Below are 93,762 nucleotides of genomic sequence, written 5' to 3' on the forward strand. Positions count from 1 at the left end.
GAGGCTGAGGGTTCAAATAATGAATCTCAGTCTGATACTTTAAAGAATAATGAGAAAATAAAGGAAACTACTCCTGAAGAAAAAATTTTAGAACTAGAAGACAAAGTGACTAGAACTTTTGCTGAGATGGAAAATCAGAGAAGAAGATTTGAAAAAGAAAGAGAAGATGCTTTTAGTTATGGTGGTTTTACTTTTGCAAAAGAAATATTAAATTTAATAGATAATTTTGAAAGATCAAAAAAAATTTTAGAAAATGATGAAGTCTTAAAAGATTCTGAGGCACTAAAAAAAACTTTGGAACATTTTGATATTATAAACAAAGATATGGTTTCTATTTTATCTAAAAATGGGATTACTCCTTTAGATTCTATTGGTAAAAAACTTGATCCAAATTTTCACCAAGCGATGATGGAAATTGAAGATGATCAAAAAGAACCTGGTACAATTATCCAAGAAATTCAAAAAGGCTTTATGATGAAAGATAGATTACTTAGGCCATCACTTGTAGGGGTTTCAAAAAAAAACGTTATTAAAGAAGAAAAAAATGAAGAAAACAAAGAAAATGGAGACAATTAATAATGTTTGTCAGAACTTGTAGATTAAAAAAAAACACTTATATGAAGGGTAGTATTAAATTATGAGCAAAATTATAGGAATAGATTTAGGAACAACAAATTCATGTGTGTCTATTATGGAGGGTAGTCAACCCAAAGTTTTAGAAAATGCAGAAGGTGCAAGAACAACCCCATCAGTCGTTGCGTTCACTGATGATGGGGAAAAACTCGTTGGGCAACCTGCAAAAAGACAAGCAGTAACTAATCCTGAAAATACTATATTTGCAGTAAAAAGATTAATTGGAAGAAATTTTGAAGACCCAACTGTAAAAAAAGATATTGCAGCAGCTCCTTTTAAAATTGTTAATTCAGAAAAAGGTGATGCTTGGATTGAAGCGAAGAATGAAAAATATTCTCCTTCTCAAATATCTGCATTTATTCTTCAAAAAATGAAAGAAACTGCTGAAAAATATTTGGGTCAAGAAGTAACCAAAGCTGTGATAACTGTTCCTGCTTACTTTAATGATGCACAAAGACAAGCAACTAAAGATGCTGGTAAAATTGCAGGCTTGGAAGTTCTTAGGATCATCAATGAGCCAACTGCTGCCTCTTTAGCTTATGGTTTAGATAAAAAACAAAATAAAAAAATTGCTGTATATGATTTAGGTGGTGGAACTTTTGATGTTTCAATCCTAGAATTGGGTGATGGCGTTTTTGAGGTTAAATCAACTAATGGAGATACATTTTTAGGTGGAGAAGATTTTGATAATGCTATTGTGGACTACTTAGTTGGTGAGTTTAAGAAAGATAACGGTATTGATTTAAAATCAGACAAACTAGCTTTACAAAGATTGAAAGAAGCTGCTGAAAAAGCAAAAATTGAACTTTCTTCTGCTGAACAAACAGATGTAAATTTACCATTTATTACTGCAGATAAAACGGGTCCAAAACATATTAACTTAAAAATGACTAGAGCTAAATTAGAAGCTTTGGTTGAAGGTTTAATTTCAAGAACACTTCCTCCTTGTAAAACAGCACTTAAAGATGCTGGTCTTACTGCTAGTGAAATCGATGAAATTGTAATGGTTGGTGGTATGACAAGAATGCCTAAAGTTTTGTCTGAAGTTAAAAATTTCTTTGGAAAAGAGCCAAACAAAAGTGTTAACCCAGATGAAGTTGTTGCGATGGGTGCTGCAATCCAAGCTGGAGTCCTTCAGGGTGATGTTAAGGATGTACTTCTCCTAGATGTAACACCATTATCACTTGGAATTGAAACTTTGGGTGGCGTATCAACAAAATTGATTGAAAAAAACACAACGATCCCTACAAAAAAAAGCCAAGTATTTTCTACAGCAGAAGATAACCAGCCTGCTGTGTCAATAAGAGTTCTTCAAGGTGAAAGAGAAATGGCCTCTGATAATAAGATGTTAGGAAATTTTGAATTAGTTGGTATTGCGCCAGCAGCAAGAGGGATACCTCAAATCGAAGTAACATTTGATATCGATGCAAATGGAATTGTTAGTGTTTCCGCGAAGGATAAAGGAACCGGAAAAGAACAAAAAATTCAAATTCAAGCTTCAGGTGGATTAAGTGATGAAGAAATAGAAAAAATGGTTAAAGATGCAGAAGCGAATAAAGATGAAGATAAAAAGAAAAGAGAGTCAGTAGATGCAAGAAATCAAGCTGATACATTAATTCATTCAACTGAAAAAAATCTTAAAGAGCATGGTGCTAAAATTTCTGATGCTGAAAAAAAAGCAATAGAAGATGCTTCTACAAACTTAAAAGAGGCTATAAAAGGAACAGATACCGAAGATATAAAAAAGAAAACAGAAACTTTAGTCCAAGCCTCAATGAAACTTGGTGAGGCCATTTACAAGTCTCAAGAAAAAAAAGAAGATTCTTCTAAGGATGGTGACAAAAATAATGAAGGAAAAAAAGACGATAATGTAGTTGATGCAGATTTTGAAGAAGTAAAAGAAGAAGTAAAAGAAGAAGAAAAAGAAAAAAATAAAGAAAAAAGTGCTTAAGACTTAAAACAACTATCATCTTAAAGTAACTTATGGCTAAAAGAGATTTTTATGACGTCTTAGGTGTCAGCAAAAGTGCAAGTCCAGAAGAATTAAAATCAGCTTATAGAAAGCTTGCAGTAAAACATCACCCTGATAAAAATCCTGGTAACAAGGCTTCTGAGGAAAAGTTCAAAGAGGCTGGTGAAGCATATGGAATTCTTTCTGATTCAGAAAAAAAACAAAACTATGATAATTTTGGTCATGCAGCTTTTGAGGGCGGAGGTGGAAGGCAAGGTGGAGGCTTTAGTGGTGGCTTTGGTGGAGCTGATTTTTCAGATATTTTTGAAGATTTTTTTGGAGATTTTGGTGGTGGTGGAAGATCAAGAGGCAGAAGAAACACTAATAACAGAGGATCCGATTTAAGGTACGATTTATCAATTACTCTTGAAGAAGCTTATGAGGGAAAAAAACAAGATATAAAATTTTCAACAACTGAGAAATGTATTACTTGTAAAGGAAATGGCACCAAGCCTGGTCACTCTCCAGATAGATGTACAGTTTGTGGTGGAAATGGTAAAGTAAGATCTAATCAGGGATTTTTTACTGTCCAGCAAACTTGTCCTCAATGTCAAGGATCTGGGGAAGAAATTACAAATCCTTGTGTTGACTGTAATGGCCAAGGTAATAAGCAAGCCTCAAAAAAAATATCAGTGACGATACCGAAGGGTGTTGATGATGGAACACGAATAAGATTAGCAGGTAAAGGTGAGGCTGGTACTAAAGGAGGAGCTAGTGGAGATTTATATTTATTTATCAATGTTTATTCTCATGATTTATTTAAAAGATCTGATGAAAATTTATTTTTTGAATTTCCAATATCAATTGCGGATGCTGCCTTAGGCACTACAATTGAGATACCTACTATTGATGGTGGAAAAGCAAAGATTAAAATACCAGATGGGACTCAAAATGGAAAACAATTTAGACTCAAAGGTAAAGGAATGCCTTATATGCGTGGTAGTGGAAATGGAGATCTTTATGTTCAGGTAAATACTGAGGTCCCCATTTCACTAAATAAAGAACAAAAAGAATTACTTGAAAAATTTAGAGAAATTGAGAATGAAAGATCAAATCCAAGTATCAAAAAATTCTTTCAAAAAGCTAAAAGTTTTTGGAAAAACTAAAGACTAATTAGTTAAAAAAGGTTAATATTTTCTCAAGATGAAAAAAATTAATTTAGCAATTTCTGGATGTCTTGGAAGAATGGGCAAGCAACTTATTAAATCTTCTAAATCTAATAATAACTTTAAACTAGTGGCTCTTACAGAAAGCAAACCTCTTAATAAAAAGATAGCAGGTATCAAGCTTAGTCAAAACACAGATCAAACTTTTGAAAATACAGATGTAATAATAGATTTTACTGTTCCTAAATGTACTCTTGAAATTCTTAAAATAGCATCAAAATTAAAAAAAAAAGTAGTCATTGGTACAACTGGATTTTCTCAAAAAGAAGAAAATTCAATAAAAAAGTATTCAAAGCAAATTTCAATTTTAAAAGCTGGAAATATGAGTTTAGGTGTTAATTTACTGATGTATTTAACTGAAATAGCTTCAAAATCATTAAATGATGAATATTTAAGCAAAATATTTGAAGCTCATCATAAACACAAGAAGGATTACCCATCAGGAACTGCTTTAATGCTTGGAAAAGGAATAGCGAATGGAAAAGATAAAAAATTTTATAGCGTAATTGGTAAAAAATTTCTAAACAAAAAAAATTTTCCATATGGGGAAAAAATTAATTTCAATTCAATTAGAAAAGGAGAAGTTGTTGGAGAACATGAAGTTTTATTTTCAAGTGGTAAAGAAATTATAAAATTAAATCATGAGGCATTTGATAGAGCTCTTTATTCGGATGGTGCTTTATCTGCTGCAATATGGCTTAGAACTAAAAAACCTGGACTTTATTCAATGAGGGATTTATTGAATTTCAAATAATGAATGAGAAAATTAAAGCAAAGAAGATATTAAAAATTTTAAATAAAATTTATCCAAACACTCCAATTCCATTAAATCATAGCAATAAATTTACACTTTTGACTTCTGTGCTTTTATCTGCTCAATGCACTGATTTGAATGTTAACAATGTTACTAAAAATATATATCCCAAATATAATAAGCCTGAACACTTTGTTAAATTAGGAAGAAAAAAAATTGAAAAATTAATTAAAAGCATCGGTATTTTTCGAATAAAAGCAAAAAGTATTTATTTGATGTCTAAATTACTTTTGGAAAAACATGGTGGTAAAGTGCCCAAAAACTTTGAGGAACTTGAAAAACTACCTGGTGTAGGTCATAAAACTGCAAGTGTAGTTATGTCCCAAGGTTTTGGTATACCAGCTTTTGCGGTAGATACACATATCCATAGGTTGGCACAAAGATGGGGAATAACTAATGGCAAAAGTGTTATTCAAACTGAAGTTGACTTAAAAAAATTATTTCCTAAAAAAACATGGAACAAATTACATTTGCAAATAATTTATTATGGTAGAGAATTTTGTAAAGCTAGAGAGTGTTTTGGTTTAACTTGTAAAATTTGCACAACTTGTTATCCTAATCGCAAAAATCCAATTAAAACAAAAAAAGCTTAATATGAAGATACTTGGAATCGGAAATGCGATTGTTGATGTTATATGTAAAGTGCAAGAACAATACCTGATAGATAATGAATTAACAAAAGGGACAATGAAATTAGTTGATGAAATTGAATTTCAAAAACTTTTATCTACTCTCAAAATTGATAAAACAATTTCTGGTGGGTCAGTTGCAAATTCTATTGTTGGATTGTCTCAATTAGGAAATAGTGTTGGATTTATAGGAAAAATTAATGATGATAAGCTTGGTCAAAAATATGAAGAAGGCCTAGTTGAAGAGAAGGTGCAATATTATTATAAAAAAAAAGAGGAACCTTTATCTACAGGAACCTGCTTAATCTTAATAACTCCTGATGCAGAAAGAACAATGGTTACCTTTTTAGGTATAGCAGGCAAGATTAGTGAAAAAGATATCAATGAAAAAGCAGTCAAAGAAAGTGAAATAATATTTCTTGAAGGATATTTATGGGATAAGGGAGAGCCAAAAAATGCTTTTGATAAAGCAATGTCATTATCAAATAAAAAAGCAATGTCTTTATCTGATCAATTTTGTGTTAACAGACACAAAGATGATTTTTTAGACTTAGTTAAAAATAAGCTTGATATTACTTTTGCTAATGAACAGGAAATTAAGTCATTAATTGATACAAATAACTTCAATGAAATTATTACATTTGGAAAACAATTGGGAAAACACTTGATTATTACCCGAGGAGAAAAAGGTAGTGTGGCTATTAATGGTTCTAATGTTACAGAGTGCAAAAGTGAACCAGGCTTAAAAATAGTAGACCTAACAGGAGCTGGAGATTTATTTGCAGCAGGATTTCTACACGGCTTTATCAATGGCAAGTCAACAAAAGACTCTCTTGAAAAAGGTACTGAAATGTCTGCAAAGATAATTCAAAAGGTTGGTGCTAGATTAAATCATTTATAATTTATTCAATAAAATAACCATCTTTATGGCTTAAGATAAAATTTTTGTCCTTAAATTTATCGGTAATTTTTTTTCTAAGCCTATAAATGTGTGTTTCAACTGTGTGCGTTTCTATATCTAATGAATATCTCCAAATATTTTTTTGTAAATCAGATACACTATGTTTCTTTTTTGCATCACTTAAATATAAAATAATCGCAACTTCTTTTTCAGTTAGTTTCAAACTTAAATCATCCTTAGAAAAAAACTTTGAATTTAAATTTAACTCATATCCATTTATATAAATTTTAGATTGATGATTAAATTTTAATTTTATTAATTCAATATTTATTAGTTCTAAAAGTTTTTTAAAAGGTAGTGGAAAAATACCGATATTGAAAAAATTTTTTTCATCTATATTTTTATTTAATAATTTTGAATTAGATTTCATAACTATTAAGGAATTTTCTATATTTAAACCAGTATCTTTAATAAAATCTGACTCATTTTCATATTTTATTATCTCAAAAAATAAATTTTCTTTAATCTCATATAAGATTTCATATAGTGAGTTAAAATTTATTATAAAAACATTTTGTTTAATCATATCTAATATTACTCATGATAATTCATGTTAAAAATAAACACACTCTAATAATTGATGATTTTGAGCTTAAGTGTTGTATTGGTAAAATGGGTTCTAAATATAATAAAAAGGAAGGTGATTATTCAACTCCTATTGGTCAATTTTCTTTAGGAAAATTATATTATAGACAAGATCGGGAAAAAAAGCTGGAAACAAAGATTACAACAAGAGTGATAAAAAAAAGTATGGGATGGTGTAATGATCCATTAAACACTTACTATAACAAAGAGATTTTAATTAATAAAAAAATCAAACATGAAAAATTATTTAGAAAAGATAATTTGTATGATTATTTAATAGTTATTAATTACAATATTGGAAAGATAAAAAAAGATAAAGGAAGTGCTATTTTTATTCATCTTACAAAAAATTATAAACCCACTGCTGGATGTGTAGCTTTAAAAAAAAAGGATTTTATCATTTTGACAAAATTAATAAACAATAAGACTAAAATTAAAATTTTTTAATCTCTGTTACCAAATATCTTAGAACCTATTCTAAGATGTGTAGCACCATTTTCGGCTGCCTCTAAAAAATCACTAGACATCCCCATACTAACGCAACCTAAATTCAATTTATCAGATAATAATTTCATTTTAGAAAAATAATTTATTGCACTTTGATTAATTGGGGGCAAGCACATCAGTCCTATAATATCTAAGTCTAGCACGTTAATACATTTTAAATAAAATTCTTCTGCATTTTCTATAGATATCCCATTTTTTTGAGGTTCATTTCCAATATTAATTTGGATAAAAATTTTAAGTCTTTTATTTTGCTTTATTTGCTCACTAGAAATTTTTTCTGCTAACTTAAGATTATCTAAGGAATGTATATAATCAAATAAAGGGATTACATATTTAACTTTATTAGATTGTAGTTTACCTATCATGTGAAGCTTAACTTCATCAAAATCATTTTTAATTGATGTCCATTTTTCTAACGACTCCTGAACTTTATTTTCACCGAAATGACGATGTCCATGGTTAATTAGGGGTAATATTTCACTCACTGGGAAAGTTTTGCTTACAGCAATTATTGTGGGCGTAATATTAACTTTTGCCTTTAATATGCTTTCTATTGAGTTTAAATTAGTAATACTATTATGCATAAACACCTACCTAAAATTTATTATTTTATAAATAAATTTGACCTTAAGGAATTACAAACAATTAATAAAAGTGTATCCATTATATACAGAAACTATGAAAAAAGTGTAGATGAAAAAACAATAAATCTAATAAAAAAATACTGTAAAAAGAATAAACAAAAAATTTTTATCTCTAATAACTTTAAAATTGCAATTAAATTAAAGCTAGATGGTCTTTATATACCTTCATTTAATAGAGTTCTTAATACTCACAATTATTCTAAGCCTTTAAATTTTCATATTATCGGTTCAGCTCATAATGAAATGGAAATCAGAATTAAGGAGAATCAGGGCTGTGAGTTAGTTTTTTTATCACCAATTTTTAAGATTAAAAAACAAAAAACATTCTTAAATATAATCAAATTTAATAAAATTTCTTTATACAAAAAAGTACCTCTAATAGCTTTAGGAGGTATCAATAATGAAAATTTAAAAAAAATTAATATTTTAAGGTGTGTGGGGTTTGCAGGTATAAGCTGGATAAAAAAAAACGGCCTAAATAAATTTAGGCCGCTTTTAAAAGTCTAAAATGTACTAATTAGAACGCAAGTCCAACAGCGATTTCGTTAATCGTTAGTTTTCCACCAGTTGATTGGTAGTCAACATTATTTGTTTCTGTTCTGTACGCTTTGATAGACATAGAGCCCATTGAGTACGCAGCTTGGATAGATTTCATATCCATAGTTACGTCTGTAACAACAGTTGACTCTGCAGTACTTGAAGCCTGAGCATCGTAAGTATCTTCCGCTTTAGCAAATGATACAGATAGATTATCATTTACGTTAAACGCAATTGATACAGTTTCTGCTTCAAAAATACCAGCTGAAGTAGCTCCGTTAACTTCTTTTTCTGCAGTTATAGCTAATGCAGCACTTTGTGTACCAGCATCAAGGTATGATTTAGAGTAACCAACTGAGACAGGTCCGTATGCGTAGTTTACATAGTAAACTCCGTCAAAAGAATCTCTAACACCTACTGTAGTACTATCAGTTTCTCTCTCAGAACCGAAAACACCCACAGTCGCACCGTGACCAGAGAAAGTAAGACCTAAAGATTTACCTGAAGACCAAGCAGCAGAAGCACTTGCTCCACCATCATTAGTCGCAGTATCATTAGCTTCAGGAGCGTATTCAACATCAGCAGTAACTGAAATTCCACCTAAATCAAATGCAGGTGAAGTATACGCGATACCATTGTTATCGTTGTAACTTCCAACAAAGTTTGCTGAAAGTGATGTAGCACCGCCATCATCAACTTCTTCATACGCTTTAGGAGTTTGAACATCATACTTAGTAGAATTTCCACCGTATCCTGTTCCCATTGTTATAGATCCCAAAGACCCCATAACCATCGTAAGTGCAGATGAAGATAGTGCCATAGCATCTTTAAGTAAAGTGTAACCACTAAAAGTAAAACCATTATCTAATTCACCTGATCCAGATACTGTAAAGTCTTTATCAGTTCCAAGTCCTGATCCGTGATCCGGATTAGCACCTTGGAGTGCATTAGTTGAGTTAACACTTCCTGTATTACCGCTTTGAGTAGAGTAAGTAGCATTAAACGAACCTGATACTGACATCTCCCCAGCTTGAGCACCTACTGCAACTAGCGAACCTGCTAATGCTGTAAGTCCTATTTTTTTTAAGTTATTCATATATATCCTTTTGTTATTATTATTCATGAATGTAGAAAATTTACTTGTTTTTTTTTTTTATTGGATAATATTTTTGTTTAAATAGCCTTTTTTTTCTTTTTGTGACATTTATACAACTAAAATAGACCCTAATTTTATTGATTTTTGCCTATTTATCGTGTTTTTACTCATTAACATGAAAAAAATTTTTATTATATTTGCTGTATGCTCGATATTTTTGTCTGGTTGTGGCATTTATAAAAGGTCAGATATTAAAGATAATCCCACAGAGGTGAATAAAAGAGTTGAAAAGAATTTAAGAGAGGGAAAGGGCATACGTTTTGGTAGTTTATCAGGCAATAATAGTGGAACTTTCGATTTTGCTTCTTCAAACCCAATGTGGCAAGCATCAATAAGTATATTAGATTTTGTTTCATTTGCTAACGTCAGTTATTCTGGTGGTATAATCATAACTGATTGGTTTAACGATTCCTCGCAAACAGAAAATATTAGAGATATAAAAATCACTATTAAATTTTTAAGTAATGAAATACGAGCAGATGGATTACAAATTGACGTTCATGAACGAATTTGTAAAAAAAATAATTCAAACTCATGCAAAATTAATAAGATTAAATCTAAAATATCAAGTGAATTAAAGTTAGCTATTTTGAAAAAAGCTTCAAGACTAGAAAATGATATAGTTACTAAAAATATAAAAAAAAATAAAAGAGTACTTCCTAGAAAAGACAAATGATAATATAAGATTGTTCTTAGTTTTTTTATGAACAAAAATTAGTTTATATATTAAAGTGCAGAGATATAATTTCAAAACAATAGAAAGAAAATGGCAAAAATTTTGGGATGCCAATAATTTTTTTAAGTCTGAAATTGATAAAAATAAAAAAAAATTTTATTGCCTTGAGATGTTTCCATATCCATCTGGTAAAATACATATGGGGCATGTACGTAATTATACTATTGGAGATGTTCTTTCTAGATTTAAAAAAATGCAGGGCTTTAACGTTTTGCATCCAATGGGCTGGGACTCATTTGGTATGCCTGCAGAAAATGCAGCTAGATTAAATAACCTAGATCCTAAAACTTGGACCGAAAACAATATTGCTATTATGAGGGGTCAACTAAAACTTCTTGGTTTATCAATTGACTGGGACAAAGAAATTTCAACCTGTTCTCCAGAATACTATAAACACCAACAAAAATTTTTTTTAGAAATGCTGAATAAAGGATTGGTTTATAGAAAAGAAAATTATGTTAATTGGGACCCGATCGATCAAACAGTACTAGCAAATGAACAAGTTATAGATGGTAAGGGTTGGCGATCAGGAGCAATTGTTAAAAGAAAAAAATTAAATCAATGGTTTTTTAGTATATCTAAATTTTCTGAAGAATTACTTTCTGGTCTTGATCAATTACAACAATGGCCCAACAAAGTAAAGGTCATGCAAAGAAACTGGATTGGTAAATCTTTTGGATGTGAAATAAATTTTCAAATAAAAGGAAATGATCCTGTAGATAATATTAAATGTTTTACTACAAGACCGGACACTTTATTTGGACTATCTTTTTTAGCTTTGTCAGTTGACCACCCTGTTGCAAAATTTTATGAAAAAAATGCAAACTTTATAAAATTTAAAAATGAATGTTCTAAAACTGGGACAACTGAAGAATCTATTGCTCAAGCTGAAAAAATAGGTTTCAAAACAAATTTAACAGCAATAAATCCTTTAGATAAAAACATTCAAGTACCCGTTTATTTTGCAAATTTTGTTTTAATGGATTATGGTTTTGGAGCAGTATTTGGCTGTCCAGCTCATGATCAAAGAGATTTGGATTTTGCATTAAAATATGAATTAAATGTTATTCCAGTTGTAAAACCTAAAGATTTACTTAAACCTTATCAAATTGAAAAAGAGGCTTATACAGGGCCAGGTGTAATTTTTAACTCAAATTTTCTTAATGGTTTAAAGGCCCCTGAAGAATCTATAAATGAAACAATTAAAATTTTAGAAAAAAAAAAAATAGGTATAAAAAAAATTAATTTTAGATTGAAAGACTGGGGTATTTCTAGACAAAGATACTGGGGGTGTCCAATTCCAATAGCTTATAATAAAAGTGGTAAAATTGTAAAAATCCCAGAAGAAATGTTACCTATAAAATTGCCAGAAAAAATTGACTTAAATACCAAAGGGAATCCTTTAGACCATCATAATACTTGGAAAAAAATAATAATTAATGGTGAAGAATGTACAATGGAGACAGATACCTTGGATACTTTTGTAGACTCTTCTTGGTATTTTTTAAGATTTTGTTCCTCTAAAAATAATGATTACGGATTTGATTATGATGACGTAAATTATTGGTTGCCTGTTGATCAATATATCGGTGGTATAGAACATGCAATTTTACATCTTTTGTATTCAAGATTCTTTATGCAGGCCATTGGGTATAAAAATAATAAATTTAACCACACCGAACCTTTTAGGGGCTTATTTACACAAGGCATGGTTTGTCATCAAACATACAAAAATGATAAAAACCAATGGTTGAGCCCAGATGAAGTGGACTCAGAAGATGGTAAAAATTATTTTATTAAAAAGAATCCTAAATCTATAATTAAAGTTGGGCCATCTGAGTCAATGTCAAAATCAAAAAAAAATACTATAGATCCAACCGAAATGATAAATAGTTATGGAGCAGATGCAGTAAGATTATTTATTTTATCGGATAGTCCTCCAGAAAAGGATATTCAGTGGTCAGATCAAGGAATGATTTCAGCTTATAAATTTTTACAAAAGTTTTGGAGAATGCACATAGAGATATTGAGCCAAATTAAGGAAAAAAAAGTTGGATTAGAATTAGATGATAACACTTTATCCAAATTTACAAATCTGATTCTAGAAAAAATTGAAAAAAATTTAAATAATTTTCAATACAATGTTATTGTAGCTAGTTTTCACGAAATTTATAATTTTTTAAGTAAGCAAATTAAAAAGGACATAACCTTTTCAGTTTTATTAGAAAATTATTTAAAAATTTTAAAAATTATGAATCCAATTATTCCTCACTTTACAACTGAGTGTATGGAGAATTTAGGTTATAACAATAAAGAGTTATTTTGGCCAGTTTTAGATAAAAAACATGTTGTAGAAGCGAGAGCAAATATAGTTGTACAAATCAATGGTAAAAAAAGATGTTTAATAAACACGGTGATAAATATCGATGAAAATAACTTAATAACAACTATTAAAGACGACCCAGCAATTAAAAAATACTTAAGTGAAAAAAAAATTAAAAAAACTATCTATATTAAAAATAAATTAATAAACATATTAATATGAAGATTTATAATCAAATATTTATAATTATATTAATTTTTATAAATTCGTGTGGATACAATCCTATATATTTAGAAAAAAAAAATTATTTCTCAATCACGTCTATAGAACTTAAAGATAAAAACCAGATATCTTATAAAATTAAAAATAGTCTTAAAAAGTATATCAATATAGAAAATAAGCCAAAAACATATGCTGTTAGCATAAAATCTAATAAACAAATTAGAACGACCTCGAAAGATAAAAAAGGAAATGCCAAAACTCTAGAATATAAAATCTCTGTACAAATGGTGTTTTCAGATTTAGATAATAAATACGAAAAAACTTTTGAAGAGACCTTTGGTTATCAAAATAGATCTAATAAGTTTAATTTAAAAAGATACGAGAATGATATTCAGAACAATTTAATTGAGAAAATTGTTTTTGATATAAATCAATTTCTCTATCAATTAGAAAAATGATTTTAAAATCATTTGAACTTAATAAAATAAAATTAAATAAATACAATTTTTATCTTTTTTATGGAGATAATGAGGGCTTAAAAGAAGAAATTATAAAGAATTTATTTGAGAAGAATTACCAAGATAAAATAAGTAGATATGAGGAAAAAGAAATCTTAGATAACAAAAGTGATTTTTTTAATGGTGTATTTACAAAATCATTCTTTGATAATGAAAAGCTTATAATTGTTAATAGAGCTACAGATAAATCAAAAGTCATTATTGAAGAATTAGTTAAAAAAAATCCAAAGGATGTTCTGATTATCTTAAATTCAAAAAATCTTGAAAAAAAATCAATTTTACGAAAGTTTTTTGAAAAAGAAAAGTCTATCATTTGTGCACCATGCTACGAAGATAACAATCAAACTTTAAATGCTATAATTAATAGTTTTTTTAGAAATAGAAAAATTTCTATTTCTCAACAATTAATAAATATTTTAATTGAGAGAAGTAGAGGTGATAGAAAAAATTTAAATAATGAATTAGAAAAAATTAATAATTATTCCTTAAATAAAAAAAACATAACTTTACAAGAAATTACTAAACTAACAAATCTTGCAGATAACTATAGTGCCTCAGAACTTGTTGATAATTCTCTTGCTAAAAACACTAGAAAAACAGTTACTATTTTAAATGAAAATAAATTTACAGAAGAAGACAATATAATAATTATAAGAACTTTGATATCAAAGTTAAAAAGATTATTAAAAATTTGTGAATTTATAGATAATAAAAATAGCATTGTAGAAGCAGTTTCATCTTTTAAGCCACCTATTTTCTGGAGGGACAAACAAATTGTGACACAACAGTTAAATAATTGGAAAAGAGAAGAATTGAAAGATTTAATTTATAAAAGTAATGAAATTGAACTTTTAATTAAAAAAAATTCGAGCATAGGTAAAAATATATTATCTGACTTTATAATTAGCAATTCTAAAAAAGCTAATAATTAGATTTTATAATTTCAATAATTTTATTTAATTGATCTAAATCTTTATATTCTAAGACCAATGAACCTGTATTATTTCTTTTATTTTTAATAGAAACATTGAGCCCAATTTTTTCTACAATCGACAATTCTAGAGCCTGTATGTTTGGATTATTTGATTTTACATATGATTTTTTTTTTTTTTTAAAAATTTTTACAAAATTTTCAGCTTGTCTTACGGAAAGTTTTTTTTCTATTATTTTGGATGCAACAAAGTCTGCATTATCTAATCCTACTAATACTTTGGCGTGACCAGGGGTTAATTTATTTGTTTCGATTAATTTTAATACCCCCTCTGGTAAACCTAGTAATCTTAAAAAATTAGTTATGTGACTTCGGCTTTTTCCTATAAATTTTGCAACTTTTTCTTGGTCGTATGAAAATTCTTTAATAAGGCGTTGGTAGCCTCTTGCTTCTTCAACTGCGTTTAAGTCATTTCTTTGAACATTTTCAATAATTGCAAATTCTAATGATTTCAAATCATTAACATCAGTAATTACAACTGGAACTTCATGTAGTCCTGCTTTTTGTGCTGCTAACCATCTTCTCTCACCAGCGATTATTTCATATTTAGAATTATCTTCCTTGAATTTTCGAACAATGATTGGCTGAATAATTCCTCTTTCTTTTATTGAATTTGTTAAATCTTGCAAACTATCTTCATCAAACAGTTTTCTTGGTTGATACCTATTGCTCAAAAGGTCACTTATCAAAACTTTATTAATATTTATATCAACTTTAGTTTCTCCTATTAATGATGACAAGCCTCTGCCCAAACCTTTTTTTATTTTGTTTGCATCCATTACGCGGCACTTCCTATTTTTTGTTCTTGATTAATAAATTCATCTGTAAAACTAAAATACGACTTACTTCCTGGACATGACTTATCATAGATTAAAACCGGCATACCATGTGATGGTGCTTCTGATAACCTTACGTTTCTGGGTATGATGGTAATATAAACTTTTTCTTTAAAATAATCTCTAGCTTCTTTTTCAACTTGAGAAGAAAGTTTGTTTCTTTTGTCATACATGGTCAAAAGAATTCCTCTAATTTTTAATTCTGGATTTAAATTAATTTTTATTCTGTCTATAGTTTTTAATAACTGCGTAACTCCTTCTAATGCGAAAAACTCTGCTTGTAATGGCACTACTAAAGAGTTTGAGGAGACTAAGGCCATAACAGTTAACAAGCTCAGCGATGGTGGACAGTCTATAAGGATATAATCATAAAATCCTTCAGAATCATTTAAATATGCGGTTAATTTAACCTTCAATAAAAAGGCTCTTTCATTATCCCCAGCTGTCTCCACTTCTAGCCCAGATAGATCTACATTGGATGATATTAAATCTAGATTCTCTACCTTAGTTTTTTTTATTACATCTGAAATTGATTTTGTTCCATTCAATACTCCATAAATTGTATCACTAGAATTTTGCATATTAGACAGACCAAGACCTGTTGTGGCATTTCCTTGAGGGTCGAGATCAATTACCAAAATTTTTTTTTGTTGTTGTGCCAAGCCTGCAGCAAGATTAATAACGGTTGTTGTTTTCCCCACTCCACCCTTTTGGTTTATTATTGAAATAATTTGCATTTTAATTTTAAATTTTTTTTTTTATATTTTTTATGTTTAATAAAAATGAATTTTCACTGGTAATACTTTTTTTTTTTTCAAAATCAAAATCCCAAATTTTTAAAGTCTCTTTTAAAATTTTTTCTCCAGTTTTACCCATAAACATAACTACATTTTTATAACTCACAAAATTTTTATAAACCAAATCTAAAACTATCGGTAATGGCTTAAAAGCTCTAGATATTATTGTACCTGACTCTAAGTTTTGTGCCTCAAAAATATTCTCTTGTATAACTTTTGCGTTTATTTCTAGGTCTTTTGATGCTTTTCTTAAAAACCTGCTCTTATGAAAGCTTTTTTCATATAAATGAATTTTTGATTTTTCTTTCTTATTTTTGAGCATAATTGATGTAATTATACCTGGAAAACCACCTCCGGATCCAATATCTGTGGTATTTTTGCTATTTAAATCAATAAATTCAATGATTTGTGCTGAATCTATTACGTGGCGATGCCTGATAACATCGCTTTCTTCAGTTTCTCTGCTTATAATGTTTATCTCTTTATTTTCTTTTTGAACCATAGCAATGAAGGTCTCAAACTGCAACAATGTTTCACGTGGAACATTTTGGTGTTTTAGTAGGGAATATTTATTTAAAATATCTTCCATTAAGCTATAAGCTTAATAGACTTTCTTTTCACATGTGACAACAAAATATATACAGCTGCTGGGGTAATTCCATCAATTCTGAGGGCTTGACCCATAGTTTTAGGTTTTATTTTTTTAAATTTAGCTTTTACCTCATTTGAGAGACCAGAAAGCTCATCATAATCAACTTTATCAGGTATTATCAAGTTTTCATCTCTTTTAAACGCTAAAATATCGGCCTTTTGTTTTTTAAGATAACCTCTGTAGTGTGCATTTATTTCTATTTGCTCATCTATTTTTTTATCGAAAAAAGGTATATCAGGCCAAATTTCTCTAATTTTAATCATATTAACACCTTTGTGGGCTAATATTTCATGAGATTTTCTTAAAACACCATCTTTAGCAATTTTTATATTGAAACCATTTACTTTTGTTGGAGATATTGATGATTCTAGCATTTTTTTTGATATGATGGATAATTTACTATTTTTATCTTTAAATAAAACCTCTCTATTTTTGGATATTAATCCTAAATAAATGCCCTTGCTTGTTAATCTTTGATCTGCATTATCAGCCCTCAAGCTTAATCTATATTCAGCTCTTGAAGTAAACATCCTATAAGGCTCTGCAACTCCTTTGGTAACTAAATCATCTATCATGACTCCTATATAAGCGTCTGATCTGTCTAGTATAAAAGGTTCTTCTTTTTTAAATGATAAAGCAGCATTAATTCCGGCTATCAAGCCTTGAGCTGCAGCTTCCTCGTATCCAGTAGTTCCATTTATCTGTCCAGCTAAATACAAATTAGGAATTTTTTTAGTTTCAAGAGTTAAAAACAGTTCTCTGGGATCTACATAGTCATATTCAATAGCATAGCCGGGCCTAATTATTTTTACATTTTCTAAACCATTGATATTGTTACATATTTCTTGCTGTATATCACTAGGTAAGGACGTTGAAATCCCATTGGGGTAAACTGTATGATCATTTAGACCTTCAGGCTCTAAATATATCTGATGTCGCTCTTTCTCGGCAAACTTTACTATCTTATCCTCTATTGAAGGACAGTATCGTGGTCCTACACCCTGAATACTCCCTGAGTACATGGCGCTACTTTTTAAATTTTTTTGAATTATTTTATGAACCTTATCATTCGTGTAAGTCATTCGACATGAGACTTGTTTATTATAATTTTTTTTGGTTAGGAAAGAAAAAAAATAAGGATCGTCATCTGCAAATTGTTCTTCTAAATTATCATACTTAATTGTTCGAGCATCCAACCTAGGTGGTGTTCCTGTTTTAAGTCTTCCAATTTTGAAATCATATTTTGCAAGTTGTTCACTTAAACCTGTTGAAGGTTTCTCTTCAAACCTTCCAGCTGGCGTTTTTTTATCACCAATATGTATCAATCCATTCAAGAAAGTTCCGGTTGTTAAAATTAACTTATTGCAATTGATTTTTTTTCCTGATTTTGTTTCGAAGCCAGTTATAACGTTTTTATCAAAAATAAACTTAATAACTGGATCAGAAAAAACTGTTAAATTACAGTAATTTAAAACTTTTTCTTGCATAAACTTACGGTATAGTGATCTATCTGATTGTGTTCTTGGACCCTGAACAGCGGGTCCTCTACTTCTATTTAATAACCTAAATTGTATACCAGACTTATCTGCAACCTCACCCATTACACCGTCTAAGGCATCTATCTCTCTAACTAGATGACCTTTACCAAGACCACCTATTGCTGGATTGCAAGACATCTCCCCTATGGTCTCTATTTTGTGAGTAAAAAGTGCGGTATTAACTCCGAGACGTGCAGACGCAGTTGCAGCCTCACAACCTGCATGGCCTCCACCAATTACTATTACGTCAAATGACAAATCGTTTTTCATAATTTAAATTTATAACTGATTAGAATATTTACAAGTAGGCAGTATTTTTATAATGGTGATATTTTAAGTTGATATATGTTAATAATTTGAATATTTAATAGACGAATTAGCTATATATTCCAACAAAAACAGTCCAAAATGTCTTAAAAACCCACTAAAATAGAGATTATTTTCCAATACAAAAATCGTTGAAAATACTGTCTAATATCTCTTCAACATCGACTTTGCCAACAATCATTCCTAGATTTCTGGTAGCTAATCTCAAATCTTCAGCAGCTTTATCGAAATCATCAACTTCATTTTTTTCATTAAAACTTTTAAGATGATTGAGACATTGCTTAAGATGCTGTCTGTGTCTTTCTCTAGTAATTAAAATGTTATCATTTTTTATGAATTTATTTTTTAGGTTTTTTTTAATTTTTAAAATTAACTGATCTATATTTAAATTTTCTTTAATAGAAATTAATACATGGTTTAATTTTTTTATCTCAGGATCAATATCCTCCTCTAAAAGGTCTAATTTATTTATAACTAAAATTGCATTTTGATCCAACAAACCCTTCAAAACATCACTAATTACTAGGTTTTTAGCATCAACAACAATAAGCTTTAAATCTGCTTCATCTGCCCTATTTAAAGATAATTTAATACCTTTTTTCTCAATTTCACTTTTAGACTCTCTTATACCGGCCGTATCAGAAACAATAACTGGGTAACCGTCAATATTTAGGTGTGTTTCTATTACATCTCTTGTGGTTCCTGCAATTTCTGAAACTATTGCAGCTTCCCTATTAGACAAACAATTTAATAAACTAGACTTACCAGCATTTGTCGGTCCAAGAATTGTTATTTTAAACCCTTCTCTAATTCTTTCTCCAACTTTTTGATCATCTAAAATTTTTTCTATATTTTGTAAAACATAGTTAGAGTTTTTTTTAATCTCTTTTAAAATATCATCTGGTAAATCTTCATCTGGGAAATCTATCTTGGCTTCAACATTGGATAAAATTTTTAAAAGTTTTCCTCTGAGCTCATTAAATTTATCAGCTGATTTTCCACTCATAATCTTAATTGCTTGTTGTCTTTGGATTTCGGTTTCTGCAGAAATTAAATCAGCAATACTTTCTGCCTTGAGTAAATTTATTTTTCCATTTTGAAATGCCAACCTTGTAAATTCGCCTGGTTCTGCCATACGACAATTTTCAATCTTTGAAATAGAGGCATGCAGTGCATCAATTACTGCTTTACTACCATGTACATGAATTTCTGCCATATCCTCGCCTGTATAGCTCTCTGGGCCAGGAAACCATAATATTATTCCCTCATCTATCAGCTCAGAAGAGTTGATTTTATTGATCTTTTTCAATGTCGCGATTCTAGGCTCTGGAATTGTCCCATTAGTTAACAATTTTATCACTTTTTTTGTTTCTACACCCGAAACTCTAATAATTGCTATCCCAGATATACCTGGGCCCGTTGAAAGAGCAAAAATTGTCATGAAGTATTATAGCTTCTATTTTGTGGGTCTGTAAAACTTTAAATTAACAATTTGGGAAGTTGGCTAATATTTATACTGGCTTATTCATGGAGTTAAAGAAATCTGTATTACTTTTTGTTTCTTTAAGTTTTGAATTAATAAATTCTATGGCATCCATGGTTCCCATTGGACCAATAATTCTTCTAAGAACATTCATCTTTGAAAGATCATCTTTATTAAAAAGAAGTTCTTCTCTTCTTGTTCCAGATTTTGTAATATCAATAGCTGGATATATTCTTTTCTCTGCAATTTTTCTATCAAGAACTGTTTCACTATTACCCGTTCCTTTAAATTCTTCAAAAATTACTTCATCCATTCTAGATCCTGTATCAATCAATGCAGTTGAGATTATTGTTAAAGATCCGCCTTCTTCAATATTTCTAGCAGCACCAAAAAATCTTTTGGGTCTTTGCAATGCATTAGCATCAACACCGCCTGTTAAAACTTTTCCAGAGCTAGGTATCACGGCATTATAGGCCCTACCCAATCTTGTGATTGAGTCCAACAAAATCACAACATCTTTTTTATGTTCAGTTAACCTTTTTGCTTTTTCAATAACCATTTCAGCTACAGCTACGTGTCTTGAAGCCGGCTCATCGAATGTAGAACTGATAACCTCGCCTTTAACAGTTCTTTGCATGTCAGTTACTTCTTCGGGCCTTTCGTCTATCAATAAGACTATTAAATAGCTTTGGGGATAATTTTTTGCAATTGAGTTTGCAATACTCTGTAATATCATTGTTTTACCTGCTTTTGGGGGAGAGATAATTATTGATCTCTGACCTTTTCCAATTGGACTTACAAGATCTATTAACCTTGGGGTTAAATCTATTTTTTTTTCAATTTTTGTCGATTCTATCTCCATCACCATTTGTTTGTTTGGATACAATGGAGTTAAATTGTCAAAAGCAATTTTATGACGAGCTTTTTCTGGCTCTTCAAAGTTTATCTTACTCACCTCTAATAATGCAAAATATCTTTCGCCATCTTTTGGCGCTCTAACAGGACCTTCAACTGTATCTCCTGTTCTTAAACCAAATTTTCTAATTTGACTTGGACTTACATAAATATCATCGGGACCTGGTAAATAATTTGATTCCATTGCTCTTAGGAAACCAAAACCATCCTGGAGTAACTGCAACACACCAGCCCCTGTAATTTCTTCTTTTTCTGCAACTTTTTTTAGTATTGCAAATAATATTTCTTGCTTTCTTAGTGTACTAGCATTTTCAATTCCAAGCTCTTCAGCTTGTGTGATTAATTGTTCAGATGATTTTAACTTAAGTTCTTGTATGTTCATTTGGGGGGGGGGTTAAATATTATTAAGATAAGATTAATATATATACTCTTTTGAGTAATTCAAGTCTAGATAGGTTTAAAAACAACAATAAAAACAATCAAAATAAGCAATATTGTTGGTACTTCATTAATTATTCTAAAAAACTTAGATGACTTGGTGTTTTGATCAAATTCAAAATCACTGAGAAGCCTTGATAAATAAAAATGATATAAGGTTAATAAGACAACCAACAACAATTTCACCTTGATCCAAACTGCAGACAGAACCTCCAAGCCTAGTGAGGAGATTAAAATTAAGCCAAAAACCCAAGATAAAAGCATCGCTGGAGTCATGATATAAAAATACAATTTTCTTTCCATGGTTTTAAATATTGAAGATGAGTTTTCATTCTTTATGTTTTCAACATGGTAAACAAAAATTCTTGGTAAATATAAAAGGCCTGCCATCCAGGAAATTATTGCAATTAAATGTAGGCTCTTAAATAATAGATAGCTATTCATAATTTAAACATGGACATTTTTTAAAATTAGATGGACATTGCATCTTTGGTGGATAAAGATTTTCACTAATTTTATATTCATTTTTTTTAATTATTAATTCTGACATTGCTTTAATAAAATCTTCATTAATACCAAGCGCTGGAACTCTTGTATAATTTTTACATCCATTAGCGTCTGCTATTTCTTTATATTCTATATCAAGTTCAACAAGGGTTTCTGAGTGTTCGGAGACAAACGCGATAGGAACTAAAACAATGTGTTTACCAATCTTTGAATTTTCAATGATAATGTCTTCTGTTGATGGTCCTATCCATTTTAGCGGGCCGACTCGACTTTGATAACTCAAAACCCAATCTAAATTTTCGTCATTTAAACTCTCAACTATTTTTTTAACCGACTGTTCTACTTGCCATTGATAAGGGTCTCCTTTTTCAATATTTTTTTCAGGTAAACCATGTGCAGAAAATATTAACTTAAAATTTTTAAGATCTTTTATTTTTTTTATTATCTCTTTTCTGTGTGCGTTAATAAAATTTGAGTCTGTTGGATAACAGCAGATTGTGCTTGTCCTAACTTGGTAATTATTTTTTTTACAAACATCTTTCCATTCTTTAATTGAAGACCCTGACGTTGCGGCAGAATATTGGGGATAAAGAGGCATTAAAATAACTTCGTTTGGGTCATATAACTGAACATCTTTTATCACATCTTTGGCTCTTGGATTCCAACACCTCATTACGATATAGCATTTGTATTCATCCTCTTCCTGAGTCTGGTTTAATTCAATTTCTAAAGCACCAGACTGTTCTTCAGTTAATTTTAGTATGGGTGATGATCCACCAAGTTCAGCATATATTTTTTTAGCAACTGGGGCCCTTCTATTGGAGATTAGTTTAGCTAGTGGATATCTTAAAAAAGTTGGTAAATTCAAAATTGCAGGGTCATTAAATAAATTAAATAGAAAAGGCTCAACACTTTCCATTTTATCGGGTCCTCCAAGGTTAAATAAAATAATTGCTTTTTTCATTTAGTAATCTTTTACTATTTTAACTAAGTAATCAACCATGTCGGGTTTGGTTTCTGGTAAAACCCCGTGCCCTAAATTAAAGATATATGGATGATCTTTAAATATTTCTAGATATTTTATTGCCTCTTTTTTTAAATTTTCTTTATCGGTTAATAATATTTTTGGATCAAGCCCTCCTTGAACAGGTATATTAATTTTTTTACATATAGATATCGGATTTACATCATAGTCAATATTGACAACATCCGGCTTGACTATATCACAATAATTTATGTAGTCTTTTAATCCTCTTGGAAAACAAATTACTGGTATGTTTAATGATTTTACATAATCTACTAAATTTAAAGTTGGGATATATATATAATTTGGTAAATCTTTTTCTTCAAGTAGTCCGGCCCAACTATCAAAAATTTGAATCACGGTTGCACCATTTTTAATTTGTTGATCAATGTGTAACTTTAAGAATTTTTCTAATATTATTAAAACTCTATTTATCAAAAACTCGTCTTTAAAAAAATTCTTTATTAAGTGTTTTTTAGGTGAATGTTTGTTAATCATATAAACTAATATTGTCCACGGTGCTCCAACAAACCCTATTAAGTTTTTATTTTTAATTAAATTATTTTCACTTACTTTTTTAATCGATTTATAAACTGGATATAATTTTTCTATAAAATCAATTTCATCAACTTTAGAAATTATATCCAAATCTAACAGCCCTAATTGTGGACCAAAATCTTTTTTAAATTCTACCTTTTGATTTAATCCATAAGGAATCATTAAAATATCTGAAAATATTATTGCTGCGTCTAAATTAAATCTTCTTAAAGGTTGTAAGGTAATTTCTGATGATAAGTTTTCATTTAAACATAGATTTATAAAGTTTGGATTTAATTTTCTAATTTCCCTAAACTCTGGAAGATATCTACCTGCTTGTCTCATTAACCATATTGGAGTATTTGTTGTTTTTTTATTTATTATAGTTTCTTGGATTGGTGTCATATTAATAAGTAAATATTTAATTATAGTATTAGTTATATAGTATGTGAATAATGGTAATTAAAAATTTTACACATATTATACACGATTTATTAACAAGTAATATTTTATAAAATAAGCACTTAATCTTTAAATTTAGGCTCTATTTAGTTTTATTGTATAAAATGTATATTAATAACTCACATGTTTATTAATGTTTATAAAAAAGAGGTTTTACAGAAAAAAAAAAATAGTGAGAAAATTATAAATAATTTTAGAAATAATACGGAATCGTTAACACTTTATACATGAGTAATTCATACCAAATATATCTAATATCAGACTCTACAGGAGAAACACTTGATAGAGTGTTTCTTGCTATTAAGGCTCAATTTAAAAATATCGAATACGATATTAAGTCTTATTTTTTTACCAGAACAGAAAATCAGGTAATAAAAATTCTTGAAGAGGCAAAAAAAAATGAAAATTCTATAATTTTATACACCATTGTCGACAGTAGCCTTGCTAAATTTTTAGCAAACAAAAGTGATGAAAAAAAAATTCCCTGTTTTGGAGTATTGGGTAATTTAATTCTCAGTTTTTCAAAACTATTAAATCAACAAGCGTCACATGTTCCGAGCGGGCAACACGCCCTTAACGAAGAATATTATGAAAGAATTGAAGCGATTCAATTTACAATGAATCATGATGATGGAAATATGGTTGATGAATTGGAAAAATCAGATTTAATATTGTTAGGCGTTAGCAGAACTAGCAAAACTCCAACCTCCATTTATCTTGCCAACAAAGGTTTTAAAACTTCAAATATTCCATTAATTAATGACAAATCAATACCAGAGAGCTTAAAAAAAAATCCGACAATGGCTTGTGTTGTTGGTTTAACAACTGAAGCAGAAAGGTTGGTTGATATAAGAAAAAATAGAATGATGACTCTAAAAGAAAGAGAAAATACGAGTTATACAGATATACAAAAAATAAAAGAAGAGGTTGAAAGGGCAAAAAAAACTTTTATGAAATACAAATGGCCAACTATCGATGTTACTAGAAAATCTGTTGAAGAAGTTGCTGCATCAATAATAAAAATACACGAAATATATAAAAATAATGATCAATAAAATAATACTTGCTTCAAAGAGTGGTGTTAGAAAAAAGATTTTAGAAGAAAACCAAATAAGATGTCTTGTGGAGCCTTCGAATGTTGATGAAGATAGTGTTAAAGATAGCCTATTAAAGATGAATGCAACACCAGAAATTATCTCTAAAAATTTGGCCGAACTTAAGGCAAACAAGATAAGTCAAAGAAGACATGACCACTTAGTTTTGGGAGCAGATAGTGTTATCGATCTAAAAGGTAAAATAATTTCAAAACCAAACAACAGAAAAGAAGCACTAGAAATACTTCTTGATTTAAATGGACAAACGCACCATCTAATAAGCTCAGTTTGCATATCTCAAAATGGCTTAATGGTTTGGAATTGTACGGATAAAGCATCTTTAACTATGAAACAAATGAAAGAAGAGGAACTTGTTAATTATTTAGCTAAAATAAACGATGAAACATTATATGCTTACAACGTATATCAAATTGAAGGCGAAGGCAGATCTTTATTTGCTAATATAGAAGGTGATGAAGATACCATAATGGGTTTACCGGTTAAAAAAATTAAAGAATATTTAAGCAACTATAAATGAAAAAATATTTAGTTATAGGAAATCCAATCGAGCACTCTCTATCTCCTTTAATACATAATTTTTGGATGAAGAAATATTGCTTAGTAGATAGTGTTTATGAAAAAAGAAAAGTAGAAGAAAAAGAATTAAAAAATATAATTAAAGAGATAAGAGAAGATGAAATATTTGGTGTGAACGTTACTGTACCATTTAAAAAGTTAATTATCCCTTACTTGGATGAGTTAGACTTTAGTGCTAAAGAAACTCAATCTGTAAATACTCTTTTTAAAATTAAAAATAAGATTATTGGGCATAACACAGACAGCGCTGGTTTTGGGGACACTATAAAAAAACTTTATTTTCATACCAACAACTCCTCTAAGCTACCTCTCGAGGATAAACTTATTTTTATTATTGGAGCCGGTGGGGTTACCGCTTCCATAATTCATGCACTCAAACTTCAGGGAGCTAACAAAATTACCTTAAGCAACAGAACAAAAGAAAAATCCCACGAATTAAAGAAATTATTTCCCAAAATAGAAGTGTTGGATTGGGGTAAAAGACCTACGATTTGTGATGTTATAATTAATACTACTAGCATTGGATTAAATAAAAATGAAGAAATAAATATAGACTTTAGTGATTACAATAAAAATTCTCATAAAAAAACTTTATTTTATGATTTAATTTACAACCCAAAAGAAACTAATTTTTTAAAGAAAGCAAAGTTAAGGGGAAACAAAACAATGAATGGTAAAATGATGTTTTTGAATCAAGCAAAATATGCATTTAATATTTGGACAAACATAATGCCAAAAATTGATGATGACATAAAAAAATTATTAGACTGATGATTAAAATTGGAATCCTAGGAGACATTGGATCAGGTAAAAGCTATGTAGCAAAGAATTTTGGGTGTCCAGTATTTAATGCCGATCTTGAAGTTAGTAAATTATATAAAAAAGATAAAAAAATTTTCAATAAACTAAAAAAAATTTTACCTGGATATATTTTTTCTTTTCCCATTAATAAAAAAGAAATTGCAAATGCTATTTTGGCAAATAAGTCTAATCTAAAAAAAATTGTTAAAATTGTTCATTTTGAAATTAAAAAAAAAATGAATATTTTTCTAAATAAAAACAGGAACAAGAAAATTGTAATTTTAGATATTCCACTCTTATTAGAAAAAAGAATTAATAAAAAAAATGATATTTTGATATTTGTTCAATCTAAGAGACAAGACATTCTGAAAAGATTAAAAAAAAGAAAAAATTATAATATAGCACTTTTAAATAAATTTAAAAATATTCAACTACCACTAGATTATAAAAAGAAAAAATCTCAATTCGTTATTAAGAATAATTTTACAAAAAAATCTGTTAAAAGAAATATTATAAATATTTTGAAAAAAATTTTATAGAATGAGAGAAGTCATACTAGATACAGAAACAACAGGATTATCCGTTAGCGATGGACATAGAATTGTTGAAATTGCTTGTATTGAGTTAGATGATTTAATTCCTACTCAAAATAGGTTTCATTGTTATCTCAATCCAGAAAGAAAAGTTTCTGAAAAAGCGCTCGAAGTCCATGGTTATACAGATGAATTTTTATCTACTCAAAAAAAATTTTTGGAAGTGGCTGATGAGTTTTTAAATTTTATAAAAAATAAAAGATTGGTAATTCATAACGCTGCGTTTGATTTGTCACATCTGAATAATGAATTAACGTTGGTGGGAAAGAAAAAATTAAATAAAGAAAATGTTCTAGATACGCTAACATTGGCCAGGGATAAATTTCCTGGTTCACCAACTAGTCTTGATGCTTTGTGCAAAAGATATCGAGTAGATAATACTAAGAGGAGTAAGCACACCGCTCTCATTGACTGTGACCTATTGGCTAAAGTTTATATTAATCTTTTGGGTCAAAAAGAACCTACACTAAATTTTAAAAATGAAGATAATGAAAAAATAATAATTAATTCAAATAAAAAAAATCAATATTATAAAAAAGTTATTAAACCAACAGAAGAAGAATTAAAACTCCATAAAGATTATTTAAAAAATAACTTAAAGAAAAATTTTTTTAATTAGCTCTCTGTTTATACAGATGGTTGAAATCTATTTTTTTATCAAGTTTTATTTCTGGAAATCCAGAATTATGAAGAAGGTTTAAAAATGCTTTTTCTAGATTTGGGTAAATTTTATTTTGAACATCACATAATAAAACTTTCTCCAAATCTTTTTTATCTTTTAGTTCGTCATTTATTTTTACAACTGAAGTATAAACTATTTCAAAATAAGACTTTTTTTCATTAGGTTCCTTATCCTCAAATTTTAAGGTAGTATTAACTTCAATCATTTTATTTTTTAAAGCTTTAGAATTAATATCAATATTTAACTGATATTTAGTAATATTTTCTTTCACAAATATATAAGTTTGAATATCAGGTGTTTCACTAGAAATATCTTTTATGTATTCAGCTAATATTTTAAAGTTTTCTTTCATCTTTTTCCTCTACATCCTCAAACTCGCCATTTATAAAATCTTCATTTTTATTATTAGTTTTTCCCTTGGTTGAAATATTTCTTAAAATCAATTTTCTTGTGGGTCGAAAAATAATTAATAAACCTAAAAAGTCAGTTGCAAAACCAGGTAAAATTAAAAGTAATGCTGCAAAAGCTAAGGCTGCACCTGATATAATTTCATAAATAGGAAGTTCATTTTTGACAATTTGAGACATTCCAGCCTTCAAAGTATTAAAACCTTCGTATCTTGCGTATATAACACCAAAAAAAGCAGTAATAAAAATAAGCAAAACTGTACTAAAGGCGCCAATTTGAGAGCCTATCCTGATAAAAAGATAAATCTCAACAGCTGGGATACCAATTAGTAATAATAAAAATGTGTTCATTTGTCTTTATTGTAAATTGCTAGTTGTAATTAAGCAACATAGTAAATATTATTAATATATGAACTACAGTTTCGAATATATGGATATTATTCTTCTGGCAATGATTGCTGGTTTTATATTTCTTCGTTTGCGAGGTATACTTGGTAAAAAAACTGGTTTTGAGGGAAAAATATCAACACAATTTGAAAAAGAATTTGAAAAAATTAAAATAAGCCCAAAACTAATTAATGAAAATTTTGATGTAGAGGCACAAAAAGACTTCTTAAAAGGTGCAAAAATTGCTTATGAAACAATTATTACTGATTTTAGTGATAGTGATAATAAATTGATAGCCAGTAAACCACTTTTGAGTAAAAAAATTCATGATCAATTTAGAGAAGCTCTTTTGGATAGAGAAAACAAAGGTCACTTCGCTGAAATAACTTTTATAGGAATTAAATCAGCTGTGATAAAAACACATAAAAAAATAGATAATAGCCTAGAAGTTACAGTAGATTTTGTAAGTGAAATTATTACTTGCATAAAAGATAAAGATAAAAAAATAATATCAGGAGACAGTGAAAAAATTAAAAAAGTTTATGATACCTGGATTTTTTCAAAAGATATGAAATCTTCAAATCCAAATTGGTTATTAATTGATACCATTACATAATTGAATAAAAAAATTTCAGATAAAGATAAAAACGATTGGGAAAATTTTTTAAATAATAAACAAAAAATTTCTAGTAAAGATTCTTTAAGAGATAAAATACAAAAAAAAACAAACAAAAATAAAGACGATTGGGAAAATTTTTTAAATAATAAAGATAAGATACCAGATAAAGACTTTGATCAAAAAAAAAATATAAGATTCGAAAAAATAAAAAAAATTGATCTTCATGGCTATACGATAGAAGAGGCTAACAGGACAATTGAACAATTTATTATTAAATCTTTTGACGAAAATATTACTAAAATAATAGTAATTACAGGAAAAGGTCTCAGATCTAAAAATGTTGGAAACCCCTACCTTTCAAAAGATCTAAGTATATTAAAATACTCAGTTCCCGAATTCATTAAAAAAAATAGTTGCTTAGCACGACTTATTATCGAAACTGCAGATGCTAAGATTGAAGATGGTGGAGGTGGCGCTTTTTATATTTTTCTTAAAAATAAAAATAAATTTAAAGAATAAATTTAGATAAATCTGTATCTTTAACAAACTGATCTAGATTTTGTTTTACATACTCAGAGTTAATGATAATTTTTTCTCCCGATCTATCTGTTGCTGTGAAACTTATATCATCCAATATTCTTTCAATAATAGTATGCAATCTTCTTGCTCCAATATTTTCAACAGTATTATTAACTTCTGAAGCCATGTTAGCAATGGCATCTATACCATCCTCAGAAAACTCCAGTTCTACATTTTCAGTTTTTAGAAGCGCAATATATTGCTTAATTAAACTATAGTCTGGTTCTTTAAGAATTCTTTTAAAATCGTCGCTAGTTAAAGCTTCAAGCTCAACTCTAATTGGAAGTCTACCTTGAAGTTCTGGCAATAAATCAGAAGGTTTTGCAAGTTGGAATGCTCCAGATGCAATGAATAGAATATGATCAGTTTTTATAGGACCATATTTTGTACTTACAGTTGTTCCTTCAATTAAAGGTAATAGGTCTCTTTGAACTCCCTCTCTAGAAACATCTCCTCCAGATCTATCAGTTCTACCTGAAATTTTGTCTATTTCATCCAAAAATACAATTCCATTATTTTCCGCTGAGTCTTTTGCAGATTTTATGATTTTATCTTCTTCTATTAATTTATCAGCTTCATCATTAATCAAAATTTCGTGAGATTCTTTGACAGTCATTTTTTTCTTTTTTTGCTTGTTACCAACAGATTTTCCAATCATTTCCCCAATATTTATCATTCCAATATTTGCTCCTGGCATTCCAGGAATTTCAAATGAAGGTTGAGAACTGCTATCATTTACCACTATTTCAATCTCGTTATCATCTAGATCACCATCTCTTAATCTTTTTCTAAAACTTTCTCTTGTTGCCAAACTCGCTTTATTTCCAACAAGTGCATCCAAAACTTTTTCTTCAGCTAATTTTTGAGCTTTTGTATGAACTTCTTTTCTTTTTTTTACTTTCTCCATTGCAATAGCAATTTCAAGAAGATCTCTTATAATTTGTTCAACATCTCTTCCAACATAACCAACTTCTGTAAATCTTGTTGCTTCGACTTTTACGAAAGGTGCTTCTGCTAATTTAGATAGTCTCCTGGATATCTCAGTTTTACCAACACCTGTTGGGCCAATCATTAAAATATTTTTAGGCAAAACTTCATTTTTCATTTCACCTTTTAAAGCTTGTCTTCTCCATCTGTTCCTTAAAGCAATTGCAACTGCTTTTTTCGCTTTATTTTGACCGACCACATACCGATCAAGTTCAGATACTATTTCTCTAGGAGATAATGAGCTAACTAAAGAACTATCTTTATGTTCATTTTTTTCTTTAGGAAAAGGAGTAACGTTTGATTCTTTCATTATATTTTTTCAATTTTAATATTGTTATTTGTAAATACACAAATCTCAGAAGCAACTTTGATAGATTTTTTTGCAACCTCTTCCGCACTTAAGTCTGTATCTAATAAAACCTTAGCAGCAGCTAAAGCGTAATTTCCACCAGAACCTATGCCTATAGCATTTCCTTCTGGCTCCAAAACATCACCTGTGCCTGAAATTATATAACTATTTTCTTTATCACCAATTGCCATTAAAGCTTCTAGCCGTCTTAAATATTTATCAGTTCGCCAATCTTTAGCTAATTCAACCGCAGCTCTTGGAAGATTACCCGCATGCTTTTCAAGTTTAGCTTCAAGCCTCTCAAAAAGAGTTAAAGCGTCCGCTGTAGACCCTGCAAAACCCGCAATAACATTTCTTTTTTCGATTTTTCTTACTTTTGCAGCAGTGCTTTTTATAACTGTATTGCCCATACTGACTTGGCCATCTCCAGCTACCACTACTTCATTATTCTTTCTAATAAGTACAATTGTAGTCATAGATTATAGATGGATATTAATTTTTATACTTCAAGTAGTGATTACAAATATTGATATAGTTAAACAATCTATGTATACCTTTAAAATATATGGTTAGAATAGGAAAAGTATCTAGAAAAACAAAAGAAACTAGCATCAGTGTTGAGGTAAATATTGATGGTAAAGGCCAGTATAAGATTGATACTGGAATTGGTTTTTTGGATCATATGCTTGAGCAACTATCAAAGCATTCACTTATTGATTTAAAAGTAAAAGCAAAAGGAGATACCCACATAGACCTTCATCACACAACTGAAGACACAGGCATTGCTATAGGTGAGGCTTTAAAAAAAGCTTTAAAAAATTATCAAGGAATTAGAAGATATGCACACGCAATGATTCCAATGGATGAAACGTTAACAAGAGTTGCAATTGATGTTTCAAACAGGCCTTATTTAATTTGGAAAGTAAAATTAAAAGTAGAAAGACTTGGAGAAATGGATACAGAACTTTTTAAAGAATGGTTTCAAGCATTTTCCCAGTCAGCTGGAATAACATTGCATATGGAAAATATTTATGGAGATAACAGCCATCATATAATTGAGTCATGTTTTAAAGCTCTAGCAAGGTCACTAAGAATAGCTTTAGAAATAGATCCTAGAAATAAGAAGAGTATTCCATCAACCAAAGGCTCTTTATAAATTTAATGAATGTCACGATTGTTGACTATAATTCAGGAAATATCAGCTCTGTAATAAATTCCTTTAAGGAAGTTGCTAAAGATAAAGTTAATATTGAAGTAACTTCAGATTTAACAAAGATTAAATCAAGTGATAAGGTAGTATTGCCAGGACAGGGATCATTTAAGAGCTGCGTTGATGCTTTAAATAGCATTAGTGGATTAATTGACACTCTAAACGAATTTGCAATCAATCATAAAAAACCTCTTCTTGGAATTTGTGTTGGCTTACAGATGTTTGCAGATACTGGTTATGAGGAAATTGAAACAAAAGGTCTTGGTTGGATTCCAGGCAAAGTCTCAAAGCTTGATAACAAAAATGGAAAATATAAACTTCCACACATTGGTTGGAATGAAATAAATATTATTAAAGACAGCAAGATTTTTCAAGGTATAGAAAATAATTCACATATGTATTTTGTACACAGTTATGAATTTATCCCAGTGGATAAAAATGTAATTTCAGCAACCACAGACTATTCATCAAATATTGTCTGCTCTGTAGAGAAAGAGAACATCTTCGGAACCCAATTCCATCCTGAAAAGAGTGATAAAATGGGCTTACAAATTATTCGAAATTTTATTAGTTTATAAAAATGAAAATATTTCCAGCAATAGATATTAAAGATAAAAAGTGTGTGAGATTGATCAAAGGAGACTTTAACAATAAAACTGAATATGAAATATCACCAATTGATCAGGCTGGTAAGTATAGAGATCATGGTTTTAAAAATTTACACATTGTTGATTTAGATGGCGCATTAACTGGGAAGACAGTTAACTTGGATATCATTAAAGAGATAATTAATAAATTTGATCTTAAAATTGAAATTGGTGGAGGTATAAGAAACCTTGAAAGTATTACAAAATATACTGATGTTGGTGTTGAAAAAGTAATTTTAGGAAGTGCTGCAATAAAAGATAAAAACTTTTTAAAAGAAGCATGTGAAAAGTTCCCTAACAAAATTGCTTTAGGTCTTGATGCAAAAGATGGATATTTGTCTGTATCTGGTTGGAAAGAAAATTCTAATCAATTAACCTTAGATTATCTGAAAGAAGTTAATGAATTTGGTGCAAGCAGATTGATATATACAGATATTAATCGTGATGGAATGAAACAAAGCCCAAATTTCTCAGAAACGGAAAAGGTTGCAGAAATCTCTAATTGTCCAGTAATTATATCTGGAGGAGTTTCCTCAATTGATGATGTTAAAAAAGCAAAAGGATTGAAAAATATTGAAGGTATAATAGTTGGCAAAGCGATATATGATGGTGATATCAAATTAGATGAATTGGCCAAAGAAATAGATGCTTAAAAATAGAATTATACCATGCTTGGATGTTAAAAACGGTCGTGTTGTAAAAGGAATTAATTTTGTAGATTTAAAAGATGCTGGTGATCCTGTGGAGCAAGCTAAAATTTATAGTGATGGTGGAGCAGATGAAATATGTTTTTTAGATATTACAGCTTCTAATGAAAATAGAGACACTATTTATGAGGTTGTTAAAAAAACATCTAAGAAATGTTTCGTACCCTTAACAGTTGGTGGTGGAGTTAGAAGTGTAGAAGATATTAATAAATTATTAAATTGTGGAGCTGATAAAGTTTCTATTAATACGGCTGCAGTTCAGAATTTTAAAGTGATAATTGAAAGTTCAAAAAAATTTGGATCACAGTGCATTGTTGTTGCAATCGATGCAAAACTAAATGGAGATCAATGGGAAGTATATACTCATGGTGGAAGAAATAACACCAATATTGATGCTATAGAATTTGCCAAGAAAATGGAAGATAGTGGAGCAGGTGAGTTGTTAATTACCTCTATGGATAGAGATGGAACACAAATTGGTTATGATATTGATTTAATGTCCAAGATATCATCTAAAGTAAATATTCCATTAATAGCATCTGGAGGTGTCGGCAATTTAGATCATTTAGTTGATGGTATTAAATTAGGAAAGGCTAGTGCGGTCTTAGCTGCTTCTATATTTCATTATGGAAAACATTCAGTGCAAGAAGCCAAAGAATATTTGGACTCAAAAGGAATTCCTGTTAGAATTTGATCTGAAATCATGGTCAATACTAAATTAACATTACTATATTATTAAAAGATAAATAATTATGAATATTTTTGATGATCTAATCAAATTAGCCAGGGAAAGAAAAAGCGAACCTGTAGAAGGCTCTTATACCAACAAACTACTTAGTGATAAATCCCTAAGTAAAGCAAAAGTTTTAGAAGAAATAGATGAATTAATAGAAGCTGTAGAAAAAGATACAAATAAAATTCATGAGGCTGCAGATGTTTTTTACCATCTGATTATGTATCTTGAGGCAAACAATATTAAAGTTGAAGATGTCATGGCTGAGTTAGATAAAAGAAAAAAATGAGTTACGACAAAAATAATATTTTTGCAAAAATTTTGAGAAAAGAAATTCCATGTAAAAAAATATTTGAAAATGACTATGTTCTTTCTTTTTATGATATTAATCCTCAAAAAAAAATTCATGCACTTGTGATACCAAAAGGTGAATATATTAATCTGGATGATTTTAATAATAGAGCTTCAGATCAAGAGATAGTAGCATTGAGCAAAGCAATTACAGAAGTTGCAAAAATATTAGGAATATCAACTGATAATGGAAAGGGTTATAGGGCTCTTACCAATTTAGATGACCATGGAGGTCAAGAGGTTCCACATTTACACTTTCATTTATTTGGAGGTGAAAAAATTGGAAAAATGGTTGAGTGAAAAAAAAAATTTTTAGAAATTATTTAGAGCTAAAATCATTAAAAGATTTTAAAGAAGTCAAGAAACCATCAGAAAATTATTTTGTAGAATTAGCTAATCCAAAAGATTTTCAATTAAATAAATTTTGTTATAAAAATATTGGTAAAAATTATCATTGGACTGATAGACTTGTTTGGACAGAATTGGATTGGATTAAATATATATCAAATAAGAAACTTTCTACTTATATCCTTAAGAATAAAGATGAAATAGCTGGCTATTTTGAACTCATATTTGATAAAAATACAGGAGAAGCAGAAATTGCCTATTTTGGTATTCTAGAGGAGTACTTTGGAAAAAAACTTGGGGGATATTTATTAAGTGAAGCAATTAAAAATTCATTCAACTTAGGTTGCCAAAGAGTATGGGTTCACACTTGTTCTTTAGATCATAAAAATGCTTTACATAATTATCAATCAAGGGGCATGAAAATTTTTAAATTTGAAACATTAATTAGATAAAAGTTTAATTATTTACTGGCAAAATAAAAATTTTATCATCTATTTTTTTATTTATTTTAATAGATGAAATAAATGTAATAACTAGGTTTTGGTAAATGTCCTCAGTTTGCCATCCAACTAAAGTTAAATTTTTTTTATCGAAAAAAATATTAATTTTATTATCATTTTCAAAAATTGTATAATTTATATATTTGTTTTCAATTACTCTAGCTTCAAGGCTATTCATTTTTGATATTAAAAACTCTTTATCTAATAAAAAAACTAGTGGTGTTTTAGTTAGTGGATAAATATAATAATTGCTACTATTTTTATTTTTAATTACCAGAGATTTCCCATCAGAAATAATTGTTTTTTTATTAATATTATCGTATTCACACCAAATTTTTTTAGGATATTTTATAATACACTTTCCATTTTCATTTCTATCATTAATAGTTTGAATAAAATCAAAACTTAAATTATTTGTAAGCTGCATTTGAGATTTTATATCTTCTACTGTTGAGGAATAAACTGGACTATAAAATTTTAATATAAAAAAAAAAATTAATATTCTAAGCATCATAAAACTTCTCTTTTACCAACATGATTTGCTTTACTTACAACTCCATCAGCTTCCATCATATCAATTATTCTTGCAGATCTATTATAGCCTATTTGTAATTTTCTTTGTAAAAAAGAAGTAGAAGCTTTACCCTCTGATCTAATAATATCTAATGCCGCTTGGTATAACTCATCTTTATCAGTTGAACCTAAAGAGTTTTCATTCATTCCTTTTTCATCTGCAAAACTTAATATCTCATCTATATAGCGTGGCTCAGCTTGGCTTCTCAAATAGTTGTTAACTTTTTCAATTTCATTGTCTGAAACAAAGGGAGCATGAATTCTAACTATCCGATTAGCTGAGGACATGTATAACATATCACCTTTACCTAGTAATTGTTCTGCACCCTGCTCACCTAAAATTGTTCTACTATCTATCTTAGAGGTTACTTGAAAAGATATTCTTGTAGGAAAGTTTGCTTTAATAGTTCCTGTAATAACATCAACGCTAGGTCTTTGCGTTGCCATTATGATATGAATCCCAGCAGCTCTTGCCATTTGTGACAATTTTTGGATATAGTTTTCTATTTCTTTTCCAGCAACAAGCATTAAGTCTGACATTTCATCAACAACAACCACGATATAAGGCATAGGAATTTTGTGTTTTGCATTATAACCATCAATGTTACGAACACCTTCTTTAGTCATAAGTCGATATCGATTTTCCATTTCTTTGACAACCCAACCTAATATGGAGGCAGCTTTTTTGGCTTCAGTAATAACAGGACAGAGCAAGTGAGGTATCCCCTCATAAGTTGATAACTCTAACATTTTAGGATCAATTAAAATAAACTTACATTTTTCAGGGGTATGTCTGTAAAGAATTGAGAGAATTATAGTATTAATACAAACTGACTTACCAGAACCAGTAGTTCCAGCAATTAACAAATGAGGCATAGAAGTCAAATCTCCAACAATAGGAATTCCCGAGATATCTTTACCGAGAGCTATTGGTAATTTGATATCTTTCTTTAAAAAATCATTACTAGATAGAATCTCACTAAGAAAAACATTTTCCCGAGTTGTATTAGGTAGCTCGATACCAATTGTACTTCTACCAGGAATAGTTGCAATTCTGGCTGATTCAGAGCTTGTGTTTCTCGCTATATCATCTGAAAGATTAATAATTTTTGATACTTTAACACCAGCAGCTGGTTCAAATTCATTTAAAGTTACTACTGGACCATGACTTACCTTTTTAATAGCGCCATTAACTCCAAAATCTAAAAGAATTTTTTCTAAAAACTCACTACTGATATAATCATCATCTTTTAATTTTTCTTTATCTTTTTGTGTTGGAATCTTTAATAAATTTATGGAGGGCAGTATAAATTTTATTTTTCTATTATCATTTTTGTTGTCATTTTTTATGAAAGGCAAGTCTTCTTGAATCAGACTTTTTATTTCTTCTTGAGGTATAAATTCATCAATTATTTCATTTTTATTAGTATAATTTTTTTCTTTATTAGAAATTATCGAATTAAATATTTTTTTTATAAATTTGTTAAAAAAATTAATACTAAATTGAATACTGGTTAAAAATAAAATTAAAATTAATAATAAGATAACATAATAAGCAAATTGGGTATTAATATTAATTATTGAATTTAAAAAAGTTGTTTCTAAATATTTTCCAACAAACCCTCCATTACCATTAATATAAAGCTCAAACGTTACTGGATAAAAGAAAGAAAAAAATAAAGAACCAATCAAAGAATATAAAATTGTATAAAAAACACTTTCAATTATTAATAAAACTTTTTTATGCATGATGGTATTTAAGCCAGAGGCTATTAGACTAAAAGGAATTAATAGTGAGATTATCCCAAAAGATTGAAAAAAAATATCAGCAGTAAAGCTTCCACGAAACCCAAAAATATTTATAATTTCGGTATCTTTTGGAAAGATAAAGTTTGGATCTTCAGGAGAAAAAGTAATTAAAGAAGCTAGTAAAAAGAGACCACTAATCAAAATGGTTACACCAATAATTTCAATAACTCTATTTAAAGCAAAATTTATTATATTATTAGCTATAATTTTTAATTTCATAAATTAATAAATCAAATTAATCACTTTGTATCATCTAATTTTTATTGTTAAAATTAAAAATTATTATGAATATCTGTATTATAGGAGACGGTCTTACTGGTCTATCTTTAGCCAAAAATCTTACAAATAAAAAAATTGATGTTCATTTTTATCATAAAAATAAAATTAAAAATTTAACATCAAGTAGAACAATAGGAATATCAAGAAATAACTTAGAATTTTATAAAAAAGAAATTTATGAAATTCCTAAGAAAATTTTCTGGCAAATTAAAAAAATAGAAATTTATTCAGAAAAACTAAACAAAGAAAGATTGTTGAAATTTGAAGATAAGAAAGACAACCTTTTTTATATGCTAAAAAATGATGAGCTTTATAAATTATTAATGAAAGATCTATCCAATAATGAATATTTCAAAAAAAAACTAATTAAAAATGATTCTTCTTTTAAAGATTTATTAAAAAAAAATAAATATGATTTGATTATTAATTGTGATTTAAATAATTTTTTTTCAAAAAAATTTTTTATAAAGAAAATTGATAAAAACTACGAAAATCTTGCATACACAACAATTTTGAGTCATCAAAAATTAAAAAATAATGTTGCTATTCAAATTTTTACCAAAAATGGCCCAATTGCATTTTTACCAATTTCAAATAATGAAACATCAATAGTATGCTCATTAGATACTAAGAACAAAAAATATAATGATTATGAGGTCTTAGAGTTAATAAATAAAAACAACCCAAAGTATCAAGTACAAAAAAAACTTAAGTTAAGTAGTTTTAAATTAAGCTCATCTAATTTAAGAAATTACTACCATCAAAATATTCTTGCCTTTGGTGATTTGCTCCATCGAATACATCCACTAGCAGGGCAGGGTTTCAATATGACTATTAGAGACATTAAAATTTTATCTAAAATTATCCAAAATAAAATTGATCTTGGTATACAGTTGGATGAGTCTATTTTATCTGAATTTGAAAAAGAGACAAAAATTAAAAATTTTATTTTTTCTAATAGTGTAGATCTTATTTATGAAGTATTTAACTTAGATAAAAAAATCAAAAATAAAAGCTTTAATAAAATTTTGAAAATTATTGGAAAGAATAAAGGATTGACTAATTATTTTATCAAAATTGCAGATAAAGGATTAAATTTCTAGAATTTATTGAATTGTAGTATTATCAAAATTGTCATAATTATAAGTACTTAATATTTCAGCTATTTTATCTTTTCTAATTTCTAAATTTTGGCTTTCTAGTAAAATTTGTTTTTCTTCTAATGAAAAAGGTGAGGCCATAGCCAATGCATTTATAGTTTCATTCAAATTTTGCTTTTCTAAAGATTTCCAATTAATTATATATCCTTTTTTTTCAAATAATGATTTCAGATCTTTAAAAATTAATTCGATATCTGAAAATTTTAACTGTTGCTTTTGAAAATTTAAATCATCTTTGTAATCATCAAAATTAACTTCACACTCACGATATAATTTATTATTTTTAATTTCCTTAGTTATTTTAAAACGTGTTAAACCATTAAGTTCGATCAAATATGTACCATTGGATGAATCTTTAAAATTTGTAATTTTTCCAAGACAGCCAGTCTCATGAAGATCTATAATAGAATTTGGATTATTGTTTTTAGGTTGAATTAAGCCTATTAATTTATTTTCTTTCATACTATCATTTATCATTTCTACATATCGAGGTTCAAATATATTTAATGGGACAGTCGTATCAGGAAAAATAATAAAATTACTCAAAGGAAAGATAGGTATTATTTTTGGTAAATCTTGTTTTTTCATTACTTCTTTTAACAAACTTTTAAAAATCTATATAGTGTTCAATAACTTTATTATTGCTTGCACAGAAAAAACCGTCTATTTATAGTGGTTTATAAGCGGGTCTAGCTCATTGGTAGAGCGAATCGTTGCCAACGATTAGGTAGAGGGTTCGATTCCCTTGACCCGCTCCATTAAGCATAAATAATTAAAAATGAGTGATCTTTTAAATAAAAAATGTGTTCCTTGTGAGGGTGGAATTTTACCTTTCGATATAAGTGAAATTCATAAATATCAAAAAAAAGTAGATGGATGGGATGTAAAAGAAAATGAAGAAAAAATCTATTTTTTAGAAAAAAAATTTAAGTTTGAAAATTTTGTTAAAAGTCAGAATTTTGTTAACAAAGTAGGAGAAATCTCAGAAGAAGAAGGTCATCATCCGGATATTTCCTTTGGATGGGGATATGTAGTAATTATAATTACTACACATGCAATAGAGGGATTGTCAGAAAATGATTTTATCCTTGCTGCAAAAATTGATCAGATTCTTAATGTCTGAAATGTCTTGTTTTAGAAAAGACTAAAACAGTACCAGTTTGATTTGCAAATTTAATTATTTCTTTATCTCTTATTGATCCTGAAGGTTGTATTACGGCAGTAACACCCGATTGTACTAATTTTTCTATACCATCAACAAATGGAAAAAATGCATCTGAAGCTGCTACAACTTCTTCATTTAAATCTTGAAATTTATTCATCTTATCTATTGCAATTTGACAGCTATCAAGTCTGCTAGGTTGACCAGAGCCAATACCAACTGTTGTTTCCTGACTTGCCAAAACAATTGCATTAGACTTAACATATCTACAAATATTAAATGCAAAAATTAAATTTTTTAACTGTGATTTACTAGGTTTTTTTTTAGAAACTACTCTAAAGTCCCTAATATTAAATCTTTTTAAATCTTCTGACTGAGTTAAAACAGATTCATTAGCCGAGCTAAATTTTACTAAATCTTTCATTACAAAGTTTGTTGCATCAATAAGACGCAAATTTTTTTTCTTTTTAAAAACTTTTAATGCTTCAGAGTCAAATCCATTTGCAATAATAACTTCCAAGAAAATATTATTTAATTCTAAAGCTAGGGTTTTATTTAATTTGTAGTTACATGAAACTATTCCTCCAAAAGCACTTATGGGGTCACATGCTATTGCTAAATGGTAGCTTTTTAAGATATTTTTATTAATAGAAACACCACATGGATTGGCATGCTTAACAATTACAGTTCCTAAATTTTTTGGTAAAGATTTAGAAATAGTTAGTGCTGAAAATATATCGTTATAGTTGTTATAACTTAGCTGCTTTCCTTGAATTTGTTTAATGTCTAAAATTTTATTTTTTGAGTAAACAGCAGCATGTTGGTGAGGGTTTTCACCATATCTTAATTTTTCTATTAAATTTCCATAGATGACTTTTTTTTTAGGAAAGTCGTTATTTTTAATTGTATTGAAATAATTTGAGATTATAGCATCGTAATATGCTGTTTCAGAAAAAGCTTCAGAAGACATCTTTTCTCTAAACTCGATAGATGTAGAGCCTTTATTTTTTTTTATTTCATCAATTAGCTCTTTATATTGATCTGAAGAGGTAATGACAGCAACATCATTATAGTTTTTTGCAGCAGCTCTAACCATTGTTGGTCCTCCAACATCAATATTTTCTATGATTTTTAAATGATTATTACTTTTTTCTAGAGTTTTTTCAAAAGGGTAGAAATTAACAATAACAAGGTCTATCAGCTCGAAATTATTATCTTTTAAGTCTTTGTTGTGGGATTTGTTATTTCTTTTACTTAATATTCCAGCATGTATTTTTGGGTGTAATGTTTTAACTCTTCCACCGAGTATTTCAGGCGAGTTGGTATATTCTGAAACTTCCAAACATTTAAATTTAAATTTTTTAATTTCTTTAAAAGTGCCGCCTGAGCTTATTAATTCAATCTTATATCTGGATAAAACTTTTAAAAGATTTTTCAAATTTTTTTTATCAGAAACTGAAATTAATGCTCTTTTAATTTTCTTCATTATAGTTTTGTAATTTGCCACTTTATAGTCTGATTTTCGCTATTAGTCATTCCAGAAATGACTATATTCCGATTATCAATAAATAAATTTTTTTTGCCAAAATATAGACCGTTATCAACATTTATAATATTATTGTCAGAATTAAATTTCCAGCCTTCACCATCAAGATCTATAAGTATTGATTTATTATCTTGAGTTTTCATAATTTTAATATTGGGCTCTAAATGAAATCTAACTTCATATTTTAAATTTTTAATACTATTTTTAAAAATTATTTTATCATTACCAATAAATTTTATTTGTTCAGGGTAAAATTCTATCTCTCTTTCATGAATAATACCATATTGTTTTAAATATCCATCATGAGATGAATTAATTTTCCAATAATTTTTTTCACATACAATATTTTTTTTTAATATTTTTAATCCATGAGAAATTTCATTTTTAGTCATATTAAATTTACACGATGATCTATCGTCTAAAATTAGAGTACTATGTATTGCGCTTGATTTTGATAGTTTATTTAATTGATGACCATGTTTTTGAAAATAACCTGAGTTACAGATTAACTTTTTCCCGTTTGATATTATTTCAAAAGATAATGCACCTGCTTGATAATTTGAAGAAAACTTTTTATCAGGGCTTGATCCTACATCCATAAATAGAGAAATTTTCTTATTATTAAGAGCCACATAACCTCCCAATTCTTTACTTTGATTTTTAAAATTATAACCAAGTTTTTTTAAGTAATAATCAAAATCCATATTATTTGTTTCGTGATTACCATTAAAAAGTATATCGACTTTATTGTTCTGCCAACTAAATGCATAAGCCTGACCTAAATAATATATATTTTCATTAATAAAATCAGGTATATCATTTTGAGATTCTTTGAACCATTCTCTTATTAAAATGAAATATTTTAAGTAAAAGCATAATTGTCGGATATTTCTTGATTTTGGAAAACCATCATTATTAAAAGAAAATTTTACAAATTTTTTCAATAAGTTTAACCCTGTATCTAAATAGTTATTTCTGTCATGATAGGTTAAACCAGTCAAAATGATAGCTGCACAGCCTATTATTTTGTCATCACCCCATTCTGATCCCTCTATTTCATTAATTAAATGATTTATTTGTTTCTTTATTACATTATTAAATCTATCTCTGTAGTCAGTGCTACAATCTTCATAAGAAAGTCTAGAGCTAGAAATCCAGGCGATTACTCTTTTAGCAACTATATCAATCTCCCAACTTTTGAAATTGTATCTGTAATTTTTATCTATCCATTGTTTAATTATATTTTGAGTATCTTTTTTTGAAGATTTTAAATCCAAACTGAATAACCAAAAAAAACTATTTAAGTTTTTGTAATCTTTTTCCTTTAAATCTTTGTTATCCCATACTTCGTTTAAAGAATAATTTTCAATATTAATTTTTTTTTTATTATATTTTATAAGAGCATCTAGCAAATTTGAACTTGGATAATATTCTAAAGAACTTATAAAAGAAGGTGTAATTTTTTTATTATAGATGTTTGAACTTAAATAAAGATGGCGAATTTTTTTTTTTAAAAAAATATATGAATTATTAATAAAATTTAATAAATTATTAAAAATCATTATTCTAACTTGATTTTAAAAGTTCTATATTTTTTTTTATATTTCCATTATTATTTTTGAATATAGTAGTGCCAGAAACTAAAATATTTGCCCCAGCTGCAATAGCTAACTTGTTGTTATCAAAATTAATTCCCCCATCAATTTCAATATCAAATTCTAAATTTTTTTCATCTTTTATTTTTTTTAATTCTTTGATCTTTTCTAGAACTTTAGGCATAAACTTTTGTCCTCCAAATCCAGGATTTACACTCATAATTAAAACTAAATCAATTTCATCCAATAGTTCAATTATTAAATCAATTTTTGTTTCAGGGTTTAAAGAGACACCTACTTTTTTGTTTAAACTTTTTATATGTTGAATGGAGTTTTTTAAATTTTCTGTTGCCTCTGGGTGTATTGTAATAATGTTAGCTCCTGCATCAGCGTAGTCTTGGATATATTTATGAACAGGTGATATCATTAAATGAACATCAAATGGTAATTTTGTATGTTGTCTCAAGGCTCTGATAATTGGAGGTCCCATTGTTAAATTTGGAACAAAATGTCCATCCATGACATCTACATGGATCATATCGGCGCCACCTTCTTCCAATTTTTTAATCTCATTTCCCAACTGACTAAAATCAGCAGATAGAATTGAGGGTGAAATTTGTATTTTTTTCATTGATTACTACTTTAGTAGTATCAATTTTATTTTTAATTTGAATTAATTATTTACCAAAAATACGATAAATTTCAGCAGCAATTTCACTTTCTAAAGGAAAAGATAGCATTCCCATGACAGAATATCCCAATAAATAAGGCATTAGATAAAATCTGATCATATAAAAAAACCAAGCTACATAAAGTGGAACAAGAGGCTCTATAATGAATGAAGGTGTAATTGGTTTAAACAAACGTATCAATGGGTTTGTAACTTTTACAAACACTTTCATAAAAAAAAATTCTGAATTTTCTCGCTGAAAAATATTCATTGCAACTTTTCCAATAAGGGTCCACATCACAACTCCTAAAATATAATCAATCGTGAGAATAAAAGGATGAATTTCAGGCATAAATATAAAAAGGGATTCTTTTAAAACTTAACTAAGGGGCGAAATAATCGCCCCTTAGTATTAAACTTAACTAGTGTTGTTTTCCTAGAACTGTTTTACCGCTAGGAACACGAACTTCATCAACCATGTCTTGAGTAGCTTTGTCTGGTGCAGCTGTTAGTAAACTAACAACAACCATAGAAACTAAACTAACTAGTGATCCAAAGATACCGAATGTAAGTTGAGTTATACCCCAGAATCCAGCTCCACCAGTACGCACATGAATTAAGTACCATGTACCAGCGGCTAAACCTAGAAGCATTCCTGCAACAGCACCTGGTCCGTTCGCTCTCTTCCACCATACACCTAGTACAAGTGGGAAGAACAATCCAGACATCGCAAAGTCAAAAGCCCATATTACTGAACCTAAGATACCTTGGATACCCATTGCGGCAATAGTTGCTCCAGCAAAACCAATTATTACAAGTAATACCCTTGCAACAATCAATCTTTTTGCAGTTTCTGCTTTTGGATCAATGATCTTGTAATACAAGTCATGAGACAAAGCATTTGCAATCGCTAAAACTAAACCATCAGCTGTAGACATGGCAGCAGCCATACCTCCAGCAGCAACTAAACCTGAGATCACATAAGGTAATCCAGCAATTTCCGGAGTAGCTAATACAACGGCTTTACCACCCATGAAAAACTCGTTTAACTCAACAGTTCCATTTCCGTTAAAGTCGCTAACAAACATTAAGTTAGCTTGGTTCCAGTTTTGATACCAGTCTATTGCCTGAACTTCAGCTATTGACTTACCAATAATCCCTGTTGAAAGTGTTGGATCAATCAGTGATAGTTTTGATAATGTCGCTAGCATCGGCGCAGTTGAGTATAAAATGAAGATGAAAAGTAGCGACCATGCCACAGATCTTCTAGCTGATTTTACACTTGGAGTAGTAAAGTATCTCATCATAACGTGAGGCAAAGAAGCTGTTCCTGCCATCATACAAATTGCTAGAGAAATGAATCCCCAATTTGTTCCGTTAACTGATGAATGCGCTTTAGTTATTCCAGCTAAGCCTTTTGGTACTGTAGCTAAGTCAGCAGCAGAGTTTTTAACAAAACCAAACTGACCTTCTAGCTCAGCAATTCTAGCTACTTCATCCGCCAACATCAAATGTGGGAAGATACCAGCACCCATTTTACTACTGATCCAGAATACAGGAAGTAAGTAAGCAATAATTAAAACTATATATTGCGCGACTTGCGTCCATGTAACCGCTCGCATTCCACCAAGCATTGAACAAAGCAATATACTTGCTAATCCAACATACACAGCTATCTCAAAAGGAATATCTAATGCTACCGAAGCAATAGTTCCTGTTGCGTTAATTTGTGCAGTCACATAAGTGAATGAAGCTACTGTTAATACTAATACCGCTGAAAGTCTTGCCGTGTTACCACCATATCTTGTACCAACAAAATCTGGAACTGTGTAACAGCCAAATTTTCTTAAGTAAGGTGCTAACAAAGTAGACACAAGTATATATCCACCTGTCCATCCAACTAGAAGCGCCATGTATCCATAGCCCTTAAAGTAAATACCACCTGCCATAGCAACGAATGAAGCACCAGACATCCAGTCTGCTGCAGTAGCCATTCCGTTGAATACAGTTGGGACTTGTCTTCCTGCTACGTAATACGCATCTACTTGAAGTGTACGTGAAAGATATCCAATTACTGCATAGATACCAACAGTGAATGCAACAAAAGCTATTCCGATTGCTTTTGCAGACATCCCCATTTGTTCAGCTATTGCCATTAAGATTATGAATCCTATAAAACCACCTGTATAGATTCCATAAACTTTTGGCAAATTGTCGATAAATTTACCTTTAATCATTATTTATCCTCCCTTTCGCTGAAACCAAACTCTTCATCTATCTTCTCTTGTCTACCTGCAAACCAGAAGTTCAATATTACAAATGCTAATAATGAACCCTGACATGTCATATAATATGACAGCGGGTATCCAAAAGGTCTGAAGCTAGATGCTTCCATTTCAGTTCCGAAAAAAAAGATGCCTATTGAAAAGAAAAACCAGATTGCTAAAGTAATAAATAGCAGTCCCTTAGTTTTTCCCCAATGTTTTTCTTTGTTTGACATTTTTTACTCTCCCTATAGGTTAAAAATGAAACCATACTCATAATGAGGTGGAATTAAACCCTAAAAAACACTCCTAATTAAGCCACTTTTATAATATAAAACAACTAGGAGTAGATAAAAGTGCTTAAATATAAACTTAAATTAAAAGACGTAAAACTTGAAGATTTTAAAATCTATTTATTAGCTTTATTTAAAGGAATTTTACCCAAAAAAAAAATTAAAAATAATGAAGAGCTCAAGTTATTTATTCAAAAAAAGTCTGCATGGGTATCCCAAGTAACTTTATATAATTATTTAAAAACAAGGATGGGAACTAAATGGGTGTTACACTTCGATGATGAAAAATTTCTAGAGTCTATAAATAAAGCAAAGTGGAACATTTATTCTATAGCTCTTCAAGATCTCACATTTTTTTGTTTATCATATTTGAGTGTATTTCATAATTATCAAGAAACACATAATGCAAAAAATATTTACGAAACGATCCTTGATGAAGAAATTAAAAATAATATGCCTGAAGAAATAATTTTGATAGCAAAAGAAAAATTTCTTAAAAGATTAGAAAAGATTGATTGGAATGCTTACTATAAATCTTGGCCTTTTAATGAAAGTGCACTAGCATTATATGAGTGGGCACCAATAGCTGAAGAATTGAAAGTGTTAGATAGAAAAATAGTTTTAAATTCGATGATACTAAAGTGGGATAATATTAAAGATGAGTTTATTAAATTAATAAAAGTCTAAATATTTTTTCTATTATCAACTAAGCTTTGTACAACACTTGGATCAGCTAGAGTTGAGGTATCTCCTAATTGATCATGTTCGTTAGCGGCAATTTTTCTTAAAATTCTTCTCATAATTTTTCCTGATCTTGTTTTTGGTAATCCAGGTGAGAAGTGAATTATATCAGGTGTAGCAAGAGGGCCAATTTGTTTTCTAACCCAAAGTTTTAAATCTCTCTCAAGTTCTCCGTTAGGCTCTTCCCCTACGTTTAAAGTTACATAGCAATAAAGACCATTTCCTTTTATATCATGTGGATAGCCAACAACTGCAGATTCAGCTACTTTTTCGTGAGCCACAAAAGCACTTTCTATCTCAGCTGTTCCTAAATTATGACCAGAAACTATTATTACATCATCAACACGACCCGTTATCCAATAATACCCATCTTTGTCCCTTTTTGCTCCGTCACCTGTAAAATATTTTCCATCAAATTGTGAAAAATAAGTATCTATAAATCTTTGATGATCTCCGTAAACAGTTCTCATTTGCCCAGGCCAAGACTGAGAAATACACAGTCTTCCTTCACCAGCACCTTTAATTTCTTTACCATTTTTATCTATAATTGAGGGTTTAATACCATAAAATGGTTTGGTTGCTGAGCCAGGTTTAAGATTAATAGCACCTGTTTGTGGAGAAATTAAAATGCCACCAGTTTCAGTTTGCCACCAAGTATCAACTATAGGACATTTGGAATTTCCAACTGTCTTATAATACCACAACCAAGCTTCAGGATTTATAGGTTCACCTACTGTTCCTAATAACTTTAAGGATTTCCTCGATGTTTTTTTCACATATTTGTCACCTTCTCGCATTATTGATCTAATGGCAGTAGGAGCTGTATAAAAAATATTAACTTTATATTTATCAATAATTTGCCACCATCTTGACCAATCAGGATAATTTGGGACTCCTTCATGCATTATTGTTGTAGCTCCGTTAGCTAGTGGTCCATAAATAATATAGCTATGTCCAGTAACCCATCCTATGTCCGCTGTACACCAGTATACGTCTCTTGGTTTGTAGTTAAAAATATATTGATGAGTCATTGAAGCGTAAACCATATATCCACCAGTGGTGTGTAATACGCCCTTCGGTTTACCTGTTGATCCTGATGTGTAAAGAATAAATAAAGGATCCTCTGCATTCATTTCTTCTGGTTCACATTTATTAGAAACATCTTTAATTAAATCTTCATACCAAACATCTCTTCCATCTACCCAATTAATATAATTACCAGTTCTTTTTATAACTATGCACTTTTTGACATTAGGACAATTTATTAAAGCTTCATCAACATTAATTTTTAAAGGAATAATTTTTCCACCTCTTACACCCTCATCAGATGTAATAATATATTCAGACTCACAGTCATTTATTCTTCCTGATATAGACTCTGCTAAAAAACCACCAAAAATAATTGAGTGAATAGCACCAATTCTTGCACAAGCCAACATTGTAATTGCTAACTCCGGTATCATTGTTAGATAAATTGTAACGCGATCACCTTTTTTAATTCCTAATTTTTTTAGGCCGTTTGCTGCTTTTGAAACTTCAGAATGTAGCTGTTTGTAAGAAATTTTTCTTGTATCATTGGGGTTATCACCAACCCAAATAATTGCAGTTTTATCTTTTTTATCTTTTAGGTGTCTATCAATACAATTACTTGATGCGTTGAGTGTTCCATCTTCATACCATTTAATTTTTACATCTGTTTTGCTATATTTTACATTTTTAATTTTTTTATATGGTTTGATCCACGTTATTCTCTTTCCTTCTTTTTTCCAAAATTCGTTATTATTTTTAATAGAATCTGAATATTTTTTTTGATATTTTGTTTTGTTGACCAATGCAGCCTTTATCCACTCAGGTCTAGTTTTGAAAATTAATTCTTTTTCTATATCGTTTTTAACTTTGGATTTTACTTTTCTAGAAACCTTTTTTTTAACTTTAGGTTTTACTTTTCTAGAAACTTTTTTTTTAACTTTAAATTTTACTTTTCTAGAAACGTTTTTTTTAACTTTAGACTTTTTCTTTTTTTTTGGCATGAATTTTAAATATTACTCATCTTATTCAAAATTTTCCAGCTTTTAGAGTCGATAGGCATAACTGATAATCTACTTTGTCTGATAAGCGATAAATGGCTTAGAGCCTTATTATTTTTAACATCTTCAAGTGTCACACTTTTTTTTAATTTCTCCTTGAACTTTACCTGAACAGCAACAAATCTACCATCTTTGTCAGTTTTATCTAGGAAAGCTTCTTTAATTACTTCGACTATGCCAACAATTTCTTTCCCTATATTTGAGTGGTAAAAAAAACAAAAATCTCCTTTTTTCATCTCTTTCAAGTTTTTAGCTGCCTGATAGTTTCTTACCCCATCCCATGGAGCACCTTTGGCCCCAGCTTTTTTTTGTTGATCAATTGACCAAACATCAGGTTCTGATTTCATTAACCAATATCGCATTACAGTCTTACTCCAGCACCTTTTAAAAAGGCAGCATCTTCATCTAAGGGCCATCTTGGTTTTGCAGGATAGTTTAACTTATTAAACTGATTTAATTTAAATTTTTCTAGCCCAACCATTGCAATCATTGCAGCATTATCTCCACATAAATTGATAGGTGGAAATATTGCTTCAAAATTTTCTTCTTTACAAAGATTAATCAAGACCCCCCGAATTTTTTGGTTTGCAGCAACACCTCCAGCAACTACAAATTTATTTTTTGCTGTTCCATTAATTTTTTTAAATTCTTCAAAAGCAATTTTACTTTTTTTATATAATATTTCCTCAATAGTTTTTTGAAATGATGCTGCTAAGTCATATTTTTCTTGGTCAGTTTTTATTTGTTTGGATATTTTTAAAACAGCAGTTTTTAATCCTGCAAAAGATAAATTACACCCACCCTTATAAAAAATTGGCTTTGGTAATTCATATTTTTTAGGATTGCCTTTTTTTGCATATACTTCAATTTGTGGTCCACCAGGAAATTCTATGCCTAATAATTTTGCAGTTTTATCAAAAGCCTCTCCTACAGCATCATCTATTGTTGTTCCTAATCGTTTATATTTTCCTAAACCTTGAACATTTAAAAATTGGGTGTGCCCTCCAGAAATTAAAAGCAACAGATAGGGGTAATTAAGTTCACAATTTAGTTTAGGACTTAATGCATGACCCTCTAAATGATTTACAGCAATGAAAGGTTTATTAAGTGAATAGGCCATTGCTTTACCAAAGCTCAAACCAACAGACAAGCAGACTATAAGGCCAGGACCAGCTGTAGATGCCACAGCATCTATCTCATCCATTTTTATTCCACTCTCATCAATTGCTTTTTTTGTAATTAAATCTATTTTTTCCACATGCGATCTTGCAGCAAGTTCGGGAACAACACCCCCAAATTCTCTATGAACATCAATTTGACTTGAAACAATGCTCGATAGAATTGTTGGGATGCCTTGCTTATTTTCAGTTATAATAGCAGCAGCTGTCTCATCACAGCTTGATTCAATTCCAAGAATTATAGGTTTTTTATTCATTAAATTAGTTTTTATTAATAATACAATCTTAATATAAGTATCAAGTATAAAGCAAATAAATGAAAAATAGAAAAATTATTATAGGCTCAAGAAGAAGTAAATTAGCAATGATCTATGCAGAAAAAGCTAGAGAAAAAATTTTAAGTTATGTAAAAAATTTTGGTATTGATGAGGTAGCTATTAAAGAGATTGAAACTAAGGGAGACCAAGTTCTAGATCAAAGATTATCTGAAGTGGGTGGTAAGGGACTTTTTTCAAAGAATATTGAGGTAGAGTTATTAGACAACAAAATAGATATAGCAGTCCATGCATTAAAGGATATGCCTTCTGAAGAAACTGAAGGTCTATTAACAAGTTGTTTTTTAGAAAGAAATGATCCAAGAGAAACTTTAATTAGCAAAAACCATAAACAATTAAAAGATTTATCTCCAAATTCAATTATAGGAACATCTTCATTTAGAAGGGAGTTTCAAATAAAAAAGATGAGAGATGATCTTGATTGTAAATTAATTAGAGGCAATGTGGATACAAGAATAAAAAAGCTTAATGAAAATTTTTATGATGGAATTATATTATCTTATGCTGGAATTAATTCTTTAGGACTTAATCAAAATATATCTCAAATTTTCTCAACTTCTGAGATTATACCTTGTGCAGGTCAAGGAGTTATCGCTTTGCAATGTAGAGATAATGATAAAGAATTAATAGAGATATTAAAAAGTGTTAATCATCAATTGACACACAATTGTATAAAAGCAGAAAGAAATGTTTTAAAGATATTGGAGGGAGATTGTGAAACAGCAGTGGGAGTATTTGCTAGTATTAGTGGCTTTAAAATTAATCTTGAGGCAGAGCTTTTTTCACTTGATGGCAGTAAAAGGTTTCACCTAAAATTATCTGAAAATATTAACAAAGCTAATGAACTGGGAATAGAAGTTGGAAAGGCTTTAAAAAAGTTGTCTAATAACTCTCACAAAAAATAGTATGCATATTTTATTAACAAGACCAATAGAAGATTGTCACGAAATGATATTAAAATTTCAATCATTAGATCATGAAGTGTCTCACTTACCTTTAATCGATATTAAAGCAATCAAACATAAATCCTTAGATTATTCCAAGTTTAATGGAATTATATTTACAAGCTCTAACGCAATTAAATTTTTAGATTTAAAAAATATTAATAAAAAAATAATATGTTTTTGTGTAGGTAGTGTTACTGAAAAAAAAGCCAGAAGTTTTGGCTTTCAAAATGTTTTTGCTGCAGACGGAAATATAGATAATTTAAAAGAATTAATATTACAAAACTTTAATTCTTCTGAAGGAAAGCTTCTTTATATTAGTGGGGAAGTCATCTCCAGTAATTTAGATAAAGATCTAATCTCAAATGGTTACACTATAGAGCGAGTAATTAACTATAGAGCCAACCCAATTGAAAGGTACGATGATGATTTTATTGAAAAACTAAAATTAAAGATGCCAGAAATTACTTACATTTACTCACAAAATAGTGCCATTAACTTTTTAAAGATGATTAAAAATTATCAGTTGGAAAACCTATGGATGAATACTAATTTAATGTGTATTGGAGAAAAAACCTCGGCAATTCTTAATGAAATTAAGTGGAAAAAAATTTTTCTTTTTAATCCTGGAGAAGAAGAATTTTTGCTATATAAAATCTAAATATGGACATATTTAGTAATTTTAGTGACCTGTTTATTTCAGTTTGGTCTAAAGGAATTCGTGGAGTGGATATTTTTCAAATACTAATTGGTATTGGAATATTTTTTATTTTTTTAATTTTTAGAGGAATAATAAGCAAAGTTATTATTAAAAGACTAGAAGCCATTGCAAAGAGAACCACAAATAAACTAGATGATACTTTCGTTAGCGCAATGGAAGGACCTGCAAGATTTCTACCAATTGTTTTGGGATTTTTTATTGCAAGCTATTATATGTCTTTTGGTGAAGATGCTAGAGCTGTAATTGATACAATCAATCGAACCCTAATAACAATTTTAATCTTTTGGTTAATACATCAAGTTGTTGAACCAATTTCTTACATTTTAAGTGGGTTGGATAAAATGTTAACCCGTGAGTTAATTGGTTGGATTATTAAATCCTTAAAAATTTTGATTTTTATTTTAGGTTTGGCTGCTGTGTTAGAGCTTTGGGGAATAAAAATAGGACCAATTATTGCTGGACTTGGTTTATTTGGTGTTGCTGTCGCATTAGGTGCACAAGATTTATTTAAAAATTTAATCTCAGGAATTTTAGTTTTAGTAGAAAAAAGATTTAAGATTGGTGATTGGATTTTAGTTGAAGGTATTATCGAAGGTGTTGTTGAGAAGATTGGCTTTAGATCAACTGTTTTAAGAAAATTTGATAAATCTCTAGCTATAATTCCTAATTTCCAGTTTGCTGAGAACGCAGTTATAAATATTAGTGAAACAACTAACTGGCGAATTGATTGGGCGATAACACTTCAATATGACACTACAGTTGATCAGTTAAAAAAGATAAGAAATGAAATTGAAAATCATATTAAGAAAAGTGATGATTATGATAACGCCGTAGGAATTGCAGTACGAGTTGAAAAGTTTTCAGATAGCTCTATAGATATGAGAGTTAGATGTTTTACTAATTCTAATAGCTTTAGTATGTGGCTAGAAGTTAAAGAAAAACTTGCAATTGAAATTAAACAAATTGTGGAAGGTAATAATGCGGCTTTTGCTTTTCCAAGTCAGTCAATTTATATTGAAAAAAAATGATAGCTATTTTTTATCTATCACTTCAAATATTAAAACTTTATTCTTACGTAGTTATAGCCAATGTAGTTGTTAGTTGGTTAGTTGCTTTTAATGTTTTAAATACTCAAAATAGGTTTGTTTATTCTGTTTTGGAGATGACTTATCGATTAACAAATCCAGCTCTTAATAAAATAAGAAGTTTTCTACCTAATTTAGGATCACTAGACATTTCACCAGTAATATTACTGTTATTGATTTGGTTTCTAGAAATGTGTATGAAGCTATACATTGCGCCAATGATTTTTTAAGAAAACCTTATGATTTTAATAGATGGAAAAAAACTAGCAGCTGAACTTAGAGAAGAACTAAGACTAGAAGTTGAAGAGCTAAAAGCAAAATACAATAAAGTTCCTGGACTTACAGTCATCTTAATTGGAGACATGGCTCCTAGTCAGATTTATGTTCGTAACAAAGAGAAATCAGCAAATGAAGTTGGTTTAAAATCTGAAGTTATTAAGTACCCAGAAGAAGTTGAAGAAAAAACTGTATTAGAAAAAATTGAAGAATTAAATAAAAATGAGTCAGTTTCAGGAATTTTAGTTCAGCTTCCATTGCCAAAACATATTGATAAACAAAAAGTGATTGAAACTATTATACCCTCAAAAGATGTGGATGGCTTCCATCCAATGAATGTTGGAAACCTGTCATCAGGTTATGAGAGTTCAGTTCCTTGTACTCCTTTAGGATGCTATTTAATGATCAAAAAAATTGAACCAAACTTAAGTGGAAAAAAAGCGATTATGGTAGGTAGATCAAATTTAAATGGTAAGCCAATGGCACAATTACTTTTAAAAGAGAATTGTACAGTAACTATTACTCATTCAAAAACTAAAGATTTAAAAGCAGAGTGTTTAGAAGCAGATATTATAGTTGCTGCAGTTGGCATTCCAGAACTTGTAAAAGCTGATTGGGTAAAAAAGGATGCAATCGTAATCGATGTTGGTATTAATAAAACTGAAAAAGGTATTGTTGGTGACGTAGCATTTGATGAAGTTTCAAAAGTTGCAAAAGCTTTAACACCAGTTCCAGGTGGAGTAGGGCCTATGACTATTGCCTGTTTGTTAAAAAATACTATTGATTGTTTTAAAAGATCTCAAAACTAGGTGTTAAAAAAAATATTAAGAAAACTCCATATACTTCATAGTATTTATATTAAGCATAAATTTTTTATAAAGAAAAAATCTTATGCAATGGATAACGAAGACACCGCAGTATTAAATTACTTTAAAGACAAAAAAAATGGATTTTATGTTGATGTTGGTTGCTATCATCCAATTCATAGAAACAATACATACTTACTACACAAGCAAGGTTGGAGTGGTGTAAATATAGATACAAGTGAATTTTCTATTGATTTATTTAATCATATGAGACCAAATGATCTCAACTATAATTCTGCAATTTCAAATAAAAATGAAGTCGTTAAATTATTTTATCAAAAAGAACTCAGTCAGTTAAGCACTACAGAAATTGATCAAGCAAAAACTGTTTTTCAAGGCAATATTAAAGAAAAAGAAGTACAAGCTTTCACTTTAGATGAAATATTATATAGAAATAAGTATAAGAATTCTAAAATTGATTTTTTAGATATTGATGTTGAGGGAGCTGACCTTAAAGTTTTAGAAGGTCTATCTTTTGATAAGTATAAACCTGAGTTGGTGTGTGTCGAAATTCATGCAAAAGAAATAAAAAAAAGTGCTACTTATAATTTTCTAATTAAAAAAAATTATGTATTACTCTGGTCGGGTGTTTTTAGCCATATTTTTAAAAGATTACAAAATTAATTTTTTATTGATTTCTAATTAAGGGATAAACTTTCGGGTTTAAATATTTTAAATTTGTTAACATAATTAGAGCTAATGTTACCAAACCAATACTTCCACTAATGTTAAATAATATTTGTAAATCTAACTGCCAAACTAATTGAAAGACATTTTCAATAATATAATAAGAGCCGATTACAGCAAAAAATATTGCGATTAATATCACTGAAAAAAATATTAAAATAAATTCTATAAGAGAGGAAAGTATAATTTCTTTTTTTGAAAAACCTAAAATTTTAAAAACTAAATTTTGAAACTCTTTAATCTTACCTTGCACAATAATTGCGCTAGATATAACAATTAAACCTATAATAATTGTAATTGCTGAAATTAAAATTACGGCAATAAAAACTTTGTTTAATATACTAGTTACCTTTGTAAGATAATCAGCAATTCTTATAATTGAAATACTTGGGAGTATCTCTAATAGTTTATTCTCTTTGAACTTTGTTTGATCTTTAAATTTAGCTGTTGCTAAATATTCGTGGGGAATAGTGTTTGCAAATTGTGGATTGAACAACATAGCAAAATTTATAGATAAATCTCGATAATCAACTGCTCTAAAATTAACTATTTTTCCTTCAATCTCTCTTCCGTAAATATTAAGTGTAAAAATATCCCCTAATTTTATATTAAAATCCTTTGCAACTTCACTATCTAATGAAATTTGAAGTTTGTTAGGTTTTGATAAATCCCACCATTCACCTTCAGTTACTGGATTGTCTTCAGGAACTTCAGCTGCCCATGATGAACGTCTATCACTTCCAATTACCCAATAACTATTATTATCTTTTTTAATATAGGTTTTTGGATCTATTCCATTAATCTTGACAATGCCTGTCGCAACTAAAGGTACTATTTCTAATTCTGCATTAGAATCTATTTCAATAATTGCATTCTCAAATAAATCTCTATCAGAATTTTGTATCCCAATAAAAAAATAATCAGGTGCGATCTCAGGAATAGATTTTGCGATTTCTCTTTTAAAATTTGTGCCAACCAATGCTAGTGTTAATAATAAAGTTACTCCCAAACCCAAAGACATAATTGTGATTGGAGTAATACCTTTTGTTTGAGTAATGTTCTTAATTGAAACTTTAAGAGGGATATTGGATATTTTTTTTAAACTTTTTAGTAAAAAAACAATGCATTTAGAAAGTAAAAAAAATACAATTAAACAAATGAAAAAGGCCAAAAAATAAATCAAGCTATAAAAAGGTCTTACCGAACCAATGACAAATAACATCATTAAAGCTGATAAAAATAGTAAACTTACAAAGATAGATTTTTTTGAATAATAAAATTGTAAATTTTGAAATACATTTCTAAATAAGTTAGAGGCCTTTACTTGATCAATTGCGTTAATAGTTGGAATAGAAAAAATGATTAATACCAACATGCCAACAAGGAATATCTTAATAAAATTAGTCAATGAAAATAAGGGTTTAATATTTAATCCTAGACCTTCAGAAAAATATATATCAGCCACTGGAACCAGCAAAAAACTCAAGGCATAAGAAGCAATACTTACAAAGGTCAGTAAAATTAATAATTGTAGATAATATATTGTCTTTATATTTAATGAAAAAAACCCTAAAGCTTTCTTTACTGCAATAGACATATTGCTTTGATTAATAAAAGATAGCAGGGTATTTGCGATACCAATACCAGCAATTAACATAGCGCTAATAGATACAAGGGATAAAAATTGTGAAAAGTTATCAATTATTCTTCTAAGACCGCTAGCTGAATTTTCAGGATAACGTAGTCTTACCGTAAGATCATCTTTAAATATTTCTTTAATCTTATTTCTAGTTACTTTTGTGTTGTCTCCTTTATTAAATTTAACTTTATACTCATAATTTAAAAAACTGCCCAAGCTATTAAGTTTTAATAGCCTCAAAGTTTCTTTACTTGTTATTGCAAAATCACCAAATGCTACAAAGCCACTAACATCAGGTAGTGATTTTATTACTCCAACTACCGTAAATAATTGATTTTGAACTTTAATTTTTTCATTCACTTTGAGGTCTAAAGTTTTAAAAATATTTTCATTAACAATAATGGTGTTTTTCTCTTGATGAATTCTATCCATTGCTCCAACAGGCTCGTGAACAACTTCTCCATATAGTGGATATTTTTTATCAACAGTTTTAATTCGAGTGAACAATGATTGATTATTATTATTTACTGATGAGACCATGGTTGTAAATTCAACCATTTCAGAAATTGTTGTAAATTTTCTTACTTTATTAACTAAATCTAAATTTCCTTGCACCCTATTGTAATCAATTTCAACATCTCCACCTAATAAAGATTTAGCGTTATCATCTAGTTCTTTTTTCAAACTGTCTTCAATAGTTAAAATTGCACTTAAAATAAAAAGACTGATAAATAAAGTAAGGATAATACTAAAAATTTTGCGATAGTTTCTAACAAGATCTCTAAACGCATATTTTAAAATTAAATTAAATTCAAAAATTTTAAGCAATTTTTCCATCTTTAATTTTAATTTTTCTTTTTGCTTTATTGGCTAGCTTAGGGTCGTGAGTTACCATAATTAAAGAAGAACCTTCCTCCTTGACATACTTAAATAGTATATTTGATATCATTACTGAGTTTTCACTATCCAAATTACCAGTTGGTTCATCAGCTAATATTAATTGAGGTTTCATAGCTATTGCTCTTGCTATAGCTACTCTTTGCTGCTCTCCACCTGATAATTGACTTGGTAGATTATTAAATCTGTTTTTTAATCCAAACCGATCCAATAATTCTTTTGCTTGTTGTTCAGGATTTTTAAGTTTGTTTAACTCTAGAGTTAAAGCAACATTTTCTACTGCTGTATAATTTGGAATTAAATAAAAAGATTGAAATACAATTCCAATGTTTTTTCTTCTTATTTTTGAAACTTCGTCTTCAGAAAGAGTAGTTAAATCTTGATCTTGAAAATAAATTTTGCCTGAGGTTGCTTTTTCTAAACCCCCAATTAACATAATTAAACTAGTTTTTCCTGAGCCACTTTCACCAACAATAGAGATAGTATCCTTTTTCTTTGTTGTTAAATCAATATTGTTTAAAACTTTTATAGTTTCTTTGTTAGTTTGATATTTAAGATTTATCTTTTTTAATTTAAGAAGAGTGTTCATGAATAAAAGTTTTATTATTAAAATAATTGTACTTTGTCTAGTTACTATAAAAGTATCTGCAATAGAAAAAATTATATTATTTGGTGATAGTTTGATGGCTGGGTACGGCTTAGATAATGAATATCATTTATCAGTAGTTTTACAAGAAAAATTAATATCTGAAGGCTACAAAATTGAAGTAGTAAATGGTAGCGTTTCCGGAAGTACTTCTTCTGGTGGTGTAAACCGAGTTGAATGGACTCTATCCGAACCTAATATTGATTTAGTAATTTTAGGCCTTGGTGCAAATGATATGCTTAGAGGCATTCAACCTAAAGAGACTAAAAATAATTTAGAAAAAATAATAAAAACTGCACAAAATAAAAATATAAAAGTAATTTTAGCAGGCATGATTGCGCCAACTTCTTACGGACTTGAATATAAAAGTAGTTTTGATAAAATTTATTCAGACTTGTCTAAGCAATATAATTTACCATTAATACCCTTTTTATTAGAAGGTGTTGCTTTAAAACCTGACTTAAATTTAAGTGATGGAATGCATCCAAATGAAAAGGGCACAATTATTATTAGTAAAACTTTACAGGAAATGATTTTGAAAAATATTTTATCAAATTAAGATTAATTTTTTTCCATTAACCACAAAGCATTTTCACTTAAAAAAAATATTTTACCATTAGTTGGATGAACTTGAATATCTCTTATTCTTCCAACTTTATTTTTAAATATAAGATCTTCTTTCACATTAGATAAATCATCAAATATTAATTTTCTCAAAGATTGATCTTTTAAAGAAGTAATTAGTGCATGTCCATTCCATTCTTTAAACTCATTTCCTTTATAAATTGTGATGGCACTAGTAGCTATTGAAGGTATCCAATATTGAATTGCTTTAGTAAAACCTGGCTTCCATTTAGGACCTATCTTTGTTCCTGAATAATTTTTTCCTCCCCAGCCTAAAATCTTCCATCCATAATTTTCTCCTTTTTTAGCCTCTCCAAACCAATCACCACCTCTTGCTCCGTGATTACTTAAATATATTTTTCCATCATAATCAGAGAGTGTTAAACCTTGTGGATTACGAACACCTATTTGATAAATTTCAGGTAACCAGCTTTTCTTACCTTCAAATTTTGGATTATCTTTTGGAATACTACCATCAGTATGAATTCTAATAATGCTACCAGGATGTTTTGTGGGATTTTGAGCTATCATACCTAGGCCTCTTTCACCAGTTGACGCATAAATATAATCACCCTTAATTGCTAATCTTGAACCAAAATGATAACCAGAATCTATTGGAGGGTTTGCTTGAAAAATATTTTTAAAATTTAATTCTTGTTTATTTAGTTGTGCTTTTGCAATTGATGTACTTGTTTTTGAATCCCCTCTATCTTCTGAATAAGAAATCCATAATGTATCATCTTGACAAATAATATCTAATAATCCACCTTGGCCAACTTCTAAAAAGTTAAGATTATGCTTAATCTCTATAACTTTTTTTGAAACCACATTAATAATTTTAATTTTTCCACTTTTTTCAGTTACAATGATTTCATTATTATTAATAAATGAAGATCCCCAAGGTTCATTTAGTTTTATTATTTTAGTGAATATATAATTGTTAGAATAGCTTTTTGAAGCGAATAAAAGAAAAAAAAATATTAATAAAAAATATTTTTTTACCCTAAGAAAGTTTTGATCTACCACCATCAACAGCTATTATCTGTCCAGTAACCCAAGAACTTTCTTCAGTAATTAAAAATTTTGCAAGTGCTGCAGAATCTTTTCCTTCGCCCAATCTTTTAAGAGGATGTGCTTTAGCAATGCCTTCTGCTATTGCAGGATTTTTTAACATTGGTTCTGCAATTTTAGATTTTGATAAGCTAGGTGCTATGCAATTCACTCTAATATTTGGAGCAAACTCAGCAGCTAGCGTAACAGTTAATCCTTCAACAGCAGCTTTAGTAGATGCAATAATTGTGTGATTAGTAAAACCTCTTTGAGCAGCAACAGTTGAAAATAAAACTACTGAGCCTTTGTTCTTTTTTAAACTTTCCTGAAATCCTTTTATAACTTCAATGGCTGAATAAAGGTTTAGTTTCATACATTTATTCATGTCAGCTTCAGTAACCATTCTTAATGGTTTTAAATCAATAGAGCCCACGCAATAGGCGACACCCTTGATATCATTAATATCTGATTTTACTTTTTCTATAAACCCATCCTCCAACACATCAACAACCGTATAAGAGCAACCCAATTTTTCTGCAATTGTTTTAACTTCACTTTCATTTCTTGCAACTAGATGAATATTATTACCTGAATTTTTAAGCTGTTCAGCTAAGCTAGAACCTACAGAACCTGTCGCACCAAAAATAAGATATTTTTCTGACATATAATTTTTAATTAGTTATATTTAACTATGAGATTGTTTTTTATACTTGGTAATCAATTATTTCCATTAAAATACTTGGACCGCTTCAAAAAGGACCATGTGTTTTTTATGGCAGAAGACAACGAATTATGCACTTATGAAAAGCATCATAAGCAAAAGATACTGCTATTTCTATCTTCCATGAGGTCTTACGCAGACAACCTTAAGAAAAACAAATTTAAAATAGATTATTTAAAAATTGAAGATAAAGAATTTAAAGATGATTATTTCAAAAAATTAAAAAAAGTAGTTACTCAAAAAAAAATTACAGAAATTTCAAGTTTTGAAATTGAAGATAAATTTTTTGAAAAAAAAATTTCACAATTTTTAAAAAAAGAAAAAATTAATTGGAATGTTGTTCAAACTCCAATGTTTTTAAACTCAAGAGATGAGTTTAAAAATTATTTAGCAAAATCAAAAAAACCTTTTATGGCAACATTTTACAAGGAGGTTCGTAAAAAATCTGGAATATTGATGGGTGCTGATGGAAACCCTATCGGTGGTAAGTGGAGTTTTGATGAGGATAACAGAAATAAATTACCAAAAGATATATTAATACCAAAATTTCCAAAAATTAATGAAACCAGTCATACAAAAAAATTAAAACCAATTATTGAAAAATTATTTAAAGACCATCCCGGTAGCACAAGTAATTTTTGGCTTGCAACTGAATACAGTGATGTTGTTAAGCTTTTAGATTTTTTTATTAAAGAAAAATCAAATTTATTTGGTGATTATGAGGATGCCGTTAATCAAAAAGATAATATTCTATTTCATAGTGCTTTAAGCCCGTATATTAATTTAGGTTTGATAACTCCTGAAATTATTATTCAAAAAATTCTAGAATTTCACAAAAAACATAAAATTAGAATGAACTCTCTTGAAGGTTATATTCGTCAGATAATAGGCTGGAGAGAGTTTATGCGTGGAATTTATCAAGGCTATTCTGATGAGATGGAAACTAAAAATTTTTTCAAACATAATAGAAAAATGAAAAAGTCTTGGTACGAGGGTACAACAGGTTTACCCCCACTGGACCATGCTATTAAAAATGCTGTTAACCATGCCTGGTCTCATCATATTGAGAGACTAATGATTTTATCAAATATAATGAACCTTTGTGAGGTTAAACCAACAATTGTTTATAAGTGGTTTATGGAGATGTTTGTGGATTCATCTGATTGGGTAATGGTTCCCAATGTTTATGGAATGGGACTATTTAGTGATGGAGGTATTTTTGCTACTAAACCATATATCTGCGGATCAAGTTATTTTATGAAAATGATGGATTTTAAAAAAGGGGAATGGTGCAATACGATGGATGGCTTATACTGGAGATTTATAGATAGAAATAGAAAATTTTTTCTAAAAAATCCTCGACTATCTATGATGGTTTATGTTTTTGATAAAATGAAAGATGAAAGAAAAAAAATGATTTTATCTGAAGCTGATAAATTTATTAAACAAAATACCATTTAATGAAAAAAGAAAACTTGCCTTCAAAAGTTTGCCCTGTTTGTAAAAGACCTTTTGTTTGGCGTAAAAAATGGAAATTAAATTGGGATAAGATAAAGTATTGCTCTAAAAAGTGCTCTAAGTGATTTATTTATCTTTATTTACTATATCTTTTTTAGCTGCAACCATTTTACCATTTTCATCCGAACTCACGTTGGCAGGATTAATTGCAACATCAAATTATGATAATTTATTTTTATTAATTGTGGCAAGTTTTGGGAATGTTTTAGGGTCAGTTGTTAACTGGGTTTTAGGTTTTTATTCAAGAAATCTTACTACAAAAAAGTGGTTTCCATTTAAAGATAATCAAATTAAAAACTCTTCAAAATGGTTTAGAAAGTTTGGTAAATGGTCATTATTATTTGCGTGGGTTCCTATTGTAGGTGATCCACTGACTTTAGTTGCAGGTTTATTGAAAGTTAGATTTATAGAATTTATTATTTTAGTAGCAATTGGAAAAGTAAGTAGGTATTTTGTTGTCTTCTATTTGATGGGTTAAGTAATGAATATAATAGTTTTACAACATATAAGAATTGAAGATCCAGGCTATATCAAAGATTTAATGTTAGCTGATGGTTTTAACTTAACTACTATTGAGTTAGACGAAGGTGAAAAAATTCCAAGTGACTTAAGTAAATTTGATGGAATGTTTTGTATGGGTGGTCCAATGGATACTTTTATGGAGCAAGAGCACCCTTGGTTAATTGATGAAAAAAAAAGAATTAAAGAATTTGTCATTGATTTAAAGAAACCTTACCTTGGTTTTTGTTTGGGCTGTCAGTTATTAGGAGAAGTTGTGGGTGGTAAAGTAGTAAAATCTAACCCAGCAGAAATTGGAATAATGGATATAAATTTTACTAAAGAAAAAAATAAAGATATTTTATTTTCAAAATTTCCAGAACAAATTAAAAGTTTACAGTGGCATTCTTTTGAGGTGCAGGGAATAGATAGTAATAAAGATATTACTTTATTAGCCTCATCTCCTGTAACTAAATATCAAATTTTTAAATATCAAGATCATGCTTACGGAATCCAATTTCATATAGAAATCAAAGACACAACGGTAAATGAGTGGGGTTGTGTACCAGAGTATAAAAAAGCCCTAGAAGATCAATTGGGTGACGGTGCCCTAGATAAATTTGATAAAGCAGCTAAAAATAATATGAGAGATATGAATAACTATTCAAAAATTCTTCACGAAAATTTTAAGAAAATTTTAATTTAAATTGTAATATTGTTTTAAAGAGATAGATAAATTAGATGTCAGAAATTTTTATTCAAACTTTTTTTCTATATTTTATTGTTATAGATCCATTAGGAAACACTCCTTTATTTTTAAGTATTACTCAAAACATGGATACTAATAAAAAGATAAGAATAGCATTAAGTGCTACCATAATAGCTTCAATCATATTGCTTTTTTTTGCATTACTTGGAAGCTCATTATTAAGTTATTTAAATATTTCTTATCCAGCATTCACAATTGGTGGAGGAATAATTTTATTAATAATTGCAATGGAGATGTTGTTTGACAAGCGCCAACAAAGAAAAGAAGAAGATATAGATCTTAATTCGGATAATGTTAGTGTTTTTCCTTTAGCAACACCTATTATCGCAGGACCAGCCGCTATTACTTCAGTAATAGTTTCTGTTTCAGATATTGGAACCGATTTTACTGATCAAACTGCAGGAATGATTTCATTAGTATCTGTTTTATTTTTAACTTTTATAATTTTTTTTATGGCTTCAAAATTTTCTAAGATAATAAATAAAAAAATAATTGGAGTTATCTCAAGGGTGGTAGCTATTGTTCTTGTTGGATTGAGTGTGCAGTATATTTTAGATGGTATTAAAACCTTTTTAGCTTAATTAAAACAAGCAATAATTTTTGGGATATAATTTTTAAAATTAAAGAAACCTTTATTACAATATTGCCAAGAAAACTGATCTAACTTCCTATATAAAAATTTGATATTTTGTAATTTATTGTTTTGAATAAAATCTACATTTTCACCAACAGTTGGGTAGAGAGCATAAACCTCTTCTGTAATATTTTTTAAATCATTAATGTTAATAGTTTCACAGTTAATTGATTTTTCTTCTAATCTTATTTTTTGATCTTTTAAAAGATTAGCTTTAAATCTCAACACTTTTTCACTTAATTTTATTGTTCTATTTGTTTCATTTGAGACTAATAAAATTTTTTTAAAATTATGTTCTTTAAAATCAGAAAATTCAAAAGTCAAATTGTTTTCAAATATTAATAAAGTTTTATCTTCTAAAATTTCAAAATTTAAAAAATTTTTTTTGCTAATAGAATAATTTTTATCACTGAATACTGGTGGAGCATTTTCATTAAGCTTTATATTTTTAAATCTATTATTAGTAAATTTATTTATATTCCACTCACTTGCTAAATAATGCTTACCTTGTGTTTGAACTCCAGCTACCCATCTCCAACCCAGCGTGTTTGATGCAGGATCGCCATCATAAAGATGCTGCATAAAAAATTCAGCTCCTAATTGCCAAGGTAATTCTAGTGTGAATATCCAAATGCTAGCAAACCACATTCTAGTATGGTTATGGAGGTAGTTATTTTCTTTAAGTTCAATTACCCACTGATTAAAGCAGTCTACATTTGTTTTCCCCTCAATAGCGTTTAGATAATTTTGGTTATTTTTAAATTCACTTTTAATTTTATCTAAATCTATCAAGTAGTCTGACCAAACATTTGGTCTTAGTTCAAGCCAACCTTTCCAATAAACACGCCACAAAACTTCTTGAATAAATTTTTCACTTTTTGAGAACGAAAATCTTTTAAGAGATTTATCAATTACTTCTAACTCACTAATTACACCGTGTGTTATGTATGGAGATAGACAAGAAACGTTTGATCTATTGCTAGTTCCAAAATCAAAATTTCTCAGTTTTGAATAATCTGTAAGATTTTGTTCAGTAAAATCATTTAATTTATCAATGGCTTTAGCCCTTGAAGCTTCAAATACCATTTTAAATTATTTAGATTTTCTTTTCTTTAAGCCTAACTTATCACTGTGTCTTAATCTAAGAATAACTATTGCAGATGCAATTAGAACTATAGCTATAGCTTCATAAACTAATGCTGATGGATCCATTTCTTTTCCTTGCAATATAATAAATCTGGCTAGTGCAGTTATCGCAATTAGAAGAGGCAAGGTTATACTGATTGATTGCTGACTCCAAAAAACACGAACCATTGCTAGCACCTCTAGGTAAAGAAACATTAAAAGTAAATCTGCCAACATTACAGATTGATTTAGAAACATATTTTTAATTTCCATACCAACGGCAATTACAGTGCTTACTAAAATTATACACATTAATGTTAGCTGTAAATTTTTTGCTATTTTTTCCATTACTTATCTTTACTAAATGGTAGCCATTTTTCAAACACTGATTTTGATGGACCATCATATGGGATTGAGTAAGAGCTAGGGTTGGGACTTGTTAAAATCTCTATTCCCTTAGAAAACACAAAGATAAATACGATGACAAAAACAATAACCATGATTTTAAATGGATCAAAATTTTTAGTTTGAAATACACTATTAGATTGTGCCTCTGCTTTATGAAAATGTTTGAATGTCATATAGACTGCAAAAATAAGTCCAACGTGCGCTATATAAAGCCCGGCCCAACCAAAGGCAAAAGTTGTATAAGAAAAAATATATAAACTAAAAACAGTTGTCCAAACAAAGCTTAAAACTAATAAAATTTGTAATCTCACAGATCTAGGCAAAGCCCTTAGATCATTTTTGCTATCATCAAATAAAATGTTAGCAGCATCTATCATCCAATTTTTTAGTGATTCCATATACCTAGAATAGATATTTATACATTAAAGGCAAAGGTTAAAGTGTCCTTTAATTTTTTAGCTTAAATTAGACCTTATTACACTTTCTAAATTTGCAGAGCTTTGAGCGCCTGAAACAAAGTCTGTTCCTATCTCAAAAAAAGGCACTCCACTAATTTCTTTTTCTTTTGCAACCAAAATATATGAATTAACTCTTTCTATATTTTCTGTACTAAAAAAATTATTAACTAAATCTGCTTTAATATTGAATTCTTTTCCAATATTAATTAAGACTTCTTTATTTCCAATATCAACACCTTCAATAAAATATGATTGATATATTTTTTCTTTAACTTCATTTTGTGTATTAGTCCTTTGAGCCAACTCTATCAATAAGTGTGAAAATACAGTATTCGGTGTTTTTTTTATTTTATCAAGGTTAAAATTAAGACCCTCCTTTTTAGCTTCAATACTCATTTGATCATACATGGGTTGAGCAAGTTCTTTTCTTCCAAATTTTATTTCTAAATATTTACTTCTTTCAATACCTCCTTTTGGCATATCAGGGTTTAATTGAAATGGTACATGCTCTATTTCAAACTTAGTTCCTGGAAAATTTCTAAATGCTTTACTTAATCTTACTTGACCAATAAAACACCAACCACAAATAGTGTCAGCGAACACTTTTATTTTCATAAATTTATAAATGAAGCTTTTTTTTATGAAAGTTAATAAATCTTTCTACATTTGATTTATTAAAAGTTTTATTTTCTTCAAAAGAAACCTTTTTCATTGAATAAGCACCACTCTCTGTTTGCCTAGAAATTATAGTGATATTGCCTTTGTACAGTTTAAGTTTAACAGATCCATTTACTTTATTTTTTTTAAGGTCAACAATTTTCTGAAGTTTAAATCTTGCTTTTGAATACCAATAACCATTGTAAATTAGTTCAGCATACTTTGGCATAATTTCATCTTTTTTATGCATAGTTTCTTTATCCAAAGTAACAGACTCAATCGCTCTATGTGCAGACATTAATAATGTTCCACCGGGTGTTTCATAAACGCCTCGAGACTTAATTCCAATAAATCTGTTCTCAACTAAATCAACTCTACCTATTCCATTTTTTCCAGCAACTATGTTAAGTTTGTCTAACAAGTTCCCAGGTGATAATTTTTTACCATTAATAGTTAAAAGGTCTCCATTTTTAAAACCTAAAGTTATAAATGATGCTTTGTTAGGTGCTTTTTCAGGAGAAACTGTTCTTTGAAAAAGAAACTCAGGTGCTGCATTTTTGGGATTTTCTAAAACCTTACCTTCAGTTGAAGTGTGATATAAATTATCATCAATTGAAAAAGGTGGTGCACCTTTTTTATCTGTAGGAATTGGAATATTATTTTTTTTTGCATATTTAATTAAATCTGTTCTAGAGTTTAGCTTCCATATTCTCCATGGGGCAATAATTTTTACCTTGGGACCAAAATAATGATAACCTAATTCAAATCTTACCTGGTCATTTCCTTTTCCAGTTGATCCATGCGAAACAGCATAAGCACCAAATTTTCTAGCAGTAGCTATTTGACGTTTTGCAATTAATGGTCTTGCAATTGAAGTGCCCAATAAATAAACACCTTCATAAATTGCATGTCCTCTAAGCATTGGAAAGACATAATCTTTTACAAAGATATCTTTTAGGTTTTCAATAATAATATTTTTAACACCTAATTTTTTTGCGTTTCTTATAATTTTTTTTCTATCTATTTTTTGCCCTACGTCAGCAGTATAACAAATTACTTCTGCATCATAATTTTCCTGAAGCCATTTTAAAATGATAGACGTGTCTAATCCACCCGAATAAGCGAGTACTATTTTTTTTTTTGATTTCATTAAATTAACTGCAGTTAGCTTTTGTGGCTTTGTATGCTTTAGTAAATCCTAATAAAGAATAGTGATCTCTAGTTTGAGATCCTTTTAAATTGTAGGATGTAATCATTATTCTAGAGCCCTTTTCCATAGTTCTAATCATTTTTTTTTCAAATTTGTTATCAGTAATCCAGGCAAAATTTTCTCTAACAATATCAAATTTATATTTATTTTTTCCTGAAGTAGCTGTTATAGCGTTTTTATCATTATAATTGTAACCACTAGTAATACTAATCTCATTTGATATATTTTCTCCCGGTCTGAAGCTAATAAATAATCTAGCTTCTCTAGGGTTATTTTTTGGAGCTTGCAAAACGGGCTTAGATTGTGCAAAGCAAACTTTTCCTGCATCAGTATTAATAACATAAGTTTCCCAATCTTTATGTTTGCCTAATTTCTTTACTTCCTCAGCATTAAGCAGATTAGAAAAAGTAGTTAGGAGAGCTACGAATATTAATCTTTTAATTAAGGACATGGGTTAGGGTATGTGGATTGTACATCATTTATTTCTTTAATAATTTTATCTGTTATGTTTACATGTACACTTTCTATATTAGTTTTCAACTGCTCCATTGTAGTGGCACCAATAATAACTGACGTTACAAAAGGCTGAATTTCTAAAAATTTTAAAGACATTTGAGCTAAATTTAACTCATGTTTTTTTGCTATTTCAAAGTAAGCATCTATGGCTTTATCTGAATTTGGCTTATTATATCGAGTCCAAAATTCCCCATCACGCTCAATTCTTGTACCTTTTGGCATTTGATTATTTCTATATTTTCCAGATAGGTAACCACAAGCTAAAGGAGAGTATGCTAACAAACCAGTTTTTTCTCTGATGGACATTTCTGCAAGACCAACTTCATAAGTTCTATTTAGTAAATTATAAGGATTTTGAACTGACAGCATTCTTGGAAGTTTTTTATTTTCAGATAGTTCTAAAAATTTAGATAATCCCCATGGAGTTTCATTTGACAAACCAACATGCCTTATTTTTCCTTGATCAATAAATTTTTTTAAATTTCCTAAAATATCTTCAAATTGTGTCCATTCACTAGTATCATTATGCTCATATCCTAATTGACCAAAAAAGTTTGTTTTTCTTTCAGGCCAATGCAATTGATACAAATCAATATAATCAGTCTTTAGTCTATTTAAACTTCCATTTAGTGCTTCAGTAATATTTTTAGTTCCAAATTGGTTTCCACCACCTCTAACATATTCCCTCATTGGCCCACAAACTTTAGAAGCTAAAATTACTTTGTCTCTCTTTTTTGTTTTTTCAAACCAGTTTCCAATAATTACCTCTGTATCTCCAAATGTTTCTTGTTTTGGTGGTATGGAATAAATCTCTGCAGTATCCCAAAAGTTTACACCTTGATCTAAGGCATAATCCATCTGCTCAAAACCCTCATTTTGGGTATTTTGTTCACCCCAAGTCATAGTACCCAAACAAATAGTGCTTATTTTTAAATCTGTATTTCCTAATTTTTTATAATTCATAATAATTTTAACCTTATTAAGACATCTTGAAATAATAGTAAAAGGCTATTATATATACGGTATGGATTTCAATAAACAAAATATACTAAATAAAGTTAAAGAAGCTCAACAATCAACTGTAGTAATGGATGAGGGCTTAAGAGCATATATGCTAAAAGTCTACAACTACATGGCAACTGGAATTTTGTTAACAGGGATAGTCGCTCTCTTAACTTTTAAAATGTCAGTGGTTACAAATGATGCTGGTTCTATTGTGGGCTTAACTTCAATGGGCAATGCAATCTACATGTCAGGACTAAAATGGCTTGTCATGTTGGCACCTTTAGGAATTGTTTTTTATATGAGTGCCAGAATGAATAAAATGTCGGCATCATCTGCTCAAACCACTTTTTGGATTTTTGCATCATTAATGGGCTTATCATTATCATCAATTTTATTAATTTATACAGGAATGAGTGTAACAAGAGTTTTCTTTATCTGCTCAGCAACTTTTGGTGCAATGAGTATTTATGGATACACAACTAAAAGAGATTTGACTAAACTAGGATCTTTTTTAATGATGGGATTAATTGGTATTATTATTGCATCTATAGTTAACATTTTTATGAAATCTTCGATGATGTACTTTGTAATATCTATTTTAGGTGTTTTGATTTTTGTAGGCTTGACTGCTTACGACACTCAAAAAATTAAAAATATGTATGCAGCAAGTGACACAGGTGAATTAATGGGTAAAAAAGCTGTAATGGGTGCTTTAACTCTTTACCTAGACTTTATAAATTTATTTATAATGTTATTAAGATTATTTGGACAAAGACGATAGTCTTAATTATTTCTTAAAATTTTTCCAAGAAGTATTTTTAAGTAAAATTTCTAAATCAAAAGAATTTTTTAAAACTTTACCAGTGGAGTCGGTAACTAAATATTTAAGATTTTTATTGTTTGGTTTAAAATTTTTACAGATTTTATACAAAGCATTTTCTGCAGCATTTTTAAACACACTAAAACTTACTTGCTTGCTTGAAATATTCAAACCATAATCTTTCCAAGACCCCACAGAAACCATCTTTGCGTAAAGGTCTAAAATAATTTTGAGTTCATTTTTTTCAAAAAATTGCCTCTCTTCTATTTGATTATGTGGATTATTAATGACTAGTTTTAGGTTTCTATTCATCAAGCTTATGTTTATTGATTAAAGAAATCTGAAAGCCTGTAAAGACAAGCGTTATTGGCAACATTCCCCAAACCTTAAAGTTTACCCAAAATTCTTCAGTCTGTGTTCTCCAGACACACTCATTTAAGATTGCAAGGCTTAAAAAAAAGAATGTCCATCTTTTGTTTAACAACTCCCAACCAATATCTGTCAAAGCAATTGATTTACCCATAATTTTTTTAAGAAAAGGCTCGTTTGTAAAATATTTCCCAAAAAATAATGCTAAAGCAAACAAAATATTAATGATAGTAGGTTTTATGTAGATAAAAATTGGATCATTAAAATAAATTGTTAGGCCACCAAAAAATGTAATTAATATTCCACTTGTTAAAGGCATCATGGGTATTTTCTTTTCAAAAAACCACACAATTGCTAACGCAATTAATGTTGTAACTATGAGTGGTGGAATTGCAACTGATAAGTTTTTGTCATTATTATAATAATAATAAAAAAATATAGCCAAAGGTCCAAAGTCTGTGACAAATTTGAGAAATGATTTATTCACTTAAAAGATATTAACATATTAAATAAACATTTATATTTTTTTATTGATTTTTTTTTTTTAATCCCCATATTATACTGGATGGCAATTCAGAAAGCTAAATTTTCAATTGGAGATATTGTAAAACATAAGCACTTTGAGTTTAGAGGTGTAATATATGATGTAGATTTTGAATTTAATAATTCTGAAGAATGGTACCAATCTATTCCAAAGAATGTTCGTCCAAAAAAAGATCAACCCTTTTATCATTTACTAGCCGAAAATGATGAGATTACATATGAAGCTTATGTTTCAGAACAAAATCTACTTATGGATGATTCAGAGGACCCCATTAAACACCCCTTGATTGAGGAGATTTTTTCTGGAAAAAGAGGATCAAGCTATTTTAAGCCCTCCAATTAGTTCTTTTTTTAAACACAATTAATTCAAATCTTAGACATATATTGTCGTTAAAAAATAGTATATTCTGATCAAGAGTGTTAAATGACGTTTTTATCATTATGAACTCCCTCAGCATTCTTGGTTGGAATAATTTTTCATAATAAAAATTAAATTATCTTTTTTTTTAATATATATAATTTAGAAAATGTTTAATTCTTTCAAACCCAATAAAATTTTTGCTGTTACCTCTAAGGCACCTAAATATGTCTTATTTTTATTTATTATAATTTTAACAATTGGTTTAACTGAAGCGCTTATTTTATCACCAGAAGATTATAAACAAAGTGATGTGGTAAGAATTATGTATGTTCATGTACCAGCAGCATGGATATCTCTTGGAATATTTTCTAGTTTAGCTTTACTATCTATTGGAAGTTTTATTTTTAAAAATAAAAATTTTGCTTTGATTGCCAAAAGTTTAGCACCTTCAGGTTTTGTTTTTAATGTAATTGCATTAGTGACAGGATCAATTTGGGGCAAGCCTACTTGGGGGACTTGGTGGGCATGGGATGCAAGAATAACCTCCATGTTAATCTTAGCTTTATTTTATGGAATGTATTTATTAGCATGGAAAATTTATGCAGATAAGGAACAGGTAATAAAAGTCACTTCTTTGATTGCAATATTAGGAGTGGTAAATGTTCCTATCATTAAATTTTCTGTTGATTGGTGGAACACGTTACATCAACCAGCTTCAATTAATATTTTATCAACTAACACAGCAATTCACCCATCAATGTTAGTCCCATTGGGCATTATGACTGCGGCATTTGCCCTTTTTTCATTACTCATTTTTTTGATGAAATATAATACTGAACTGATAAAAGTTAAAAATAAAGGATTAGATAGATTATGATAAATGAAATAATTTCAATGAATGGATACGGAGCATATGTATGGTCAGCTTTTTCATTTACATTGATTAGTTTTACAGCCCTGTATTTTGTAACTAAATTACAGCTTTCAAAAGAGCAAAAAAGATTTGCTTCTAAATTTGGTTCTCTAAATGTTGAGAAAGCTAGAGCTGCAAGATCACAAAATATTAATAGAGAAATATTATCCAATACATCAAATATTTAACCAATAACCATGTATGGTAAAAAGGTTAAATTACGATTTACATTCCTAGCTTTAATCTTAGCCTCAGTAATTTTAACAGTTTTTTTAGTTTTACAATCATTAAAAGAAAACGTTGTATATTTTCAGTCTCCGTCTGAAATAAAATCATTAATAGAATTGAATAAAAAAAAAATAAGAGTGGGTGGGATGGTCAAAGAACAATCAGTCTCAATAAATTCTGATGAAGTTAATTTTATTATTACTGACTTTAAAAATGAAATTAATGTTGTTTATTCAGGCTCAGTTCCCAATTTATTTGCTGAAGGAAAAGGGGTGGTTGCTGAAGGTTTTTTAAAAGATAAGAATTATTTTACAGCTACTAAAATTTTAGCAAAACATGATGAAAATTATATGCCCCCAGAAGTTAAAGAAGCTATAGGAGATAAATAAATTGCTAGCTAATCAGATAGGTTATTATTCTTTAATTTTAGGGTTGTTACTTTCAGTGTTACTTTGTGGAGTTTCAATTAAAGACTTTAATAAAACTAATAAGCAGATTAACCAAAATATATTATCTCTATCATTTTTACAGTTAGTTTTTGTAATTGTGAGTTTCTTGAGCTTGATTATTTCTTTTATAAACTCAGACTTTAGTAATGAGACAGTCTTTAATAACTCTCATACAACTAAACCATTATTCTATAAAATCTCAGGAACTTGGGGAAACCATGAAGGAAGCCTATTATTATGGTTATTAGTATTAACTTTGTTTATTTTTTTATTTTTGATTAAATCAAGAGAGCAGCCTAAAAAATATAGAATTTTAACTTTATTATTTCAGCAAATAATAATTATTGGATTTTTCTTATTTGTGTTAATGACATCTAATCCTTTTAATTATTTATTTCCAACTCCTAATGAAGGCCTTGGTCTTAATCCAATTTTACAAGATCCAGCTTTAGCAATTCATCCACCGATTTTATATTTAGGTTATGTTGGTACTTCTATAATATTTTCATCATCCCTTGCTGCAGTTACGCAAAACTATATTTTAAAACAATGGGGACAGCATATTAAAAAATGGGTTTTAGTTTCTTGGATTTTTTTAACTATTGGAATTATGCTTGGATCAATTTGGGCATATTACGAACTAGGATGGGGAGGTTTTTGGTTTTGGGATCCAGTTGAAAATGTTTCTTTAATGCCATGGCTAACATTAACTGCATTGTTACATTGTGTTGTAGTGTTAGAAAGAAGAGCAGCACTGACATCTTGGGTAGTTATTTTATCCATTACAACATTTACCTTAAGTATGTGTGGAACTTTTTTAGTAAGATCTGGAATATTAAATTCTGTACATACATTTGCTAATGATCCTGCAAGAGGTATTTTTATATTAATATTTTTATTTGCATTAATTGTCTTATCGTTAGGAATATTTTTTACATTTCACAAAGAAAATAACAAAAGCTCAAATAATTTCTTTTGGCTTAGCAGAGAAACTTCCATCTTAATAAACAATTGGTTTATGATGTATTTTTTATCTGTTGTTTTAATTGGCACAGTATATCCAATTTTCCTAGATGTAATATCTAGTGAAAAAATATCAGTAGGGCCTCCTTTTTATCAAAAATTAATTGTTCCTTTTTTAATACCGTTTCTATTATTTATGTCTCTTGGACCACGACTTAAGTGGATTAAATCAAAAATTGAAAATAAGAACTCACTTATTATCACATTTATAATTTCGGTAATGTTAACTTTTTTTATTATTAAAAATTTAACTGCTGACTTACTTTTTTATACAGTTTTAATTTCAGCTGCTTTTTTTCTTTTCTTTACAACTTTAAAAGAATTATTTATTAAAAAATTTAATAATATTTCTCAAACTGTTTCACACTTTGGTTTAAGTTTATTAATATTAAGCATTTTATTTAATAATATTTTATCCTCAGAAATTATAACCAACATAAAAATTGGTGAAAGATATGATTATAATAAAGGTGAAATTTTTTTTAAAAAGATAGAAGAAAGAAAAGAAAGTAATTTTAATTCCATCATTGCTTCTTTTGAAATAAAAAACAAAAATGGCAAAACTATTGAATTAAAACCTGAGATTAGAATTTATAATCAGCCTATAATTATTACTAGTGAAGCAGATATAAGAACAACACTATTAGAGGATAAGTTTTTAGTAATGAACCTTGTAAAGGGTAATGAATATTTTAATATTAGATATCAAGTAAAGCCATTTATGGTTTGGATATGGATATCAGTTTTATTATTAAGCCTTGGTGGATTAATGAGTTTATTTAAAAGAAAGATATGAAAAATAAGTTTAGCTTATTCGTTGTAGTTATTTTTTTTAGCTTTTGTTTTGTTATTTTTTACAAGGGATTAAATGCTCCAAATAATTATACACCCAAGGTTAACGAGAAAAAGAATATACCAACTTTTAAAGCTAAGGACTTTTATTCAAATAACTTCGTAAATTCAGATAAAATTTTTGAAGAGAATATATTTTATATTATAAATATTTGGGCTTCCTGGTGTGTGCCTTGTAGAGCAGAACACCCTTTATTAATGAGATTAAGCAAAAATAAATCAATTAAATTAATTGGATTGAATTATAGAGACAATTTAAATAATGCAAAAAAATTTATTAATGAGCTTGGAAATCCATATTCTCAAACTATAATTGATAATGATGGGACTTTAAGTGTTGAGTTTGGAGCTTATGGTGTTCCAGAAACTTTTATTATTGATAAAGATAAAAAAATTATAAGAAAATTTATAGGTCCAATCGACAAACAAATATTAGAAGAAATAAAGTCGATTACAAAATGAAAATTTTAAAAATAGCTATAATTGCATTATTATTAATGGGTTTTTCAAATTTAAAATCTAATGAAAAATCTGATGAATTGAAAAATAAAATTTTAAAAAATATTCGTTGTTTAATTTGCCAAGGACAATCCGTTTATGACTCCGAATCTGAATTTTCATCCAGTATAAAACTGATTGTTGATAAAAAAATTAACGATGGACTAGAAGAGAAGGAAATATACTTTTATTTAAGAGAAAAGTATGGCGATTGGATAATTTATGACCCGAAATTAAACAAAAACACATATATATTATGGTTTTTACCGTTATTGTTTTTTTTAGTTGGTGGTGCAATAATATACAAAAAAATTCAGAAAAAAAATGAAAAATAATTTATATATAAAAATCTTATCAACACTAATCTTAATACTATTTTCTTTTGCCGTTAGTGCAGAGGAAAATAAAAATATTAATGAACATCAATATAACTTTTATACAGGAAACTTTGACTTTAGTGATGATAAGCAAAAAGCTATTTTATATGGATTACAACATCAAAATGAAAATTTAGAGAGAGATACTTTTCTTGGAACAGCCTCTCCAATTACAGGAGCATTTATTACTGAAAATTCAGCTGCATATTTATATACCGGAGTAGAGTGGAATTATGAGATGAGTGATAAGCTTAAGTTTACCCCAAGTTTTGCCCCAGGGATTTATCACGAAGGAGATGGAAAAGATTTAGGTCATGCTTTAGAATTTAGAACTGAAGTACAATTATCTTATTCAATTTCAGAAAGTACAAATTTTGGGATGTCATATAATCATTTATCTAATGCAAGCTTAGGGATTAAAAACCCTGGGGCAAATAGTTATATGTTCAATTTACTAAAAAACTTCTAAAATAAATTTATGAATTTAAATAATTGTCACAACTTTAGTGACTTTAAAAAATTAGCTAAAAAAAAATTACCTTCACCTATATTTCACTATATTGATGGTGCGGCTGATGATGAAATAACATATGGCAGAAATACAAGTGCCTTTAATGATGTTGATTTAGTTCCAAATGTTTTAAGAGGTGTTGAAAATGTTGACTTATCAACTACGATTTTTGGAAAAAAATTAGATCTTCCTTTTTATCTTGCACCCACTGCACTTCAAAGACTTTTTCATTATGATGGTGAAAGAGCAGTAGGAAAAGCAGCTCAAAAATTTAATACTATGTTTGGTGTTTCTGCTTTAGCCACCGTAAGTGTAGAAGAAATATCCTCTATGATTGATACTCCAAAAATGTTTCAGTTTTATTTTCATAAAGATAGGGGTTTAAATGATTCTTGTTTGGAAAGAGCAAAAGCCGCTAAATTTGATGTTATGGCTTTAACAGTTGATACAATAACTGGAGGAAACCGCGAAAGAGATTTAAGAACTGGATTTACATCACCTCCAAAGCTCACGCTTTCAAGCCTTTTTAGTTTTGCTACAAAACCAATGTGGGGAATTAACTATTTAACCAAAGGTAAATTCGAACTACCTCATCTTCAAGATTATGTAAAAGAAGGTACAGATACTAATACTTCAATAGGACAGTACTTTTCTACCATGTTAGATCAATCTATGAATTGGAAAGATGCTGAAAAACTTTGTTCTCAATGGGGAGGCCACTTTGCTCTAAAAGGTATAATGAGTGTTGAGGATGCAAAACGTGCAGTAGATATTGGATGTACAGGAATAATGGTTTCAAATCATGGTGGAAGACAACTAGACGGATCGAGAGCACCCTTTGATCAGCTTGCTGAAATCATTGACGCTGTTGGAGATAAATTAGATGTAATTTGTGAAGGTGGATTTCAAAGAGGAACTCATATGCTAAAAGCGTTATCATTAGGTGCGAAAGCATGTTCAGGAGGAAGGTTATATCTTTACGCTCTCGCCGCTGGGGGACAAGAGGGTGTTGAGAGAGCTATTGAAAAATATAAGGCAGAATTAGTAAGAGATATGAAATTAATGGGCTGCACTAAAATAAGTGAACTGAACAGAAACAACTTAAGATTTAGACGATAGTGAATTTAAAAGACTGTCACAACTTTAGTGATTTTAGAAAATTAGCTAAAAAAAAATTACCTTCACCTATATTTCATTATATTGATGGTGGTGCGGATGACGAAATAACTCTAAGAAGAAATACAGAGTCCTTTAATGAATGTGATTTACTCCCAAATATACTTGCAAGTGTTGGTAAACCAGATTTATCAACAACCCTTTTTGGAAAAAAAATTGAAATGCCTATTTTTCTTTCACCTTCAGCAATGCAAAGACTTTATCACCATGAAGGAGATTTGGCATCAGCAAGAGCAGCAGAAAAATTTGGAACATTTTACAGCATGTCTACGATGGCAAATAATACTATTGAAGAAGTCTCTAACGTTTCAAATGGTCCGAAATTATTCCAACTTTATGTTCACAAAGATAAATCAATTACTGATGATTTAATAGATAGGTCTAGAATATCAGGGTTTGATGCAATGTGTTTAACAGTTGATACTTTAGTTGCAGGCAATAGAGAAAAAGATCATAGAACAGGTTTTACAACTCCGCCAAGACTTACTTTACAAAGTCTAATAAGTTTTGCGATGTGTCCTGAATGGGTGTTTAATTATTTTACTCATAAAAAATTTGAATTATCAAATGTCGCAAAAAAAACAGATAAAGGGACAAACATATCAAAATCAGTTATTGAATATATAAATGAACAGTATGACCCAGCTATGAATTGGAAAGACGCAGAGTATTGCGTAAAAAAATGGAACGGGCCATTTGCACTTAAAGGAGTTATGTCAGTTGAGGATGCAAAAAGAGCAATAGATATAGGCTGTACAGCAATAATGATTTCAAACCATGGTGGTAGACAGTTGGATGGATCAAGATCTCCGTTTGATCAGGTAAAAGCAATTTCAGATGCAGTAGGGGATAAGTTGGAAATTATTTTAGATGGAGGTATTAGAAGAGGAACACATGTATTAAAAGCTTTAGCTGCAGGAGCTACTGCGTGTAGTTTTGGTAAGATGTTTTTATTTGCTTTAAGTTCAGGAGGCCAACATGGTGTTGAACGTCTATTGCAAAATATGCATGATGAAATTAATAGAAATATGATACTAATGGGCTGTAAAAATTTAAAAGAATTAGATGCGACAAAATTAATTTACCGAAAATAGATCTAATAGTTATAAAAATTAGATATAAAAAAAATAAATTAAATAAAAAATTAATAATATTAAAATAAAGAATGAAATTAGCCAAAAGCTTAGAAAGATTAGGAACAGAAAGTGCATTCTCTGTTTTAGCTGAAGCAAAAGCTTTAGAAGCTAAAGGAAACCCAATGATACATCTAGGTTTGGGTCAGCCTGATTTTAAAACTCCAAGACATGTTGTTGAAGCTGCAAAAAAAGCATTAGATGATGGGCATCATGGATATGTGATGTCCAATGGTATTCCAGAATGTAGACAAGCAGTAACAAGATGGATTAAAAAACGGTATAGTGTTGATATAGATTTTGAGAGAATTCTAATCATGCCAGGCGGAAAACCAACAATGAGTTACGCAATTCAATGCTTTGGTGAACCAGGTGCAGAAATAATTCATCCAACACCAGCTTTTCCAATTTATGAGTCCATGATTAATTACACTGGATCAACTTCTGTACCTTATGATTTAACAGAAGATAAAGATCTTAAATTTAACCCAGAAAAAATTTTATCTTTAATTACAGATAAAACTAGACTCTTAATATTAATCAACCCAAATAATCCAACAGGAAGCTTTGTTGAAAAAGCTGATATTGATGTTTTAGCCGAAGGTTTAAAAAAACACCCGCATGTGACTATTTTAAGTGATGAAATTTATAGTAGGCAAATATTTGATGAAAAAGAGATGCCATCATTCTTTAATTACCCCGAGCTAAGTGAAAGATTAATTGTTCTAGAGGGTTGGAGTAAAGCTTATTCAATGACTGGATGGAGATTAGGATGGAGTTATTGGCCCAAAGAATTAGTACCACATGTAAATAAACTTTTAATTAATAGTGTATCATGTGTAAATGCAGCAGCTCAGTTTGCAGGAATTGCTGCACTAGATGGATCAGATGACTCAATTAATGAAATGATGATAAAATTTACACAAAGAAGAAAGTTAATTTATGAAGGATTAAATAGCTTGCCTGGTGTTGAATGTAGCTTACCGGGAGGAGCTTTTTATGCATTTCCTAAAGTTATAGGAACTGGAATGGATGGTTCAGAATTTTGTAAAAAAGCTATGTATGAAGCAGGAGTAGCAATAGTGCCAGGAACAGCTTTTGGTAAAACTTGCCAAGATTATGTAAGATTTAGCTTTGCTGCTTCTCAAGATAACATTTCTCAAGCGTTGGAAAATATTAAGAAAATGCTCTCTAAATAGAGGCTGTATTTTTTTAGAAATTTTCATTAGTATCAATACAATGAATGAATTAATCCAAACTGAATTAAAGAAAATCTTTAATGGAAGATTTTCAACCTCTGAGTCCACAAGAGCTAATTATGCAAGAGGAGAGGATACTTATGAGCCAGTATTGTCTCAAGCAGTAGTTTTTCCAGAGACTAATGAAGAAGTGTCAAAAATTTTAAAATTATGTAATGATAGTAAAATTCCTGTTGTTCCATTTGGTACTGGAACTTCTCTAGAGGGAAATGCTGTGGGAAACTCTAATGGTATAACTATTTCATTGGAAAGGATGAATAAGATTTTAAACGTAAATGCTGCTGATTTTGATTGTAGAGTACAGGCTAATGTTACCAGAAAACAATTAAATGAATATTTAAGAGATGATGGTGTATTTTTTCCTATTGACCCAGGGGCTGACGCAGCAATTGGTGGAATGGCATCGACATCTGCATCTGGAACAATGGCAGTCAAGTATGGAACAATGAGAACTGTAATTTCAGGACTAACAGTAGTACTTGCTAATGGAGAAATAATTAAAACAGGCTCTAGAACAAAAAAATCTTCTGCTGGATATAATTTAACAAATTTATTTATTGGAGCGGAGGGTACACTTGGAATAATTACAGAAGTACAGGTAAGGCTGTCCCCAATTCCAGAAAGTATAATGAGTGCAGTTTGTTATTTTCCAGATTTGGACTCAGCAGTTCAAACAGCTCAAGAGGTAATCCAATATGGAATACCAATTGCTAGAATAGAAATGTTAAATAAAGACCAGATGGAAATAAGTATTAAATACTCAAAATTAGAAAATATAAAGGCATCTCCCACATTATTTTTTGAATTTCACGGTAGCGAAAGTTCAAACAAAGAAGCAATAAAATTAGTTGAAGAATTATCTAAAAATAATGGAGGTGGAGATTTTAAATGGGCGGTCTCTTTGGAAGAGAGAAATAAGTTGTGGCAAGCAAGACATGATGTTTATTGGTCTGTAAAGGCCCTTGGTAATAATATGAAAGTATATTCAACTGATGTTTGTGTTCCTATTTCAAATTTAGTTGAGTGTATTTCGTGGGCAGAAAAAGAGGTTAAAAAACATGATCTTATTGCACCTATGGTTGGACATGTTGGTGATGGAAACTTCCATTCAATAATTTTATTTGACCCAAATGATAAGGAAAAACAAAAAAAAATTAGAAAATATAGTGATGATCTTATAACCAAGGCTCTTGAATTAGAAGGAACAATAACTGGAGAGCACGGCATCGGTTTACAAAAAAAACATTATTTATTGAAAGAGCATCCAGACAATATACCTGTTATGAAGTCTATAAAACGAGGCTTAGATATGAATAATATAATGAATCCTGGCAAGGTATTTGATTTAAATTGATATGAAAAAAATATTAGTTACAAGAAAATTGATAAAGGATAGTGAGGAAAAAGCTTTAAAATTATTTGATGCAAAATTTAATAGTAATGATGAATTATATTCTCAATCAAAACTAATTGAGTTGAGTGAAGGTCAAGATGCGATTCTAACTTCTTTAACTGACAAGATGGATGGAGATACCATAAATAAGTTACCAAACACCATTAAGGTTATTTCTAATTTTGCAGTTGGTTTTGGAAATATAGATTTAGAAGCAGCTAAAAAAAGGGGGATAGCAGTTACTAATACTCCAGAAGTTTTATCTGATGCAACAGCTGAGATTGGAATTTTACTAATACTTGGTGCTTGCAGAAGAGTTTCTGAAGGAATTCAAAGTGCAAAAGAAAGTAACTGGAAATGGTCCGCAGATTATTTGATAGGAAAACAGTTAACAGGGACAAGACTTGGAATTTTAGGAATGGGAAGAATAGGTCAAAAAATTGCAAAAATTGCTAAAGCTTTAGGAATGGTTGTTCATTACCATAACCGATCAAAACTAAGTGAAGAAAAAGAACAAGGTGCCACTTATCATGATAGTTTAAAAGGTCTATTTGAAGTTTCTGATGTATTGTCAATTTGCTGTCCAGCAACAAAAGAAACAGAAAATTTAATTAATAAACAAACTTTAGAATATTTTCCAACAGGTGCAGTTATTACCAATGTAGCACGAGGAGATATTGTTGATGACGAAGCTTTGATAGATGCATTAAATAGAAGAAAAATTTATGCAGCAGGACTTGATGTTTATAAGGGAGAACCAAATTTAAATCCAGGTTACCTAAAAATTAAAAGTGTTTTCATTTTACCTCATCTTGGAAGCGCAACAAAGCACACAAGAATTGCTATGGCCAATTTAGCTGTAGATAATATTGATGAGTTTTTTAGAACAGGAAATTGTACAAATAAAGTAAACTAATTTCTATCTCAGATTGTAAAATGTTACTGAAGCGTCATTTTCGCTGTAGACTCTAATCATGATTTATAATTAAATCTTATTAGTTAATTAACTAATAGAGGAGAAATAATGATTAAAGACAAAAAATCTTTGAAGGCTTCAACACCTTCAAGACGAAAGTTCTTTAAAGCAGCAGCAGTGACGGGTGCAGCAGCAGCAACAGCTGTAGCAATGCCTAACATAGCTAATGCGGCGCCAGTAACTCTAAAAATGCAAGCAGCTTGGCCTTCAGGTGCAAACATTTTTTTTGAAATGGCAGGGGACTATTGTAAAATGGTTAGCGACATGTCTGGTGGATCACTTAAAATTGATCTTCAACCAGTTGGAGCAATCGTAAAAACTTCAGAAATTGGACAAGCAGTAAGTTCAGGCGTAGTAGATATGGGTCACTGGGTGACAGCATACTGGTATGGCAAAAATGCTGCAGCTTCACTTTTTGGAACTGGACCTTCATACGGAATGTCATCTCAAGAAGTTATGGGATGGATGGAGTATGGTGGAGGAAGAAAATTATATGAAGAAGCAGTAGCTAGTGTTGGATTTAACTACACTGGATTCTTTCATATGCCTATGCCAGCACAACCTTTTGGTTGGTTCAAAAAGAATGTAACTAAAGTATCTGATGTTAAAGGTATGAAGTATAGAACAGTTGGTCTAGCGACTAATGTTTTAACTGCTATGGGAATGGTTGTAAGACAATTACCTGGTGGTGAAATCCAACCAGCAATGAAAACTGGCTTGATTGATGCTGCAGAGTTTAACAACCCTACATCAGACTCACAGTTTGGAATGCAAGATGTCTCTAAACACTATCACTTAGGAAGTTTCCATCAATCTCAGGAGATGTTTGAAATTCCTATGAATACTAAGAGACTGAAAAGCCTTTCACCTGCTCACCAAGCTATCTTGAAAAATGCTGCTTATGCTGCTAATTCAGATAACTACTTCAAAGCGCTAGTTAGATATTCAACTGACTTAGCTAAATTGATGAATGAGCATAAGGTTAATGTTTACCAAACATCTGATGCTATCTTAGCTGAACAGTTAAAAGGCTGGGATAAAATCGTTGGTGAGTTCTCTGCAAAAGATGCTTTCTTTAAGAAAGTTGTAGATTCTCAAAAAGCATACGCTAAGAGAACAATGAAGTATCTGTTGATGAATCAACCGAACTACAAATTAGCTTATGAAAATGAGTTTGGACCAATAGGAAAAGTTAAAATCTAATTAACTTTTTTAATAACTTTAAAGAGGGGGGGGTAAAGCCCCCCTTTTTTTTATAGTACAGTTTTAAATAAATAAGGTATTCTATTTAAACAATGATGAGATCTTACATAAAATTTGCTGATACACTAAGCACATCAATGGGCAAAGCTTTTTCTTGGTGCATCGTTATTTTAATGGGTGGAACTTGTTATGAGGTCGTAATGGCTTATGTATTTAATAAACCGACACTTTGGAATTTTGACTTTAGTATGCAGATGTATGGCGCAATATTAATGATGTCAGGAGCATATTGTTTAGCAACAGAATCTCATGTAAGGGGAGATGTAATTTACAGACTATTTAAACCAAAAGTACAAGGCTGGGTTGATTTAATACTATATTTTATCTTTTTCTTTCCTGGTGTATTAGCTTTAGCATTTTATGGATATGAATATGCAGCACTAGCTTGGAAAATAAAAGAAACGAGCTGGAGCAGCCCAGCACAAATACAAATTTATATGGCTAAAACTATGATACCAGCAGCGGGTATTTTATTAACAATGCAAGGAGTTTCCGAGGTATTTAGATCTATTATTTGTATTCAAACAGGACATTGGCCAGCAAGAATGGTTGTTGCGGAGGAAACTGAACAAATTTTAATGAGAACTTCACAAGACGAGGAACAAAAAGATGTTATTTAGTCTTACGAATCCTGAAGTAGCCATCTTAATGATGGGTATATTTTTGTTTGCAGTACTATTAGGCTTCCCAATTGCTTTTACACTGATGGCAATGGGAATAGGTTTTGGTTATTATGCTTATTACGACGCTGCTTTAATGGAGCATATATTTGATAATAGAATATTCCAATTATTTGTTCAAAACACTTATACTGTAATGGATAACAATGTTCTTACTGCTGTACCTTTGTTTTTATTTATGGGTTACCTAGTTGAAAGAGCTGGAATCGTATCAAAACTATTTTTTGCAATAAGATTAGCTGCACACAGACTACCTGCTTCAATGGCAGTAGCTGCACTTATTACCTGTACTCTTTTCTCAACAGCAACAGGAATCATTGGTGCTGTTGTAACTTTGATGGGATTGCTTGCTTGGCCAGCAATGGTTAAGGCAGGTTATGATAAAAAATTTGCATCTGGTGTAATTTGTGCAGGTGGATGTTTAGGAATCTTGATACCTCCAAGTATTATGCTAATTGTTTACTCGGTCATTGCACAATTATCACCATTAAGATTATTTGCTGCAGCGATCTTTCCAGGTTTATTACTTGCAGGTTTATATATAGGATATGCAGTAACTAGAGCCTGGTTGAACCCATCTATAGCACCAAAACCACCTTCAGAAGATATTCCGCCTAGGGCAGAAATTTTAAAAGAAGTACTAGTTTCATTTGTTCCTCTTTTTGGATTAATAATGTTGGTACTTGGAACAATTTTAGCAGGTATAGCAACGCCTGCAGAAGCTGCAGCTGCGGGAGCGTTTGGAGCAATACTTTTATCTTGGTTTTATAAAACTTTAAAATGGCAAAGCTTTAAAGAATCAGTTTTTTTAACAGCCAAAACTACTGCAATGATTATGTGGTTATTCATTGGTTCTTGGACTTTTTCATCTGTTTTTTCTTATTTAGGTGGTCATGAAGTATTTGAACATTTTTTCACGTCAATAAATATTACTACTTGGCAGTTTTTAATAATTACACAAATAATAATCTTTCTTTTAGGTTGGCCATTAGAATGGACTGAAATTTTGATTATTTTTGTTCCAATTTTTTTACCACTGTTAGAGATATTTAATGTTAATCCATATTTCTTCGCAATGTTAATTGCTTTAAATTTACAAACATCTTTTTTAACACCACCAATGGCAATGTCAGCCTATTACTTAAAAGGTGTTCAAAAAAATAATGTTGAATTGATGCAAATATTTGCAGGAATTATGCCTTTCTTGGCTATAGTAATATTTGCTATGTTTCTTATGTATATGTTTCCAGGTATCGCCCTATGGTTACCAGAAACATTGTTTGCAGATTAGGTGATTTAAAATGATAGATATATTTTCTCTTACTACTGTTAAATTAGTAGAAAAATTAAAAGAAGGTGAAATCTCTTCAGTAGAAGTTTGTAAACAATATATTGAGAGAATAAAAAAGTTTGAAAAAGATGTTAAAGCATGGGCCCATTTTGATAAAAAGGAGCTTTTAGAAAAAGCAGAAGAAGCAGATGAGTATAGAAAATCTGGAAAACCATTAGGATCTTTACATGGCTTGCCCGTTGCAGTTAAAGATATTATTGGAACTTTAGATATGCCAACCGAATGTGGAACTGTTATTAGGAAAAAAATGACAGGCTCGCAGGAAGCAGAAGTTGTTAATTTACTTAAAATTGCAGGGGCTATTATCATGGGAAAAACAGAAACTACTGAGCTTGCATATTTTCATCCAGGAAAAACTACAAACCCTCATGACCACTCAAGAACACCTGGAGGATCATCAAGTGGTTCGGCTGCAGCTGTAGCAGCCCACATGGCTCCATTATCAATAGGTTCACAAACTAATGGCTCAGTTATTAGACCAGCATCTTATTGTGGGGTTGTTGGCTATAAACCATCTTATGGATTAATTTCTCGTAGTGGTGTCTTGAAACAATCTGATAAATTAGATCATATTGGTGTATTTGGAAAATCTGTTGAAGATGTAGCATTATTAACGAAAGTATTAATAAAAAAAGATTTACACGATCCTTTCACGGTTCATTATTCTGCAGATGAAATGCTCAATGTTTGCAAAAAAGGTCCAATTTTTGAACCTAAATTTATATTTTATAAAACTAAGAGTTGGAAAAAAATAGATAAAAAATCTCAAGAATCTTTTGAGTTCTTTATAAAAACTTTTAAAAAAAATATTGAAGTATTTGATACCCCTTCTTATTTTGATGACATACCTAAATACCACAAAATAATACATGAAACTGATATGGCTAATAATTTTCAGGCCTATTATAAGAAATCTAAAAAAAAGCTTTCAAAAGAAATAATAAATGCAATTGAAAGAGGATTAAAATATACAGCTAAGGAATATGCTGAGGCAATTGATTTTATGAAACTAAGTTATGAGTCTTACCAGGAAGTATTTGAAGATTACCATGGAGTTTTAAGTCCAGGAACAACAGGTGTTGCTGATAAAGGTTTAAAAAGTACTGGTAGCCCAGAATTCTGTACTGTTTGGACCTATATGGGTGTACCATCTATTTCATTACCTTTACTTACGGGGACAAATAATTTACCATTAGGAATTCAGTTAGTTGGAGATAAGCTTGATGATTTGAGATTTTTAGGCGTAGCCAACTGGTTAGAAAAAAATTGTAAAAAGTATGCTAAATAAATTTACAACATTTTTAGGGTCAGCTCTTGCTGCGGCATTTTTAATAGGTCTAGCAACAACCTTAACAAGATCATCAATGATTGGTTTTTTTGATGTTCTTCCTGTCTATATTTTGATGGCTATAGCAATTTTTATGATGGTTTACGAAGCCTTTTTCGATAAAAAATAATTTTCTACTTGCAGTGAATAATTCTAAAAATAGTTATTTACCTTTTTTATTATTGTTTATTCAGCCAGTTTTTATGGCTAGTAATTTAATAGTAGCAAGAGGTGGTGTGGAATATGTTCCTCCAGTTTCTCTAGCTTTTTGGAGATGGGCAGTAGTTTTTTTATTATTATTACCTTTTACTTACAAATCTTTGAAAAAAAATTTTAAATTTATAAAGCAAGAATATAAAAGAATATTTTTTATCGGTTCAATGGGTTGTGGTGTTTGCGGAGCTTTTCCATTTCTAGCTGGACAAACAACTACTGTTACTAATATGGGAATTATATATTCATCTTCTCCAATATTTATAATTCTTATCTCTAGTATTTTTTTTAAAGAAAAAATAAACTTTCTTAAAATTTTGGGACTTTTCTCTTGTTTGGTTGGTGTTTTTGCCATTATCATTAAGGGTAATTTATCTTTGTTAATAAGCCTCAAGTTTACAATTGGAGATTTATGGATGTTAGCTTCTGCAATAGGATGGGCTCTTTATTCTATTTATCTATTTTATTGGAAAACAAATCTAAAAATTTTTGACAGATTTACTTTAATTGCATTCTTTGGTATGATCAGTTTGCTACCATTTTATTTGATAGAAGAGACCTTCTTTGTAAGAACTGTCTTTAATACAGAATTTTTTATGTGGGTTTTATTTGCAGCTATATCACCAGGAATTATAGCATTTACCTTATATACGATGGCACAAAAGAAACTCGGTGCTTCAATTACTGGTTTTACACTTTATATTTTTACTGTTTATAGTGCTATTTATGGTTTTCTATTTTTTAATGAACAGCTTGAATATTATCACTATTTAGGAACAGTCTTGGTTTTTGGTGGTGTTTATTTAGTTAAAAAAAAAAGTAAATATGAAAAAAAAACTTAAAGAGTATTTATTGAAGTTAATTTTAATTATTCCAATAGCTTACTTTTCTTTACTTTTTATTATATTTATATTTCAACGAAACTTATTATATCACCCAAAAGAAAATAATTATTTTGGAGATAAATTAAAAGTTAAAATAGAAAAAGTAAAGATTGAGACAGGTGATAATTTTGAATTACTAGGATGGTTTCATGAAAAAGATCTTAGAAATTTTAAAACTATAGTTTTCTTTCATGGTAATGCAGGAACATTAGAAAACAGAATACATAAAATCAATCATTTTAAAGAAATGAAGATAAATTTTCTAATCATTTCTTGGAGAGGATTTAGTGGAAACTTAGGCAAACCAACAGAAAAAGGTCTATATGAAGATGGCAAGAGTGCAATTAATTGGTTAAAAAGAAAAGGCTTAAAAGATAATGACATTGTTCTGTATGGTGAGTCTTTAGGCACTGGGATTGCAACTCATATTGCTCAAAACCATAAATTTGCAGGCGTTATACTGGAATCTCCATTTACATCTATGGTTGATGCAGCAAAAAATGTATATCCATATTTTCCAATCAGACTTTTACTTAAAGACAAATATGAAAGTGATAAAAAAATTAAAAATCTTAAGTCTCCAATTCTGATAATGCATGGAGAAGCAGATAAAATAGTGCCATTTTGGATGGGAAAAAAAATGTATGAATTAGCAAATGCACCAAAATATTCTTACTTTTCTGAAAAAGACAATCACATGATGGAATACAACGAAAAGATGATAGTGGTTTTGAAGGAATTTTTAAAGAGTTTAAATTAAGCCACAATCTGACCAAATAATTTACAAATTTCATTTCTATAAATAGACAGTGAAAAAATTTATTATAATATCATTTTACTTAATTTTTATTTCAGGTTCTGTAATTGCAGAAAATATAGAATCTTCAGCAAATAATCTCTTTCATATAGGACAAATGAATTCACATAATAAAAATTTTGCTCTTTTTTTTAAAACTAGAGATAAAGCTATTTTAGCAAGAGGGGAGGATTATAATTATGTTACAGATTTTCCTCAGGATTTATATATCTATAATTATGAAACAAAAATTTCATCACCATTAATTTCATACGAATGGTTTCCTTCACAGGCAAAACACCTCTTAGAAGGTTATGATTATCCAGTTTTTCCAGAAGACTTTGCTTATTATTTATTAAAAGATAACAACACCTTAGTCATGATTAGTGCAATTAAAAACATAAGAAAAAATTTCAAATTTGATATTACTAATAAAAAATTAAATTCATACCCATCAAATGGTAAGTTTGATTTTATAATTTCATCAATTGCAAAAAATTGTGGACATTCAGATCTTAAAGAAAATTATAAATGTAACTACTACAAGCCTTTAATTTCTAATAATCTAATTAATTAATTTGAGTAAATGCTTCAGCAAATTTTTCTGCATTAAAAATTTGTAAATCATCTTCTTTTTCACCAAGTCCAAGCGCGATTATGGGAAGCTTATATTTTTTAGCAAGTGCTAATAAAATTCCTCCTTTTGCAGTGCCATCTAATTTTGTCATTATCAAACCAGTAAGAGGTATAATTTTGTTAAATTCTTCCACTTGATTGATTACATTTTGGCCAGAGGTTGCGTCAAGCACTAGGATTACATCGTGAGGAGCATCTGGATCTATCTTTTTAGTCACATTGGCAATTTTTTTATATTCTTCCATTAAATTTTTTTTATTTTGTAATCTTCCAGCTGTATCAATTAAAACATGATTAAAATCACCCTTTAATGCTTCTTCAATTGCCTTGTAGGCAACTGATGCGGGGTCGGACCCTTGAGTAGATTTTGTAATTTGTACATTAATTTTATTAGCCCAACTTTCTAATTGTTCTATAGCAGCTGCTCTAAATGTATCGCAAGCAGAAAACATAACTTTGTTACCGTTAGATTTTAAAATTTTACCAACTTTTCCAATAGTTGTTGTTTTTCCTACCCCATTAACTCCTGATATTAGGACCGCATTGAGTTTTTCTTTTTTATTAAAAAAATTTTCATTTTCCAAAGGTTTCATTAAAGTGATTATATAGCCTCTTAGAATTAAATTTACTTCATTCAAGATATCTTTATTTGGATCTATTTTTTCTTGACCAATAATTTTCTTAATTTCCTCAGCTGCAACAAGACCAACATCTGATTGAATTAGATATTCTTCAATTTGATCTAATGTTTTGTCATCAATTTCTTTTTTGATAATTATCTCTCTTAAGCCAGACGTAAATGCAGAGGCACTTTTTTTAAAGCCAATTTTAAATTTATCAAAAATTCTCATTATAATTTAATGTCAATATTTTTGATATCAGACACAGGTCCTTTCATGTGAATACTATTTCTTTCATCAATAGAAATTGTTAAATTACCTAATGCAAATGCTATATCTGTAGTTTTTTCTACTAGATTATTAATATTAGCTGCTGCAGCCGTTGCACAAGCTGCCGTACCACAAGCCTTAGTAAGCCCAGCTCCTCTTTCCCAAACTTTTACTTTTATTAAATTTCTATTCACAACTTTGGCCAGGGTCACATTACATTTTTCTGGAAATAGTGGGTGATTTTCAATTTTTGGACCAATACTTTGTAAGTCAAATGCCTCTATATTGTCTACAAAAAAAATTATGTGTGGATTGCCTACATTTATGGCTGTTCCACCAGTATGCTTGGTATTTTTTCTGTCTACAATTTCAATTTTTAAGTCTTGTGAATCTAGTTGCTTACTTAAAGGAATCTCTTGCCAATTAACTTTTGGTACACCTATTTCGGTCTCAACTAAATTATTTCCTAAAATTTTTGATTTTAAAGAACCTGAAGCTGTTAAGAGTGTTATTTCTTTTTTACCACTTTCTTTTGATAGAAGATCTGCCACACACCTGGTACCATTTCCACAAGCTCCAGATACACTTCCATCTGAATTATAGAATTCTACATCTGCATCTATCTCTTTATTTTTCTTAATTAGGATGAGTTGATCACATCCAATAAAATTACGATCACATACCTTAATTATTTGATCTTTGTTTAAATTGAAATCCTGGCTTCTTTGATCAATAATTACAAAATCATTGCCTAAACCATCCATTTTAAATGCTTTAATATCCATATATAGATATTTAACTTATTTATTGACTTTTTGAACCTCTATTATAGTTTGATCCGGTTCCCACAAAAACGTTAAATTTGTGGTGTCTTTGGAAACAAAGAGATCAACACTAGTCAGCGATATTCGCCCACTAGTGCGAAACTGCTGTGTGTAATAAATATGTTTGAAAACTTAACAAATAAATTCGAAGAAATTTTTTCTTCTTTAAAAAAAGCAGCTTCACTTGATGAGAATCAAGTAGATGAAGGCTTAAGAAGTATTAGACAGGCTTTATTAGAAGCCGATGTGTCTCTAGATGTAACTAAAGATTTTATAGAAAAAGTTAAGCCAAAGGTTATGGGCCAAGAAATAATTAGATCAACCTCCCCAGGAGATATGGTTGTTAAAATTGTTTATGATGAATTAGTAAGCCTTTTAGGTGAAAGCAACACAGATATTAATTTAAATGCAGTTCCACCAGTTCCAATGATGCTGGTAGGTCTTCAAGGTTCTGGTAAAACTACAACAACAGCAAAATTAGCCAAATATTTAGAAAAAAATAAAAAGAAAAAGATAATGATGGTCAGTCTTGATGTGTATAGGCCAGCAGCACAAGAACAACTAAGATCATTAGGAGAGCAAAATGATATTTTAACACTACCCATTATTGAAGGCCAGCTACCAGCAGATATTTGTCGAAGAGCAGTAAGTGCTGCAAACCTAAATGGTGCAGAGATTATATTATTTGATACAGCAGGTAGAACACAAATAGACCTTCAGATGATGAGTGAGATTAAACAAATAGAAAGTATAATTAAGCCAACAGAAGTATTTTTAGTTGCAGATTCTTTAACAGGACAGGTTGCTGCGGAAGTTGCAAAAGAATTTAAGAATACTGTAAATGTAACAGGTATTGTTTTAACAAGAGCTGATGGTGATGCAAGAGGTGGTGCAGCTCTTAGTATGAAATATGTATCTCAAGTACCAATTAAGTTTTTAGGAGTAGGAGAAAAAATAGAAAATTTAGAGGTTTTTCACCCAGATAGAATAGCTAATAGAATATTAGGTATGGGAGACATTGTCTCTCTTGTTGAGAAAGCTGCAGAAGATCTTGGTGAAGAAAATATAAAAAAAGCAGAAGAGAATTTAAAAAAAGGACAATTCTCTATGGAAGATTACTTAACACAGCTTAGACAAATGAAAAAAATGGGAGGCATAGAAGGAATAATGTCGTTTATGCCAGGTGTTTCTAAAATGAAATCACAAATGGATGCTTCAGGAATTGATGAGAAAGTTATTTCTCAAAATGAAGCAATCATTTTATCTATGACAAAAAAAGAAAGAGGAAATCCTAAAATTATAGATGGTTCTAGGAAAAAAAGAATTGCTAATGGCTCTGGAACAGATGCAGCCACTATCAATAAATTGCTTAAGCAATTTAAAATGATGTCTGAAATGATGAAAAAGATGTCAAAAGGAAACCTGAAGGGTATGTCAGATAAAGGGATACCTCCAGAGCTACTAAATCAACTTAAATAAATAAGGGAAAAAAATGCTAAAAATAAGATTATCAAGAGGTGGAACAAAGAAAAGACCGGTATATAAAGTAGTTATAGCAGACAGTCGTCGTGCAAGAGATGGAAAATTTATTGAGAAAGTAGGATTCTTTAATCCTCTTTTACCTAAGGATAAAAAAGAAAGAGTAGGATTGGAAGCAGAGAGAATCAAATATTGGTTAGGTCAAGGTGCTCAACCCACAACTAGAGTAGCAAGAATTTTAGGTGAAAATGAAATTATGCCAATGCCTGCAAACGGTGTTAATCCGAGTAAAGCTATTCCAAAAAAGGAAAGAAAAAAAGAAGCAGAAGCTCCTAAAGCAGAAGCGGCTCCT

108 protein-coding genes and 1 tRNA gene are annotated in these 93,762 nt (G+C 29.4%); 66 read left to right on the plus strand and 43 right to left on the minus strand.

What is annotated here, in order from left to right; translation table 11 throughout:
- From VP91_RS02015 to VP91_RS02040, 6 genes are all read left to right on the plus strand, one after another.
- The coding region (locus VP91_RS02015; protein WP_248289199.1) for a nucleotide exchange factor GrpE at window positions 1-576 on the plus strand (576 nt) is incomplete at its 5' end.
- A gap of 61 nt (window positions 577-637) precedes the next feature.
- Window positions 638-2,584: a molecular chaperone DnaK gene (gene dnaK / locus VP91_RS02020; RefSeq protein WP_169035769.1), complete on the plus strand. Its 1,947-nt coding sequence runs from the start codon at window positions 638-640 to the stop codon at window positions 2,582-2,584.
- A 32-nt stretch (window positions 2,585-2,616) separates the two neighbouring features.
- On the plus strand, window positions 2,617-3,750 hold the full coding sequence (dnaJ, locus tag VP91_RS02025) for a molecular chaperone DnaJ (RefSeq protein ID WP_169035770.1): 1,134 nt from the start codon (window positions 2,617-2,619) through the stop codon (window positions 3,748-3,750).
- 37 nt (window positions 3,751-3,787) lie between these two features.
- A complete protein-coding gene (gene dapB, locus VP91_RS02030) occupies window positions 3,788-4,564 on the plus strand; it encodes a 4-hydroxy-tetrahydrodipicolinate reductase (RefSeq protein WP_169035771.1) in 777 nt (258 codons plus the stop codon).
- The gene (gene nth / locus VP91_RS02035; RefSeq protein ID WP_169035772.1) at window positions 4,564-5,217 is read left to right on the plus strand and encodes an endonuclease III; all 654 of its coding nucleotides are present in this window, start codon (window positions 4,564-4,566) and stop codon (window positions 5,215-5,217) included. The genes dapB and nth overlap by 1 nt, the downstream gene beginning before the upstream one ends.
- A 1-nt stretch (window position 5,218) precedes the next feature.
- Window positions 5,219-6,154 carry an adenosine kinase gene (locus VP91_RS02040; protein WP_169035773.1) on the plus strand — a complete coding sequence of 312 codons (936 nt, stop codon included), beginning with the start codon at window positions 5,219-5,221 and terminating at the stop codon, window positions 6,152-6,154.
- A gap of 1 nt (window position 6,155) precedes the next feature.
- Here VP91_RS02040 and VP91_RS02045 read toward each other — a convergent pair whose 3' ends face one another.
- Window positions 6,156-6,740, minus strand: coding sequence for a helix-turn-helix domain-containing protein (locus VP91_RS02045; RefSeq protein ID WP_169035774.1), 585 nt, complete (start codon window positions 6,738-6,740; stop codon window positions 6,156-6,158).
- A gap of 14 nt (window positions 6,741-6,754) precedes the next feature.
- Here VP91_RS02045 and VP91_RS02050 point away from each other — a divergent pair, with 14 nt between their 5' ends.
- The gene (locus tag VP91_RS02050; RefSeq protein WP_169035775.1) at window positions 6,755-7,246 is read left to right on the plus strand and encodes a L,D-transpeptidase family protein; all 492 of its coding nucleotides are present in this window, start codon (window positions 6,755-6,757) and stop codon (window positions 7,244-7,246) included.
- On the opposite strand, the gene VP91_RS02055 is transcribed toward VP91_RS02050, so the two are convergent.
- Window positions 7,243-7,890: a YggS family pyridoxal phosphate-dependent enzyme gene (locus VP91_RS02055; protein WP_169035776.1), complete on the minus strand. Its 648-nt coding sequence runs from the start codon at window positions 7,888-7,890 to the stop codon at window positions 7,243-7,245. The genes VP91_RS02050 and VP91_RS02055 overlap by 4 nt on opposite strands.
- Here VP91_RS02055 and VP91_RS02060 point away from each other — a divergent pair.
- Window positions 7,885-8,457, plus strand: coding sequence for a thiamine phosphate synthase (locus tag VP91_RS02060; protein WP_169035777.1), 573 nt, complete (start codon window positions 7,885-7,887; stop codon window positions 8,455-8,457). The two genes, VP91_RS02055 and VP91_RS02060, sit on opposite strands and share 6 nt — an antisense overlap.
- A 10-nt stretch (window positions 8,458-8,467) precedes the next feature.
- On the opposite strand, the gene VP91_RS02065 is transcribed toward VP91_RS02060, so the two are convergent.
- A complete protein-coding gene (locus VP91_RS02065) occupies window positions 8,468-9,583 on the minus strand; it encodes a hypothetical protein (protein ID WP_169035778.1) in 1,116 nt (371 codons plus the stop codon).
- A 175-nt stretch (window positions 9,584-9,758) separates the two neighbouring features.
- On the opposite strand from VP91_RS02065, the gene VP91_RS02070 reads away from it, so the two are divergent.
- From VP91_RS02070 to holA, 4 genes are read left to right on the plus strand one after another with little or no spacing between them, the layout of a single operon-like run.
- On the plus strand, window positions 9,759-10,319 hold the full coding sequence (locus tag VP91_RS02070; RefSeq protein ID WP_169035779.1) for a DUF3576 domain-containing protein: 561 nt from the start codon (window positions 9,759-9,761) through the stop codon (window positions 10,317-10,319).
- A 55-nt stretch (window positions 10,320-10,374) separates the two neighbouring features.
- Complete coding sequence (leuS, locus tag VP91_RS02075) at window positions 10,375-12,924, plus strand: leucine--tRNA ligase (RefSeq protein ID WP_169035780.1); 2,550 nt, start codon at window positions 10,375-10,377, stop codon at window positions 12,922-12,924.
- On the plus strand, window positions 12,921-13,382 hold the full coding sequence (locus VP91_RS02080) for a hypothetical protein (protein WP_169035781.1): 462 nt from the start codon (window positions 12,921-12,923) through the stop codon (window positions 13,380-13,382). The genes leuS and VP91_RS02080 overlap by 4 nt, the downstream gene beginning before the upstream one ends.
- Window positions 13,379-14,374, plus strand: coding sequence for a DNA polymerase III subunit delta (gene holA / locus VP91_RS02085; protein ID WP_169035782.1), 996 nt, complete (start codon window positions 13,379-13,381; stop codon window positions 14,372-14,374). The genes VP91_RS02080 and holA overlap by 4 nt, the downstream gene beginning before the upstream one ends.
- On the opposite strand, the gene VP91_RS02090 is transcribed toward holA, so the two are convergent.
- From VP91_RS02090 to hemE, 9 genes are all read right to left on the minus strand, one after another.
- Window positions 14,364-15,212, minus strand: coding sequence for a ParB/RepB/Spo0J family partition protein (locus tag VP91_RS02090; protein WP_169035783.1), 849 nt, complete (start codon window positions 15,210-15,212; stop codon window positions 14,364-14,366). The two genes, holA and VP91_RS02090, sit on opposite strands and share 11 nt — an antisense overlap.
- Window positions 15,212-16,006 (minus strand): ParA family protein, encoded by a 795-nt coding sequence (locus VP91_RS02095; protein ID WP_169035784.1) that lies wholly within the window; start codon window positions 16,004-16,006, stop codon window positions 15,212-15,214. The genes VP91_RS02090 and VP91_RS02095 overlap by 1 nt, the downstream gene beginning before the upstream one ends.
- A gap of 7 nt (window positions 16,007-16,013) precedes the next feature.
- The gene (locus VP91_RS02100) at window positions 16,014-16,655 is read right to left on the minus strand and encodes a 16S rRNA (guanine(527)-N(7))-methyltransferase RsmG (RefSeq protein WP_169035785.1); all 642 of its coding nucleotides are present in this window, start codon (window positions 16,653-16,655) and stop codon (window positions 16,014-16,016) included.
- Window positions 16,655-18,526 (minus strand): tRNA uridine-5-carboxymethylaminomethyl(34) synthesis enzyme MnmG, encoded by a 1,872-nt coding sequence (mnmG, locus tag VP91_RS02105; RefSeq protein WP_169035786.1) that lies wholly within the window; start codon window positions 18,524-18,526, stop codon window positions 16,655-16,657. Before mnmG ends, VP91_RS02100 begins: the two co-directional genes overlap by 1 nt.
- Before the next feature lie 166 nt (window positions 18,527-18,692).
- Entirely contained in the window at window positions 18,693-20,024 is a 1,332-nt protein-coding gene (mnmE, locus tag VP91_RS02110; RefSeq protein ID WP_169035787.1) for a tRNA uridine-5-carboxymethylaminomethyl(34) synthesis GTPase MnmE, read from the minus strand.
- Between the two features lie 70 nt (window positions 20,025-20,094).
- Entirely contained in the window at window positions 20,095-21,363 is a 1,269-nt protein-coding gene (rho, locus tag VP91_RS02115) for a transcription termination factor Rho (RefSeq protein WP_169035788.1), read from the minus strand.
- Window positions 21,364-21,428: 65 nt separating this feature from the next.
- Window positions 21,429-21,863 (minus strand): protoporphyrinogen oxidase HemJ, encoded by a 435-nt coding sequence (gene hemJ, locus VP91_RS02120; RefSeq protein WP_169035789.1) that lies wholly within the window; start codon window positions 21,861-21,863, stop codon window positions 21,429-21,431.
- Window positions 21,856-22,890: a ferrochelatase gene (hemH, locus tag VP91_RS02125; protein WP_169035790.1), complete on the minus strand. Its 1,035-nt coding sequence runs from the start codon at window positions 22,888-22,890 to the stop codon at window positions 21,856-21,858. Before hemH ends, hemJ begins: the two co-directional genes overlap by 8 nt.
- The gene (gene hemE / locus VP91_RS02130; RefSeq protein ID WP_169035791.1) at window positions 22,891-23,892 is read right to left on the minus strand and encodes a uroporphyrinogen decarboxylase; all 1,002 of its coding nucleotides are present in this window, start codon (window positions 23,890-23,892) and stop codon (window positions 22,891-22,893) included.
- A gap of 284 nt (window positions 23,893-24,176) precedes the next feature.
- Between hemE and VP91_RS02135 the strand changes: the two genes are divergently transcribed.
- The 5 genes from VP91_RS02135 to dnaQ are packed head-to-tail and all read left to right on the plus strand — an operon-like array spanning window position 24,177 to window position 27,653.
- On the plus strand, window positions 24,177-25,004 hold the full coding sequence (locus VP91_RS02135) for a pyruvate, water dikinase regulatory protein (RefSeq protein WP_169035792.1): 828 nt from the start codon (window positions 24,177-24,179) through the stop codon (window positions 25,002-25,004).
- Complete coding sequence (locus VP91_RS02140; protein WP_169035793.1) at window positions 24,994-25,581, plus strand: Maf family protein; 588 nt, start codon at window positions 24,994-24,996, stop codon at window positions 25,579-25,581. The genes VP91_RS02135 and VP91_RS02140 overlap by 11 nt, the downstream gene beginning before the upstream one ends.
- Entirely contained in the window at window positions 25,578-26,411 is an 834-nt protein-coding gene (gene aroE / locus VP91_RS02145; protein ID WP_169035794.1) for a shikimate dehydrogenase, read from the plus strand. The genes VP91_RS02140 and aroE overlap by 4 nt, the downstream gene beginning before the upstream one ends.
- A complete protein-coding gene (gene coaE / locus VP91_RS02150) occupies window positions 26,411-26,980 on the plus strand; it encodes a dephospho-CoA kinase (protein ID WP_169035795.1) in 570 nt (189 codons plus the stop codon). Before aroE ends, coaE begins: the two co-directional genes overlap by 1 nt.
- A 1-nt stretch (window position 26,981) precedes the next feature.
- Window positions 26,982-27,653: a DNA polymerase III subunit epsilon gene (gene dnaQ / locus VP91_RS02155; RefSeq protein ID WP_169035796.1), complete on the plus strand. Its 672-nt coding sequence runs from the start codon at window positions 26,982-26,984 to the stop codon at window positions 27,651-27,653.
- Here the strand turns inward: dnaQ and VP91_RS02160 are convergent.
- Together VP91_RS02160 and VP91_RS02165 are read right to left on the minus strand one after the other, a co-directional pair.
- A complete protein-coding gene (locus VP91_RS02160) occupies window positions 27,646-28,068 on the minus strand; it encodes a protein-export chaperone SecB (RefSeq protein ID WP_169035797.1) in 423 nt (140 codons plus the stop codon). The genes dnaQ and VP91_RS02160 overlap by 8 nt on opposite strands.
- On the minus strand, window positions 28,052-28,474 hold the full coding sequence (locus tag VP91_RS02165; RefSeq protein WP_169035798.1) for an FxsA family protein: 423 nt from the start codon (window positions 28,472-28,474) through the stop codon (window positions 28,052-28,054). Before VP91_RS02165 ends, VP91_RS02160 begins: the two co-directional genes overlap by 17 nt.
- A gap of 58 nt (window positions 28,475-28,532) precedes the next feature.
- Here VP91_RS02165 and VP91_RS02170 point away from each other — a divergent pair, with 58 nt between their 5' ends.
- The gene (locus VP91_RS02170) at window positions 28,533-29,126 is read left to right on the plus strand and encodes a Tim44/TimA family putative adaptor protein (RefSeq protein ID WP_169035799.1); all 594 of its coding nucleotides are present in this window, start codon (window positions 28,533-28,535) and stop codon (window positions 29,124-29,126) included.
- On the plus strand, window positions 29,127-29,648 hold the full coding sequence (locus VP91_RS02175) for a Smr/MutS family protein (protein WP_169035800.1): 522 nt from the start codon (window positions 29,127-29,129) through the stop codon (window positions 29,646-29,648).
- On the opposite strand, the gene hslU is transcribed toward VP91_RS02175, so the two are convergent.
- Together hslU and hslV are read right to left on the minus strand one after the other, a co-directional pair.
- A complete protein-coding gene (gene hslU, locus VP91_RS02180; RefSeq protein WP_169035801.1) occupies window positions 29,638-31,005 on the minus strand; it encodes an ATP-dependent protease ATPase subunit HslU in 1,368 nt (455 codons plus the stop codon). The genes VP91_RS02175 and hslU overlap by 11 nt on opposite strands.
- Window positions 31,005-31,520: an ATP-dependent protease subunit HslV gene (hslV, locus tag VP91_RS02185; RefSeq protein ID WP_169035802.1), complete on the minus strand. Its 516-nt coding sequence runs from the start codon at window positions 31,518-31,520 to the stop codon at window positions 31,005-31,007. The genes hslU and hslV overlap by 1 nt, the downstream gene beginning before the upstream one ends.
- Window positions 31,521-31,609: 89 nt before the next feature.
- On the opposite strand from hslV, the gene hisB reads away from it, so the two are divergent.
- Genes hisB through VP91_RS06900 form a run of 7 tightly spaced genes read left to right on the plus strand, consistent with a single transcriptional unit; the run spans window position 31,610 to window position 35,492 of the window.
- Window positions 31,610-32,200 (plus strand): imidazoleglycerol-phosphate dehydratase HisB, encoded by a 591-nt coding sequence (hisB, locus tag VP91_RS02190; RefSeq protein WP_169035803.1) that lies wholly within the window; start codon window positions 31,610-31,612, stop codon window positions 32,198-32,200.
- A gap of 5 nt (window positions 32,201-32,205) precedes the next feature.
- On the plus strand, window positions 32,206-32,832 hold the full coding sequence (hisH, locus tag VP91_RS02195; RefSeq protein ID WP_169035804.1) for an imidazole glycerol phosphate synthase subunit HisH: 627 nt from the start codon (window positions 32,206-32,208) through the stop codon (window positions 32,830-32,832).
- 2 nt (window positions 32,833-32,834) lie between these two features.
- Window positions 32,835-33,554, plus strand: coding sequence for a 1-(5-phosphoribosyl)-5-[(5-phosphoribosylamino)methylideneamino]imidazole-4-carboxamide isomerase (gene hisA / locus VP91_RS02200; RefSeq protein WP_169035805.1), 720 nt, complete (start codon window positions 32,835-32,837; stop codon window positions 33,552-33,554).
- Window positions 33,547-34,302: an imidazole glycerol phosphate synthase subunit HisF gene (gene hisF / locus VP91_RS02205; RefSeq protein WP_169035806.1), complete on the plus strand. Its 756-nt coding sequence runs from the start codon at window positions 33,547-33,549 to the stop codon at window positions 34,300-34,302. The genes hisA and hisF overlap by 8 nt, the downstream gene beginning before the upstream one ends.
- Before the next feature lie 58 nt (window positions 34,303-34,360).
- Entirely contained in the window at window positions 34,361-34,630 is a 270-nt protein-coding gene (gene hisE / locus VP91_RS02210) for a phosphoribosyl-ATP diphosphatase (RefSeq protein WP_211181494.1), read from the plus strand.
- Complete coding sequence (locus VP91_RS02215; RefSeq protein WP_169035807.1) at window positions 34,627-34,992, plus strand: HIT domain-containing protein; 366 nt, start codon at window positions 34,627-34,629, stop codon at window positions 34,990-34,992. The genes hisE and VP91_RS02215 overlap by 4 nt, the downstream gene beginning before the upstream one ends.
- On the plus strand, window positions 34,989-35,492 hold the full coding sequence (locus tag VP91_RS06900; RefSeq protein ID WP_169035808.1) for a GNAT family N-acetyltransferase: 504 nt from the start codon (window positions 34,989-34,991) through the stop codon (window positions 35,490-35,492). Before VP91_RS02215 ends, VP91_RS06900 begins: the two co-directional genes overlap by 4 nt.
- 4 nt (window positions 35,493-35,496) lie before the next feature.
- Here the strand turns inward: VP91_RS06900 and VP91_RS02225 are convergent, their stop codons facing one another.
- Together VP91_RS02225 and VP91_RS02230 are read right to left on the minus strand one after the other, a co-directional pair.
- A complete protein-coding gene (locus VP91_RS02225) occupies window positions 35,497-36,054 on the minus strand; it encodes a LolA family protein (protein WP_248289201.1) in 558 nt (185 codons plus the stop codon).
- The gene (locus VP91_RS02230) at window positions 36,051-38,141 is read right to left on the minus strand and encodes an FtsK/SpoIIIE family DNA translocase (RefSeq protein WP_169035809.1); all 2,091 of its coding nucleotides are present in this window, start codon (window positions 38,139-38,141) and stop codon (window positions 36,051-36,053) included. Before VP91_RS02230 ends, VP91_RS02225 begins: the two co-directional genes overlap by 4 nt.
- A gap of 65 nt (window positions 38,142-38,206) precedes the next feature.
- Here VP91_RS02230 and VP91_RS02235 point away from each other — a divergent pair, with 65 nt between their 5' ends.
- Window positions 38,207-39,304, plus strand: a complete 1,098-nt coding sequence (locus tag VP91_RS02235; RefSeq protein ID WP_169035810.1) for an FAD-dependent monooxygenase — start codon at window positions 38,207-38,209, stop codon at window positions 39,302-39,304.
- Between the two features lie 3 nt (window positions 39,305-39,307).
- Here VP91_RS02235 and VP91_RS02240 read toward each other — a convergent pair whose 3' ends face one another.
- A complete protein-coding gene (locus tag VP91_RS02240) occupies window positions 39,308-39,949 on the minus strand; it encodes an LON peptidase substrate-binding domain-containing protein (protein ID WP_169035811.1) in 642 nt (213 codons plus the stop codon).
- A 95-nt stretch (window positions 39,950-40,044) separates the two neighbouring features.
- Between VP91_RS02240 and VP91_RS02245 the strand changes: the two genes are divergently transcribed.
- Window positions 40,045-40,119: transfer RNA gene (locus VP91_RS02245), tRNA-Gly, on the plus strand.
- Between the two features lie 20 nt (window positions 40,120-40,139).
- Complete coding sequence (locus VP91_RS02250) at window positions 40,140-40,484, plus strand: 4a-hydroxytetrahydrobiopterin dehydratase (RefSeq protein ID WP_169035812.1); 345 nt, start codon at window positions 40,140-40,142, stop codon at window positions 40,482-40,484.
- Here VP91_RS02250 and purH read toward each other — a convergent pair.
- The 6 genes from purH to VP91_RS02280 form a co-directional block, all read right to left on the minus strand.
- Window positions 40,474-42,009, minus strand: coding sequence for a bifunctional phosphoribosylaminoimidazolecarboxamide formyltransferase/IMP cyclohydrolase (gene purH / locus VP91_RS02255; RefSeq protein WP_211181495.1), 1,536 nt, complete (start codon window positions 42,007-42,009; stop codon window positions 40,474-40,476). The genes VP91_RS02250 and purH overlap by 11 nt on opposite strands.
- On the minus strand, window positions 42,009-43,631 hold the full coding sequence (locus tag VP91_RS02260; protein ID WP_169035814.1) for a heparinase II/III family protein: 1,623 nt from the start codon (window positions 43,629-43,631) through the stop codon (window positions 42,009-42,011). Before VP91_RS02260 ends, purH begins: the two co-directional genes overlap by 1 nt.
- Before the next feature lie 4 nt (window positions 43,632-43,635).
- Entirely contained in the window at window positions 43,636-44,295 is a 660-nt protein-coding gene (gene rpe / locus VP91_RS02265) for a ribulose-phosphate 3-epimerase (RefSeq protein ID WP_169035815.1), read from the minus strand.
- A 46-nt stretch (window positions 44,296-44,341) separates the two neighbouring features.
- A complete protein-coding gene (locus tag VP91_RS02270; protein ID WP_169035816.1) occupies window positions 44,342-44,686 on the minus strand; it encodes a hypothetical protein in 345 nt (114 codons plus the stop codon).
- 70 nt (window positions 44,687-44,756) lie between these two features.
- On the minus strand, window positions 44,757-46,571 hold the full coding sequence (locus VP91_RS02275; protein ID WP_169035817.1) for a sodium:solute symporter family protein: 1,815 nt from the start codon (window positions 46,569-46,571) through the stop codon (window positions 44,757-44,759).
- Window positions 46,571-46,834: a DUF4212 domain-containing protein gene (locus VP91_RS02280; protein ID WP_169035818.1), complete on the minus strand. Its 264-nt coding sequence runs from the start codon at window positions 46,832-46,834 to the stop codon at window positions 46,571-46,573. The genes VP91_RS02275 and VP91_RS02280 overlap by 1 nt, the downstream gene beginning before the upstream one ends.
- Window positions 46,835-46,954: 120 nt before the next feature.
- Here VP91_RS02280 and VP91_RS02285 point away from each other — a divergent pair, with 120 nt between their 5' ends.
- On the plus strand, window positions 46,955-47,578 hold the full coding sequence (locus tag VP91_RS02285; protein WP_169035819.1) for an esterase: 624 nt from the start codon (window positions 46,955-46,957) through the stop codon (window positions 47,576-47,578).
- Here VP91_RS02285 and acs read toward each other — a convergent pair.
- The 3 genes from acs to tsaD are packed head-to-tail and all read right to left on the minus strand — an operon-like array spanning window position 47,575 to window position 51,154.
- Window positions 47,575-49,662: an acetate--CoA ligase gene (acs, locus tag VP91_RS02290; protein ID WP_169035820.1), complete on the minus strand. Its 2,088-nt coding sequence runs from the start codon at window positions 49,660-49,662 to the stop codon at window positions 47,575-47,577. The genes VP91_RS02285 and acs overlap by 4 nt on opposite strands.
- Before the next feature lie 5 nt (window positions 49,663-49,667).
- On the minus strand, window positions 49,668-50,081 hold the full coding sequence (locus tag VP91_RS02295) for an EVE domain-containing protein (protein ID WP_169035821.1): 414 nt from the start codon (window positions 50,079-50,081) through the stop codon (window positions 49,668-49,670).
- Window positions 50,081-51,154, minus strand: coding sequence for a tRNA (adenosine(37)-N6)-threonylcarbamoyltransferase complex transferase subunit TsaD (tsaD, locus tag VP91_RS02300; RefSeq protein WP_169035822.1), 1,074 nt, complete (start codon window positions 51,152-51,154; stop codon window positions 50,081-50,083). The genes VP91_RS02295 and tsaD overlap by 1 nt, the downstream gene beginning before the upstream one ends.
- A gap of 59 nt (window positions 51,155-51,213) precedes the next feature.
- On the opposite strand from tsaD, the gene hemC reads away from it, so the two are divergent.
- From hemC to VP91_RS02330, 6 genes are all read left to right on the plus strand, one after another.
- Window positions 51,214-52,137 carry a hydroxymethylbilane synthase gene (gene hemC, locus VP91_RS02305; RefSeq protein ID WP_169035823.1) on the plus strand — a complete coding sequence of 308 codons (924 nt, stop codon included), beginning with the start codon at window positions 51,214-51,216 and terminating at the stop codon, window positions 52,135-52,137.
- 1 nt (window position 52,138) lies between these two features.
- Window positions 52,139-52,837 (plus strand): uroporphyrinogen-III synthase, encoded by a 699-nt coding sequence (locus tag VP91_RS02310; protein WP_169035824.1) that lies wholly within the window; start codon window positions 52,139-52,141, stop codon window positions 52,835-52,837.
- A 2-nt stretch (window positions 52,838-52,839) separates the two neighbouring features.
- Complete coding sequence (locus tag VP91_RS02315; RefSeq protein WP_169035825.1) at window positions 52,840-53,925, plus strand: mechanosensitive ion channel family protein; 1,086 nt, start codon at window positions 52,840-52,842, stop codon at window positions 53,923-53,925.
- Complete coding sequence (locus VP91_RS02320; protein WP_169035826.1) at window positions 53,922-54,212, plus strand: YggT family protein; 291 nt, start codon at window positions 53,922-53,924, stop codon at window positions 54,210-54,212. Before VP91_RS02315 ends, VP91_RS02320 begins: the two co-directional genes overlap by 4 nt.
- A 9-nt stretch (window positions 54,213-54,221) precedes the next feature.
- The gene (locus VP91_RS02325) at window positions 54,222-55,067 is read left to right on the plus strand and encodes a bifunctional 5,10-methylenetetrahydrofolate dehydrogenase/5,10-methenyltetrahydrofolate cyclohydrolase (protein ID WP_169035827.1); all 846 of its coding nucleotides are present in this window, start codon (window positions 54,222-54,224) and stop codon (window positions 55,065-55,067) included.
- A gap of 87 nt (window positions 55,068-55,154) precedes the next feature.
- Window positions 55,155-55,748, plus strand: a complete 594-nt coding sequence (locus VP91_RS02330) for an FkbM family methyltransferase (RefSeq protein ID WP_169035828.1) — start codon at window positions 55,155-55,157, stop codon at window positions 55,746-55,748.
- Between the two features lie 4 nt (window positions 55,749-55,752).
- On the opposite strand, the gene VP91_RS02335 is transcribed toward VP91_RS02330, so the two are convergent.
- A complete protein-coding gene (locus tag VP91_RS02335; protein WP_169035829.1) occupies window positions 55,753-58,287 on the minus strand; it encodes an ABC transporter permease in 2,535 nt (844 codons plus the stop codon).
- Window positions 58,271-58,936, minus strand: a complete 666-nt coding sequence (locus VP91_RS02340; RefSeq protein ID WP_169035830.1) for an ABC transporter ATP-binding protein — start codon at window positions 58,934-58,936, stop codon at window positions 58,271-58,273. The genes VP91_RS02335 and VP91_RS02340 overlap by 17 nt, the downstream gene beginning before the upstream one ends.
- Here VP91_RS02340 and VP91_RS02345 point away from each other — a divergent pair.
- Window positions 58,935-59,552: an arylesterase gene (locus VP91_RS02345; protein WP_169035831.1), complete on the plus strand. Its 618-nt coding sequence runs from the start codon at window positions 58,935-58,937 to the stop codon at window positions 59,550-59,552. The two genes, VP91_RS02340 and VP91_RS02345, sit on opposite strands and share 2 nt — an antisense overlap.
- A gap of 2 nt (window positions 59,553-59,554) precedes the next feature.
- On the opposite strand, the gene VP91_RS02350 is transcribed toward VP91_RS02345, so the two are convergent.
- Entirely contained in the window at window positions 59,555-60,646 is a 1,092-nt protein-coding gene (locus VP91_RS02350; protein WP_169035832.1) for a PQQ-dependent sugar dehydrogenase, read from the minus strand.
- Window positions 60,621-61,331 (minus strand): SDR family NAD(P)-dependent oxidoreductase, encoded by a 711-nt coding sequence (locus VP91_RS02355; RefSeq protein ID WP_169035833.1) that lies wholly within the window; start codon window positions 61,329-61,331, stop codon window positions 60,621-60,623. The genes VP91_RS02350 and VP91_RS02355 overlap by 26 nt, the downstream gene beginning before the upstream one ends.
- Window positions 61,332-61,358: 27 nt before the next feature.
- On the opposite strand from VP91_RS02355, the gene VP91_RS02360 reads away from it, so the two are divergent.
- From VP91_RS02360 to VP91_RS02380, 5 genes are read left to right on the plus strand one after another with little or no spacing between them, the layout of a single operon-like run.
- Window positions 61,359-62,849 (plus strand): cryptochrome/photolyase family protein, encoded by a 1,491-nt coding sequence (locus VP91_RS02360; protein WP_169035834.1) that lies wholly within the window; start codon window positions 61,359-61,361, stop codon window positions 62,847-62,849.
- Entirely contained in the window at window positions 62,849-62,971 is a 123-nt protein-coding gene (locus tag VP91_RS02365) for a DUF2256 domain-containing protein (RefSeq protein ID WP_169035835.1), read from the plus strand. The genes VP91_RS02360 and VP91_RS02365 overlap by 1 nt, the downstream gene beginning before the upstream one ends.
- Window positions 62,968-63,384: a VTT domain-containing protein gene (locus tag VP91_RS02370; RefSeq protein WP_169035836.1), complete on the plus strand. Its 417-nt coding sequence runs from the start codon at window positions 62,968-62,970 to the stop codon at window positions 63,382-63,384. The genes VP91_RS02365 and VP91_RS02370 overlap by 4 nt, the downstream gene beginning before the upstream one ends.
- Before the next feature lie 3 nt (window positions 63,385-63,387).
- A complete protein-coding gene (locus VP91_RS02375; protein WP_169035837.1) occupies window positions 63,388-64,110 on the plus strand; it encodes a type 1 glutamine amidotransferase in 723 nt (240 codons plus the stop codon).
- A 35-nt stretch (window positions 64,111-64,145) separates the two neighbouring features.
- Window positions 64,146-64,754: a MarC family protein gene (locus VP91_RS02380; protein ID WP_169035838.1), complete on the plus strand. Its 609-nt coding sequence runs from the start codon at window positions 64,146-64,148 to the stop codon at window positions 64,752-64,754.
- On the opposite strand, the gene VP91_RS02385 is transcribed toward VP91_RS02380, so the two are convergent.
- From VP91_RS02385 to VP91_RS02415, 7 genes are read right to left on the minus strand one after another with little or no spacing between them, the layout of a single operon-like run.
- Window positions 64,751-65,893, minus strand: coding sequence for an FAD-binding domain-containing protein (locus tag VP91_RS02385; RefSeq protein WP_169035839.1), 1,143 nt, complete (start codon window positions 65,891-65,893; stop codon window positions 64,751-64,753). The two genes, VP91_RS02380 and VP91_RS02385, sit on opposite strands and share 4 nt — an antisense overlap.
- A gap of 6 nt (window positions 65,894-65,899) precedes the next feature.
- Window positions 65,900-66,280, minus strand: a complete 381-nt coding sequence (locus tag VP91_RS02390; RefSeq protein ID WP_169035840.1) for a phosphate-starvation-inducible PsiE family protein — start codon at window positions 66,278-66,280, stop codon at window positions 65,900-65,902.
- Window positions 66,280-66,738 carry a hypothetical protein gene (locus tag VP91_RS02395; RefSeq protein ID WP_169035841.1) on the minus strand — a complete coding sequence of 153 codons (459 nt, stop codon included), beginning with the start codon at window positions 66,736-66,738 and terminating at the stop codon, window positions 66,280-66,282. The genes VP91_RS02390 and VP91_RS02395 overlap by 1 nt, the downstream gene beginning before the upstream one ends.
- A 57-nt stretch (window positions 66,739-66,795) precedes the next feature.
- Window positions 66,796-67,413, minus strand: coding sequence for a DsbA family oxidoreductase (locus VP91_RS02400; protein ID WP_169035842.1), 618 nt, complete (start codon window positions 67,411-67,413; stop codon window positions 66,796-66,798).
- Between the two features lie 4 nt (window positions 67,414-67,417).
- A complete protein-coding gene (locus VP91_RS02405; RefSeq protein ID WP_169035843.1) occupies window positions 67,418-68,605 on the minus strand; it encodes an argininosuccinate synthase in 1,188 nt (395 codons plus the stop codon).
- Window positions 68,606-68,609: 4 nt separating this feature from the next.
- Window positions 68,610-69,116: an invasion associated locus B family protein gene (locus VP91_RS02410; protein WP_169035844.1), complete on the minus strand. Its 507-nt coding sequence runs from the start codon at window positions 69,114-69,116 to the stop codon at window positions 68,610-68,612.
- Window positions 69,107-70,144 carry an aldo/keto reductase gene (locus VP91_RS02415; protein ID WP_169035845.1) on the minus strand — a complete coding sequence of 346 codons (1,038 nt, stop codon included), beginning with the start codon at window positions 70,142-70,144 and terminating at the stop codon, window positions 69,107-69,109. The genes VP91_RS02410 and VP91_RS02415 overlap by 10 nt, the downstream gene beginning before the upstream one ends.
- 61 nt (window positions 70,145-70,205) lie before the next feature.
- Here VP91_RS02415 and VP91_RS02420 point away from each other — a divergent pair, with 61 nt between their 5' ends.
- Window positions 70,206-70,967: a Bax inhibitor-1/YccA family protein gene (locus VP91_RS02420; RefSeq protein ID WP_169035846.1), complete on the plus strand. Its 762-nt coding sequence runs from the start codon at window positions 70,206-70,208 to the stop codon at window positions 70,965-70,967.
- A 6-nt stretch (window positions 70,968-70,973) separates the two neighbouring features.
- Here the strand turns inward: VP91_RS02420 and VP91_RS02425 are convergent, their stop codons facing one another.
- Window positions 70,974-71,318, minus strand: a complete 345-nt coding sequence (locus VP91_RS02425; protein ID WP_169035847.1) for a DUF2794 domain-containing protein — start codon at window positions 71,316-71,318, stop codon at window positions 70,974-70,976.
- The gene (locus VP91_RS02430) at window positions 71,311-71,862 is read right to left on the minus strand and encodes a septation protein A (RefSeq protein WP_169035848.1); all 552 of its coding nucleotides are present in this window, start codon (window positions 71,860-71,862) and stop codon (window positions 71,311-71,313) included. Before VP91_RS02430 ends, VP91_RS02425 begins: the two co-directional genes overlap by 8 nt.
- A gap of 78 nt (window positions 71,863-71,940) precedes the next feature.
- Between VP91_RS02430 and hspQ the strand changes: the two genes are divergently transcribed.
- From hspQ to VP91_RS02535, 21 genes are all read left to right on the plus strand, one after another.
- Entirely contained in the window at window positions 71,941-72,261 is a 321-nt protein-coding gene (gene hspQ, locus VP91_RS02435; protein ID WP_169035849.1) for a heat shock protein HspQ, read from the plus strand.
- Between the two features lie 184 nt (window positions 72,262-72,445).
- On the plus strand, window positions 72,446-73,156 hold the full coding sequence (ccmC, locus tag VP91_RS02440; protein ID WP_169035850.1) for a heme ABC transporter permease CcmC: 711 nt from the start codon (window positions 72,446-72,448) through the stop codon (window positions 73,154-73,156).
- On the plus strand, window positions 73,153-73,380 hold the full coding sequence (locus tag VP91_RS02445) for a heme exporter protein CcmD (RefSeq protein ID WP_011281601.1): 228 nt from the start codon (window positions 73,153-73,155) through the stop codon (window positions 73,378-73,380). Before ccmC ends, VP91_RS02445 begins: the two co-directional genes overlap by 4 nt.
- 9 nt (window positions 73,381-73,389) lie before the next feature.
- Window positions 73,390-73,809, plus strand: a complete 420-nt coding sequence (gene ccmE, locus VP91_RS02450) for a cytochrome c maturation protein CcmE (RefSeq protein ID WP_169035851.1) — start codon at window positions 73,390-73,392, stop codon at window positions 73,807-73,809.
- Between the two features lies 1 nt (window position 73,810).
- Window positions 73,811-75,688, plus strand: a complete 1,878-nt coding sequence (locus tag VP91_RS02455) for a heme lyase CcmF/NrfE family subunit (RefSeq protein WP_169035852.1) — start codon at window positions 73,811-73,813, stop codon at window positions 75,686-75,688.
- Window positions 75,685-76,206 (plus strand): DsbE family thiol:disulfide interchange protein, encoded by a 522-nt coding sequence (locus tag VP91_RS02460; protein ID WP_169035853.1) that lies wholly within the window; start codon window positions 75,685-75,687, stop codon window positions 76,204-76,206. Before VP91_RS02455 ends, VP91_RS02460 begins: the two co-directional genes overlap by 4 nt.
- Entirely contained in the window at window positions 76,203-76,577 is a 375-nt protein-coding gene (locus VP91_RS02465) for a cytochrome c-type biogenesis protein (RefSeq protein ID WP_169035854.1), read from the plus strand. The genes VP91_RS02460 and VP91_RS02465 overlap by 4 nt, the downstream gene beginning before the upstream one ends.
- Window positions 76,567-77,088: an acyloxyacyl hydrolase gene (locus VP91_RS02470; RefSeq protein ID WP_169035855.1), complete on the plus strand. Its 522-nt coding sequence runs from the start codon at window positions 76,567-76,569 to the stop codon at window positions 77,086-77,088. The genes VP91_RS02465 and VP91_RS02470 overlap by 11 nt, the downstream gene beginning before the upstream one ends.
- A 9-nt stretch (window positions 77,089-77,097) precedes the next feature.
- A complete protein-coding gene (locus VP91_RS02475) occupies window positions 77,098-78,249 on the plus strand; it encodes an alpha-hydroxy acid oxidase (protein WP_169035856.1) in 1,152 nt (383 codons plus the stop codon).
- Window positions 78,249-79,400, plus strand: a complete 1,152-nt coding sequence (locus VP91_RS02480) for an alpha-hydroxy-acid oxidizing protein (RefSeq protein WP_169035857.1) — start codon at window positions 78,249-78,251, stop codon at window positions 79,398-79,400. The genes VP91_RS02475 and VP91_RS02480 overlap by 1 nt, the downstream gene beginning before the upstream one ends.
- A gap of 71 nt (window positions 79,401-79,471) precedes the next feature.
- Window positions 79,472-80,638, plus strand: a complete 1,167-nt coding sequence (locus tag VP91_RS02485; protein WP_169035858.1) for a pyridoxal phosphate-dependent aminotransferase — start codon at window positions 79,472-79,474, stop codon at window positions 80,636-80,638.
- Window positions 80,639-80,678: 40 nt separating this feature from the next.
- Window positions 80,679-82,052 (plus strand): FAD-binding oxidoreductase, encoded by a 1,374-nt coding sequence (locus tag VP91_RS02490; RefSeq protein ID WP_169035859.1) that lies wholly within the window; start codon window positions 80,679-80,681, stop codon window positions 82,050-82,052.
- Window position 82,053: 1 nt separating this feature from the next.
- A complete protein-coding gene (locus VP91_RS02495; RefSeq protein WP_169035860.1) occupies window positions 82,054-83,007 on the plus strand; it encodes a 2-hydroxyacid dehydrogenase in 954 nt (317 codons plus the stop codon).
- A 108-nt stretch (window positions 83,008-83,115) separates the two neighbouring features.
- Complete coding sequence (locus VP91_RS02500; protein ID WP_169035861.1) at window positions 83,116-84,270, plus strand: TRAP transporter substrate-binding protein; 1,155 nt, start codon at window positions 83,116-83,118, stop codon at window positions 84,268-84,270.
- 95 nt (window positions 84,271-84,365) lie between these two features.
- On the plus strand, window positions 84,366-84,950 hold the full coding sequence (locus VP91_RS02505) for a TRAP transporter small permease subunit (protein ID WP_211181506.1): 585 nt from the start codon (window positions 84,366-84,368) through the stop codon (window positions 84,948-84,950).
- The gene (locus VP91_RS02510) at window positions 84,940-86,301 is read left to right on the plus strand and encodes a TRAP transporter large permease (protein ID WP_169035863.1); all 1,362 of its coding nucleotides are present in this window, start codon (window positions 84,940-84,942) and stop codon (window positions 86,299-86,301) included. Before VP91_RS02505 ends, VP91_RS02510 begins: the two co-directional genes overlap by 11 nt.
- 10 nt (window positions 86,302-86,311) lie before the next feature.
- The gene (locus VP91_RS02515; RefSeq protein WP_169035864.1) at window positions 86,312-87,649 is read left to right on the plus strand and encodes an amidase; all 1,338 of its coding nucleotides are present in this window, start codon (window positions 86,312-86,314) and stop codon (window positions 87,647-87,649) included.
- The gene (locus tag VP91_RS02520) at window positions 87,639-87,818 is read left to right on the plus strand and encodes a hypothetical protein (RefSeq protein ID WP_169035865.1); all 180 of its coding nucleotides are present in this window, start codon (window positions 87,639-87,641) and stop codon (window positions 87,816-87,818) included. Before VP91_RS02515 ends, VP91_RS02520 begins: the two co-directional genes overlap by 11 nt.
- Window positions 87,819-87,831: 13 nt before the next feature.
- Window positions 87,832-88,743, plus strand: a complete 912-nt coding sequence (locus tag VP91_RS02525) for an EamA family transporter (protein WP_169035866.1) — start codon at window positions 87,832-87,834, stop codon at window positions 88,741-88,743.
- A complete protein-coding gene (locus VP91_RS02530) occupies window positions 88,727-89,545 on the plus strand; it encodes an alpha/beta hydrolase (RefSeq protein WP_169035867.1) in 819 nt (272 codons plus the stop codon). The genes VP91_RS02525 and VP91_RS02530 overlap by 17 nt, the downstream gene beginning before the upstream one ends.
- A gap of 49 nt (window positions 89,546-89,594) precedes the next feature.
- Entirely contained in the window at window positions 89,595-90,158 is a 564-nt protein-coding gene (locus tag VP91_RS02535; protein ID WP_169035868.1) for a hypothetical protein, read from the plus strand.
- Here the strand turns inward: VP91_RS02535 and ftsY are convergent.
- On the minus strand, window positions 90,151-91,068 hold the full coding sequence (gene ftsY, locus VP91_RS02540; protein WP_169035869.1) for a signal recognition particle-docking protein FtsY: 918 nt from the start codon (window positions 91,066-91,068) through the stop codon (window positions 90,151-90,153). The two genes, VP91_RS02535 and ftsY, sit on opposite strands and share 8 nt — an antisense overlap.
- A complete protein-coding gene (dapF, locus tag VP91_RS02545) occupies window positions 91,068-91,892 on the minus strand; it encodes a diaminopimelate epimerase (protein WP_169035870.1) in 825 nt (274 codons plus the stop codon). Before dapF ends, ftsY begins: the two co-directional genes overlap by 1 nt.
- A 159-nt stretch (window positions 91,893-92,051) precedes the next feature.
- On the opposite strand from dapF, the gene ffh reads away from it, so the two are divergent.
- Together ffh and rpsP are read left to right on the plus strand one after the other, a co-directional pair.
- Window positions 92,052-93,410 carry a signal recognition particle protein gene (gene ffh / locus VP91_RS02550; protein ID WP_169035871.1) on the plus strand — a complete coding sequence of 453 codons (1,359 nt, stop codon included), beginning with the start codon at window positions 92,052-92,054 and terminating at the stop codon, window positions 93,408-93,410.
- A gap of 13 nt (window positions 93,411-93,423) precedes the next feature.
- A partial coding sequence (gene rpsP / locus VP91_RS02555) for a 30S ribosomal protein S16 (protein WP_169035872.1) occupies window positions 93,424-93,762 on the plus strand: 339 nt, incomplete at its 3' end.

This window comes from Candidatus Pelagibacter communis (assembly GCF_012932795.1).
In the GTDB taxonomy this organism is placed as follows: domain Bacteria; phylum Pseudomonadota; class Alphaproteobacteria; order Pelagibacterales; family Pelagibacteraceae; genus Pelagibacter; species Pelagibacter ubique_S.

Coding starts and splice junctions, on each gene's coding strand:
- VP91_RS02395 (WP_169035841.1), bottom strand. CDS start 66,738: ATGGAATCACTAAAAAATTGGATGATAGATGCTGCTAACATTTTATTT.
- VP91_RS02510 (WP_169035863.1), top strand. CDS start 84,940: ATGTTATTTAGTCTTACGAATCCTGAAGTAGCCATCTTAATGATGGGT.
- holA (WP_169035782.1), top strand. CDS start 13,379: ATGATTTTAAAATCATTTGAACTTAATAAAATAAAATTAAATAAATAC.
- hslU (WP_169035801.1), bottom strand. CDS start 31,005: ATGAAAGAATCAAACGTTACTCCTTTTCCTAAAGAAAAAAATGAACAT.
- VP91_RS02325 (WP_169035827.1), top strand. CDS start 54,222: ATGATTTTAATAGATGGAAAAAAACTAGCAGCTGAACTTAGAGAAGAA.
- VP91_RS02445 (WP_011281601.1), top strand. CDS start 73,153: ATGATAAATGAAATAATTTCAATGAATGGATACGGAGCATATGTATGG.
- mnmE (WP_169035787.1), bottom strand. CDS start 20,024: ATGACAATTTTTGCTCTTTCAACGGGCCCAGGTATATCTGGGATAGCA.
- VP91_RS02485 (WP_169035858.1), top strand. CDS start 79,472: ATGAAATTAGCCAAAAGCTTAGAAAGATTAGGAACAGAAAGTGCATTC.
- VP91_RS02490 (WP_169035859.1), top strand. CDS start 80,679: ATGAATGAATTAATCCAAACTGAATTAAAGAAAATCTTTAATGGAAGA.
- hemJ (WP_169035789.1), bottom strand. CDS start 21,863: ATGAATAGCTATCTATTATTTAAGAGCCTACATTTAATTGCAATAATT.
- acs (WP_169035820.1), bottom strand. CDS start 49,662: ATGCCAAAAAAAAAGAAAAAGTCTAAAGTTAAAAAAAACGTTTCTAGA.
- nth (WP_169035772.1), top strand. CDS start 4,564: ATGAATGAGAAAATTAAAGCAAAGAAGATATTAAAAATTTTAAATAAA.
- dnaJ (WP_169035770.1), top strand. CDS start 2,617: ATGGCTAAAAGAGATTTTTATGACGTCTTAGGTGTCAGCAAAAGTGCA.
- hisE (WP_211181494.1), top strand. CDS start 34,361: ATGAATATTTTTGATGATCTAATCAAATTAGCCAGGGAAAGAAAAAGC.
- dapF (WP_169035870.1), bottom strand. CDS start 91,892: ATGGATATTAAAGCATTTAAAATGGATGGTTTAGGCAATGATTTTGTA.
- hemE (WP_169035791.1), bottom strand. CDS start 23,892: ATGACACCAATCCAAGAAACTATAATAAATAAAAAAACAACAAATACT.
- VP91_RS02365 (WP_169035835.1), top strand. CDS start 62,849: ATGAAAAAAGAAAACTTGCCTTCAAAAGTTTGCCCTGTTTGTAAAAGA.
- VP91_RS02090 (WP_169035783.1), bottom strand. CDS start 15,212: ATGGATGCAAACAAAATAAAAAAAGGTTTGGGCAGAGGCTTGTCATCA.
- VP91_RS02425 (WP_169035847.1), bottom strand. CDS start 71,318: ATGAATAGAAACCTAAAACTAGTCATTAATAATCCACATAATCAAATA.
- VP91_RS02095 (WP_169035784.1), bottom strand. CDS start 16,006: ATGCAAATTATTTCAATAATAAACCAAAAGGGTGGAGTGGGGAAAACA.
- VP91_RS02520 (WP_169035865.1), top strand. CDS start 87,639: ATGCTAAATAAATTTACAACATTTTTAGGGTCAGCTCTTGCTGCGGCA.
- ccmC (WP_169035850.1), top strand. CDS start 72,446: ATGTTTAATTCTTTCAAACCCAATAAAATTTTTGCTGTTACCTCTAAG.
- VP91_RS02045 (WP_169035774.1), bottom strand. CDS start 6,740: ATGATTAAACAAAATGTTTTTATAATAAATTTTAACTCACTATATGAA.
- VP91_RS02500 (WP_169035861.1), top strand. CDS start 83,116: ATGATTAAAGACAAAAAATCTTTGAAGGCTTCAACACCTTCAAGACGA.
- VP91_RS02270 (WP_169035816.1), bottom strand. CDS start 44,686: ATGCCTGAAATTCATCCTTTTATTCTCACGATTGATTATATTTTAGGA.
- dapB (WP_169035771.1), top strand. CDS start 3,788: ATGAAAAAAATTAATTTAGCAATTTCTGGATGTCTTGGAAGAATGGGC.
- VP91_RS02310 (WP_169035824.1), top strand. CDS start 52,139: ATGCATATTTTATTAACAAGACCAATAGAAGATTGTCACGAAATGATA.
- VP91_RS02330 (WP_169035828.1), top strand. CDS start 55,155: ATGGATAACGAAGACACCGCAGTATTAAATTACTTTAAAGACAAAAAA.
- purH (WP_211181495.1), bottom strand. CDS start 42,009: ATGAAGAAAATTAAAAGAGCATTAATTTCAGTTTCTGATAAAAAAAAT.
- ftsY (WP_169035869.1), bottom strand. CDS start 91,068: ATGAGAATTTTTGATAAATTTAAAATTGGCTTTAAAAAAAGTGCCTCT.
- VP91_RS02460 (WP_169035853.1), top strand. CDS start 75,685: ATGAAAAATAAGTTTAGCTTATTCGTTGTAGTTATTTTTTTTAGCTTT.
- VP91_RS02250 (WP_169035812.1), top strand. CDS start 40,140: ATGAGTGATCTTTTAAATAAAAAATGTGTTCCTTGTGAGGGTGGAATT.
- VP91_RS02295 (WP_169035821.1), bottom strand. CDS start 50,081: ATGCGATATTGGTTAATGAAATCAGAACCTGATGTTTGGTCAATTGAT.
- VP91_RS02135 (WP_169035792.1), top strand. CDS start 24,177: ATGAGTAATTCATACCAAATATATCTAATATCAGACTCTACAGGAGAA.
- VP91_RS02215 (WP_169035807.1), top strand. CDS start 34,627: ATGAGTTACGACAAAAATAATATTTTTGCAAAAATTTTGAGAAAAGAA.
- hisB (WP_169035803.1), top strand. CDS start 31,610: ATGGTTAGAATAGGAAAAGTATCTAGAAAAACAAAAGAAACTAGCATC.
- VP91_RS02170 (WP_169035799.1), top strand. CDS start 28,533: ATGAACTACAGTTTCGAATATATGGATATTATTCTTCTGGCAATGATT.
- hspQ (WP_169035849.1), top strand. CDS start 71,941: ATGGCAATTCAGAAAGCTAAATTTTCAATTGGAGATATTGTAAAACAT.
- VP91_RS02160 (WP_169035797.1), bottom strand. CDS start 28,068: ATGAAAGAAAACTTTAAAATATTAGCTGAATACATAAAAGATATTTCT.
- VP91_RS02410 (WP_169035844.1), bottom strand. CDS start 69,116: ATGTCCTTAATTAAAAGATTAATATTCGTAGCTCTCCTAACTACTTTT.
- VP91_RS02415 (WP_169035845.1), bottom strand. CDS start 70,144: ATGAATTATAAAAAATTAGGAAATACAGATTTAAAAATAAGCACTATT.
- VP91_RS02050 (WP_169035775.1), top strand. CDS start 6,755: ATGATAATTCATGTTAAAAATAAACACACTCTAATAATTGATGATTTT.
- VP91_RS02375 (WP_169035837.1), top strand. CDS start 63,388: ATGAATATAATAGTTTTACAACATATAAGAATTGAAGATCCAGGCTAT.
- aroE (WP_169035794.1), top strand. CDS start 25,578: ATGAAAAAATATTTAGTTATAGGAAATCCAATCGAGCACTCTCTATCT.
- VP91_RS02405 (WP_169035843.1), bottom strand. CDS start 68,605: ATGAAATCAAAAAAAAAAATAGTACTCGCTTATTCGGGTGGATTAGAC.
- VP91_RS02140 (WP_169035793.1), top strand. CDS start 24,994: ATGATCAATAAAATAATACTTGCTTCAAAGAGTGGTGTTAGAAAAAAG.
- mnmG (WP_169035786.1), bottom strand. CDS start 18,526: ATGAAAAACGATTTGTCATTTGACGTAATAGTAATTGGTGGAGGCCAT.
- VP91_RS02320 (WP_169035826.1), top strand. CDS start 53,922: ATGATAGCTATTTTTTATCTATCACTTCAAATATTAAAACTTTATTCT.
- VP91_RS02060 (WP_169035777.1), top strand. CDS start 7,885: ATGCATAAACACCTACCTAAAATTTATTATTTTATAAATAAATTTGAC.
- coaE (WP_169035795.1), top strand. CDS start 26,411: ATGATTAAAATTGGAATCCTAGGAGACATTGGATCAGGTAAAAGCTAT.
- VP91_RS02340 (WP_169035830.1), bottom strand. CDS start 58,936: ATGAACACTCTTCTTAAATTAAAAAAGATAAATCTTAAATATCAAACT.
- VP91_RS02065 (WP_169035778.1), bottom strand. CDS start 9,583: ATGAATAACTTAAAAAAAATAGGACTTACAGCATTAGCAGGTTCGCTA.
- VP91_RS02475 (WP_169035856.1), top strand. CDS start 77,098: ATGAATTTAAATAATTGTCACAACTTTAGTGACTTTAAAAAATTAGCT.
- rho (WP_169035788.1), bottom strand. CDS start 21,363: ATGAACATACAAGAACTTAAGTTAAAATCATCTGAACAATTAATCACA.
- ffh (WP_169035871.1), top strand. CDS start 92,052: ATGTTTGAAAACTTAACAAATAAATTCGAAGAAATTTTTTCTTCTTTA.
- VP91_RS02275 (WP_169035817.1), bottom strand. CDS start 46,571: ATGATTAAAGGTAAATTTATCGACAATTTGCCAAAAGTTTATGGAATC.
- VP91_RS02495 (WP_169035860.1), top strand. CDS start 82,054: ATGAAAAAAATATTAGTTACAAGAAAATTGATAAAGGATAGTGAGGAA.
- VP91_RS02055 (WP_169035776.1), bottom strand. CDS start 7,890: ATGCATAATAGTATTACTAATTTAAACTCAATAGAAAGCATATTAAAG.
- rpe (WP_169035815.1), bottom strand. CDS start 44,295: ATGAAAAAAATACAAATTTCACCCTCAATTCTATCTGCTGATTTTAGT.
- VP91_RS02470 (WP_169035855.1), top strand. CDS start 76,567: ATGAAAAATAATTTATATATAAAAATCTTATCAACACTAATCTTAATA.
- dnaQ (WP_169035796.1), top strand. CDS start 26,982: ATGAGAGAAGTCATACTAGATACAGAAACAACAGGATTATCCGTTAGC.
- VP91_RS02390 (WP_169035840.1), bottom strand. CDS start 66,280: ATGGAAAAAATAGCAAAAAATTTACAGCTAACATTAATGTGTATAATT.
- VP91_RS02225 (WP_248289201.1), bottom strand. CDS start 36,054: ATGATGCTTAGAATATTAATTTTTTTTTTTATATTAAAATTTTATAGT.
- VP91_RS02400 (WP_169035842.1), bottom strand. CDS start 67,413: ATGAAAATAAAAGTGTTCGCTGACACTATTTGTGGTTGGTGTTTTATT.
- VP91_RS02165 (WP_169035798.1), bottom strand. CDS start 28,474: ATGAACACATTTTTATTATTACTAATTGGTATCCCAGCTGTTGAGATT.
- VP91_RS02260 (WP_169035814.1), bottom strand. CDS start 43,631: ATGATTTTTAATAATTTATTAAATTTTATTAATAATTCATATATTTTT.
- VP91_RS02385 (WP_169035839.1), bottom strand. CDS start 65,893: ATGGTATTTGAAGCTTCAAGGGCTAAAGCCATTGATAAATTAAATGAT.
- hemH (WP_169035790.1), bottom strand. CDS start 22,890: ATGAAAAAAGCAATTATTTTATTTAACCTTGGAGGACCCGATAAAATG.
- hslV (WP_169035802.1), bottom strand. CDS start 31,520: ATGACTACAATTGTACTTATTAGAAAGAATAATGAAGTAGTGGTAGCT.
- VP91_RS02350 (WP_169035832.1), bottom strand. CDS start 60,646: ATGGTGGTAGATCAAAACTTTCTTAGGGTAAAAAAATATTTTTTATTA.
- VP91_RS02505 (WP_211181506.1), top strand. CDS start 84,366: ATGAGATCTTACATAAAATTTGCTGATACACTAAGCACATCAATGGGC.
- VP91_RS02355 (WP_169035833.1), bottom strand. CDS start 61,331: ATGTCAGAAAAATATCTTATTTTTGGTGCGACAGGTTCTGTAGGTTCT.
- VP91_RS02235 (WP_169035810.1), top strand. CDS start 38,207: ATGAATATCTGTATTATAGGAGACGGTCTTACTGGTCTATCTTTAGCC.
- VP91_RS02465 (WP_169035854.1), top strand. CDS start 76,203: ATGAAAATTTTAAAAATAGCTATAATTGCATTATTATTAATGGGTTTT.
- VP91_RS02530 (WP_169035867.1), top strand. CDS start 88,727: ATGAAAAAAAAACTTAAAGAGTATTTATTGAAGTTAATTTTAATTATT.
- VP91_RS02230 (WP_169035809.1), bottom strand. CDS start 38,141: ATGAAATTAAAAATTATAGCTAATAATATAATAAATTTTGCTTTAAAT.
- ccmE (WP_169035851.1), top strand. CDS start 73,390: ATGTATGGTAAAAAGGTTAAATTACGATTTACATTCCTAGCTTTAATC.
- VP91_RS02345 (WP_169035831.1), top strand. CDS start 58,935: ATGAATAAAAGTTTTATTATTAAAATAATTGTACTTTGTCTAGTTACT.
- VP91_RS02335 (WP_169035829.1), bottom strand. CDS start 58,287: ATGGAAAAATTGCTTAAAATTTTTGAATTTAATTTAATTTTAAAATAT.
- VP91_RS02080 (WP_169035781.1), top strand. CDS start 12,921: ATGAAGATTTATAATCAAATATTTATAATTATATTAATTTTTATAAAT.
- VP91_RS02070 (WP_169035779.1), top strand. CDS start 9,759: ATGAAAAAAATTTTTATTATATTTGCTGTATGCTCGATATTTTTGTCT.
- dnaK (WP_169035769.1), top strand. CDS start 638: ATGAGCAAAATTATAGGAATAGATTTAGGAACAACAAATTCATGTGTG.
- VP91_RS02240 (WP_169035811.1), bottom strand. CDS start 39,949: ATGAAAAAACAAGATTTACCAAAAATAATACCTATCTTTCCTTTGAGT.
- VP91_RS02040 (WP_169035773.1), top strand. CDS start 5,219: ATGAAGATACTTGGAATCGGAAATGCGATTGTTGATGTTATATGTAAA.
- VP91_RS02315 (WP_169035825.1), top strand. CDS start 52,840: ATGGACATATTTAGTAATTTTAGTGACCTGTTTATTTCAGTTTGGTCT.
- hemC (WP_169035823.1), top strand. CDS start 51,214: ATGAAAAATAGAAAAATTATTATAGGCTCAAGAAGAAGTAAATTAGCA.
- VP91_RS02380 (WP_169035838.1), top strand. CDS start 64,146: ATGTCAGAAATTTTTATTCAAACTTTTTTTCTATATTTTATTGTTATA.
- hisF (WP_169035806.1), top strand. CDS start 33,547: ATGCTTAAAAATAGAATTATACCATGCTTGGATGTTAAAAACGGTCGT.
- hisH (WP_169035804.1), top strand. CDS start 32,206: ATGAATGTCACGATTGTTGACTATAATTCAGGAAATATCAGCTCTGTA.
- VP91_RS02360 (WP_169035834.1), top strand. CDS start 61,359: ATGAGATTGTTTTTTATACTTGGTAATCAATTATTTCCATTAAAATAC.
- tsaD (WP_169035822.1), bottom strand. CDS start 51,154: ATGAATAAAAAACCTATAATTCTTGGAATTGAATCAAGCTGTGATGAG.
- hisA (WP_169035805.1), top strand. CDS start 32,835: ATGAAAATATTTCCAGCAATAGATATTAAAGATAAAAAGTGTGTGAGA.
- VP91_RS02420 (WP_169035846.1), top strand. CDS start 70,206: ATGGATTTCAATAAACAAAATATACTAAATAAAGTTAAAGAAGCTCAA.
- VP91_RS02280 (WP_169035818.1), bottom strand. CDS start 46,834: ATGTCAAACAAAGAAAAACATTGGGGAAAAACTAAGGGACTGCTATTT.
- VP91_RS02515 (WP_169035864.1), top strand. CDS start 86,312: ATGATAGATATATTTTCTCTTACTACTGTTAAATTAGTAGAAAAATTA.
- VP91_RS02100 (WP_169035785.1), bottom strand. CDS start 16,655: ATGGAAGATATTTTAAATAAATATTCCCTACTAAAACACCAAAATGTT.